The sequence below is a fragment of the Pedobacter sp. BG31 genome, from assembly GCF_042464845.1.
GTDB lineage: Bacteria > Bacteroidota > Bacteroidia > Sphingobacteriales > Sphingobacteriaceae > Pedobacter > Pedobacter suwonensis.
The window spans coordinates 346,029-461,371 of the sequence record NZ_JBHNZK010000002.1; the positions used below are offsets into that span (position 1 = coordinate 346,029).

92 protein-coding genes and 1 tRNA gene (2 of these 93 cut by a window edge) are annotated in these 115,343 nt (G+C 40.5%); 50 read left to right on the forward strand and 43 right to left on the reverse strand.

Features of this window, described 5'->3' with window-relative positions; genetic code table 11:
* From ACFE6N_RS04660 to ACFE6N_RS04700, 9 genes are all read left to right on the forward strand, one after another.
* On the forward strand, positions 1-2,842 hold the 3' portion of the coding sequence (locus ACFE6N_RS04660) for a SusC/RagA family TonB-linked outer membrane protein (RefSeq protein ID WP_378934291.1). 311 nt of this gene lie to the left of the window's left edge; only the last 2,842 of its 3,153 coding nucleotides appear in the window; the start codon falls outside the window, past its left edge; the stop codon is at positions 2,840-2,842.
* Between the two features lie 23 nt (positions 2,843-2,865).
* Complete coding sequence (locus ACFE6N_RS04665) at positions 2,866-4,488, forward strand: RagB/SusD family nutrient uptake outer membrane protein (protein WP_378934293.1); 1,623 nt, start codon at positions 2,866-2,868, stop codon at positions 4,486-4,488.
* 13 nt (positions 4,489-4,501) lie between these two features.
* Positions 4,502-5,629 carry a SusE domain-containing protein gene (locus ACFE6N_RS04670; protein ID WP_378934295.1) on the forward strand — a complete coding sequence of 376 codons (1,128 nt, stop codon included), beginning with the start codon at positions 4,502-4,504 and terminating at the stop codon, positions 5,627-5,629.
* A 47-nt stretch (positions 5,630-5,676) separates the two neighbouring features.
* Positions 5,677-6,882 carry a glycoside hydrolase family 76 protein gene (locus ACFE6N_RS04675; protein WP_378934297.1) on the forward strand — a complete coding sequence of 402 codons (1,206 nt, stop codon included), beginning with the start codon at positions 5,677-5,679 and terminating at the stop codon, positions 6,880-6,882.
* An 18-nt stretch (positions 6,883-6,900) separates the two neighbouring features.
* Positions 6,901-9,255, forward strand: coding sequence for a GH92 family glycosyl hydrolase (locus ACFE6N_RS04680; protein ID WP_378934299.1), 2,355 nt, complete (start codon positions 6,901-6,903; stop codon positions 9,253-9,255).
* A gap of 22 nt (positions 9,256-9,277) precedes the next feature.
* Positions 9,278-10,447: a glycoside hydrolase family 76 protein gene (locus ACFE6N_RS04685; protein WP_378934301.1), complete on the forward strand. Its 1,170-nt coding sequence runs from the start codon at positions 9,278-9,280 to the stop codon at positions 10,445-10,447.
* A gap of 9 nt (positions 10,448-10,456) precedes the next feature.
* Positions 10,457-11,314 (forward strand): ROK family protein, encoded by an 858-nt coding sequence (locus tag ACFE6N_RS04690; RefSeq protein WP_378934303.1) that lies wholly within the window; start codon positions 10,457-10,459, stop codon positions 11,312-11,314.
* 804 nt (positions 11,315-12,118) lie between these two features.
* Entirely contained in the window at positions 12,119-14,524 is a 2,406-nt protein-coding gene (locus ACFE6N_RS04695) for a sugar-binding domain-containing protein (RefSeq protein WP_378934305.1), read from the forward strand.
* Positions 14,525-15,103: 579 nt separating this feature from the next.
* The gene (locus ACFE6N_RS04700; protein WP_378934307.1) at positions 15,104-15,925 is read left to right on the forward strand and encodes an alpha/beta fold hydrolase; all 822 of its coding nucleotides are present in this window, start codon (positions 15,104-15,106) and stop codon (positions 15,923-15,925) included.
* A gap of 936 nt (positions 15,926-16,861) precedes the next feature.
* On the opposite strand, the gene ACFE6N_RS04705 is transcribed toward ACFE6N_RS04700, so the two are convergent.
* A complete protein-coding gene (locus ACFE6N_RS04705; RefSeq protein ID WP_378934309.1) occupies positions 16,862-17,728 on the reverse strand; it encodes a DUF5694 domain-containing protein in 867 nt (288 codons plus the stop codon).
* Positions 17,729-18,017: 289 nt separating this feature from the next.
* On the opposite strand from ACFE6N_RS04705, the gene ACFE6N_RS04710 reads away from it, so the two are divergent.
* From ACFE6N_RS04710 to ACFE6N_RS04745, 8 genes are all read left to right on the forward strand, one after another.
* Positions 18,018-18,695 carry a response regulator transcription factor gene (locus ACFE6N_RS04710; protein WP_090988018.1) on the forward strand — a complete coding sequence of 226 codons (678 nt, stop codon included), beginning with the start codon at positions 18,018-18,020 and terminating at the stop codon, positions 18,693-18,695.
* Positions 18,692-19,945 carry a sensor histidine kinase gene (locus tag ACFE6N_RS04715; RefSeq protein ID WP_378934311.1) on the forward strand — a complete coding sequence of 418 codons (1,254 nt, stop codon included), beginning with the start codon at positions 18,692-18,694 and terminating at the stop codon, positions 19,943-19,945. Before ACFE6N_RS04710 ends, ACFE6N_RS04715 begins: the two co-directional genes overlap by 4 nt.
* Positions 19,946-19,951: 6 nt before the next feature.
* The gene (locus ACFE6N_RS04720; RefSeq protein ID WP_378934313.1) at positions 19,952-20,614 is read left to right on the forward strand and encodes a cytochrome b/b6 domain-containing protein; all 663 of its coding nucleotides are present in this window, start codon (positions 19,952-19,954) and stop codon (positions 20,612-20,614) included.
* Between the two features lie 37 nt (positions 20,615-20,651).
* The gene (locus ACFE6N_RS04725) at positions 20,652-21,344 is read left to right on the forward strand and encodes a VIT1/CCC1 transporter family protein (RefSeq protein ID WP_378934315.1); all 693 of its coding nucleotides are present in this window, start codon (positions 20,652-20,654) and stop codon (positions 21,342-21,344) included.
* A gap of 282 nt (positions 21,345-21,626) precedes the next feature.
* Complete coding sequence (locus tag ACFE6N_RS04730; RefSeq protein ID WP_090988014.1) at positions 21,627-22,055, forward strand: thioredoxin family protein; 429 nt, start codon at positions 21,627-21,629, stop codon at positions 22,053-22,055.
* A 10-nt stretch (positions 22,056-22,065) separates the two neighbouring features.
* Positions 22,066-22,998 (forward strand): FAD:protein FMN transferase, encoded by a 933-nt coding sequence (locus tag ACFE6N_RS04735; RefSeq protein ID WP_378934317.1) that lies wholly within the window; start codon positions 22,066-22,068, stop codon positions 22,996-22,998.
* 145 nt (positions 22,999-23,143) lie between these two features.
* Positions 23,144-23,371 (forward strand): DUF4266 domain-containing protein, encoded by a 228-nt coding sequence (locus ACFE6N_RS04740; RefSeq protein WP_090988009.1) that lies wholly within the window; start codon positions 23,144-23,146, stop codon positions 23,369-23,371.
* Between the two features lie 13 nt (positions 23,372-23,384).
* A complete protein-coding gene (locus ACFE6N_RS04745) occupies positions 23,385-24,596 on the forward strand; it encodes a DUF3570 domain-containing protein (protein WP_378934320.1) in 1,212 nt (403 codons plus the stop codon).
* A 395-nt stretch (positions 24,597-24,991) separates the two neighbouring features.
* Here ACFE6N_RS04745 and ACFE6N_RS04750 read toward each other — a convergent pair whose 3' ends face one another.
* Genes ACFE6N_RS04750 through ACFE6N_RS04760 form a run of 3 tightly spaced genes read right to left on the reverse strand, consistent with a single transcriptional unit; the run spans position 24,992 to position 27,673 of the window.
* Positions 24,992-26,191, reverse strand: coding sequence for a winged helix-turn-helix domain-containing protein (locus ACFE6N_RS04750; RefSeq protein WP_378934322.1), 1,200 nt, complete (start codon positions 26,189-26,191; stop codon positions 24,992-24,994).
* A 16-nt stretch (positions 26,192-26,207) separates the two neighbouring features.
* A complete protein-coding gene (locus ACFE6N_RS04755; RefSeq protein ID WP_378934324.1) occupies positions 26,208-27,134 on the reverse strand; it encodes a DMT family transporter in 927 nt (308 codons plus the stop codon).
* The gene (locus ACFE6N_RS04760) at positions 27,134-27,673 is read right to left on the reverse strand and encodes a GNAT family N-acetyltransferase (RefSeq protein ID WP_378934326.1); all 540 of its coding nucleotides are present in this window, start codon (positions 27,671-27,673) and stop codon (positions 27,134-27,136) included. Before ACFE6N_RS04760 ends, ACFE6N_RS04755 begins: the two co-directional genes overlap by 1 nt.
* Before the next feature lie 72 nt (positions 27,674-27,745).
* Between ACFE6N_RS04760 and ACFE6N_RS04765 the strand changes: the two genes are divergently transcribed.
* The 8 genes from ACFE6N_RS04765 to ACFE6N_RS04800 all read left to right on the forward strand — a co-directional run bounded on the left by ACFE6N_RS04765 (position 27,746) and on the right by ACFE6N_RS04800 (position 36,550).
* Positions 27,746-28,612, forward strand: coding sequence for a LysR family transcriptional regulator (locus ACFE6N_RS04765; RefSeq protein ID WP_378934328.1), 867 nt, complete (start codon positions 27,746-27,748; stop codon positions 28,610-28,612).
* A gap of 1,063 nt (positions 28,613-29,675) precedes the next feature.
* Positions 29,676-30,056: a transmembrane 220 family protein gene (locus ACFE6N_RS04770; RefSeq protein WP_090987998.1), complete on the forward strand. Its 381-nt coding sequence runs from the start codon at positions 29,676-29,678 to the stop codon at positions 30,054-30,056.
* A gap of 22 nt (positions 30,057-30,078) precedes the next feature.
* Positions 30,079-30,936, forward strand: a complete 858-nt coding sequence (locus ACFE6N_RS04775; RefSeq protein ID WP_378934330.1) for an EboA domain-containing protein — start codon at positions 30,079-30,081, stop codon at positions 30,934-30,936.
* Between the two features lie 25 nt (positions 30,937-30,961).
* The gene (locus ACFE6N_RS04780; protein ID WP_378934332.1) at positions 30,962-31,942 is read left to right on the forward strand and encodes a TatD family hydrolase; all 981 of its coding nucleotides are present in this window, start codon (positions 30,962-30,964) and stop codon (positions 31,940-31,942) included.
* Between the two features lie 4 nt (positions 31,943-31,946).
* A complete protein-coding gene (gene eboC, locus ACFE6N_RS04785) occupies positions 31,947-32,831 on the forward strand; it encodes a UbiA-like protein EboC (RefSeq protein WP_378934334.1) in 885 nt (294 codons plus the stop codon).
* Positions 32,832-32,857: 26 nt separating this feature from the next.
* A complete protein-coding gene (locus ACFE6N_RS04790; protein ID WP_378934336.1) occupies positions 32,858-34,021 on the forward strand; it encodes a 3-dehydroquinate synthase in 1,164 nt (387 codons plus the stop codon).
* 3 nt (positions 34,022-34,024) lie between these two features.
* The gene (gene eboE / locus ACFE6N_RS04795) at positions 34,025-35,191 is read left to right on the forward strand and encodes a metabolite traffic protein EboE (RefSeq protein WP_378934338.1); all 1,167 of its coding nucleotides are present in this window, start codon (positions 34,025-34,027) and stop codon (positions 35,189-35,191) included.
* Positions 35,192-35,200: 9 nt separating this feature from the next.
* The gene (locus tag ACFE6N_RS04800) at positions 35,201-36,550 is read left to right on the forward strand and encodes an alkaline phosphatase family protein (RefSeq protein ID WP_378934340.1); all 1,350 of its coding nucleotides are present in this window, start codon (positions 35,201-35,203) and stop codon (positions 36,548-36,550) included.
* A gap of 365 nt (positions 36,551-36,915) precedes the next feature.
* Here ACFE6N_RS04800 and ACFE6N_RS04805 read toward each other — a convergent pair whose 3' ends face one another.
* Entirely contained in the window at positions 36,916-37,311 is a 396-nt protein-coding gene (locus ACFE6N_RS04805) for a hypothetical protein (RefSeq protein WP_378934342.1), read from the reverse strand.
* A 322-nt stretch (positions 37,312-37,633) separates the two neighbouring features.
* Positions 37,634-37,891, reverse strand: a complete 258-nt coding sequence (locus ACFE6N_RS04810; protein WP_090987986.1) for a helix-turn-helix domain-containing protein — start codon at positions 37,889-37,891, stop codon at positions 37,634-37,636.
* Positions 37,892-38,320: 429 nt separating this feature from the next.
* Between ACFE6N_RS04810 and ACFE6N_RS04815 the strand changes: the two genes are divergently transcribed.
* Positions 38,321-38,551, forward strand: coding sequence for a hypothetical protein (locus tag ACFE6N_RS04815; protein ID WP_378934344.1), 231 nt, complete (start codon positions 38,321-38,323; stop codon positions 38,549-38,551).
* Here ACFE6N_RS04815 and ACFE6N_RS04820 read toward each other — a convergent pair.
* From ACFE6N_RS04820 to ACFE6N_RS04835, 4 genes are all read right to left on the reverse strand, one after another.
* Positions 38,548-39,579: a hypothetical protein gene (locus ACFE6N_RS04820; protein ID WP_378934346.1), complete on the reverse strand. Its 1,032-nt coding sequence runs from the start codon at positions 39,577-39,579 to the stop codon at positions 38,548-38,550. The genes ACFE6N_RS04815 and ACFE6N_RS04820 overlap by 4 nt on opposite strands.
* A 342-nt stretch (positions 39,580-39,921) precedes the next feature.
* Positions 39,922-40,194, reverse strand: coding sequence for a hypothetical protein (locus ACFE6N_RS04825; RefSeq protein WP_378934348.1), 273 nt, complete (start codon positions 40,192-40,194; stop codon positions 39,922-39,924).
* A 219-nt stretch (positions 40,195-40,413) separates the two neighbouring features.
* The gene (locus ACFE6N_RS04830) at positions 40,414-41,613 is read right to left on the reverse strand and encodes a pyridoxal phosphate-dependent aminotransferase (RefSeq protein ID WP_378934350.1); all 1,200 of its coding nucleotides are present in this window, start codon (positions 41,611-41,613) and stop codon (positions 40,414-40,416) included.
* A 60-nt stretch (positions 41,614-41,673) separates the two neighbouring features.
* A complete protein-coding gene (locus ACFE6N_RS04835; protein ID WP_090987962.1) occupies positions 41,674-42,066 on the reverse strand; it encodes a DUF1573 domain-containing protein in 393 nt (130 codons plus the stop codon).
* 171 nt (positions 42,067-42,237) lie between these two features.
* Between ACFE6N_RS04835 and ACFE6N_RS04840 the strand changes: the two genes are divergently transcribed.
* Positions 42,238-44,658, forward strand: coding sequence for a thiamine pyrophosphate-dependent enzyme (locus ACFE6N_RS04840; RefSeq protein ID WP_378934352.1), 2,421 nt, complete (start codon positions 42,238-42,240; stop codon positions 44,656-44,658).
* Between the two features lie 192 nt (positions 44,659-44,850).
* Here ACFE6N_RS04840 and ACFE6N_RS04845 read toward each other — a convergent pair whose 3' ends face one another.
* From ACFE6N_RS04845 to ACFE6N_RS04890, 10 genes are all read right to left on the reverse strand, one after another.
* Positions 44,851-45,459 carry a DUF1684 domain-containing protein gene (locus ACFE6N_RS04845; RefSeq protein WP_378934354.1) on the reverse strand — a complete coding sequence of 203 codons (609 nt, stop codon included), beginning with the start codon at positions 45,457-45,459 and terminating at the stop codon, positions 44,851-44,853.
* Between the two features lie 9 nt (positions 45,460-45,468).
* A complete protein-coding gene (gene aroC / locus ACFE6N_RS04850; RefSeq protein ID WP_378934356.1) occupies positions 45,469-46,566 on the reverse strand; it encodes a chorismate synthase in 1,098 nt (365 codons plus the stop codon).
* Between the two features lie 202 nt (positions 46,567-46,768).
* Positions 46,769-48,058: a 3-phosphoshikimate 1-carboxyvinyltransferase gene (gene aroA / locus ACFE6N_RS04855; RefSeq protein ID WP_378934358.1), complete on the reverse strand. Its 1,290-nt coding sequence runs from the start codon at positions 48,056-48,058 to the stop codon at positions 46,769-46,771.
* A 136-nt stretch (positions 48,059-48,194) separates the two neighbouring features.
* Positions 48,195-49,334: a chorismate mutase gene (locus ACFE6N_RS04860; RefSeq protein ID WP_134203313.1), complete on the reverse strand. Its 1,140-nt coding sequence runs from the start codon at positions 49,332-49,334 to the stop codon at positions 48,195-48,197.
* 129 nt (positions 49,335-49,463) lie between these two features.
* The gene (locus ACFE6N_RS04865; RefSeq protein ID WP_090987951.1) at positions 49,464-50,297 is read right to left on the reverse strand and encodes a prephenate dehydratase; all 834 of its coding nucleotides are present in this window, start codon (positions 50,295-50,297) and stop codon (positions 49,464-49,466) included.
* Positions 50,298-50,655: 358 nt separating this feature from the next.
* Positions 50,656-50,976: a type II toxin-antitoxin system RelE/ParE family toxin gene (locus tag ACFE6N_RS04870; RefSeq protein WP_090987949.1), complete on the reverse strand. Its 321-nt coding sequence runs from the start codon at positions 50,974-50,976 to the stop codon at positions 50,656-50,658.
* A 4-nt stretch (positions 50,977-50,980) separates the two neighbouring features.
* On the reverse strand, positions 50,981-51,172 hold the full coding sequence (locus tag ACFE6N_RS04875) for a hypothetical protein (RefSeq protein WP_090987947.1): 192 nt from the start codon (positions 51,170-51,172) through the stop codon (positions 50,981-50,983).
* A 169-nt stretch (positions 51,173-51,341) separates the two neighbouring features.
* Positions 51,342-52,304 (reverse strand): sterol desaturase family protein, encoded by a 963-nt coding sequence (locus ACFE6N_RS04880; RefSeq protein ID WP_378934361.1) that lies wholly within the window; start codon positions 52,302-52,304, stop codon positions 51,342-51,344.
* Position 52,305: 1 nt separating this feature from the next.
* The gene (aroB, locus tag ACFE6N_RS04885) at positions 52,306-53,361 is read right to left on the reverse strand and encodes a 3-dehydroquinate synthase (RefSeq protein WP_378934363.1); all 1,056 of its coding nucleotides are present in this window, start codon (positions 53,359-53,361) and stop codon (positions 52,306-52,308) included.
* Positions 53,361-53,567, reverse strand: coding sequence for an RNA-binding S4 domain-containing protein (locus tag ACFE6N_RS04890; RefSeq protein ID WP_134203316.1), 207 nt, complete (start codon positions 53,565-53,567; stop codon positions 53,361-53,363). The genes aroB and ACFE6N_RS04890 overlap by 1 nt, the downstream gene beginning before the upstream one ends.
* 94 nt (positions 53,568-53,661) lie before the next feature.
* Between ACFE6N_RS04890 and ACFE6N_RS04895 the strand changes: the two genes are divergently transcribed.
* Positions 53,662-54,846: a proline dehydrogenase family protein gene (locus ACFE6N_RS04895; protein WP_378934365.1), complete on the forward strand. Its 1,185-nt coding sequence runs from the start codon at positions 53,662-53,664 to the stop codon at positions 54,844-54,846.
* Between the two features lie 310 nt (positions 54,847-55,156).
* On the opposite strand, the gene ACFE6N_RS04900 is transcribed toward ACFE6N_RS04895, so the two are convergent.
* From ACFE6N_RS04900 to ACFE6N_RS04910, 3 genes are all read right to left on the reverse strand, one after another.
* Positions 55,157-55,477, reverse strand: coding sequence for an Mpo1-like protein (locus tag ACFE6N_RS04900; RefSeq protein ID WP_378934367.1), 321 nt, complete (start codon positions 55,475-55,477; stop codon positions 55,157-55,159).
* A 6-nt stretch (positions 55,478-55,483) separates the two neighbouring features.
* Positions 55,484-56,119 carry an HAD family hydrolase gene (locus tag ACFE6N_RS04905; RefSeq protein ID WP_378934369.1) on the reverse strand — a complete coding sequence of 212 codons (636 nt, stop codon included), beginning with the start codon at positions 56,117-56,119 and terminating at the stop codon, positions 55,484-55,486.
* Between the two features lie 256 nt (positions 56,120-56,375).
* A complete protein-coding gene (locus tag ACFE6N_RS04910) occupies positions 56,376-59,084 on the reverse strand; it encodes a PQQ-dependent sugar dehydrogenase (protein WP_378934371.1) in 2,709 nt (902 codons plus the stop codon).
* Between the two features lie 855 nt (positions 59,085-59,939).
* Here ACFE6N_RS04910 and ACFE6N_RS04915 point away from each other — a divergent pair.
* From ACFE6N_RS04915 to ACFE6N_RS04925, 3 genes are all read left to right on the forward strand, one after another.
* Positions 59,940-60,014, forward strand: a complete 75-nt coding sequence (locus ACFE6N_RS04915) for a hypothetical protein (RefSeq protein WP_378934482.1) — start codon at positions 59,940-59,942, stop codon at positions 60,012-60,014.
* A gap of 22 nt (positions 60,015-60,036) precedes the next feature.
* Entirely contained in the window at positions 60,037-60,258 is a 222-nt protein-coding gene (locus ACFE6N_RS04920; RefSeq protein WP_378934373.1) for a cold-shock protein, read from the forward strand.
* A 262-nt stretch (positions 60,259-60,520) separates the two neighbouring features.
* On the forward strand, positions 60,521-61,303 hold the full coding sequence (locus tag ACFE6N_RS04925; protein WP_378934374.1) for a helix-turn-helix domain-containing protein: 783 nt from the start codon (positions 60,521-60,523) through the stop codon (positions 61,301-61,303).
* 497 nt (positions 61,304-61,800) lie between these two features.
* On the opposite strand, the gene ACFE6N_RS04930 is transcribed toward ACFE6N_RS04925, so the two are convergent.
* A complete protein-coding gene (locus tag ACFE6N_RS04930; protein WP_378934376.1) occupies positions 61,801-63,069 on the reverse strand; it encodes an Hsp70 family protein in 1,269 nt (422 codons plus the stop codon).
* A 77-nt stretch (positions 63,070-63,146) separates the two neighbouring features.
* The gene (locus ACFE6N_RS04935; RefSeq protein WP_378934378.1) at positions 63,147-65,240 is read right to left on the reverse strand and encodes an HRDC domain-containing protein; all 2,094 of its coding nucleotides are present in this window, start codon (positions 65,238-65,240) and stop codon (positions 63,147-63,149) included.
* A gap of 226 nt (positions 65,241-65,466) precedes the next feature.
* On the opposite strand from ACFE6N_RS04935, the gene ACFE6N_RS04940 reads away from it, so the two are divergent.
* Positions 65,467-65,540 (forward strand) — tRNA-Ile (locus ACFE6N_RS04940).
* A gap of 194 nt (positions 65,541-65,734) precedes the next feature.
* On the opposite strand, the gene ACFE6N_RS04945 is transcribed toward ACFE6N_RS04940, so the two are convergent.
* Both ACFE6N_RS04945 and ACFE6N_RS04950 read right to left on the reverse strand, forming a co-directional pair.
* On the reverse strand, positions 65,735-66,343 hold the full coding sequence (locus ACFE6N_RS04945; protein ID WP_378934380.1) for a DUF421 domain-containing protein: 609 nt from the start codon (positions 66,341-66,343) through the stop codon (positions 65,735-65,737).
* A gap of 532 nt (positions 66,344-66,875) precedes the next feature.
* Positions 66,876-67,142 (reverse strand): hypothetical protein, encoded by a 267-nt coding sequence (locus ACFE6N_RS04950; RefSeq protein ID WP_378934382.1) that lies wholly within the window; start codon positions 67,140-67,142, stop codon positions 66,876-66,878.
* A gap of 349 nt (positions 67,143-67,491) precedes the next feature.
* Between ACFE6N_RS04950 and ACFE6N_RS04955 the strand changes: the two genes are divergently transcribed.
* Positions 67,492-70,065, forward strand: a complete 2,574-nt coding sequence (locus tag ACFE6N_RS04955; RefSeq protein ID WP_378934383.1) for an MASE3 domain-containing protein — start codon at positions 67,492-67,494, stop codon at positions 70,063-70,065.
* A gap of 66 nt (positions 70,066-70,131) precedes the next feature.
* On the opposite strand, the gene ACFE6N_RS04960 is transcribed toward ACFE6N_RS04955, so the two are convergent.
* The 8 genes from ACFE6N_RS04960 to ACFE6N_RS04995 all read right to left on the reverse strand — a co-directional run bounded on the left by ACFE6N_RS04960 (position 70,132) and on the right by ACFE6N_RS04995 (position 80,971).
* The gene (locus tag ACFE6N_RS04960; protein WP_378934385.1) at positions 70,132-70,959 is read right to left on the reverse strand and encodes a glycerophosphodiester phosphodiesterase family protein; all 828 of its coding nucleotides are present in this window, start codon (positions 70,957-70,959) and stop codon (positions 70,132-70,134) included.
* A 2-nt stretch (positions 70,960-70,961) separates the two neighbouring features.
* A complete protein-coding gene (locus ACFE6N_RS04965) occupies positions 70,962-72,248 on the reverse strand; it encodes a fibronectin type III domain-containing protein (RefSeq protein ID WP_378934387.1) in 1,287 nt (428 codons plus the stop codon).
* A 30-nt stretch (positions 72,249-72,278) separates the two neighbouring features.
* Positions 72,279-73,751, reverse strand: coding sequence for a SusD/RagB family nutrient-binding outer membrane lipoprotein (locus ACFE6N_RS04970; RefSeq protein WP_378934389.1), 1,473 nt, complete (start codon positions 73,749-73,751; stop codon positions 72,279-72,281).
* Between the two features lie 11 nt (positions 73,752-73,762).
* Positions 73,763-77,215 (reverse strand): SusC/RagA family TonB-linked outer membrane protein, encoded by a 3,453-nt coding sequence (locus ACFE6N_RS04975; RefSeq protein ID WP_378934391.1) that lies wholly within the window; start codon positions 77,213-77,215, stop codon positions 73,763-73,765.
* Positions 77,216-77,312: 97 nt separating this feature from the next.
* A complete protein-coding gene (locus tag ACFE6N_RS04980) occupies positions 77,313-78,338 on the reverse strand; it encodes a FecR family protein (protein WP_378934393.1) in 1,026 nt (341 codons plus the stop codon).
* Between the two features lie 93 nt (positions 78,339-78,431).
* Positions 78,432-78,989 (reverse strand): RNA polymerase sigma-70 factor, encoded by a 558-nt coding sequence (locus tag ACFE6N_RS04985; RefSeq protein ID WP_378934395.1) that lies wholly within the window; start codon positions 78,987-78,989, stop codon positions 78,432-78,434.
* 234 nt (positions 78,990-79,223) lie between these two features.
* A complete protein-coding gene (locus ACFE6N_RS04990; protein ID WP_378934397.1) occupies positions 79,224-79,922 on the reverse strand; it encodes a LytR/AlgR family response regulator transcription factor in 699 nt (232 codons plus the stop codon).
* Entirely contained in the window at positions 79,919-80,971 is a 1,053-nt protein-coding gene (locus ACFE6N_RS04995; protein ID WP_378934399.1) for a sensor histidine kinase, read from the reverse strand. The genes ACFE6N_RS04990 and ACFE6N_RS04995 overlap by 4 nt, the downstream gene beginning before the upstream one ends.
* A gap of 183 nt (positions 80,972-81,154) precedes the next feature.
* Here ACFE6N_RS04995 and ACFE6N_RS05000 point away from each other — a divergent pair, with 183 nt between their 5' ends.
* The 3 genes from ACFE6N_RS05000 to bla are packed head-to-tail and all read left to right on the forward strand — an operon-like array spanning position 81,155 to position 83,717.
* Positions 81,155-82,270, forward strand: a complete 1,116-nt coding sequence (locus tag ACFE6N_RS05000) for an acyltransferase family protein (RefSeq protein WP_378934401.1) — start codon at positions 81,155-81,157, stop codon at positions 82,268-82,270.
* 11 nt (positions 82,271-82,281) lie between these two features.
* The gene (locus ACFE6N_RS05005; RefSeq protein WP_378934403.1) at positions 82,282-82,782 is read left to right on the forward strand and encodes a hypothetical protein; all 501 of its coding nucleotides are present in this window, start codon (positions 82,282-82,284) and stop codon (positions 82,780-82,782) included.
* 29 nt (positions 82,783-82,811) lie between these two features.
* Positions 82,812-83,717 carry a class A beta-lactamase, subclass A2 gene (gene bla, locus ACFE6N_RS05010; protein WP_378934405.1) on the forward strand — a complete coding sequence of 302 codons (906 nt, stop codon included), beginning with the start codon at positions 82,812-82,814 and terminating at the stop codon, positions 83,715-83,717.
* A gap of 341 nt (positions 83,718-84,058) precedes the next feature.
* Here bla and ACFE6N_RS05015 read toward each other — a convergent pair whose 3' ends face one another.
* Positions 84,059-84,784, reverse strand: a complete 726-nt coding sequence (locus ACFE6N_RS05015; protein WP_378934407.1) for a DUF6624 domain-containing protein — start codon at positions 84,782-84,784, stop codon at positions 84,059-84,061.
* A 698-nt stretch (positions 84,785-85,482) separates the two neighbouring features.
* Here ACFE6N_RS05015 and ACFE6N_RS05020 point away from each other — a divergent pair.
* The 4 genes from ACFE6N_RS05020 (at position 85,483) to ACFE6N_RS05035 (ending at position 90,348) form a co-directional block, all read left to right on the forward strand.
* Complete coding sequence (locus ACFE6N_RS05020; RefSeq protein ID WP_378934409.1) at positions 85,483-86,427, forward strand: XAC2610-related protein; 945 nt, start codon at positions 85,483-85,485, stop codon at positions 86,425-86,427.
* A 62-nt stretch (positions 86,428-86,489) separates the two neighbouring features.
* Positions 86,490-87,029 carry a hypothetical protein gene (locus ACFE6N_RS05025; protein WP_378934411.1) on the forward strand — a complete coding sequence of 180 codons (540 nt, stop codon included), beginning with the start codon at positions 86,490-86,492 and terminating at the stop codon, positions 87,027-87,029.
* A 2-nt stretch (positions 87,030-87,031) separates the two neighbouring features.
* Positions 87,032-87,802, forward strand: coding sequence for a hypothetical protein (locus ACFE6N_RS05030; protein ID WP_378934413.1), 771 nt, complete (start codon positions 87,032-87,034; stop codon positions 87,800-87,802).
* Between the two features lie 197 nt (positions 87,803-87,999).
* On the forward strand, positions 88,000-90,348 hold the full coding sequence (locus ACFE6N_RS05035) for a prolyl oligopeptidase family serine peptidase (RefSeq protein ID WP_378934415.1): 2,349 nt from the start codon (positions 88,000-88,002) through the stop codon (positions 90,346-90,348).
* Between the two features lie 196 nt (positions 90,349-90,544).
* Here the strand turns inward: ACFE6N_RS05035 and ACFE6N_RS05040 are convergent, their stop codons facing one another.
* Positions 90,545-91,624 carry an AI-2E family transporter gene (locus ACFE6N_RS05040; RefSeq protein WP_378934417.1) on the reverse strand — a complete coding sequence of 360 codons (1,080 nt, stop codon included), beginning with the start codon at positions 91,622-91,624 and terminating at the stop codon, positions 90,545-90,547.
* Between the two features lie 305 nt (positions 91,625-91,929).
* On the opposite strand from ACFE6N_RS05040, the gene ACFE6N_RS05045 reads away from it, so the two are divergent.
* The 9 genes from ACFE6N_RS05045 to ACFE6N_RS05085 all read left to right on the forward strand — a co-directional run bounded on the left by ACFE6N_RS05045 (position 91,930) and on the right by ACFE6N_RS05085 (position 105,230).
* The gene (locus ACFE6N_RS05045; RefSeq protein ID WP_378934419.1) at positions 91,930-93,999 is read left to right on the forward strand and encodes an NPCBM/NEW2 domain-containing protein; all 2,070 of its coding nucleotides are present in this window, start codon (positions 91,930-91,932) and stop codon (positions 93,997-93,999) included.
* A 205-nt stretch (positions 94,000-94,204) separates the two neighbouring features.
* Positions 94,205-94,345, forward strand: coding sequence for a hypothetical protein (locus ACFE6N_RS05050; protein ID WP_378934421.1), 141 nt, complete (start codon positions 94,205-94,207; stop codon positions 94,343-94,345).
* A 21-nt stretch (positions 94,346-94,366) separates the two neighbouring features.
* Positions 94,367-94,636: a hypothetical protein gene (locus ACFE6N_RS05055; RefSeq protein WP_378934423.1), complete on the forward strand. Its 270-nt coding sequence runs from the start codon at positions 94,367-94,369 to the stop codon at positions 94,634-94,636.
* 371 nt (positions 94,637-95,007) lie between these two features.
* A complete protein-coding gene (locus ACFE6N_RS05060; RefSeq protein ID WP_378934425.1) occupies positions 95,008-95,619 on the forward strand; it encodes an RNA polymerase sigma factor in 612 nt (203 codons plus the stop codon).
* A 150-nt stretch (positions 95,620-95,769) separates the two neighbouring features.
* Positions 95,770-96,789 (forward strand): FecR family protein, encoded by a 1,020-nt coding sequence (locus tag ACFE6N_RS05065; protein ID WP_378934427.1) that lies wholly within the window; start codon positions 95,770-95,772, stop codon positions 96,787-96,789.
* Positions 96,790-96,831: 42 nt separating this feature from the next.
* A complete protein-coding gene (locus ACFE6N_RS05070) occupies positions 96,832-100,422 on the forward strand; it encodes a SusC/RagA family TonB-linked outer membrane protein (protein WP_378934429.1) in 3,591 nt (1,196 codons plus the stop codon).
* A gap of 12 nt (positions 100,423-100,434) precedes the next feature.
* Positions 100,435-101,832, forward strand: coding sequence for a RagB/SusD family nutrient uptake outer membrane protein (locus ACFE6N_RS05075; protein WP_378934431.1), 1,398 nt, complete (start codon positions 100,435-100,437; stop codon positions 101,830-101,832).
* Positions 101,833-102,174: 342 nt separating this feature from the next.
* Positions 102,175-104,157 (forward strand): TlpA family protein disulfide reductase, encoded by a 1,983-nt coding sequence (locus ACFE6N_RS05080; RefSeq protein ID WP_378934433.1) that lies wholly within the window; start codon positions 102,175-102,177, stop codon positions 104,155-104,157.
* Entirely contained in the window at positions 104,157-105,230 is a 1,074-nt protein-coding gene (locus ACFE6N_RS05085) for an alpha/beta hydrolase family protein (RefSeq protein ID WP_378934435.1), read from the forward strand. The genes ACFE6N_RS05080 and ACFE6N_RS05085 overlap by 1 nt, the downstream gene beginning before the upstream one ends.
* A gap of 294 nt (positions 105,231-105,524) precedes the next feature.
* Here ACFE6N_RS05085 and ACFE6N_RS05090 read toward each other — a convergent pair whose 3' ends face one another.
* Positions 105,525-105,713 carry a hypothetical protein gene (locus tag ACFE6N_RS05090; RefSeq protein ID WP_378934436.1) on the reverse strand — a complete coding sequence of 63 codons (189 nt, stop codon included), beginning with the start codon at positions 105,711-105,713 and terminating at the stop codon, positions 105,525-105,527.
* 193 nt (positions 105,714-105,906) lie between these two features.
* On the reverse strand, positions 105,907-107,343 hold the full coding sequence (locus tag ACFE6N_RS05095) for an NADP-dependent isocitrate dehydrogenase (protein WP_378934438.1): 1,437 nt from the start codon (positions 107,341-107,343) through the stop codon (positions 105,907-105,909).
* Between the two features lie 88 nt (positions 107,344-107,431).
* Here ACFE6N_RS05095 and ACFE6N_RS05100 point away from each other — a divergent pair, with 88 nt between their 5' ends.
* Positions 107,432-108,373, forward strand: coding sequence for a LysR family transcriptional regulator (locus ACFE6N_RS05100; protein WP_145860989.1), 942 nt, complete (start codon positions 107,432-107,434; stop codon positions 108,371-108,373).
* Between the two features lie 287 nt (positions 108,374-108,660).
* On the opposite strand, the gene ACFE6N_RS05105 is transcribed toward ACFE6N_RS05100, so the two are convergent.
* The 4 genes from ACFE6N_RS05105 to ACFE6N_RS05120 form a co-directional block, all read right to left on the reverse strand.
* Positions 108,661-109,494 carry a DUF6671 family protein gene (locus ACFE6N_RS05105; protein ID WP_378934440.1) on the reverse strand — a complete coding sequence of 278 codons (834 nt, stop codon included), beginning with the start codon at positions 109,492-109,494 and terminating at the stop codon, positions 108,661-108,663.
* A gap of 19 nt (positions 109,495-109,513) precedes the next feature.
* Positions 109,514-111,862, reverse strand: a complete 2,349-nt coding sequence (locus tag ACFE6N_RS05110) for a DUF2309 domain-containing protein (protein WP_378934442.1) — start codon at positions 111,860-111,862, stop codon at positions 109,514-109,516.
* A gap of 2 nt (positions 111,863-111,864) precedes the next feature.
* Positions 111,865-113,328 carry a proton-conducting transporter membrane subunit gene (locus ACFE6N_RS05115; protein WP_378934444.1) on the reverse strand — a complete coding sequence of 488 codons (1,464 nt, stop codon included), beginning with the start codon at positions 113,326-113,328 and terminating at the stop codon, positions 111,865-111,867.
* Positions 113,329-114,114: 786 nt separating this feature from the next.
* Positions 114,115-115,343, reverse strand: partial view of a glycosyl hydrolase family 95 catalytic domain-containing protein gene (locus tag ACFE6N_RS05120; protein WP_378934446.1) — the 3' end only. 1,237 nt of this gene lie beyond the right edge of the window; only the last 1,229 of its 2,466 coding nucleotides appear in the window; the start codon falls outside the window, past its right edge; it ends in the stop codon at positions 114,115-114,117.

A 115,343-nucleotide genomic window follows, 5' to 3' on the forward strand; every position in this document is an offset into this window, starting at 1 on the left:
TATCGGTTATACGGGCCAGGAGGTTGCCATTGCCTCGCGAAAAATAATTAACGTAAAGCTGTTGCCTGCTGCCGGAAACGAGTTGAATGACGTGGTGGTGGTGGGTTATGGTACACAAAAACGGGTATCTATAACGGGTTCGGTGAGCACGATTGATGCAAAGAACATCGAAAATAAGCCCGTACTGAATGCTTACCAGGCACTACAGGGCGAAGCGCCCAATCTCATCATTCAGCAAACCAACCTCAATCCGGGAAGTGATGTTACCGTAAATATCAGGGGGGTAGGAACCTTAGGAGACAATACCCCCCTGGTGGTGGTGGATGGTATTGTTGGAGGGAATTTAAATACCATCAATCCAAACGATATTGCGAGCGTATCGGTACTGAAAGATGCCGGTTCTGCTGCCATTTACGGTTCAAGAGCGGCAAATGGCGTAATATTGATTACCACGAAAGCCGGTAAACTCAATCAAAAAACTACAGTTTCTTATAATGGAAGTTACGGTATCCAGGATGCCAATGTGCTGGTACATAAAGTTCCGGCCTGGCAAAATGCCTATTATAAAAACGAATCTTTGGTCAACTCAGGTTTAAGCCCCGCTTATACACCAGATCAGATTCAACAACTCAAAGATCAGGGAGATGGTACCTGGGATATCGACCACCTATTGCGCACCGCGCCACAGCAGTCGCATAATGTAAACATTGCCGGTGGTGGAGAAAAAAGTGCTTTCTATGTTTCGGCAGGTTTCCAGGATCAGCAAAGTAATTTTATTGGCAACGGGGGTGAAGGATCAAAATTCGGCTATCAGAAATACAATTTGAGGTTAAATCAGACCAATGTTATCGGAAAATTAAGAACGAATTTTATTTTGCTTTACACCAAAACCAGAAACAAAACCAACAGCGTGGGCGACAACAATATTTTCGCCGATGCAAACAGGGTTCCTCATAACTTCAACTGGCAAGACGAAAATGGTAACTACCTGACCAATCCTTTTGCTTCACAGTACAATGAATACGGCGTATTGGAAAAAGGCGGATTTAACCAGGCAGATAATGATGAGATCTTCGGATCATTTAATGGCCAGTTTAACATTACGAAAGACTTAAAACTAACTGGCGAATTCGGTGGAACACTGCAAAACAATGGTACATTTTTCCGCCGTACCCAGGTAAACTATCTTCCTTCAGGCGTTTACGGAGATGACCGCTCGGTTTTGGATGCCAATAGCAAATCGCAGCTGTTCAATACCAAAGTTTATTTAGAATACGGGAAAAAGATTTTAGAACACGATTTTAAGGTTCAGTTGGGGGCGTCGAGCGAAAATTATTCACAACGAGGCTTTCAGCTTCAAAAAACATTAACTGACCAATTGCTGGGGACACCAACAACAGGAACTATCGTCGATCCCATTAATTCCAATAATAGCTTAGCCATTAGTTCCAATAGCTTGCAGTCTTTATTTGGCAGGCTAAACTATTCCTTTAAAGACCGTTATTTACTTGAAGCAACAGCACGTTACGATGCTTCCTCAAAGTTTGCCAGGGGCAATCGCGGCAGTTTCTTTCCATCAGTGAGTGCAGGCTGGATCATCTCTCAGGAATCTTTTATGGAATCCTTAAAGCGTACGGTAAGCAATCTGAAACTTCGTGCCTCATATGGGGTTTTAGGAAATCAGAATGTGGGTAACTTCCAGTATCAAACCACCTATTTTAACTATGCAAGTGCATATGGGTTCAATAACATTCCGGTAGGCGGGGCGGGTACATTGTTATCTAACCGGGATTTGACCTGGGAAAAAGCAGCTACTTTAAATATCGGTTTAGAAGCAGGGTTTTTCGACAATTCATTAACAGCTACTTTTGATTACTTCAATAAAGTAACCAGAGATATTCTTCAGCCAAGGCAGGATATTCCAACAATCTTTGGTGCGGCAACGCCTGATTTTAACGTGGCAAAAGTGAGGAGCAAAGGCTGGGAAGCGTCTGTTACTTATAACCTGCGTGGAAAAAATGTAACTCAAAGTTTTAGCCTTAACGTTGCCGATAACCAGAACAAGCTGCTTCAATTATCAGGAGGAGCAACCGAACAGATCATTAATCAGGATGTATTTCAATTGCTCAGACGTGTTGGCGAACCCATTACGCAGTATTACGGCTATCAAACCAATGGATTTTTTCAAAATCAGGCAGACATCAACAACTCTCCGAAAATTGCCGGAAACGCAGTTGTGCCCGGAGATGTAAAATTTAAGGATCTGAACAACGATGGCGTAATTGATGCAAAAGATAAAACGGTATTGGGCAACCCTTTCCCGAGATATACTTTTGGATTTACCTACCGGCTTGCTGTAAAAGGCTTTGATCTTCAGCTGTTCATTCAAGGTGTGGTGAAACGCGAAACTTTCCTTCGCGGAGAGCTTGTTGAGCCTTTTCATTACGGCTATGGTGCTACCGTATATGAACACATGACCGATTACTGGAGCCCAAGCAATCCTGATGCACGTTACCCGATTTTTGCCAACATCGGATCGCCATCGAATACGAATAACTGGAGAACAGGTTCTGACCTTTACAAATATGATGCGGCTTACGCCCGTTTAAAGAATGTGAATATCGGCTATACCTTGCCACAGGCACTCACTCAAAAAGCAGGAATTCAGCGCCTGAGAGTTTCCCTGATCGGGCAGAATTTGTTTACGCTTTCAAAACTTAAATTTATCGACCCGGAAACTTCAGAATTCGGGAATAACCTGAGCACCGGTTCCGCCTCGAACAGTGCCCGTCAGTATCCGTTACCGATTTTTTACGGAGCAGGTCTGGACATCACCTTTTAATATTCACGGCTAGAATTACTTATATGAAATTTTTAAATAAAAACCTCATCATTGCTTTCAGTCTTCTTGCTTTTGCAGGGTGCAAAAAGCTCGATATTGCGCCAACAGACCGGTTTTCAGATTTAACATTCTGGACCGTGGATGTAAATGTAAACAGTGCGCTCAATAATAATTACAGCCTGCTTTACAACAGTTCATTATATTTTGAGCCGGAAGCACTCTCTGATAACGCATATTCACCTTCAGGAGACCTTAACCTGATTGCAAGCGGAAATGCCACTTCGCTTACCGCCAAGTTTGCCGGTGACTGGGCAAGTTATTACAAAACCATAAAGTCAGTTAATATATTTTTAGAAAATGTAGATCAAAACAAAACACTTCCGGCGGCTACGATTGCCAGGATGAAAGCCGAAAACCAGTTTATGAGGGCTTTTGCATTGTTCAATCTAAGTAAATGGTATGGAGATGTGCCCCTTCCTGATCATGACCTTACACCAGAGGAGGCTCAGGTAATTCCACGTAGCTCAAAAGCAGCCGTAAGCGACTACATTATCGCTCAGCTTGAAGCGGCCATTCCTAACCTTCCAAGTAAAGATCAGCTCCCGGCCAGTGAAAATGGTAGGATTACAAAAGGTGCAGCACTTGCCCTGGAGATGAGAACATTGCTTTACCAGGGAAACAAAATGGCTGAAGTTGTGGCGGTTTGCGAAAAGTTAATCAACAACCAGGCAGTCTACGGCACCTATTCATTAACGTCGAATTACAGTGCCTTATTTAGCGACCCTGCAACCAACAAAACCAACAGTGAAAGTATATTATCCCTTCAATATGTTCCAACGGTGAGAACCTGGCAGAATTTCTGGGATTTTGCCCCGAGAACAGTTGGCGGAAGGGTGAGTGCCATGGCTCCGACACAAGAGCTGGTAGATGACTATATCATGCTCAACGGAAAAGGAATTAAAGAAGCAGGTTCAGGGTATGTGGAAAGTAACCCTTATGTAAACCGCGATCCAAGGCTCACTGCAACGGTAGTTTACGACCGGTATACATGGGTAAATCCAAACAATAGCACCAAAACGATTTACATCAGACCGGGTTCAGACCCCGTTCAGCCGGGCCTGGATGAATATTCGCCGGGTTCCCAAAGCGCATCCGCAACAGGCTATTACTGGAGAAAATACTTCGACCCCATTGCGTTGTCAAGTTTTGTATCCGGAAATAACTTACACCTTTTCCGTTATGCAGAGGTGCTGCTCACTTATGCAGAAGCGAAAAATGCTTTAGGGCAGATGGATGCCACCGTATGGGCGAAAACCATTGGTGCGCTCCGTGCCAGGGCTGGTTTCACCGATCCGGCAGCCTTAAGTTTTCCGTCAGGAGATTTAACTGCGGTTATCCGTCGTGAACGCAGGGCTGAGCTTGCAATGGAAGGTTTAAGAACTGATGATATCAGACGCTGGAGAGTGGCGGAAGTTACCATGAATGGCTTTGCCCACGGTGCAAAATTTGCAACTGATCAAAACATAGATGGTGGCTACATCAGAACGCAACAACGCAAGTTTAATCCGCAAAGGGATTACTTATGGGCAATTCCGTCAAGCGAGGTAAGCCTGAACAAAAATTTAACGCAAAACCCTGGCTACTAATCCTTATTAGCATATGAAAAATCTCAAAACATTATTCGCTATGGTGCTGGTGATATGCACCGCTGCAAGCTCCTGCAAAAAGGATGAGCACTCACTTAACGAAAACATAAGCACAACCGGTGCATTAAGCCTGCCGGCCAATATGGCGAGCATAAAACTCACACCGTCTAATGCAGCGGCATCCCAGCAGTTTAAGTGGACGGCAGCAATTCCCGAAGATGGAGGACTTATACTTTATGAAGTGGCCTTCGACAAAGAAGGCGGTAACTTCTCTAACCCGGTTTTTAAAGTCATTTCTGACGGCGGAGGAATACAAGCCCAGGTTACCATATCGCATAAAGACCTGACCAAAATTGCGGCTTTGTGTGGTATTAACTCCTCTTCTACAGGCAAGGTCAGCTGGACGGTAATCGCTTCAAAAGCCAGCAATAAGAAAACCAGTCAGGAAACCAGAACACTTCAACTCGAACGTCCGGCAGGATTCGCTGAAGTGCCAACCGACCTTTACCTCACAGGTTCGGCAACGGAGAGTGGTGAAGATATAAGCAAAGCGCTCAGGTTTAAAAAGCTTGAAGACGGCGTTTATGAACTGTATACTTCCTTAAAAGCCGGAACTTATCAGCTTACAGACAAACCAGTTGCAGCAGCAAGAAAATTTTACGCTGAAGGCAATTTACTAAAAGAAGGCGCTTCAACTATTACCGTTACCGGCAATACGAAAATCTATTATCTAAAATACGATTTTAATGTAGCAAGTGTGGTAGAGGTTAGCGAAATTCAGAGCTTAGGGCTTTACATGTCTGCATATGCGAGCGAAATCGGACAGTTAAACTATACTGCTAACGGCACCTGGCAATCTGGCGCAATACCGGTTGTTTTCTATCCGTTTTCATGGGGTAGGGACGAGCGTTATAAATTTGCGCTTCATACCGCTGCAGGTATAAAATACATGGGCAGCAGCAATGTAAACAATGTAAGCCCGGTCGGTCAGGCAGCATCCTATTTTTATCTGAATGCTGTATCTAACGATCAATGGAACAATACCTATAAGTTCGATCCTGCTGCCGATAACAAAAGTGTGAAGGCAACCGTTAGCCTTGGGGCAACTGGTCCGTATACGCATAGCATCATTATCCAATAAATTAAGCGCTGCCACCGGTGGGTTGCCGGTGGTTTTTAAACTGTTTTATGAAAGCAATACTCAGATATACCGTATTTATGCTTGCCCTTTTTTTCGCAGTTTCATGCAAAAAAGAACCTGCGCCGGCACCAGTTCCTCCACCGCCTGTAGTGCCTCCGGTAGTTCCGGGCGCACCGGTCAATTACCTTCAGCAGGCAAAGGATACCCACAATTTTACAGTGAATAACCTGCTTACCGCCAGCTACGGATACCGGGCCAACACCACAACCAAATCTTCGAATTGTTTTGAGTGGTATAACGTAAGCCAGATTTATGCCGATGCCGCCATGGTTGCTGCAGGAGAAACGGGTTATTTGGTGTATATGAACAATACATTCAAATTCATGGAGAATATGTGGGATAAGAAAGACCTGCGGGGTGGGTATTTCGCATCGGTTAACCTTGATGGCAGCGGCGCGGGCGGAGATAAATATGTGGATGATAATGCATTGAGCGGAATGGTATATCTGGAGGCTTATGAGGTAACAACAGGTGCCGATAAACAGGCTTACCTGGCGAAAGCTAAAGCCTGTGCTGACTGGCTGATTAACAGTGGCCTTTGGGATAACGCTTACGGCGGAGGTTTTTACTGGAACACCCAGAAACCTGAAAAACCAACGCAAACCAATGGATTAACCCTCCAATTGTTCGCTAAGCTGTATGGTTTAACCGGAGCATCCATCTACAGAGACTGGGCAAGGCAGGTTGATGCCTGGCTGAGTGCAAAAATGTTCGATCCAAATACCGGCCTTTACATCTGGAAGATAGATGGCGCCGGTGAAGGTTTAAAACACAACGAAAAATTTACCTACGATAATGCCATCATGGTAGAAGCTTTTCTGATTTATAGCCAGGTTTTCAACGACCCTTCTTATCTAACCAAAGCACAAAATTTGGGTAAAGCCATGAATAATACGCTCTGGAACGCACTATACAAAGGTTATGTTTTCAATACCGCAGAAACCAGGATCAACCCGGCGTGGTGTGCCTGGGGCTCTCAAGCCATGATCAGACTTTATGAAGCCGACAAAAATGAATCCTGGCTGGTATATGCCAAAGAAAATATCAACCGGCTAAATATTGCCAATCGAAATTCAACTACATTGGGCTATTATTTCTTTGCAGGCTTTGATGGCCAGAACCGTTCTACAGAAATGGAAACTGTAGATCAGGCCTGGATGCAAAGACTACAGGCAATGCTATCAAAATTTTAATAACAGATCCTCCATTTTATGAAAACAGGCCTTAAATCGCTATCCGTTCTCCTGATTTTAATTTTTTTTCATGCTATTTCCTATGCACAGGATGTGCTGAAATTTGTGAATCCTAATATCGGTACCGCACACAACAGGTGGTTTTTTTACACCCCCGCAGCAGTACCTTATGGAATGGCAAAACTTGCACCTTCTACCAATGGCAGTTATGGAAACCTGCAGGGCTGGGAGGCCGTTGGTTATGATACCCGGCACACGTCAATAGAGGGCTTTGTGCATTTTCATGAGTGGCAGGTTGGCGGGATCAGCTTTATGCCAACAGCGGGTAGACTGAAAACCGTTCCAGGAGCACTTGAAAAGCCCGGAAGCGGTTATCGTTCAGGTTTTTCGAGGGAAAATGAAATTGCAGCACCAGGGTACTATTCAGTAATTTTGGACGATTTTAAGATTAAGGCAGAACTTACGGCTACAAAGCGTGTGGGATTTCATCGATATACCTTTCCGAAATCAGACAGTTCAAGAATCATCCTGTCGATAGGAAATGTCCAGGGCGAAAGCGGACCGGTAACCGATGCCTCGGTAGAAATGATTGATGATACCCATTTTCAAGGCTATGTAATTACCTATCCTAAATATGTTAAAACCTATGATGAAGGCGGGCGCGTTGCCATGTACTTTTTTGGGGAACTCAATAAAAAGCCACTTACAGTGGGCGCTTTGGCTAAAGATGCCGCAGTAGCGAATCAAAGATCATCGAAAGGAATCGGTGCAGGTTTATATTTAGGCTATAAAACTGCAGAAAAGGAAAGCATCGAAATCAAGGTTGGCCTCTCTTATACCTCCGTTGCCAATGCAAAACTCAACCTGAAAACTGAAGCCGAAGACCTGGGCTTTACTACGGCAAAGGCGGCTGCTCAGCGCGAATGGCGTATTGCACTGAATAAACTTAAGGTATCAACTAAAAATGTTGCAGCTAAAACAAAATTTTATACCGGCCTTTATCATGCGCTTTTAGGGCGGGGAATCGCCAGCGATGTGAATGGAAATTTTCCAAGACACGATGGTACCATCGGTCAGCTGCCTAAAGATGCAAAGGGGAAATTCAGCTACAATTTTATGAATACTGATGCCATATGGGGTGGTTTCTGGAACCTTACGCAACTATGGGCACTTTCTTATCCTACCCATTACAGTGATTTTGTGCATACCCAGCTGGAAATTTATAAAGAACGTGGCTGGTTTGGTGATGGAATAGCTAACAGCAATTTTGTTTCCGGCGTGGGCACCAATTTCGTGGGCTTAGCCATCGCGGGGGCTTATCAGGCCGGCATTCGCGATTATGATTTGAATTTAGCTTATGAAGCGGTAAAGGGAAATGAACTGGGTTATCAAAATCGCCTGGTAGGTTCGGGCAAAATGGATACCAAAAGTTTTATAACGAAAGGTTACGTACCCTATTTAGATGCCGACAAAACAGATTCAACCGGGTCTCATTTTTCCGGTTCGCATACGCTTGAATACAGTTACAGCGCCTTTGCTGCAGCACAATTTGCCAAAAGGTTGGGTAAAACAGCAGATTATCAGAAAATGATCCAACTGGCAGATGGTTGGAAAAATATATTCGATAAAACGTTAAAGCTTGTGCGTCCTAAAATGGAAGATGGCACGTTTATCAACAAGTTTGACCCTTTAGAAGCGTGGCGGGGCTTTCAGGAAGGAAATGCCACACAATATACTTTTTATGTGCCGCAAAACCCTAAATCCCTGATCAATGAGATTGGAGAGAAAACCTTTAATAACAGGTTGAATGAAATTTTCGAAACCTCCAGGAAAAATGCTTTTGGTGGCGGCAAAACCATAGACGCGTTCGCAGGCATACAGTCTCTTTACAATCATGGCAATCAACCCAACCTGCACATCAGCTGGCTATTTAACTATTCTTCATCACCCTGGCTTACTCAAAAATGGACGAGGGCCATATGTGATGAGTTTTATGGAACGGAGAGCATCCACGGTTACGGTTATGGTCAGGACGAAGATCAGGGCCAGCTGGGTTCCTGGTATGTCATGTCATCGCTCGGACTCTTTGATGTAAAGGGATTGACGGATTTCCGGCCAACCCTTCAGATTGGAAGTCCTGTTTTTGACCAGTCAATCATTACACTGGGCAACGGGAAATTGCTGACTATAAAAGCTGAAAACAACTCAAGTGAAAATGTTTTTGTACAATCTGCCTTCTGGAATGGAAAGGTACTTAACCAGGCCTGGCTGTATCGTGATCAACTGATGCAGGGTGGAACGCTTACCCTGAAAATGGGAAGTAAACCCAATAAAAACTGGGGAGTAAAACTGCCGCCCCCATCAGTTCAGTAAACCGCGGTGAGTGATAAAATATATGAAAAAGATCACCTGCATCCTGGTATTGCTTTTTTGTGGTAGTGCCTATGCTCAAACACCCGTCTTCAAAAACATATACAAAGCCCGGGCCGAAGAGATGTTCACTAAAATCTGGACACACTATCGTATCGATAGTTTCCCCGGGCTCTTTAGCGAACATTATCCATCAGGTAAACAGGTAAATCTCGATTATTTTGAGGGTGCGGTTGTACATGAAAAAAAGGTTAGCTTCTTATGGCCTTTTTCCGGAATGTTCTCTGCCGCCAATGTATTGGTTAAATATCCGGATCTAAGGGATAGATATACGCAGTATCTGGATTCACTGACGATCGGTGTTTTGGCCTATCGGGATACCGTACGCATTCCGTCAGGTTATCAGGCATATCCTGTAGCACTTGAAAAAGCAGACCGGTACTATGATGATAATGCATTGGTATGCATTGATTACCTCGAAGCCTACTTCAATACAAAAGACCCGCTGTACGTTAAAAAGGCCGTAGAAGTATTCCATTTCATCGAAAGCGGTTGGGATGAAAACCTGCAAGGCGGCGTTTACTGGCTCGAAGGCCACAAGGATCAGAAACCCGCCTGCAGTAATGGAATGGCAACCCTGGCGGCGCTAAAACTTTATGAAGCAACTCATGAAGTGGCTTATTTAAATTGGGGAAAACGATTTTATAAGTGGATGCATGCCAGGCTTAGAAATCATGATGCCATTTATTACAATGATATAAAGATGGATGGTACTCAGAATGCTACTTATTATACTTATAATACAGGATCTATGCTGGAAGCGGCCGTACTTTTGTATCGCTTTACAGGCGATCGCACTTATCTCTATGAAGCCCGGCTGGTCGCAAAAAATGCCTTCACATTTTTTTCTACCCCGAACAAGGGGGAATTCCGGTTCAGGATTGATCTTCCCTGGTTTGTTACGGTTTTATTCAGGGGATATGAGGCGTTATATAAAGTAGACCATAACCCAACCTATGTTAATGCGATCGCTTCAGATCTGGACCTCGCCTGGAAACTTTCCAAAGATCAATATGGATTTTTAACAGCAAAATGGGCCACCGATCAAGAAAGTAAAGAAAAGCCAAAATGGCTGCTTGATGAAGCCTGTATAGCAGAGCTTTACGGGCGGCTCGGATTTTTAAACATCAAATAATCTAATAAAATGTATGAACATATTATTCTCGGCGTCGACATCGGTGGCTCTCACATCACTGCCGCATTGGTTGATGTAAAGTACGGGATTTTAGTGCCTGGATCAACCAATAGGGCAAAAGTTGATTCGAAAGGAAGCCCATCACATATTATAGAAAGCTGGTGCAAAGTCATCGCCAAAACCTCACGCAGCGCAGCACATTCAGGAAGGATTGCAATAGCCATGCCCGGACCATTTGATTATGACAAGGGTATTTCTTACATGAAAGGTCTGGATAAGTATGACGCGCTTTATGGCATGAATGTCAAGGTGTTGATGCTTGCTGAATTGGGACAGCAAATCAAGGAAATACATTTCATTAATGACGCAGGATGTTTTTTACAAGGAGAACTCGCGCACGGAAAGGCCTCGGCATACGAAAAAGTTATGGGCTTTACTTTAGGTACCGGCTTTGGTTCTGCGAAAGTAATGGACGGAAAAGCAACAGACGCGGAATATTGGCAGTATCCCTTTATGGGCAGCATTTGTGAGAATTTTTTTTCGTCAAGGTGGTTTATTGCTAAATATGCCGAGTATTCGGGATTGAATGCACCCAATGTAAAACAGTTAATTGAAACCGCAGAAGCCGGAAGTCCGATGCTCCAGCTATTCGACGAATTCAGTATGAACTTTGGAACTTTTCTATGCCGGATTTACAAAAAAGAGCGTTTTGATTGTATTGTATTGGGTGGGAACATCTCCAATGCATGGACGCTCTTTTTGCCCCAGCTTCATTACTACCTGGATGTTAGGTCTGTTTCGGTTCCGGTATACATCTCCGCACAAGGCGAATCTGCCGCCCTAATTGGTGCAGCTTGCAGTATTTGATCGTGTTGGTATAGCACTATCATTTCTAATCACATCTTCAAAGACTGATTTTGCCTGCTCAACGAAATTTTCGTGATGTTTATCCAGATTCTAAGTGATCTTTAGATCTGAATTGAGCGCAATACAACTTAAAACTTGGAAATTTTTAAAGATGAAAACCAATATTGGAATTACCGAAAAAACACTGATGCAGTTGCTGCTGAACTGGCAAAATTATTGGCTGACGAATTTGTAGTTTAATCAAAACAAGAGATAGTCGTCATTTTTTTTATGTCTGTTTTGTTTATAATAAGTTAGCGGGAAAATTTAACAAACTGGTCTTTTGCGGCTATCTACATGTTTTTGTCTGCCATTTTCCGTCGGAGAAGTTCTTTCTATACTTACACCGGTATCAATTTCTTCGTGGATAAAATTAGTATCGCACGCATTGGATCCACCACCCCCCAAATAATTCCGCTATAGTCTACTAACACTTTCAAGTACAAATTAAGATCAGATTTGTTTCTGATAATTGGTTAGTTTATTTGGCTATTAAAAGATAAATTCTCATCTATATGTGTGTTTGACCCTTAGGTTGAGTTTAACCAGGTCTACTGGAGAAAATCAAGTTGAGTTTAAAAACTCAACACTATACCATCAACCCTAGAGTAGCTATACTTAACTCTACGGACAGGTAGGGGTTGCGTAGCAGGATTATGAATAGGGTAGATGGCTTCCCGTTTAAGCAACATACTTCACGAATAAAATAATTGTCGTTATGACGTTTATTTCTTATTTTTGGTTAAACCAAACCTTAAATCAGCTATGCTCAGGCTAACCAAACTGCTATTGCTTAATACTTTATTCTTACTCGGCAGTTCATTAAATATGAAAGCCCAGGAGCATAAGCAGCTTTTTGATTTTGACTGGAAATTTAAACTGGGTGATTTTCCGGAAGCCGGTACAAAAGATTTTAATGATCAGGATTGGAGAACGCTAAATCTTCCTCACGATTGGAGTATTGAAGGTAAGATCGATCCTAAAAATCCTATGGGGGGAGATGGTGGTTTTTTCCCTTCCGGAATGGCCTGGTACCGCAAAACATTTCATGTACCCATTAACTGGAAAGGTAAATTGGTCTCCATTAATTTTGAAGGGGTGTACATGAATTCGGAGGTTTTTATTAACGGCAAGTCTCTAGGTGTATATCCTTATGGATATTCTGCATTTACATACGATCTTACGCCTTATCTTCATTTTGGTCAGGAAAACGTGGTTGCTGTCCGTGTAGATAATGCTAAACAGAAAAATAGCAGGTGGTACAGTGGCTCGGGTATTTACAGGCACGTTTGGATCAAGATTACAAATCCCGTTCATGTTCCAGATTATGGCGTAAGCATTATTACCCCACAAGTTTCTCCTGCTCAGGCATTGGTTCAGGTAAAAACAAAGGTAAATAACGATGCTCCGGTAATGAAAACCGTTATTATTCGTACCCGTATTGTTGGATCAGATAGCAGAGAAGCTGCTGCTCGTCAGGTTTCCGTTAAATTAGCACCGTATAGCCAACAAGAATTTATTCAACAAATAGCTGTAACTAAACCTCAATTATGGTCGGTAGAAAAACCACATTTATATCAGGCTAAAACAGAAATATTTGCTGATCAGAAGATAGTTGATTCGAATAGCGAAAATTTTGGAATTCGCGAGATCAAATTTTCGACTACAAATGGTTTCCAGCTTAATGGCAAAAACATAAAATTAAATGGAGGTTGTGTACATCATGATAATGGCTGTTTAGGGGCAGCTGCATTTGACCGGGCAGAAGAGCGACGGGTAGAACTGCTAAAGGCAGCTGGTTTTAACGCAATAAGAACAGCTCATAACCTGCCATCAGCAGCATTTCTGTCTGCATGCGACCGTTTAGGGATGCTGGTGATTGATGAGGCCTTTGATGGTTGGAAAACACCCAAAAATAAGTATGATTATGCCATGTATTTCGAAAAATGGTGGGAAAAAGATGTAGCGGCCATGGTATTAAGAGACAGGAACCACCCGTCTATTATCATGTGGAGCATCGGAAATGAAATTATTGAGCGAAAAGAAGCGCAGGCCGTACAAACCGCAAAAATGCTGGCCAGTAAGGTACGTCAACTTGATCCTACACGTCCGGTTACTTCAGCCATGACCACCTGGGATAAAGATTGGGAGATTTTCGATCCTTTAATGGCCCAACATGACATCGCTGGCTATAATTATCAATTGCACAGAGCGATAGATGATCATAAAAGGGTACCATCCCGGATTATTGTTCAAACAGAATCCTATCCCAGAGATGCTTTTGCCAACTGGAAACTGGTTAATAACAACAGTTATATTCTTGGAGATTTTGTATGGACTGCACTTGATTATTTAGGCGAATCTGGCATTGGCAGGTGGTATTATTCTGGCGAACCTGCAAATTTTCATTCGTCTGCCGAACTGTTTCCCTGGCATGGTGCTTATTGTGGTGATATTGATTTACTTGGACACCGTAAACCTATTTCCCATTACCGGAGTATGTTGTATAACGATACCGAAAAGCTATATGTAGGGGTGAAGGAGCCAAATCCGGCACCTCTGGAAATTAAAGAAACGGATTGGTCTGTATGGCCAACATGGGAAAGCTGGACGTGGCCAGGTTACGAGGGGAAGAATATACAGGTTGAGGTGTACTCCAAATATCCTAAAGTAAGGTTGTATCTCAATCAAAAACTGGTCGGTGAGAAAGAAACAACAGCACAGCAAGAGTTTAAAGCCATTTTTGCGCTGCCTTACGCCACGGGAGAATTAAGTGTTGCCGGTGTACAGGGTGGTAAAGAAGTAGAGACCAGAATTTTAAGAACTGCCGGGAAAACCAGCGCTATAAAAGTATTTTCAGATCGGAATATCATTACGGCTAATGGGCAGGATCTGGCTTTTGTAACTGTCGAACTTACTGATAGCAAAGGTGTGTTTCAACCCAATGCAGAGAATAGGCTGCACTTTGTAATTGAAGGCCCCGGAACAATTGTAGGTGTAGATAATGCCAACCTAAAAGATACAGATGTGTATACAGGCAATTCCCGCAAGGCCTGGAAAGGCCGGGCCTTAGTAGTGATTAGGACCACAAATAAAGTGGGTAATATTAAAATCAAGGTAAGTTCAGATGATTTAGCGGGTGGGGAAATCATTTTGAAATCAAGGAAATAGTTTGGCTTTACCCGGATACGCTGGTCAGGTTGGTCTTAAATGACCTTGATTTTATGTTCTTAAATGATTTTTAGTTCCCCAAAACTACCATTACGGGCTTGTTGAATGGGAAAAAGGCAGTTTAAATGTTAAAAGTACTCCTGCTGATCAGTACTTCACCAGCGCTTAAGTTTCCAGGTTAGACTCCGTTTTTCTATTTTCTAATGATTTGTATGCTATTAGAAATGATCAGTACGAATAATAATTCATTGAGTTTTGGAAAGCAATTCACCCATAGCAGTTCTTCAGCCGCGAAAACTCGCGCTATTAAAGGTGTGAAGGTTTAAAAAGATAAAATCTCACCCCTTAGCAAGGGCCCAGATTTTAGTTTATTTATTTTTTATTCACCAATCACTCAAAACTTCCTTTTCCAATAACATTACCTGTAAATCAGCATATATCCGGCTCCGTTCTTTTGTAAAAGAACAAATGATTTTACCATAGGTCAAGACGGATTACCTTTTGCCAGGCTACCTTTGGTAAAGCAAAATCAAAAACACGATAAATAACCATTAAATCACCAACCAAAAACTAAAAACCATGAGTACACTAAAATTAAAAGACGGAACAGAGATTTTTTACAAAGATCAGGGTCAGGGACCAACTTTAATGTTTCACCACGGCTGGCCACTGTCATCAGATGATTGGGATGCACAGGTGATCTTTTTTTTACAGAAAGGCTACCGGGTAATTGCGCACGACAGGAGAGGGCACGGCCGTTCCAGCCAGGACATCTACGGGCATACGATTGAACAATATGCGGCTGATGCGGCTGAGCTGGTAGAATTTCTTGATTTGAAAGATGTGGTTCACATCGGCCATTCTACAGGTGGTGGCGAAGTGATTCGTTATGTTCATAAATACGCCAATGGCAGAGCAAAAAAAGCTGTATTGATTAGTGCTGTTCCACCGATTATGGTTCAAAGTGAAAGCAATCCGGATGGAGTACCCATGTCTGTTTTTGATAATATCAGAGACCAGACATTAAACAACAGACAACAGTTTTATATTGATTTAACCATTCCGTTTTACGGATATAACAGAGAAGGGGCAGTTGTGAAAGAGGGCGTGCAAAGAAACTGGTGGAGGCAGGGAATGATGGGCGGAATTGTTGCACATTATGATGGCATCAAGGCGTTTTCTGAAACTGATTTCAATGAAGATCTGAAAGCTGTTGATATTCCGGTCCTGGTGCTTCATGGTGAAGATGACCAGATTGTTCCTTACCAAAATGCTGGTTTAAAATCTGCCAAACTGTTAAAAAATGGAAAATTGATCACCTATCCAGGCTTTCCTCACGGCATGCCAACTACGGAAGCCGAAACAATTAATAAAGATATTTTAGCGTTTATTCAGTCTTAGCTGCCCAAAGTTTAGCGGTATGATTAGTCGTTTTTCCTCCGGTCAGGTAGTCTAAATGTTCAAAATAAGCTTACCGACCGGTACATTTAGGCTGTATCATAGGTAAAATTGTCATCCTGAGGGATAATTTATTGGATAAAAATCAATAGCAATAACAGATAATTTGCAAATTGAAAGGCCAAGAGGCATCGTCATTGCGAGAAGGCTTTTTCAGCCGACGGCTAGCCCCGACTTTTCGGGGAAGCAATCTTAAAACGATCTCTACTCGCGTGTGCATTAAGATTGCTTCGCTGCTCGCAATGACGATTTTTATATTGGATTCTGTCAATGGTAGGAGTAATTTATTTAATAAAAATCAATTCGCAAAAAAAGATTGCTTCGTCGTTCTTCCTCGCAATGACGACTTTTTTACGGACTCTGTCTATAGTAGCTTTTCGAAAAACAAGGTTTCTAAATACTTTAAAGGCGTTTCGATACTTTTACTTGCTCAGTACAGGCTGAGTTCAACTTGACAAATTAGAGGTGAAATTTCAAATTTTATAAAGCTTCTTTTGTTTTTTACAGCATTTTTAATGTAAGCAATTCAACAGACAGGGATTAGAAGTAATTTTTTTAAAATTTTCAAAAACCAAATGCTTAAGATTCCGTTTCTTCGACATGGAAACTTTTAAGAGGCTACTTTCAATTATTTTAGACGTATTTTTCATTTGTCTGGTCGTTAGCGCCATTCTCGGCATGACCTTAGCTAAACTGGCTTAATTTTTCATCTGATTTTTACAAACCATTAGTTTATTTAATTTGCATGGAAAGTTTAGATTCATTTGAAAGGTTGCTGGCCATATTTTTTGCCACCATTTTGTTGCTTGGTTTCATTATCGTTACAGCCCTTTATTTACTGGTATAAATCCAGGCTTTTCAGGAGTTAATTCATTGGTTTTATTTCAGGCTGTCGAATTCGATGAACTCATATTCAGGCGAGCTCTCCAGTAATTGCCGGAGGATAGCACCATGACCGTTCCCGAATATCACCAGAATCCGGTCTTTCGGACTTTCGGTAATCTCCTGAAGGTTTCTAAAAATCCGCAGGTTCCGGCTGTACCAGTTTATGGCCAGGGCATCTGCACCTCTTTTATCATCTAACTTAAAATCACCCACAAGGTAAGCACCATGCCCAAGCTGGTGATAGCGTTTCGAGTTTGTATGTTTGAAGTATGCTAACAGGGAAGTTTTAGCGCGTAAACTGTCTTCAGCTTTATACCAATGTTCGTACATTTTGGCGTAAGGGTCTTCACTTTTATAGTCATAATCTTTAAACAAAGCTTTAAAATACTCCGGATCGATTTTGCTCAATGCAGAAACCATTGAGTTATCATCAATTGGATAAATGGTATCCAGCTTCAGTTCATTTGCCAGCCGCATACCAAGCTGAAAGCGTTCATCCCGCTCCACCCTGTAGGCTCCGTTTTTGTATGCTTTTAATTTCTCTGCCGCTTTCCATTCAGGAAAAGCCTCAATTGCAATTTTTGTAGGCCTGAATTTTTTGATATAGTTTACCAGTTCAGTAAGTTCTTTTTGCCTGGATGCTGAAAGTACATCAACTTGATCATCGTTTGCGGTTACATGTGCATCTAATCCGGGATAGTGAAAGTGAAAAGTCCCGACAAATAACACTTTTGCGCTTTGTTGAGGGAAATATGATTTTGTTGAAGATAAATTTTGATTGTGCTGTGCAAAAACGGATGAAATACCAATCAGCGATGGAATAATTAAGGCTGACAGCCGGCTAAAAATTGTTTTTTTCATATTGTTGTAATGGATTTGTGTATAAGACAGGTATACGTTATATATGTTGCATTACCAATACATCATCTAGGCGGTATGAGCATTTTACGTTTGACGTAAATTTAAATAACCACTCACTGCCGCCGTAAAGGATATCTGGAAAAACCATTTTACCAACAGCGACTAGTACTTGCTTTAATGTATTTTATGCGTCTTGGTCTTATCACATCTTCCAAATAAATTACACCAGCTTTGTTTTTTATGTAAAACTTCAACATGTCTTCAGTATCTTATACCATATTTGTTTATCATGAAGATTCTGATTATTGAAGATGAGCCAGGTTTGCAACAAAGTATTGTGCAATACCTGATGTCTGAAGGCAACCAATGCAGTATGGCTTCAACTTATGCGCAGGCGCTTGAGCGCCTGGGGTTATACGATTATGATTGCATTCTGCTTGATCTTGGTTTGCCGGATGGAGAAGGACTTCAGTTATTAAACTATTTAAAAAGACTGAACCGGACAGAGGGCGTAATCATCATTTCGGCGAGAAATTCGATTGATCAAAAAATAGAAGGTTTACGTTTAGGGGCTGATGATTACCTGACCAAGCCTTTCCATCTTTCTGAACTTAATGCCAGGATACTTGCTGTTGTACGCCGGAAAAGTGCGCATGGAGAACGCCATATCGAGTTTAAAGAAATTCGCATTGATTTAGATGCCAAGGAGGTTCTGGTGAAAGGTAAGTTGGTTTACCTGACCAAAAAAGAGTTTGATCTCCTGCTTTATTTTGTTGCCAATAAAGGAAAAGTAATTTCTAAATCGGCCGCGGTGGAACATATTTGGGGTGATGATTCAGACATGGCAGATAGTTTCGATTTCATTTATACCCATATCAAAAACATCAGAAAAAAACTAACTGATGCCGGGAGTGGCGATTATTTTCAATCCGTATATGGCGTGGGTTATAAATTTATGGAAATATGAAGTTGTTTACCAGGTATAATATCATATTGATGGCGATCAGCCTTTTCGGATTGCTGTTGATTGGTTCTCTTTTTTACCGGTTGCTGGGTTATTACCTGGATAAACAGATTGATCATGATCTGGTAGAAGAGATTATGGAAGTAAAAGAATATGCTTCAAAAGGAAATTTTTATCAGCCGCACGAATTTGAGGATCTGGTTGTTCAATACAAAAAAATAAAAAAAGCCAATCCTTCCAGCAGCTATGCTGATACCATTTTTTATAATCCTGTAAAGCATCATACGGAAACAGCAAGATACCTTAAAACAGAAATTGAACTATTGGGCCAGCCCTATCAGATCCTGGTCATCGCCTCAAAATCTGAACGCCAGGAGCAGATCCAGAACATCTGCCTAATCATTCTCGTCCCCGTGATGCTGCTTTTTGCTTTGGTTTTGCTGGTGAACCGGATTTTGCTTAAGAAAATCTGGACGCCATTTGAGCAGCTGCTTAAAAATATTACGGCATTCAATATTAATCATGAAGTTCCCTATCAGCCGGTAGAAATGCCTGTTGCCGAATTCAGGCAGCTGAATAAAGTATTGGTGGAGCTTTCGGGTAAAGTTAAATCAGACTATAATGAGATCAAGCTATTTACCGAAAATGCATCGCATGAGATGATGACACCCCTCGCTGTGATCAATTCCAAGCTTGATAATATGCTTCAGTCTAATGTTTTGGAGAAAGAGCACGGAGAAACGCTAGTTGAATTATATAAGGCTACCTCTCGCTTAACAAAGCTTAATCAATCTTTGCTGCTTTTGGTTAAAATTGATAATAATTTGCTCCAGGATAAAGAAAAAATTAACCTGAAGTCGCTTATCGAAGAAAAATACGTTTATTTTCAGGAGCTTATTAATGGCCGGAACATACATGTGGAATCTGTTTTAGCCGATGTAAGCATTTATGCAAACCAGCAGCTTCTGGAGATATTAATCAACAATTTATTTAGTAATGTTATCCGGCATAATTATGATGGAGGGCAGGTTGAGATTCGTTTAGACCCGGATAAAATTGTATTTGCCAACACCGGCCATAATCCGGCGCTCGATCCCGAAAAAATATTTGATCGTTTTTATAAAGATCATGCTTCTGAAGGTACAGGCCTGGGGCTTGCTATACTTAAGCAGATCTGTAACCGGCAGCACTTCCTGTTGGATTATACCTATCATCACGACTTGCATACTTTTATTATTACCTTTAAATATTAAGTTAATATGGCGATTATCGAACCTATCAATCAGGAAATCGGAGAAATCAATACCGGAAAGAAATACCCGGCCAGCCTGCGCTTTTGGCACTGGGTAAATGTTATTGTGCTTTTCGGGTCACTGTTTACGGTACTCATCAACGCTACGCTTTTCGATCATGCGCAACGCAGTTTTGTCAAAACAGCGCTAATGAATGCCGGCGCACCCGTAAGTGATAAGCAGGCAGGCGCGGTAATACATGGACTTGAGGACCAGGTTTGGGGCATCCACATCTACTTTGGCTATGCCCTTGCTACGCTTTTTTTATTCAGGTTGATTGCTGAATTTTTTCTGCCTGCTGCCCAGAGAATTTCTCCAAAAATTAAAAAAGCTTACCTGGCTTATTTTATCTTAAAAAAAGAACGGGAGGCAGCAAAGCACGAATTGGTAGTAAAAGGGCTTTATCTGGTTTTTTATATTTTGTTAGCGATTATGGTGGTTACAGGCTTATTGCTGGCCTTTGAGGATTATACCGGCATTCCCGGAAACATGAATCACAGCATCAAGGAATTCCATGGCTTTTGCATGTACCTGATCCTTGGCTTTATTTTTCTTCATTTGGCGGGCATTTTTCTGGCCGAACGAAAAGATGGAAAAGGAATTGTTTCAGATATGATCAACGGGGGGTGAGCAACATCACATGATGACAGACATTATTTTTTAAAAAATGAGAAAGTCCCATAAAGAAGAACATCTAAAAAGTTCCGCATTTATTTCTGATATCGTGATCGGGATGAGTGACGGGCTTACTGTACCTTTTGCACTTGCCGCAGGATTGAGTGCTGCAGTAAGTAGCAATTCGATTATCATTACGGCCGGTATTGCTGAGATCATTGCAGGCTGTATTGCCATGGGGCTGGGCGGCTATCTGTCTGGCAAGACTGAACAGGAACATTATGAGAGCGAGCTGAGGCGGGAATACCTGGAGGTTGAAAAAGTTCCGGAGATGGAAAAGAAAGAGGTTAAAGAAATCTTTGCCGCATACGGACTGGATCATCACGCACAAGATCTTTTGGTGGATCAATTGAGTAAAAACAAAGACCAATGGGTAGACTTTATGATGAAATTTGAGCTTGGCCTTGAAAAACCGGATATCAACAGGGCCAGAAACAGTGCACTCACCATAGGTTTATCTTACTGTGTGGGCGGCATGTTGCCCTTATCTGCTTATTTTTTTACGTCAAAACCACAGGATGGACTGCTGTTATCTGCCTTACTCACTACCATTTGTTTGTTCGTATTTGGCTATTTTAAAAGCAAGTTAACCGGTCAGCCAGCAGTTAAGGGTGCTTTCAAAGTTACCGCTATCGGGCTCATTGCGGCAGGTGCGGCCTTTTTGATTGCGAGATGGATTGCATAAGCTTTTTTGCATTTTTTTAGGTTTATTTTTAACAGTTGTTTAACAATTTTATTTCAGAACTTCAGAATGTCTTCAGACTTGATTTATATTTTTGTTAAAAGATCAACCTTCTGATTTTGTTATTGTGCAAAATAGAAAGTTGAGGACATACTTAAATCAGAAGTTTTTATAGGAACAATTTTACAAAGATTTTTCATGATGTATTTATTGATCATAAAAGCCTGGCTATAATGCCACTGTTGGATCATCTTATCGTATTGCTGATTTAATTATAAAAGAAGAATGAAATTACTTTTTGTTGCCCTATTGGGGCTGTTTACCATTCCTGCATTATGGATGGAAAACTTTTCAGAAGCACAACAGCAGGCTAAAGCCACGCATAAACAGATTTTAATTAATTTTTCGGGCTCAGATTGGTGTGGCCCATGTATCCGCCTGCGCAAAGAAATTCTCGAATCTGAACGTTTTGAGCAATATGCAGATCAGAACCTGATTTTGGTTAGGGCAGATTTTCCAAGACAGAAGAAAAACCAGCTGACAAAAGAGCAGGTTAAACTTAACGAGGCATTGGCCGAGGTATACAATAAGGATGGTAAATTTCCATATACGCTTCTTGTTGACGAAGATGGAAAGGTGCTTAAAACCTGGGATGGATTTCCTAACGAAAGTCCTGAAGCATTTGTATCTGAGTTGGATAAGCTAAAGAAATAACCTAAACAAGATGGCTAAACCTGTTTCTGTAAACCGGATACTAAAACTCATGGGAAACCGGTTCGAGTTTACAGTAATTGCTGAGCATGAGCAGGAGGGGAATGCAGCGATAGATTCGGCAATAAAAGAAGTGCAGCGGATAGAACAGCTGCTTACTACTTACAGCGAACTTAGCCAAACGAGTTTGATAAACAGGCACGCGGGTTTAAAGCCGGTAAAGGTTGACGAAGAAGTGATTAACCTGATCGAGCGCTCAATAAGGATCTCTGAAATTACCGACGGCGCTTTTGACATTACCTATGGCTCTATAGATAAAAGATTGTGGAATTTTGATCAGCGTATGACGAGTCTTCCTGATGAAGAAACTGCACTCAAATCTGTCGGATTAATTGATTATCGGAATGTGATCATCGATAAAAAGCAATCAACTGTACTGTTGAAAAATAAAGGAATGAGGATCGGCTTTGGTGGTATTGGAAAGGGCTATGCAGCTGATAGGGCAAAATTAGTGCTGCAACAACTGGGGATTAGAAGCGGAATTGTAAATGCAGCCGGCGATTTGATCACATGGGGCACGCAAATAGGCGGCCACGCGTGGACAGTTGGCATTGCCGATCCTGAACAAACCGACAGGCCGTTTTCTGCACTAAAAATTAGTGATATGGCGATTGCAACTTCGGGTAGTTATGAAAAATATGCGACCATTAATGGGAAGCGTTACTCGCATACCATTGATCCTAAAACCGGACTTCCGGTAAGCGGGGTGAAAAGTGTCAGCATTATTTGTCCGAGTGCTGAACTGGCCGATGCACTTGCCACGCCTGTTGTGGTAATGGGGGTAAAGGTGGGGCTCGAACTCATTAACCAGATTAAACAAGTAGCCTGTATTGTTATTGATGATGATGATCGGGTTTTTACCACAAAAAATATTAATGTGATATAATATGAAACCATCATGATTTTACCAAAACCCGAACGGGAATGAATATTTAAAATCATGATCGCTTCATCACCTTTAAACCGAGCTTGCGAGCTCATTGATACCATAAAAAACATAAACTATCGTCAATAAAATAAATCATAGATAGATGAAAATTTCCAGAATTTTCCTTGCAACGGTTAGCGCTGTTTCACTAATCAGTATGCTCAGTGCCTGCAGTAGCGTAAAGCCTTATCAAAAAAATAAGATTAACGATGCCGATATGACCCTATCGGCCCGAAAGGTGCAGAAATTTGAACAAAGTTTTCAGCTTTACCGCGAAGGTGCGTCTGGTGCCAACGGTGGCAAAAGCGGTGGTGGTTGCGGCTGTAATTAATGAATGATCGGAAATGAAAAAAATATATCTCCATGTGCTCTTTATGTATTTCGGTATATTAGGCACTTATGCACAAAGCAGACCGGAACCGGCAAAAGTAGATAGCAGCAAATATCAGTCGAGAAAGCTAAAAGTAGATGAAGTCAATCTGGTTTCGGCTTATTATCATCAGAACGGCAATAATTCTGCGGTAACCGGTGGTATCGGTACTGAGAAACTGAGTGATTTTGCGAATACTATCGACCTTCAAATGTCTAAGTTCAACAAAAGGGGCAAAAAAAATACTTTTCTTTTTGAGCTCGGTGTTGATCATTATACCTCGGCTTCTTCAGATAAAATTGATCCGAATACTATCTCTTCCGCTTCTTCTGCAGATACCCGTATTTATCCGTCACTAAACTGGACACATTCGAACGAAGAGACCGGTAATTCATTCGGTTTTACAGGTTCTTACTCAACGGAATTTGATTACCAGTCGCTTGGGGCAGCCTTTAATTTAACCCGCCTGTCAAAAGATAAAAATACCCAGTTTGATTTTAAACTGCAGGCATTTTTGGATCAGTGGACAGTGATCCTACCGATAGAGTTACGAACGGGCAATACGGGCAGGGGGCACGAACAGTACGATACCGCACCAAGAAATTCGTTCAGTACATCTTTTTACTTGTCTCAGGTTATCAGCCAAAAGTTTCAGGCCGCTTTGATTTTGGAGCCATCTTATCAGAAGGGATTGCTGGCGACTAAATATCAGCGTAATTATTTTACGGATGGTTCGCTCCGTGCCGAAACATTACCCGATAAGCGTTATAAACTTCCCATAGGCTTACGCATGAACTATTTCCTGGATGATCATTTTGTAATTCGTACTTTTTACCGTTACTATATGGATAACTGGGGCATCAGGGCGCATACAGCTGAACTTGAAATACCGGTGAAGATCAATTCTTTCTTTTCGATCAGTCCTTTCTACCGGTATAATAACCAGGTGGGTACCAAATATTTTGCACCTTACGGGCAACATGCCCCATCTGAACAATATTTTACCAGTGACTATGATCTATCTTCACTAACAAGCGACTTTTACGGTGCAGGTATTCGTTTTGCCCCACCCAAAGGTGTTTTTGGCTGGCAAAGACTTAATATGCTGGAGTTGAGATATGGGCATTATTCGCGATCGACAAGTTTGGTTTCCAATATCCTATCACTAAACCTTAAATTTAAGTAAGATGCTATCCGTAATAAAGCGCTATTCAGGTATTTAAATTCTTCTGACGGGTACATTGGGGCTGTATCAAAATAACAGATTTGGCGCTGGCAAAAGAATTAAATCTGGCGGTGTCGTCGGGCATCTTAATGATTTGGTAGGGAAGTGCCTATTTTCTATACTATCGCATTAAGATTAGCTTCGCTGAGCACTGCGTGGTTCCCGTTTTCACGTGGATGACGATCTTTCGAAATATTATGCTGCCAAAAATCTCCAAAATCATTTCTGATACAGCCTTTTTTACTAAAGTTAACCTACATTATTTTTTTAAAATAAAAACATTGTTGACTAGCTCTTAATAAACGAGCGTAAAAATTGCAAGAGTTTAGTTTTTTCCAGATGTAGATCTTTCAAACTTAGTATCCAACCGAAAATGCTTCACTGATTAAGTTAAGCAGGTCGTTACGGTTTGATTTTTTAAAGATCACATCATTGCACTTATTGAACAAAATAAATTCCTTTAGATTATCGACAAGTTTATCGATCGTTATTCCATCAATTTCAATAGGTTCAAAATGGAGATTGTGAACGATCAGTGTTTTCTTTTTCCGGTCTGCTTTGGCATCCATTCTGGCAATAAACCGTTCTCCGGCCAGAATAGGTAAAGAGAAATAGCCAAATTTTCGTTTAGGAGCAGGCACGAAGCACTCAATCTGATAATCGAAATCGAAAAAATCTTTTAAACGGGCACGAAATACGTTCAGGATATCAAAAGGCGATAGGATGAAAACTTCGTCTTCTATATTAACATTAACATCTGTGCCAGAAAGCATATACAATGGTCCTTTTACACCATCTACTTTTGCCGTTTTAACTTCTCCTGCCTGCAGCATCTTTTCCAGTTCTTTTTTTACCAGGTTGCCTTTTACGCGGCGGGCACGCCAGGCCATTTCTTTTACCGATGAAATGCCCAGTGCGCCAAGGGTGCGTTTGATTACGTAACGTGCATAATCTTCGTCAGTAGGTTCGGTTTGGTCGGTGTCATGTGGTATTACATCCAAAGGAAGCTGGTAAACTTTTTGAAATGTGCTATTGCGGCTGATCATCAGTTTGCCTTCCAGGTAAAGCCTTTCTAACGCAACCTTTGCCGGGCGCCAATCCCACCAGCCCGAGCTGGCTTCTATACGGTCGTTCTCAAAATCGCCAACCATCACCGCCCCATCCCGCTCAACCTGATCTAGAATTTGTGTCATTAAATCCGATTGTGCTTTTGTTAAGGGGCTACCCTGCGTTGCAAATGCTTTTTTTACCGGAAGCGAAAATCGGAAATCGTGCATGGGCAGAAATCCTGCATCGGAAGTGAAATATTCGAAAACATCACCATCATTACATAAGGCTGCAAGCCATTCTGTTTGATAATCCGGAACCCGTGTAAAGAGGGCATGATGGTGGGCACGTTCTACAACATAGTTGGTATCTAACTGTACATAACCCAAATGGTTAACAACCCGGTAAACGGCCTCAATACCAGTACCAAACTGCGCTTTTCCGGAGAGGCCTGCCGCATGTAAAATCATTCTCCGTGCCTGCGATCTGCTGAGTTCAATAGCTTCCATTGTGCTAAGATATTGATCATTTATCAGGCATCAAATACCGCTTAACCCTTTTTGGTTTGGATAAGTTTGCTATTGTCGTCTCGCTATGTATCCTCCATTTAAGCTCCGAAATCAGCGTGGCTGTAAAAATCAATCCTCCGCCTATCAATAAGCGGGAGGTAATGGCTTCACCCAGCATAAAATGTGCGGCAATGGCACCAAAAACAGGTTCGAAAAGATAAATGATCGATACCCTTTCGGCGCTGATGTATTTTTGAGCGATGTTTGATATGGTATACATGTATGCAGTAGAAAATAACGCACAGAAAATGATACCGAACCAAAAAGTTTGCGTTTCGGGAATCCAGACCATGTTGTTTTGAAAGGAGGCCAATAAAAAAGTAAAAAGCGCACAGGTGGCAAACATGGGCACTATGCTGGGTACAATATCACCTTCTTTCGATTTTTTTTCAACCTGAATTAAATATACGGCGAAACAGAAAGCCCCGATAATGGTATACAAATCGCCGATACCAATACTCAATTTATCATTAAGCGATATGACGAAAAGGCCAGTAAGCGCTACGCAGGCCGCAATCCATATTTTCAGCGGCGCAGCTTTTCGGTAAATCATCAGTTTGATTACGGGAATGATCACCACGGTTATGCCGGCTACAAAGGAACATTGCGATGCTGAAGTATGTGTAATACCGAGGGTTTGCAGGTAAATGCCCAATACAAGCGATATTGCAAGGCCCGCGCCCGTTTTCATCGTGTTTATATTAAGCTTCTTTAAGTATTTCCAGAAAATTACGGATAAAACCATCGTGGCTAAAAGGAAACGGTAGCATAAAAATAAAAGTGGCTGACCATGGCCAATCGCCAGTTTGGTAACCGAAAAAGAAATACCCCAGAAAGCGGTGCCCAGGACGAGTAAAATCAGGAAAAGGGTTCTTTTTTCCATTATAATATCTTTAATTCGTTTGAATGATCCAGTTCTTTTTTCATTAACAGATCGGTTTGCTCATCGCTACCGAGCCAGAATGCATGTTTTCCAAATGCTTTGAAACCATTTTTTTCGTAAAACCGTAGAGCCCTGTGGTTTTCTTCCCATACCCCAAGCCACACCCATTTTGCCCCTTGTTCGCAGGCCATATCAATAGCCTTTTGGTAAAGGGTCTGGGCTACTTTTTTGCCATGGAATGCTTGTTGTACGTAAATCCGTTCAATTTCAATGGCATCATCTATTTTTTCGTTTTGTGCTTCACCAGAATTAATTTTCAAATAGGCCACAACATTACCATCTACTATCGCAAAATAAAACTGCGAATCCCTGTTATTCAGTTCCGTTATCAATTTCTCCTCCGAAAAACTTTTTTCCAGATAATCTTTCATATTGTCTTCCGTATTTACACCGGCAAAAGCTTCATAAAATGTGCTTTTCCCAATTTCCTGGAGTTTAGGGATGTCGTTTGTGGTTACCTTTTCAATACTGATTTTCATGTTACGAATGTAATCAGTTGTTAAATGATTTAAAATGTTATTATTTCATTTATTAATGCATATTTTGCATTAATGGATCTCCAAAGAATCAAATATTTTTTAGCCCTTGCAGAGCAGCTTCATTATTGGAAAACTGCAGAGAAGGTTAACATTACGCAGTCAGCACTCAGTCGCCAGATCCAATCGCTCGAAAATGAATTGGGCCTGCAGCTATTTGAGCGTAATAAGCGTAATGTGAAACTTACGCCGGCAGGAAAATTCCTGAAAGAAAAGTGGGAAATTGAATTAAATGAACTGGAATATATCCATCAATTTGCTAAACAGCTCCATTTAGGCGAGCGTGGAACCATTACCATTGCACATCCCGATTCCATATCCGCTTCGCTCATGCCTGATATGCTGGCTAAGATCACGCAGGTACTTCCCCGGCTTCAGATCAAGTTGGTACAGGTTTTATTTGAAAATCAACTGGATTTCTTAAAAAACTATAAGATTGACCTGGCCATCACGAGAGATATCAACAGCGAACCGGGGATCAGGGCGAAAAAACTGTATTCCGATCACCTTGCATTGGTGGTTCCGGTAGAACATCCTTTTAACGTGTTCGGAGATCTATCTACCGAAAGCCTGAAAAAGCAAAAATTTATACTGCCCACCAAAGATGAGGGAAGCAGTTACAGCGAGATCATTCAGGCATTATTTAAATTTTACGATTTTGTTCCGGATGTGTTTTTACATTCTGAATTTGGTTCTGCCATCATCGCACTGGTGAGAAAGGGCTTGGGCATAGCCATTTTACCCGACTCGTATATGCACCATCAAAGTCCTGGTTTGCGCTTCATCCCGCTGCCATTTAAAACAGATTTATGGATTAATTGGCGGGCAGACGATCACAATCCTGTGCTGGCCAATATTTTGAAGCTTGTGTTTAAGTACTAACTAAATATTTTACTTAATTTTTTGATACCTATATGTTTAGAATTACAAGAAAAAAGAATTTTATTAAAATATGATGGAAATGCTTTAACTTTGATAAAAATTAGTCACTCTCAATAAGTAAGTAGAAATAAATAATAACAATTTAAATTAATCGTTGTTATTATTTTACACTTAAAAGAATTACAATGGGTAGCAATAACAATTCATACGGACAAAATAAAGCACATTATAACAGTGCTGTTTCGGCCAAAAATTCTTGTGTTAAAATCAATTCTACATCAAAATCAAATCTTGTACGTGTGACTTCCAATCAAATCAATAATGGACGTTCACAAGCATACAAGCACTTGATACCTTAATGTTTGATCATTCATATCCATTTACAAAACATTTTACCAACAAATTTCAAGGAGCTCAGTACTTAAAAGAGCGAACCACTTATATTTTTAAAACTCAGAAAGAAAAATATCATATAGAGGTTGAAGAGTATCTTTTTAATATTTATGTGTTGAAATTTTTTCCTGCGCGTTTAAAAAAACATCCAAGGAAATTCAATGTTCTCACTGGTGAAAATAAGATGGGTAAAATTGTGGCAACCTGTATACAGCTTATATTACAGATATTGAAAAGGAATCCTATAGCAAGCTTTGGTTTTTTTAGGATCACATACCTTTGATCCAAAAAGGTCTTACGAGGAAAGTAAGGATTGTACAAAAAGATTTAAAATATATCGTTACGCTGTTTATAATCTTATTGGTGAAGCATATTTTAGCCATTTCATGGAAGAAAAAAACAGCACCTATTTATTGGTTAATAATAAACATGAAGATGTTGATTTAATTAAGGAACAAGCCAATATCATGTTCGATACTATTTTTCCTTTACTAAGTTAGGATAATTATTATTCGCATTTAACTTTTTATCAATCACTTTCTTAATCAAAAAAATATTTTACTGCAGTATATAATTTACATTTTATAGGCAAAAAAAGCGTCCAGTTTAAATAACTTTGTTTTTTTATTGAAAAATCGTTGAATCGATTTATTTAAACCAAATAATTAAAATGCTTTTACTTATTCTCAACATTATTTTCTGTATCTCCTTTTTAGGTTTTGCCTATGTAAACCTTAATGATAACGACGCTTTTTTATGGGTGTCTATTTATTTAAGTGCTGCAATATGCTGTGGATTAGCTGCTGCCGGTAAGTATTATCCGTTTGCCTATCTGTTTTTAACTGCTTTTTATTTGATTTACGCGGTCATCCTGTTTTTTGCAAAAGACGGCGTACGCGATTGGATCACTAAATACAGGCGCGAGAGCCTGGTGCAGAGTATGCAGGCTACCAAACCCTATATCGAACAAACAAGGGAATTTTTTGGCCTGTTGATTATTGCAGGAGCATTGCTGATCAACTATTTTGTTTCTGCAGGTATCACTGCATAATAGCTTTTTTTGACATTAATTTATGAGAAATGAGCATATGAAGGCCGTGAACGAGATTATAGGGGCTGTTGTAAAAAATAACATCAGTGTAGCAGCCGAAAAGTGGCTGGAGGAATTTTCACAAGCTAAAGACCAAGCTACACTGTTGGCCAAGGTATTTGTGATGCTGCCCCGCAAAACGGGTAAATTACCGGTTGCCATTTCTGATGGGCAGCAAGCAGTGCTGGATGCGGCAGGTTTTGGGTACATCAACAGCTGGACAATAGACAGGCTCGCCCGGGTGTGGCTGTTGGCAGGTTTGGATCCGGGAGATAAAGAACTTTTATTTTCCTCCGTTAACCGCTTATTTTTGTCGGCAGAAGTAAACGAAGCTGTGGCTCTATATTCAGCTCTTCCGTTTTTACCCCATCCCGAAATCTGGACGAAACGCTGTGCTGAAGGGATCAGGAGCAATATTGGTTCTGTACTCGAAGCCATTATGGAAAATAATCCTTATCCGGCAGCAAACCTGGATGAAGCCGCATGGAACCAACTGGTGCTGAAAGCTTTTTTTACCGAGAAGAATATTAAACTGATAGTGGGTTTAGATCAACGCGCCAATCTGCAGCTTGCTTTAACGCTGGTAGATTACGCTCAGGAACGCTGGGCTGCGGGCAGGGAAGTACATCCACAGTTGTGGCGCCTGGTGGGTAGATTTATCAATCCTGAAATTTTTGAAATCCTTAAAACCGGTTTGCAGCATTATAACCAGATGGAACAACGCGCCATTGCGCTGGCCATTTCGCAGTCTGATTACCAACCGGCAAAAGATTATATCAATACTTTTCCGGAACTGAAATTGGCCCTGTCCGATGGAAGTTTAAACTGGAATTCATTTTAACCTATAAAAAATCTAAGATAAAGATATGTGTTGTAGCAGTTCAATAGAAAGAGATAAAGCCATGATGGGCGAGCCTGAAGCTTTCGATATTAGTGCGGTAAAGGGAATGAAGTTTTTCGACCCACATGTGCACATGACTTCGAGAACAACAGACGATTATCAGGCTATGGCCGATGCCGGTGTTGTTGCTTTGATAGAACCCGCATTTTGGTTGGGCCAGCCCCGTACCGGATTGGATAGTTTTAGGGATTACTACAGCAGCCTGATCGGTTGGGAGCGTTTCCGTTCTTCTCAATTTGGCATTAAACATTATTGCACCATTGGTCTTAACTCCAGAGAGGCCAATAACGAAAGCCTGGCCGAACAGGTAATGGAAATCCTGCCTTTGTTTATTTATAAAGAAGGTGTGGTTGGTGTCGGCGAGATCGGTTTTGATGATCAGACTGCTGCCGAAGAAAAGTATTACCGTTTGCAGCTGGAACTTGCTGAGGAAGCAGGTTTGCCTGTTCAGGTACATACCCCACACCGCGATAAGAAAAAGGGCACCCAGCGCAGCATGGATATTGCTTTGGAGCATGGCCTTGATCCTTATAGCGTGATTATCGATCACAATAATGAAGAAACGGTAAAAGAGGTGTTAGAGAGAGGTTTTTGGGCAGCTTTTACCATTTATCCTTTTACCAAAATGGGCAACGAGCGTATGGTAGAAATTGTAAAGCAATACGGTTCGGAGCGTATTATGGTCAATTCTGCTGCCGATTGGGGCATTAGCGACCCCCTGGCGGTACCGAAAACTGCCGCCCTGATGAAAATGCGTGGACTAAGCGATCAGGATATTCAATTGGTTACCTACAACAATGCCATAAAGGCCTTTGCACAGAGTGGGCAACTTGATGAAAGTGATTTTAACGCACAGATAGACCTTACAGAGAAATTTGAAGGTAATACCATCTTAAGAGGCGGACAGCAGCCCAGACCAGATAAATCTTCTATCATTATTAGTTAAAGTATTGAAAAAAATAACTGTCTATCTGCGCATGATGCGCCCGGCCAACATCGTTACTTCAGTAGCTGATATTCTGGCAGGGATTGCCATTTCAGGGGTTTTAAGCATTGGCTTTCCCATCCCATGGCTGTCTATTGTATTATTGGCAGCATCAACCGCCTGTTTATATGGCGGAGGGATCGTTTTCAACGATGTTTTTGATGCAGATCTGGATAAAATAGAACGTCCGGAACGGGCTATTCCCAGTGGCATAATCAGTTTACGGGATGCAACCTTATTAGGAGGCCTGCTGCTGTTTGCGGGAATCGCTTTTGCGGCTTTAAATAGTCTGACCTCGGGATTATTGGCCCTTCTGGTAGCTGTTTTTGCCTTACTTTATAATAAATTTGGGAAACACCATTCTTTTTTCGGACCGTTGAATATGGGCCTATGCCGCGGCTTTAACCTGTTGTTGGGCCTTAGTGTGGTGCCAGAAATGTTATGGAGCCATTATGATCTGGCTATTGTTCCGGTAATCTATATTTTTTCCATTACCATGACCAGCCGTGGCGAAGTTCATGGAGGCCGTGCTAAAAACTTATATTTGGCCGCGTTTCTATATGCTATAGTAATCGGTGCCATAGCTTATTTTGCATTTGTAAATGAAAGGTTGCTGCTGTCAATGCTATTCCTGGTGCCATTTGTCGTCATGATTTTCAGGCCACTTATAAAAGCCATAAAAGAGCCTGTTGGCAAAAATATCGGTGGCGCAGTAAAAGCCGGCGTCATTTCACTTATTCTGATGGATGCTGCCTGGGCGGTAACCTTTGATGCTTTGATTCTGGCTTTTATCATAGCAGCGTTATTGCCTTTATCCATGTGGCTTTCTAAATTATTTGCCGTTACTTAACCATCAAACACACCTTCGCAATTGTTATGGAACATTTACATCAATCCTTTACTGTACAGTATCATTATAACGTTTTCTTCACCTCTTCGCTTTTTTCGCCTGAAAACGAATTGTTGAACAGTTTTTTGGTTAAGTTAAATCCGGCTTCTGCAATTAAGAAAATTTTATTTGTTATTGATAAGGGGGTAGCAGATGCACACCCAGGACTTACTACGCAAATTAAAGCCTATTTTTTACAGCATCATCAAACTCAACTGGTTCAGGATATGCTGGTCATCCCAGGTGGAGAGCAGGTGAAAAATGACACGGGATATTTTGACCAGGTATTAGAAGCCATTAATACATATGGTATAGACAGGCATTCGTTTGTTGCGGCCATTGGTGGCGGGGCAGTACTTGATATGGTGGGTTATGCGGCTACCGTTGCACACCGGGGCATTAAACACATCAGGATTCCGAGTACCGTGCTTTCGCAGAACGATTCGGGTGTTGGGGTAAAAAACGGAATCAATTATTTCAATAAAAAGAACTTTCTGGGCACTTTTTCGCCACCCGTTGCTGTTTTTAACGATGAAGTGTTTTTAAATACTTTATCTGACCGCGATTGGCGTTCAGGTATTGCCGAAGCGGTTAAAGTGGCACTGATTAAAGATGCCGGATTTTTTGAATGGCTGGAAGCAAACGCCGTTGCACTTGCAAACCGCGATACCGTTGCTATGAACTACCAGATCTGGAAATGTGCGAAATTACATATGGAACATATCCGCAGTGCCGATCCATTTGAGAACGGTTCGGCCCGTCCACTGGATTTTGGCCATTGGAGTGCACATAAACTGGAATACCTCACCAATTTTGAAGTGAGACACGGGGAGGCGGTTGCCATGGGCATTGCTTTAGATACCGTATATTCTAACTTATCGGGCAGGATTGGTGCTGAAGACGCACGCAGGGTGATCAACCTGATTCAGCAACTTGGTTTTGAACTCACGCACCCGTTGTTACAGGTTAAGGAAGGCAACAGTCCGATTTTGGAGGGATTGGAAGAATTCCGCGAGCATCTTGGCGGGCAGCTTACCATTACTTTGCTTACCGGACTGGGCAGTGGTGAGGAAGTCCATGAAATTGATGCCGACATATTAAAACAGGCCGCAGAAATTTTAAATCAACAGACCGCTAGTATTCAACATTAAGCTATGAAATTAACTTCAGGGCACTTAACCTTCTGTACCAATATTTACGCGGGCGAAAACTGGGCGGCACATTTTGATGTGTTAAAATCCAGTTTCCCAATACTAAAAGCACAATTATCTCCAGATGCACCCATGGGTATCGGCTTACGCCTTTCCAACCTGGCCAGCATCGAACTGTTGGAGGGAAATCATCTTGAAACATTTAAGCAGTGGCTTGCACAGGAAGGTGGTTACGTTTTTACCATGAACGGATTTCCATACGGCGGTTTTCACCATACCAGGGTGAAAGATCAGGTACATGCGCCCGATTGGACAACGGTAGAGCGTGTTGAGTATACGCTCCGTTTAGCAGAAATCCTGTCAAGGCTGCTTCCTGATGATATGGAAGGTGGTATTTCAACCTCACCATTAAGTTATAAGCCCTGGTTTAATGATATGGGGGCAAGAAAAAGCGCCACATTTAGTGCAACGGCCAATATTATACAGGTGGCGGAAGGTTTCCATCGTATTTTTAGCCAGAGGGGCAAGGTTATCCATTTGGATATTGAACCCGAACCGGATGGTTTTCTTGAATCTGGACGGGAATTTATTGAGTGGTATGAAAATATACTTTTACCTGCCGGAAAAGATGAAAGCCTGATCAAAAAGCACATTTGTTTATGTTATGATGTTTGCCATTTTGCAATCGGTTACGAACCACATACCGCCATTATCAAAGAATTGCAGCAAAAAGGTATCAAAATTGGGAAAATCCAGATCAGTGCGGCGCTAAAAGCTAAATTGCCGTCTTCTGAGTTAGAAAGAAACGCGGTATTGGATCAGCTTGCCCGATTTGATGAACCTGTCTATCTTCATCAGGTAATCGCCAAAAAAAATGATGGCAGTTTAATTCGTTATCCTGATCTTAAAGAAGCACTGGCAGAAAGTAAAAACTACGGAGTAGAGGAGTGGCGGGCGCATTTCCATGTGCCTATTTTTGTAGAAGACATGGGCCTGATCCAATCTACGCAATCGGATATTACAGCCGTGCTGAACCTTCAGAAAACTAATCCGTTTACCGATCATTTAGAAGTAGAAACCTATACCTGGGAAGTTTTGCCTGTAGCGTTAAAAGCGCCCCTTAACGATTCCATTATCAGAGAACTGGACTGGGTAAAAAAAATATTATAAGTGAAGCATATGCATAAAACCGTTGTTATCGATATCGTAGCCTTATCTAATTCTGTGATAGGAAAACATACACCCTTTCTTCAGAAATACATCGCTGAACGCCACCTCAGTACGATTGAACCTTTATTGCCAGCAGTTACCACGGCGGTACAGTCGAGTTACCTGACGGGTAAATTTCCTTCAGAAAACGGGATTGTGGGCAATGGCTGGTACGACCATGAGGATGCGGAAATCAAATTCTGGAAACAGTCTAACAAACTGGTTAATGCTGAAAAAATCTGGGATCAGGCTAAAAAGGAAGATCCGGATTTTACCTGTGCCAATATGTTCTGGTGGTACAATATGTATTCTACAGCCGATTTTTCGGTAACACCACGGCCTAATTACCTTGCTGATGGACGTAAATTGCCTGATTGCTATTCGCAACCGGCCGAACTTCGCGATCATTTGCAGGCTAAGCTGGGCCAGTTCCCGTTGTTTCAGTTCTGGGGACCAGGTGCCAATATCAAATCAACAAAGTGGATTGCAGATGCCTCGATGGAAACCGAGAAACTGCATAATCCGACACTTACCTTAATTTATCTGCCTCATTTAGATTATTGCCTGCAAAAGTTTGGCCCTGAGCTGGAAAAAATCAGCGCTGAGCTGAAAGAAATTGACCAGGTGGTAGAGGAACTGGTGCATTTTTATGAAAGCAGGGGGGCGCGCATCATTTTACTTTCTGAATATGGGATTGCGCCTGTAAATCAGCCCATTCATCTGAACCGTTTGTTCAGGGAGAACGGCCTGATCCAGATCCGTGAAGAAAGAGGACTGGAATTGCTTGATGCGGGAGCTTCAAAAGCCTTTGTCGTGGCCGATCATCAGGTGGCACATGTTTATATTAATGATAAAAGTGTTACCGAACAGGTTAAAGCGCTATTGAAAAATGTACCTGGTATTGATTTGATACTTAATAAAACAGAGCAGGAACAATACCATATTAACCATAAACGTTCTGGCGATCTGGTACTGGTTGCAAAAGAGAACAGCTGGTTTACTTATTATTTCTGGTTAGATGATGCGAAGGCACCGGATTACGCCAGGGTAGTAGATATTCATAAAAAACCTGGATACGATCCGGTAGAGATGTTTATGACCTCAAAATTGAGGGCCGGATATAAGCTTTTGAGAAAAAAGGCCGGCTTCCGTTATGTGATGGACGTCATTCCGCTTGACGCTACGCTGGTTAAAGGGTCGCATGGCGGCATCAATACCGCTGATCAATATAAACCTGTTCTGGTTACTTCAAAAGCAATTGATAAGACCTTGCAGGCACCGGATATATATCAGGTAATTTGGGATAGTTTAACGGTTTAAAAAGGTAACCATTCTACTGATCCGATTGCAATCGGATCAGCCAGGATCTGTGATTTTGAGCAACGATATTGTCAAAAAAAATCGTGATTGCGAGAAGCCTTTTCAGCCGACAGCTAGCCCCGACTTTCCGGGGAAGCCATCTTTTATAGCACCATTCACATAATCTGTTAGCAGGGTCGTAATTCCCGCGCATTCGGGAGTTTTAAAGCAAACGTTTTAACATTCCCACTCAAGTTGGGAATGACGGTTCCAGGGGGATATTACTAATTAAATTTTATCTGGTATTCATATTGATGTTATCCATTAGATTATCCCTCAGACTGACAATGTATTTTTATACTTTTTTAAACCTTGACCTCAAATTATTATTCTCTTATAAACCTATACCCGCAACCCTCAATACAAGGTGGGTTAAGTTCCAACGATTTTGCTGAAGCCCGGTATCGGAAAATTGCCGGCATTTTATTGTTGTCGCTATAAACCTTCATTTGTACGCTGTCCAATATTTTAAAGGAAAATAGATTTGGGATTGCATCACCTTTAATTATTCCGGCTTTAACTACTGATTTCTCTAAAATCAAATATTTGGCACCCCCTGTAACCTTTGTGTACTTCCCTTGTCCATTACCAATATCGAACAAGGTTTCGGTCAGTTTCCATTTTCCGTAAACTTCGCCTTTGCCATCATTACTATAGTCTGATTTTTTGCACGATGCATTGATCATGCCTACAGCCGCCAAAAAGAATAGAATTTTTTTCATAAAGTTTAATTTACAGCGTATACGCAGATGGATCTCAAAACGCTACTGGCAGGCTGAATTTAACTATTTATTTTTGCGGGCGAATATCTTCATTTACCTGTAGAGAGCGGATTATCGTGCTGAACTCACAGCTATCAGGGTTCTTTTAACCGCAAATATTTTTAATGTTCTTCTGCTGTAGGTTGCAGACAGCTGTTTCTTACGGTTATTATAAATAAGGAAGCAAGCCGAGGATACTTTGCCAATGCCGGTTCGATTGAATTCATATCAGTATCAATCCTGAGGTTGCCACCAAAAACTCCAGCAATTACCGTTGTATATTTTATTCCAGTCCAGCGCTGAAATCTATTCCAAAGTCAAAATCAAGCAGAACTGTCGGGTGGATTTTTAAACCGATGGCCAGCCGCATAATGGTAATAAAATTTGGACTGGTTTCGCCATTTTCATATTTAATGATGTCGCCGGTGTTTACCCCACTTCTTTTATAAAATTCGCGATAAGAAAGTTCCTGTTTCTCTTTTAAGGATTTTAAATGCTCGCCAAAGCTTTTCAGAATTATTTTTTCTTTCTCACTGATCATTTCATTGCTGATAAAAATACAATTGGCAATGTCTTTTATATTTTATTCAAAATCGTCATGCAATTACTTGACATTTGTCTTTTTTTTATTTACATTTACGTAACAAAAAAAAATAGACCAGTAAAAGGTAAAATTAAGAGTCTTGCAACCTCAAATCTCACGCCGTTGGAGCAAGACAGCAGATTTTATCCCATTTCTTATAGCGGAATTGCTATCTTTAGCTTTCCAACATAAGAGTGGGCTTCTGCTGTAATTCCATTTCAACGTAAGGCGTGAGCATAGCTATTTTACTGTTTTAGAAAACCGCAAAACTTCAAAAGACACAGGAAAAAATAGATGGTTGCCTACGCTATGCGTGGGTGCCTGTTTATCTTGTGTCTGGGCATTTGCGGTGCCCCTAAAACGGATATCGGGTTAACCCACGCTTTTATGGACAGTTCCTCCCAGTCAAATTACTATCTTCTCAATCTGCCCATTGCAGAACTTCCATTATCCGAGAATTTTAAGCTTAGAAGTAAATTAATGGGCTTTTTTACCCTTCAGGATATTATTGGAGTAAAACAAAAAGAATTATCTACGCTTGAGGATTATTCAGAACATTGGTATTTTGAATTTGTAGATTTCTTACACAGGAAAGAATTATTAGATCTTCTTGGTTAGCATTTGTCCTGGGCAATGTTCAACATGACAACGATTTTTTCGATCACCTTGTGGATATCCTTATCCACATTGCCATAGTATGCATTTTTAAAGCTTTTTTCTGATATAATCTCTTTTTCAGTCGTACTATAATGTTTAGTAATGTATTGGTGCAGCAGTTTTGGACTCTTTGTTGTAATAATGCCCGCCTCGACTTGCAAGTTGATAAATAGGGCAAGCTGCCTAACCGTGAAGGTTACCTTAAAATTGCTTTCTAAAATACCACCGCGCGTCAGATCTTCGGCTATGGTATCTATTGATTGCAGGTAGCTGATTTCACTTTCAATATACCTGAGTATGGCTTCATCAATATCGGGCAAATTTTTATGGTATGGTATAATGATGGTTTTAAAAACCTGTCCAATCAGTTTTTTAAAGAAATGGATTAATCTATATTGCTCGCTTATGTTTTCGCAATTCTGAAGCTCGCGATTAAGGTGGCTGCAGCAGGAGTGATAAAAGAAGGGATGATTAAAATTTAATGATACGAGTAGAAGAATAATGTCGGAAAAATCTAAAGGTGGCACAAAAGTATTTAAAGCCATCTTTATGGAATCAAAAAAAGCGTACAGGTATTTAGCCTGTTCAAAAGTGAAACGCCCTGTATAGTCGTTCAGGTTTTTGAAGAGCTGTTTAAACAGGTTGATGGTTTCCTTGTCTGCATGTAATTCTTCAGCTTTTTTCAGGATCTGGCCGGAATTTGCTGCAATATCTAAAATGAGTTGTTCCTGGCTAGCCGCTGAAACGGGGCAATCGAAGTCAAAATAATATGGTAAATGCTGCTGAAGATCGATTACCATTTGATTAAGTAGCTTTACTAAACTACTCATCATTCCGTCTCTACTTTTTTGATCAGCGTAAGGCTCATTTTCATTTGTTAGCGCTTCTACCTCATCAATTAATTGCATCAATCCTCTTTGATGTTGCCTGATGTAAGCTTTAGCTCTATCAGGCTCAACCAGCGTAGCATGATGTAGAATGGAACTCATTATCCGTTTACTTTCTTTTATGATTTTGTGTTGCGATTCTTTGTCATGGCATTGCCCTGCCACTTTAATCTTAATAAGATCTAAAATCAATTCCCTGAAGCTTATAATTTCGTATATCATTTGCTCAAAAGCCAATTGCCTAATTCTAGCTTTTTTATTTTCATTTTCCGAATTAACTTGGTAAAAAGCCGCTTTAACGTGGCGAAAATAAATGTTAACAATTGTTGGCTAACGTAAACAGGCTATATCATGTGGTAAAGTAACATCCACATTCAAATTAGGGAGGTTGGGAAAATGCATAGGCTTTCCCAACTCATCGTTAGGAAAATTGCATTGGATATATTATTGCAGATGGTTTTCTATTGCGCCGGAAATCTGGTTGATCTCGGCTACGCCTAAAGAAATGTGGTGACCGCTTCCAGTCAGTTTATTTTTAGCGACAAATGTTTCAGCGTCGATCTCTTCCGATTTCATTAAGATCCAGTCAGATCCTTGTTTTTTTAAAATGCCTAAAATCTCTTCTAAATAAACAATCCTAAAATAATCATCTTGTGGAATAATGGTCAGTGTTAGTGCCTGATCATTATGGTTAATTTCAATATTAAATGCATTCATGATCTCAAAACCATTGCATTTTGTTTATTGTTTTGGTAAAATGAAACAGGTGATCAGAATACACAAACAACTATCAGGGATCAGTTGAAAGAAATGTTTTTGGATCTGCTTTGATGTTTAAATGTTATCATACACGTTCAGCCAATTTGGCTTAACTATTTAGCCGGTTACTTGTGATGAACCGCTGTTCACCAAGCAACCGGCTTAAACAAGGTATCGTTAATCCACTCTTCCCGGATATTGCTTCAACGCTATTTCCAGACAGTCCATCGCCGCATTTAAGTCATCGGTATTTAAAACGTAAGCCATACGGACTTCATTTTTACCAGAGCCAGCGGTAGAGTAAAAGCCGGTAGCAGGCGCCATCATAACCGTTTGATTATTGTGGTCAAAATCCTCTAAAATCCACTGGCAGAATTTATCGGCATCATCAATCGGGAATTTGGCTACTACATAAAATGCACCCCCCGGATTAGGACAAAAAACGCCATCAATATTATTTAACCGGTTAACCAATGTATCTCTGCGTAAAGTATATTCGGTATTTACTTTTTCGAAATAACTGTCCGGAGTATCTACAGCTGCCGCACCAGCAATCTGTTCTACCATGCCCGGGCTTAATCTTGCCTGTGCGAATTTTAATCCTGATGCAAGCACTTCTTTGTTTTTGGTAATCAAACAGCCTAAGCGTGCGCCACATGCACTGTAACGTTTAGAAACCGTATCCATAACCACCACATTTTCATCCAAACCATCCAAATGCATTGGCGAAATAAATTCCCTTCCATCATAACAGAATTCGCGATACGCTTCATCAGAGAATAAAAACAGATCGTATTTAACACAAAGCGTTTTTAAAGCCTCTAATTCTTCTTTAGAATATAAATAACCCGTTGGGTTATTAGGGTTGCAGATAATAATTGCTTTGGTTTTTTCTGTAATTAATTTTTCGAATTCGGCAATCGGTGGCAATGCAAAACCATTTTCGATATAAGAAAGAATCGGTTTCACCACAACATTGCTCATACAGGCAAAGCCATTGTAATTGGCGTAAAAAGGTTCTGGAATGATAATTTCATCTCCTTCATTTACACAGGTTTGCATGGCAATGGTAATGGCCTCTGAGCCACCAACGGTTACCAGGATATTTTCTGGCGTAATATCGTAACCCAGTTTATTGTAGTATTCGGTAAGTTTTAAACGGTAAGCAAGTGTACCTTCTGATGGTGTATAGGCCCAAACATTAAAATCAATGTTTTTGATGGCATTTAACATTCCTTCCGGTGTCTCTATGTCTGGCTGACCAATATTTAAATGGAAAACTTTTTTACCATCTTTTTTAGCTTGATCTGCAAATGGAGTTAACTTTCTGATTGGTGAAGCAGGCATCTGCACACCTTTTTGTGAAATTTTTGGCATGGCACAAAAATAAAAAAGTCCGGATGAAAATCCGGACTTTTTAAATATTATCGTTTAAAATTATTTTGAAGATGCGGCAACTGTTTCGCCTTTAATGTAAAGCACTTTAATTGGTGTTTTTGCATTTGAAGTAATGGTTACGGCTTTAGAAAAGGTTGACGGACCGGCAGCTGCGTTAAAAGTTACTGAAATTACACCGGTTTCACCTTTTTTTATTGGTGTAGAAGTATATTTAGGTACTGTACATCCACAGCTTGCCTCAGCTTTGGTGATAATTAAAGGCGCTTCGCCAACATTGGTGTATTTGAAATCGTAAGTTACTGGTTTGTTCAAAACAATTTTACCAAAATCGTGCGTTTCTGATTCAAATTTGAACTCTGCAGGTTTGGTTTGTGCGTTTGCTGCAAGACCCAAACCTAAAACAAAAGCAAATAATACTAAGATCTTTTTCATGTTATGTGGTGTGATTTATTTTTTAATAATTCTAAAACAAATTTAATGTTTTCCTAATAAAACAAAAACTATTCCAAATATATTTTGCAAATCCATATATAATTTTACAATGTAGGGTAAAGGCAAACTTTTAATTTTCCATATATTTGCCGCAACCAATCTTTGATTACTATGCCGAATGAAAAATTGATGACCAAAACTATTGATGCTTCCGAACTTAGTTTTAACGATTTTAAATCTATTGTTATAAACGACTATAAAATTGCCTTCGAAAGTAGGCAGGCCAGTATTTTAGGCCGCAGGGAAGTATTAACAGGAAAGGCTAAATTTGGCATTTTCGGCGATGGTAAAGAGGTTCCGCAATTGGCCATGGCTAAAGCTTTTAAAAATGGCGACTGGCGCTCGGGTTATTACCGCGATCAAACTTTTGCCTTTGCCACCGGGATTTCTACTATCAAAGAATTTTTTGCGCAGCTATATGCTAATCCGGCAGAAGGCGCTGATCCATTTTCGGGGGGAAGACAGATGAACTGCCATTTTGCAACAAAATCTGTAAATGAAGATGGCACCTGGAACGATTTAACGCAGATTAAAAATTGCTCATCTGATATTTCGCCAACCGGTGGGCAGATGGCCCGCTTGGTAGGTTTGGCTTATGCTTCTAAATTATTCAGGCAAAATAAAGAACTCGATTATTTAAAACACTTTTCTGTAAACGGAAATGAGGTGGCCTTTGGTACCATTGGCAACGCATCAACTTCTGAAGGGGTATTTTTCGAAGCCATTAATGCTGCTGGTGTGTTACAGATACCCATGGCCATTTCTATTTGGGATGATGATTATGGCATTTCCGTTCCGGCAAAATATCAAACTACAAAAGAAGATATTTCTGAGGTTTTAAAAGGTTTTCAGCGTGATGCAGATCAGCCTGGATATGAAATTTATAAAGTAAAAGGCTGGGATTATCCGGCTTTGTGCGAGGTGTATGAAAAGGCGATACAGGTTTGCCGGGATGAACATGTACCTGTTTTAATACATGTTACCGAACTCACCCAGCCTCAGGGACACTCTACCTCTGGTTCGCACGAAAGGTACAAATCAAAAGAACGCCTATCTTGGGAAACTGAATACGATTGTATCCAGAAAATGCGTGCCTGGATGCTCGAATCGGCCCTGGCAACCGAAGAGGAAATCGCAGCGCTTGAAAAAGAGGCGAAGATTTTTGTTCGAAACGCACAAAAAGAAGCCTGGAATGAGTTTTTGGACAGCATTAAACCAGAGCAGAAGCAAGTAGTTGATTTGGTTAGCGGCGTAGCTAAACATCAGCCCGAACTGGCAAAAATTGCGGCAGGATTAGCTTCAATTGCCGATGCGCAACGCAGGGAAGTATTTGCTGCTGCACGTAAAGCCATCCGTTTATCAGCTGCTTTTAGCAGTCCTGAACGGAATAAACTGGTTGAATGGTATAAACAACAGGATCATTTAAATTACGATCGTTACAATTCCAAACTGCATACCAATGGTAAGGAAAGTCCGGATAAGATTGCACTGGTTGAGCCCATATATGATGAACAATCGAAAATGGTTGATGGTAGGGAAGTACTCAATGCCTGCTTTAATGAAAACTTTGCACGTGATCCGCGTTTGGTTGCTTTTGGAGAAGATTTAGGAAACATCGGGGATGTAAATCAAGGTTTTGCAGGTTTGCAGGCTAAATATGGCGAGTTAAGAATCACCGATACCGGCATCAGGGAAATGACCATAATGGGGCAGGGGATAGGTTTAGCCATGAGGGGTTTAAAGCCTATTGCCGAAATCCAATATCTTGATTATTTGATTTTTGCCTTAAATGTGCTTAGTGATGACCTGGCATCGCTCTCATACCGCACCAAAGGAATTCAGAAAGCGCCGGTTATTGTGCGCACCCGTGGTCATCGACTGGAGGGAATCTGGCATTCCGGATCGCCAATTAGCATGATTTTAGGGGCCTTAAGAGGTATGCATTTATGCGTACCAAGAAATATGACCCAGGCTGCAGGTATGTATAACACGCTTTTCAGGGCTGATGAACCAGCCATTGTAATTGAATGTTTAAATGGTTACCGCCTTAAAGAAAAACTGCCGGGTAATGCCGGTGATTTTACAGTACCCTTAGGCCGGGCAGAGGTTTTAGAAGCAGGAACTGATATTACGGTTATCTCTTACGGTTCGTCATTAAGAATTGTTCATGAAGCAGCAGAAGAGCTGAACTTATTGGGTATTTCCGTAGAAATTATAGACCCACAAACGCTTTTACCTTTTGATACTACACAGGTTTGTGTAAAATCGCTTGCCAAAACCAATAAATTACTGGTGGTGGATGAGGATGTTCCTGGAGGGGCATCGGCCTATATCCTTCAACAGGTACTGGAAGAACAGAAAGGTTATTTTCATTTAGATGGTCAGCCAAAAACATTATCGGCCAAAGCACATCGCCCACCATTCGGATCAGATGGTGATTATTTCAGTAAGCCTTCTGTTGATGATGTAATTGAAGCTGTTTACCAGATGATGCATGATGCAAATCCCTCTAAATACCCATCGCTATTTTAACGAATAGCTGGATAGTTAAATGATTGGTTATCATATTTTTATTTCTATGGGGATGATTTAGTGTTGAGGCATGATTAAAAAAGTGATTCCTTGATCATTTTTTTCTTTAATAAATCAAACTTAATCTGGAGTTAGTTCCTTAGAAAGGAGTAAAAGTTGTATCAACGATTTTCAGCGTAATTTTCGTATCATTTAGTTTTGATGTTTCTTTTTTCCCGTATATAATTTCTCTCCTGCTTTTATGTCCAATTGCAGGTCGTTTTCTTCTGGTGGTACCGGACAGCGATAGCCTTCACTATAGGCGCAATAGGGATTATAAGCCTTGTTGAAATCGATTTCGATGTGATTATCGACAATTTCTTTAGCATCCAGATCAATGTACCTGCCACCACCATAAGTTTCCTTATTGTTGGTTTCATCTGTAAAAGGTAAAAAGAGGTGATCTTTATATAATGGGTTGTTTGACAAAGCAACACTTCTATACAAAGTCATTTGGTTTTTTTTTCCATCCAAAACGAAGTTAACATGTGCATACCGGTAATAATCGCTGCTTGAACCATTAAAAGCAGGCATCTTGAAAACTTTTTCGTTTTTTAGTAATTCTATGGTAGCGAATATTTTATAAGTACTGTCCGCGTCGTAAAAGTGCAGGTTTTGCAGGTCACTTTTCTTTAGTGGAGCGCGTTCGTCTTTTATAAAATCCTGCTTGTAAGCCTCACGGTGCTTTGCAATCTGTTCAGCGTAGCTTTGGGCAAAGCTGTTCATGCTGATGAGGAGCAATAGAAAGGTGAGGATTTTCATTGAGGAAAGTTAGATGATACTGGCTTTGTTTCTTAAAAACTGATCGGCTAAAACCAGTGCAGCCATGGCTTCAACAATAACTACTGCTCTTGGTACTACGCAAGGGTCGTGCCGGCCTTTGCCTTTAATCTCCGAGGCTTCACCCGCCGCATTTATAGTTTGTTGGTTATGCATAATGGTAGCTACAGGTTTAAATGCCACTTTAAAGGTAATATCCATTCCATTGGATATCCCGCCTAAAATACCACCCGCATAGTTGGTGGTGGTTTTAAACACTTTTGAATCGGCAGCTTTTGGTTGGGGGATATCGTTATGTTGTGAACCCCTTAATTCGCTTCCTGCAAAACCAGAGCCATATTCGAAACCGTGAACGGCATTAATGCTGAGCATGGCTTTACCTAAATCAGCGTGCAATTTATCGAAAACAGGTTCACCTAAACCTGCCGGGCAACCTTTTATTACACAGCTTATTTTTCCGCCAACTGTATCGCCATCTTTTCTAACCGAATCTATAAATTCAATCATTTCGTGTGCAGTTGCAGGATCGGCACAGCGCACCATATTGTCTTCTCTGATTTGCAGTAAAGCAGATAGGTCATTGCCTTCTAAATTTGGCGCTTCAATTATACCTACTGAAGTTACATGGGCGAAAATTTCGATCCCCTGTTGCTTTAAAAGCAATTTGGCAATTGCTCCGGCTGCTACGCGGGCAGCGGTTTCGCGTGCAGACGAGCGTCCGCCACCGCGGTGATCGCGGATTCCGTATTTTGCATCGTAAACATAATCGGCGTGGCTGGGGCGGTAAACATCCACATTATGCCCGTAATCTTTTGAACGCTGGTCCTCATTCGGAATTAAAAGGGCAATCGGTGTCCCGGTACTTTTTCCTTCAAATACACCTGATAGAATCTGAACGGTATCGCTTTCTTTTCTTTGCGTGGTGATTTTAGATTGACCTGGTTTACGTTTATCCAGTTCTGATTGGATAAAATCCAAATCAATATTCAATTGTGCCGGACAGCCGTCGATAATTACACCAATAGCCACACCATGAGATTCGCCAAAGGTTGTGATGCGAAAAAGTTGTCCGAATGAGTTGCCTGCCATGTTTATTAGATAAGAGAAGGTAGATATGAGATTTGAGAAGAACCAAATTCGTATCTAAACTTCAGTTTTTAAATTATTTAGGGGTTAGATTTGAGAAGTTTCCCCCTCAAATCCTGTTATTTATTTGTCTTAATTAATCTGATGTCTCCACAACGATTTATTCTCTGTCAAATCTTATGTTTCACATCTGGTATCTCACTTCTCAAATCTCTTTCACCTCAAACCCTGCTTTTTTCAAATCTTCCCAATAATATGGATATGATTTTTCTACCACCTGCATGTCTTCAATTTCGACTTCGTTAATCAACAATGCCAGTGGTGCAAAAGCCATGGCCATACGGTGGTCTTCGTAGGTTGCAATGGTAATTTTATCCGGGAAATGAAGATTATCGGTGTTTAGTGTATAAATCAGATTGTTTTCAGTTAGCGTAACGCCAATTTTTGCCAGTTCGTTCTGAAGAGCGGCAATGCGGTCTGTTTCTTTGATTTTTAAAGTTTCCAGGCCCGTAAAAGCCATGTTTTTACCTAAAGCTGCCGCAATAACGATAATGGTTTGTGCCAAATCAGGGCAGGTTTTAAGGTCTAGTACCTGATTGGTATCTAAAGACAGGCCCAAGTTGCTGATCGAAATTCCTTTTTCCGTTTTACTGGTTGCAATGCCAAAAATCTTCATGATGTTTTTGATCTGGCTATCGCCCTGCAAACTTTTCTCTTTTAAAGCCGGTAAATTAATTTCTGCTTCATCAGCGAGAGCTGCAATGCTATACCAATAGGATGCTGCACTCCAATCGGGTTCTACAACCAGGGTACCCGGTTTAAAAGCCTGGGATTCAATAGTAATCGAATTCCCGTTCCAGCGATGTTCGATACCAACTTCTGCAAGCATATCCAAAGTCATATCTACATATGGCCTGGAGGTAAGCTCACCTTCAATTTCTAAAGTCAAACCTTGAGGCAGGACAGGGGCAATCATTAACAAGGCCGAAATATACTGACTACTGATATCGCCTTTAATTCTTACCTGGTTCGTTTTCTGGTCTAACGGACCATTGATGTTCAGTGGTGGAAAACCTTCAGCCTCTGCATAAGAAATGTCAGCGCCAATGGTTTTTAAGGCTTCGGCCAAAATACCGATCGGGCGTTGCTTCATGCGTTCGGTACCCGTAAGTAAAAAGTTGCCGTTTTTTGCCGAAAGATACGCCGATAAGAAACGCATAGCAGTTCCGGCAGGCCCCACATCAACCAGTTCGGAGTTTGCCGTTTTCCGTTTAGCGTCTACTCTCAAATCACTACCCTCAACTCCCAGCTTGTTCAGGATATCATTTAATGTTACGGTATCAGCGGCGTTGGAAAGATTATCTACTTTAACCAGATTTTTACTTAAAGCGCTTATAATTAAAGCCCTGTTGCATTCGCTTTTTGAGCCTGTTAACTGGATTTCCGCATTAATATTCTTGGTTCCTTTAAAAGAAACTAAGGCATTTTTAGACATTTTTATTCTGTTTTAAACTTAAATGTAGGTGCCAGATGGTAACATCTGACACCACATCGATAATGTTATATGTAGAAGATTTCTTTTTAAGGTTAGGTTTCACCTTCTACCTTACACCTTCCAGCCTTATACCTTATTAGGCTTTAACTTCATTATGTTGCTCAGCAGCGATGCCTTTTTCGGCTTTACCGGCATTCATAATTTCAGTTTGTTTACGGATGGATTCACCATGCATTAATTCCAGGAATTTCTCTGTAAAGTTTAAATCCAGTTTCAAAGCTTTTGCAAAAGCATGGCCTTTTTTGATGATGGCATCCCAACGGTTTACCTGTAAAATCGTTACCTGGTTATCGCGTTTAAATTCACCGATTTTTTCTACAATAGCCATACGCTCACCTAATTTCTGTAACAAGATATCATCAATTTTATCAATTGATTTACGCAGTTCGGCTAATTTATCGGCAGATGCTTCATTTGGTACTTCAGGTTCACGTACGGTTAAACGATCTACTAAATCAGCTAAAGCTGCTGGTGTAACTTGTTGTTTGGCATCTGTCCAGGCCACCGATGGATCTACATGAGATTCGATCATTAAACCTTGCATATCTAAATCCAAAGCTTTTTGAGCAACGTAAGGGATTAACTCACGGTTACCACAGATATGGCTTGGATCGTTAATGATGGGAAGTTCAGGGCATAAAGTTTTTAACTGGATAGCCATCTCCCACATTGGTTCGTTACGGAAAGAACTTTTCTCGAAAGATGAGAATCCGCGGTGAATAGCACCGATTTTAGTAATTCCTGCACCATTGATACGCTCAATTGCACCGATCCATAACTGTAAATCAGGATTAACCGGGTTTTTAATTAATACCGGAACATCATGACCTTTTAATGCATCAGCAATTTCCTGAACGGTGAACGGATTTACTGTAGAACGTGCACCGATCCAAAGGATATCTACACCAGCAGCCAAAGCCTCTTCAACGTGTTTTGCATTTGCAACCTCTACAGCTGTAGGTAAACCAGTTTCCGCTTTGGCGCGTTTCAACCACTCTAAGCCAATACTTCCGATACCTTCGAATTCTCCCGGACGGGTGCGTGGTTTCCAGATACCTGCACGTAATACCGATACTTTACCGGTAGCCGCTAATAAGTGTGCTGTAGTTAATAATTGTTCTTCAGTTTCTGCACTGCAGGGACCGGAAATGATTAGTGGTTCGTTGTTTACGTTTAACCAGGTGTTTAAAGGTTGAATGTTTAAATTAAGTTTCATGATGAAGGGTTTGTTTAAAGTCCTTAGTCCGCAGTCGGAAATCAGGAATTATATTTTAATTATTTTATTATTACAAGTTTGACTATTCTACTATTTGTCTTCGGCCCAGACTTCGGACTCCAGACTTATTTATACTTTATCGTTCTTTTGATATTCTCCTAATATGTTAAAGTTCGATGTATATTTTAATGCCTTTCTAATGGCCTTATCATATTTTTCGGTGCTTGGCCATTCTAAATCGACGTAAAAGTAATATTCGTTTCTTTTACCTAAAACCGGCATAGATTGTATTTTTGTTAAACTTACTTCTTGTTCTGCGAAGATATTTAACACTGTTGCCAATGAACCGGCTTTGTGGCCAACCTGAAAGCAAATAGATGCTTTGTTTATTTTTTTGCCTTCGTCTGTTTTGTCTTTTTTCAGGATCAGGAAACGGGTATAGTTTTTCTTATTTGATTCTACACGGCGTTCTAAAATGTTTAAGCCGTAAAGTTCTGCTGCTAAGTTGTTTGCAATGGCCATCGTATCTGTTAGTTGCTCTTGCTGTATGCGTTTGGCACAGGCTGCGGTATCATTGCTTTCTACGATTTTAATGTGTGGATAATCATAAAAGAAATCGATACACTGGCGGATGGCGATGGGGTGTGAAGTAACCACTTTAATATCCTCAAACTTTACGCCTGGTAGCGCCATCAAGTGCAATTGGATAGCTAAGTAAACCTCGCCTACCACTGAAAAACCAAAATCTCTGATCAGTGTATAGTTTGGTAATAAACTGCCGGCGATAGAGTTTTCAATCGCCATTACAACGAAATCTGCCTCGTTTTTTTCTAATTTATCGCAGGTTTCTTTAAAAGAATTACACTCAACAGTCTCAATGTCCCTACCAAAGAATTTGTATGCGGCCTCCTCGTGGAAAGATGCCTTAATACCCTGAATTGCTACTCGTTTTGTCGTTTCCATTTTTGCGTTAAAACAAAAAAGTCCCGGCTGGTTGCCGGGACTTTTTTATACATTTTAATATTGTTATATATCTTTTTGCATATTAGCCCCGGCTCTTACTAAAATAGTAAAAGTAACCAAAGTAATATGTGTTTGTATTTTGCATTTCTTTTTTGTTGAGCCAAATGTAGTAACAAAATTTAATTTGTCAATAGTAAAATGAAAATATTTTTAATGAAATTTAATTTTTTTGTTTTTGAACCGTTTTGACAATGAGTATATAATATTCAAATCTATTGTTTAGTTGATATGTAACTATCGATTTTAACTGAAGATAGCTGATATAGAAAGTAGAATTTAACTCAGATATTAATTGAATTTACAAGCTTTCTATTATTTTCTGAATATCTTTTTTAGTGATAGTAGCTTCTTCAGATTTATCATAAATGTAAATCATATTGATTTCATTTTCAATCTGCAGATAAGTAATTACCCTATAACCACCGCTCTTTCCTTTTCCTTTACTTTTAACAGCTAATCTTATCTTAAAAATTCCATTGCCAAGATCGGCACCAATTCGTGGATTTTCGAGCAGTTGGGATTCTAATTCGGATAAATCGTTAATTAGAGATAAATGTTTTTTTTTTAATTGCTTGGCTTTTTTTATAAAAATAGGTGAGTAGATTATCTTTATTTCCATTGTTTCAGATATCTTTTAAAGATAACGGCTCAATTTTGCCAGATTTAATTTCTTTTGCTTCTTTTATCCCCTGAGCAATACCATTTAACAGAAGTTTTTTCTTAGAAGGCTGAACCACTTTTGCATTAATTCTTTTTAATACCTCTAGCAGAAATTCAGTGTCGTTATCTTTAACTTGTATGGTTAATGTGGTCATAGCAGTAAATTTTATACCAAAAATACGAATTATATCTAAGTATAATAGATATTAAGTTTAAAGAGAGAAATTACCAAATACTATGCCTGATTGAGCGTAATCAGTGATAAAATTAGGTGTGGTATATCATAAAAAAAAGGTCTGTGGAGACACAGACCTTAGTTTATTTTTATCCTGCAGAGCTTAGCTCGCCATGGTCGTTAAGTGCTTTTACTTTTTGCTTTTGCTCGTCATCATGTCTTTTCTGTTCTTCTTCGCGCAGCTCCTTTTGCATGATTTTTGCAATTTTGGTACTTCCGTCATGGCTCCACCCCGGTGGGTTAAAAATGTATTTCACTTTATCCATAAAGGTGGGTGCCTTTTTTACATCTGCTGTTAAGGCAATAAACTCGTGGAAAATAATGTTTACCGGGCCTGTATCGGTAGGCTGGGTGGTTAAGCCGTATTTAACTTTATCTTCAGGTAACTCGGCCTGGAAAGTTCCAAACCACCTGTCCCACAGAATTAATACCATACCCATGTTTTTATCAAGGTAACGCACATTACTGGCATGGTGTACACGGTGATGAGATGGCGTTACAAAGATATACTCGTACCATTTCGGGAATCTGATATTGTATTGGGTGTGAACCAGGTTGCCATAAATTTGGGTAACCAGGTAGGCAAAAAGAATATCAACTGCCGTAAAGCCCATAAAGGCCAGGGGCAGGTAAAAGAAAACGCGATATAATGGCTCAAAAACAGTTGAACGGAAACCCGTGGTTAAGTTAAAGTGTTCAGAAGAGTGATGGGTAACATGCATGGCCCAGAAAAAGCGTACGTAATGACCTACGGTATGCAAAAACCAGTATAAAAAATCCTGTGCTAAAATCAGCACGATCCAATAGAGCCAGACATTGGAAATCTGAAACAAGCGGAACTGGTAACAATAGGCCAATAAGAAAAAAGTAAATGTTTTGGTACCTAAATTAATCACAACAGCTGCAGTCATCAGATAGATGTTGGTCCAGGTATCGCGTTTGGTATATAATTTTCTGTCGTGCTGGTAGCTAAAATACATTTCAACCAGGGTTAACACGATTACGAAGCTAAAAAGCCCGATAACAGAAATATCACTTCCGGTATATTTCATTTTATAAACTGTTATAATAATCTAAACTGCTTAAAATATCGGTTGTACTTACACGGCAGTTAAACGTGCATTTACCTATGTTTTCTAAAAGTGAAAAGAGAATGTTTCCGTCTTCGTTCTTTTTATCACTTTTCATTAATTCCAAAAGGGTGTTATAGCTTTCTTTTTTAATATTGTATTTGGGATACAACGATAAGATATACCTGCTGATATCTTCCAGTTCTTCAGTGCTCAATGTACTGTTATTGATAGAAAGTGCTGCCTCGCACACAAAACCGATGGCAATGGCTTCACCATGTGTCAGCGGATTTTCGTCATTTGCCAAAGAATAACCTTCAATAGCGTGGCCGATGGTATGTCCAAAGTTTAAAATCTTCCGCAGGTTTTTCTCATGCGGATCAATGGTTACCACCTCATTTTTAATCTCAACCGATCGGTAAATATCTGCTGCTGCGGGCGTTAAATAGTCACTAGCCTTAAGTTTTTCGTAATAAGTTTTGTCGTAAATTAAACCATGTTTAATCATCTCGGCAAAGCCAGACAAAAGTTCGCGCGGGGGCAGTGTCTTCAAAAATGCGGTCTCGATAAAAACCATTTGCGGGAGGGTAAAGGTACCCACCATGTTTTTTACATTATCGATATCAATTCCCGTTTTACCGCCAACTGAGGCATCAACCTGAGAAAGGAGGGTGGTGGGAATGTTGATAAAATCGATTCCGCGTTTATAGGTAGAGGCAATAAAGCCACCCATATCGGTAATTACACCTCCACCGAGGTTGATCATCAGGCTTTTACGGTCGGCTTCAAAATCCAGCAGGGTTTTCCAGATGCCAATGCAGAAATCGATGTTTTTATTTTCTTCACCTGCTGAAGTTTCAATCAGGTCAAATTCAGAAAAGTCTAAGATGGATTGAAACAGGGGCAGGCAAATTTCACTGGTATGTTCATCAGCCAGTACAAAAACCTTGCTGTATTTATTGCTTGCTAAAAGTGTTTTTAAAGCATCTAAATTGCTTTCGAAATAAAGCGTATGGCCTGCGCTGGTAAGTGGTTCCATTAAATAATTTCTATTTTATTTTCGCCAAAAGTAACAATATCGCCAACTCTAACCTTATAACGTTTGCGGAATTCGACCTCGCCGTTGGTTTTTACTAAACCATCTTCAACAACGGTTTGGGCATCACCGCCACTACCTACCAATCCGCTTGCTTTTAACAGCTGGATTAACGGAATAAATTCGCCCTCTAATTTGAATTGTATCATTTTGTGCAAAAATACGATTATTTAAAGGTTTTTAGTTTTAACAACCAATGCTTTTTATAATTTTGCATCAATCTGACTTATTATATCGTAACAAATGGATTTATCCACCAAGAAACTGCCAAATTTCGATAATACGGAAATTGCATTCCGCCAAAAATCTAACCAGGAACTTAAAAAAGCATACTGGCTTTTTAAAATGATCGGAAATAATTTCCTCACGAAAGTTGGTCCCGCCATTACAAACTTCTTTTTAAATATTGGCCTGCCAATTCAGGGCGCCATTAAAGCAACCATTTTTCAGCAGTTTTGCGGCGGTGAAACCATTGCAGAATGTGATAAGGCCATTGCGCAACTGGACAAAGGTGGGGTAGGAACCATTTTAGATTATTCGGTGGAAGGAGAAGAGGAAGAACGGGTTTTTGATGAGACCTGTGCCGAAATTATCCGCACCATTGTGCGTGCCGATGGCGATCCCAAAATTCCGATTACGGTATTTAAGATAACAGGTATTGGCCGTTTTGCGCTATTACAGAAACTGGATGCTAAAGAGATGCTAACTGCAGCAGAACAGGCTGAATATGAAAAGGTGAAGTTACGCTGCGAAATGATCTGTAAAACCGCTTATGATAGAGGAGTGCCGATCATGATTGATGCAGAAGAAACCTGGATTCAGGATACCATCGATGAACTGGCGCTGGATATGATGCGTAAATATAACCGCGAACGCATTATTGTGTACAACACTTACCAGATGTACCGCCATGATAAGCTGGCCGATATGAAAGCTGATCATTTGATTGCAAAAGCGGATGGCTTTATTTTGGGCGTAAAAATGGTACGTGGTGCTTACATGGAAAAAGAGCGTAAACGTGCTGCGGAAATGGGATATCCCTCACCGATCCAGCCGGATAAAGCCGCATCAGACCACGATTACAATGAATCTTTACGCTATTGTGTGGATCATATTGAAGATATTGCCATTGTTGCCGGAACGCATAATGAGGATAGCAGCCGGTTATTGACTTACCTTTTGGAGGAAAAAAAGATTACGCACAATCATCCGCATGTATACTTTGCCCAGTTATTGGGCATGAGTGATAACTTAAGTTTTAATCTTGCTGATTCGAATTATAATGTGGCAAAATATGTTCCTTATGGCCCGATTAAAGCGGTAATGCCTTATTTGTTCAGAAGGGCACAGGAAAATACTTCAGTTGCCGGACAAACAGGCCGTGAGTTAGGTTTGATTGAAAGGGAATTGAAAAGAAGGAAAATTTAGTTCAGTTTTCAGTTAGCAGTTGGCAGTATTCATTTAGCAGTTTTCAGTTAACAGCGTCGTCATTTCTAAATAAGTGTGATTGTCATCCTGAGCGTAGTCGAAGGATCTCTGGTACACTTCATTCGGGATGGCGATTTTTCTTTTAGTCACCAAAACAATTATCTCTTATAAAAGATCAGTTGCTTTTTGGAAACGAGCATGCAATAGTCCTTTGGTAGGTGCAGTCTCGCTTTTGCTATATCTTTTTGGCTGCCCTTCGACTACGCTCAGGGTGACAGCCAAAAAGGATAGTGCGCTGAATATCGCAAAATTAAGTTTTCACTATAAAAGATTGTTTGCCCGTTAACAAATCATAAAACAGCATAAAATCGCTGGCTAAACTATAAAGCGGGTATTGAAAGGTAGCGGGTTTATTTTTTTCAAAAAAGAAATGTCCAACCCATGCAAAGGCATAACCCAATACTGGCATGGCCAAAAAGAAATGCCAGTTATGAAAAAGAAATCCGGTAAAAAAAGCCAGGCAAACTAATCCGATACCGATAAAATGCAGCACACGAGATGTGGTATTGCGATGTTCTGATAAATAAAATGGGTAGAACTCTTTTAACGACTTAAACTTTTTTTCTGACATATTAATTTATAAAATTCCGTTCGCTTTTAAAAATGCGCCCAATTGTGACGGTTTTTCGGTCATTAATAAGGTATTTAAGCCCACTTTTTTGGCGCCTTCGATATGCTGTGGACTATCGTCGATAAACAGTGTCTCGGCCGGATCAAGGTTATTTTCTCTTAAAACCTGTTCGAAAATATTAGTATTGGGTTTACGGAGCTTCATGTGCTGAGAGAAATAAGCTTTCTCAAAATAAGCATCATAATTATTAATTTCGAAAGTGGTTTTCAGGTAATTGATAATCCAATCATAGTGGATTTCATTGTTATTACTCAACAAGAACGTACGGTACTTTTCTTTTACTTCAAGTAATAAATTATGGTTCTCCTGTATGGTTCCGATTAACAGGCTGTTCCATGCTTCGTCAATCTGCTGATCGGTTAATTCGGAATTGCCTGCGGCATTTCTAATTCCTGTCCTAAATTCGGAAGGAGAAATGGCACCGGTTTCAAAATCATCAAATAACTGGTTGTGTGCTTTATGCGCAAAGAAATTCTCGATATCATTAACGCCTAACTTTTGAAAAGAAGCCTGGGCAACTTTGAAATCGATATCAAATATTACGTTTCCGTAATCGAAAATTATGTTTTTAATATTTTGCATGAGATTCATCCTGATTTACTGCAAAGATATTAATGATGGATATTAAAACACCATTTTTTTATAAAATGAGGATATCAAGCTGATATCTGCTTTCGATGCTCATGTTGAGCCTCCGAGGCTCGGGGCAGATAGTCGAAACAGCCAGCAAGATGCTTTGATGAGCTATTGAAGCCCGCCATTTGGCAAAAAGCCTGTCAGTTTATATTGATTAACATTGAATTCCCGCGTAGGCGGAAATCCAATGTTAAAAAATTATTTATTTAGGCGCTACTGTAATCGATTGGATTATGGTCCGTTTCTTCTTATCACCCGTTTTTAGGGTTTTGAACACAAAATAAATATCGTGTAACTTCCCGTCCGAAATCATTTGTACCGGCACACTTTTTCTAAAGGTAGACTTACCAATCAACATGCCTTTACTATCATCTAGTCTGATTTCAATTTCTCCGTCGGATTCAGGATCGAGGTTCAGAAATGAATAGCTAAAACCTGAAATACCGGTTAAATCGACATTTTTAATGGCTATCCAACCATTGTCTTTGGTGAGAATGAGTTTTTCGCCGCCATAAATGTCTTTACGTTCAAAACCTGCAAAATCTTTAATGTCATCTGCATCGATGATATTGCTTTTGAGGTTGATTACGTTTGTTGTGGTTAACGGTTTTAAACCTGCACCACCGGCATCGGTATAGGTTGCCTTTAAAGTAAATACCGTTTTCTTTTTATCTGCCGCTGTTGAAGGAACGATTTTTCCCGAAGTTGGTAGTGAGGCTTTAACGGCTTCTTTGTTGCCTAAAGTCATAATCCACTCGGTAATTTTCTTCACTTCGGCTTCTTTCATTGCCGGGTGTGCAGGCATTGGTACTTCTCCCCATACGCCATGGCTACCACCAATTACTTTTGATGCCAGGTAATCAACGGCTTTACCATCATTTTTATATTTAGTTGCTATTTTTTCGAAAGCAGGGCCAATAGAAACAGCTGATTCTTTATGGCAGGTGCTACAATCGGATTTCAGCATGAGCGATTTGCCAATTAGCGTTTGTGCTGCCTGCTGGTGCCCTAATTGTGCGCCAGCCAAATCAGTGCCTTCGGTATAGGTGTTTGAGATGTAAATGCGGTTGGTATTCACCTTTGCAGCTTTATCGCTTACTAAAACTTTATAATCAATTGCTTTATTCGGGAAATAAAAACTCTTGTTACCACTTAAATTAATGGTTACAGTTGGGTGTTCGTTACCTGCATAAACAGGTATTACCTGGCTTTTTGCAGAAGCTTTACTGTTGTCTATCACCGTTACGCTTACCGGATATTCGCCCTTTTTAGTAAAAGTATAGTTTAATGTTGGGGTACTGGTGGTTTTGGTAATTCCTTTCCCTAAATTCCATATGTATTTTAAAGGGTCGCCGTCAGGGTCTTTAGCCGTAACGGTTGCCGTCATTTTATAAGGCAGTAAACCACTGGTTTTTGCGATATTAAGGCGTTCAATAGCCGGCGGACGGTTACCTTTCAGGTAATCAATTCTGGTAATTGCGGCATCAGGATTTTTGCTAAACCAGCCTTTACCATACTCAAGGATGTATAGTTTTCCGTCAGGACCTAATTCCATATCGATAGGCGCAGCTAAAGAAACGTTAGCCATAAATGGCTCCATACTCACATAATCACCCTGGGCATTCATGGTTACCGCTTTGACCCAGCCCCGTACCCATTCATAAATAATCAGCTTTCCATTGTAGTAAGCTGGGTAAGGTGAGTTAGCAGTGGCATAATATACGGGACCCGCCATTGCGGTACGCCCGCCCGCACCCACTTGCGGAAACTCTTTGGACTCGCCATAAGGATACCAGATATAGGCTGGTTGTGCAGGTGGAAGTTTCTCCAAACCGGTATTGTTTGGCGAGTTGTTTATAGGTGATTCGGGATCGAATGCATTTCCGTTTGCGCCGTTGGTATAATCATAAGCCTTATATGGATAGTTATTGCCTATAAACAGGGGCCATCCAAAATTACCTGCCTTACGTGCCTGGTTCACCTCATCATAACCTCTGGGGCCTCTTAGTGGATCGTCGTTGGTGGCATCAGGGCCAACTTCGCCCCAGTACAAAAAGTTGGTTTTCTGATCAACTGAAATACGGTAAGGGTTTCTATTGCCCATTACATAAATTTCAGGTCTGGTTTTTGGGGTATCTTTAGGGAAAAGGTTGCCATCCGGTATGCTATAGGTGCCATCTTCATTTACTTTGATCCTCAGTATTTTTCCCCTTAAATCGTTGGTATTTCCGGCCGATCTTCTGGAGTCATATTGCTCAAATCCTTTTCTATTGTCAAGGGGGGCATAACCTTTGTTTACGTATTGTTGTTTTGGCGCATCAAATGGGGTAGAGTTGTCGCCTGTTGATACGTAAAGCAAATTATCTGATCCAAAAGCAATGGAGCCGCCGGTATGGCAACATATCTCGCGCTGAGAATAGAATTCGAGCACAATTTTTTCAGATTCTTTAACAATCTGATCGTTAACCAGTTTAAATCTCGAAAGTCGGTTTACAGATTTGTCAAACGGGCTGTAAAAAAGATAAATGTATTGATTTACTGCAAATTTTGGGTCTGCGGCCATGCCTAGTAAACCTTCTTCAGCATTTACATTCGGGGTATTGGTTTTGAAATAGACATCAAGCTTGCCCGCTTCTTTTATTTTTTTTGTTTGGTTCTTATAGATCAATACTTCACCTCTGCGCTGGGCAACTAAAATGTCCAGATTAGGGAGCACTGCCATCTCAGTTGGCTCTGTAAATTCTCCCTGCGCCAGGGTAACTTTCACAAAGCGGTCTTGATCTGGTGTATCTATTTTTTGCTTTGGAAAAAAATTGAAAGTTTTGTGCTCAAAAACTTTTTTGTTTAAAGTTGTTGCCGATATAAAGATAAGTGCAAGAGCAGATAAAAATAGGCTAAGTGCTGTTTTCATTTATTTGGTTGAATGATTTTCAATAAATATAGGGTATAGTTTTGTAGGCTGGGGTATTGTATCAAAATTTATGCGAAAGGTATCGGTATAATTTACCAGGCAGTGCGTATTTCTGTATCGAATTTAAAATTTAATAATTATCTCATTATTAGTTGTGTAGATTGAAAATCAGCATCAAAAGGTTTGCAAATTGTAATAATTACTCTTGAAAATCCAACAACCAAGGGTTGTTTTTTGCATTTATCTTATGTCAGTCTATTGTCATTGTGGTTTTAATATGTAAATTACGGAATGAACGATAAAATTAATTTAATTCTTGGAGTAGTTTTCCTCTTAGGCGGTTTTAGTGTTTTCTTTGTGATTTTTAGCGGAAAAAAGGGTTAGTTGTTTCTTTAAAAGCAGAACGCATTCTTTCTTTTTTGACTCCTTAAATTGTATCGAAATAAATTTTGATTGGTTGATATTCCACCTTGTTGTTACATGTGGCATTGTAAAATCATGCTGTATCGAATGCTCACAATCTCTTAGATGCCAATCGCGGGATCTTGATATCGGTAATATGCCGAATCTGACCGGTTACTTCAATCTAACTTTTTCCTATGTAGATGGTACTACATCATGTGTTTAAATTTTGCATATCGTGCCTGGCTGCTGCGCATATCATAAGGGCTTAGCGTTAAATCATTGTTATGATCTCCATATTTATTGAACTGGCAAAAAAAAGTATTTAATAGCTAAACCTTTTGATCTTTTTTATGTTTAAGCAGTAAATTCCATAGAAAATGCAGGGGATAGTAAAGTTTTTATCATGAAACTGAGGGATTTGGTTTCATTATAACAGAAAACGAAGAAGAAATTTTTGTTCATGTTACCGGCTTAAGCGATAAAATAAGCCGGTATGACCGGGTTGAATTTGAGGTCGTACAATGAAAAAAAGGTATAAATGCAGTTAATGTTAAAAAGATTTGATAATTCGATGAGATTAGGTACTGTAAAGTTTTATAACCCGGAAAAAGGGATGGGAAGTATTATACCTTCAAATGGAGGGAAAGAATTAAACGTTTTTGCCCATGGCGTGGTTGATCACATTAAAACCAGTAACATTGTTCAGTTTGATATCGAATTTACGCAAAATGGCATCGAAGCCACTAAGGTGATTGTGCTGTCGGCGTAGAAATAAGGTCGGGATATTATATTATCTACAAGCAAGAGTAGCTGATAGCGGTAAGTTAACAATGAAATGGTTTATTTTGATTTGGAAGGAGGACAGCGAATGAGCGGTATGGTAGAAAATTTTGCGGGTCCGGACGGCTTAATAACAGTATGCACATTACGCTGGCTCCTGCGGACCAGTGCCTCCTGGTCATAATATATTTCAACAACTTGTAACCAAGTCGGATAAATTTGGTCTTATTGTTGTTTATCCTCATGTTTTTATGATTCAGCTAGAGCCAATTAGCGGTTTTTTTCACAGAGAGCGTGCATTACAGGCTATATATCCTATGCGCATGTTGATTGTATGCCAGGGAAAAGGCTTTCTGTGTATGAATTCTGGCGATTACCCACTTTTGAATGGCCGGATTTTTTTTATTCCTGAAGAGGGCCTGGTTAGGCTTGATGGAGAAATGAGTTCGGGTTATTGGCTAAGTTTTAGTAGTTTGTTATATGCAGAATTTTTACAGCAGCACTTGGATCCGCAAGCTAAAAATCTTTTTTTAAACCTTTCTTTCAGGGATCTTGATCCGCAAAAATCAAGCAAAACGTATAATCTACTTGATCAGCTGAAAAGAGAAATTGAGCATAAAAGGGATATGTCTTATATAGCACAATATTTATCGTTGTTTTTGGGCTTTACAGCTGGTTTGGATGGCTATCTTGCAGCGTTAACCTTAGATGATTTGCAGCAGGTATTAAGGTTCCGGGCAATTTTAGAGCAATTTTATAAGCAGGAAAGATCCATTCAGTTTTATGCTGAAGGCATGGGGTTGAGTCCGGGCAGATTGAATAAATTTTTAGATCGGGTGCTTGGAAAAAGCTTGACCGTACTGATTAAAGACCGTATTATGCGCGAAGCGGAAGTGCTGTTGCTTCATAGTGATTATACAATTGATGAAATAGCCGAAATATTGGGTTTTGAACAAACCACTAGCTTTAATACCAGTTTTAAACGACATAAAGGCATGTCGGTATTTCAATTTAGCCGCCTAAGCATCAGTTAAAATAAAAATTGGTGCGTCTGCCAAAGAAACGTCCATCAATTTGATTTGATCTCTTCTAGAAAACAGGTATTCCACACCTCACCACATTAATTGTTTCTCGCCTAACGCGTAAAGCTTTGCTCACTGTTGCTATTTTATCAGCCGCACCAATTTATGTTTGCTAAATTATAAAATCTTAATTTAAAGAAGAAGAAATATTCCTAAATATATTACGTATTTGTATTTTAGTATTTACAATTCCGGATGTTGCCGTTTTACAAGGGTAAAATACACATTTGGCCGAGCTAGAGTTTGTCGAAAAAACGATCCTTTTCAGGTTGAACAGCGATAAATTTCAGCAATTAGGTACGAGGTAGCAAAGCGTAAAAACATCAAACGGGAAGAAACCTGGTACGTTGACTTAGCCCTGCGCTCTTTATAAAGAAAACTGTTCTTTCTGCCACAATATAGTTCATTGTACTATGCTGTAAATTCCCAAATAAAGCCTCTGGCCTGTGTTAATTTTCAAACAGATAACCGCTGTAAGCTAAACCTTTGGCAACACTTTTAAAATTATCGCCGGAGTTTAACGGAATGTGTGGAAACTTGGTTTTAAATAAGTCTTGAACTGCTGATACCATCGAGGTTCCCCCGGTCAAAAACAAACAGTCAATATCTGCCGGGTTGATTTTATATGTTTCCATAAAGCGGTCCAGATAGGCATCTATTTTATCAATGTCCTTTTCGATAATGGAATTATACTGTTGCAGCGAAATATTTTCATCAATCTCGATTTCCATATTGCTATAGGCAAAAGTAGAATCAGGCTGATCAGAAAGTTCGATTTTGGTTTTTTCTATCGATCTGAATAAAGAATAACCCAGGTTATTTTCGATCAGGGTAATCAGGTTTTTGAATTTCGGATCGTTTCCGGAGTAATAATAATATTCTTCAATTTCTTTCTGAATTTTTAAACCATTAAAGAAATTCATTTTATCCCAGGTGCAGATATTTGCAAAGAGCGATTTGGGCACATTTAAGACCTTGCCTGGTGTGGCCTCATACAGCGTGTTTTTACCAAAATATGGTGTTCCCCTGTCCCACATAAATGCCGAATCAAGGCTATCGCCCCCAATGTAGATCCCACCAGAGGCAATCATATCGTTTTTACGGTCCTTGCTGCCAACTTTATCGGGATCAAGGATGAGGTAAGTGAAATCTGTTGTACCTCCGCCCAGATCGGCCACCAGTACGAGCTCTTTCCTGGTAATGGTTTTCTCGTAGGCAAAAGCAGCCCCGATAGGCTCAAACTGAAAGCGGACATCGGTAAAGCCGGCACTTTCTGCGGCTTTTTTTAACCTGGTTTGCGCCAGGGTATCTTTCATCGTATTGTCATCATCAAAAAATACCGGGCGACCTATAATGGCCTTGTTACATTCTTTGCCAATAATCTGATCGGCCTTCGTCTTCAAATCCCTCAGGATTAAAGTGACCAGGTCTGACGCAGTATATCTTTTATTATGGATGCGAGTTTCGGTAAAAGTAGTTCTGGAAAGGATCTGTTTAATGGATTTTATAAAACGGCCTTTCATGCCATCGTTTAAATAAGCATCTATTGCTTTGTCGCCAACGATATGACTTTCGCCATCAATAAGACTTTTTACTTCTGTAAAATAAATTAAGGAAGGGATAGAAATGGTATCTACAATTTCTTTCTTTTCTTCATCGTAAATGGAAAGTGCCGAATTGGTTGTTCCAAAATCGATTCCGTATAAAAAATTACTCATGGCTTGCTATGCTGGGGTTGGCGGGGCTAAAATGGGGTTGCGAAAGTATTAAAAAAAGTGTTAAGAAGTAAATTTTTTTAAAATAACTCGCTGGTACCCAAATGTGCATTAACGATGCGGGTAATCTGTTGGCCGAGTTCTTTTGCATTACCAATGCCTACGCTTTTGAGTGCTGCCAGCTGATCGGTTGTTCTTGGCATTTTTTCGGCAATAGAAAGTAATGCTAAATCAGAAAGTACAGCATAATCCTGCGTGCCGCGTTGCTGTGCAATTGTGCTGCGCCATTCGACGAGGTTTTTATAAACCTGAGGATTTGAAATTTCTTTTGGTTTAATGCCCGATTTAAGCGGTTTTTTCTCTGCTTGTTTATTGCCAGCAGCATGTAAAGTATTGATATAGTCTCTAATGGAAAATGGATTCCAGGAAATTTTAAACAGGGCCAATTTGATCTGGAGCCCGTCTTTGCAATCGTTTAATATGGTAAGTAGTTTATCAGAATGTGTGTCGTTATAAAAGTTGATGTCCACAATTTTGGAAGTTAAAGTAATGAGCTGTTCCAGTTTCGGAACAAAATAATCTGACGCTTTTTGCAAGCGATCCATAAAAGCTCTTTCATCCGCCGTGTTGTTATCGGTATTGATTTTCGAAAATTCCTTTGCAATAAAATTTTTGGCTACTTTAAAAATTTCGTTCTGAAATGTCTGATTTCCAGGTTCGTAAATAGCTAAAAACGCATTTTGCTCATCTCTGTCGATCAGCTTGGAGCGCCCCAGTTTTTCCCAGTCTTTGGCAACCAGCGAGAAATCCAGCAGTTCGTGGATCAATCCCCAGCTATATTGCTGCGTATATCGGGCTAAAAGTTGTGGTGTAGGTTGATTCTGATGGGCGGCTTTTGTAAAACTGATTACTTTAGCATCGGTAATGATATTTTCGGCAACCACAGGCGATTTTAAAATGAGCCCTTCCAAACTTCTGCAACGGCTCAGCGCCACGTAGGCCTGTCCGTGGGTAAATGCAGTGCTTACATCTACTATAGCCTGATCAAAAGTTAAACCCTGACTTTTGTGCACGGTAATGGCCCAGGCTAGCTTAAATGGATATTGAGAGAAGGATCCAGTACTGGTTTCATCAATTTTATTTTCTTCGTTGCTCAGGCTGTATTTAACATTCTGCCAGATCTCTTTTTCTACTTCAATTTCTCTGCCACCGTTGGTGAAAGTTACTTTTATCGAATCCTGACTGATTGCAGTAATTTTAGCCGCTTTTCCGTTGTAGAATTGCTTTTTACCTGAAGAATCATTTTTAATGAAGATGACCTGCGCACCCAGTTTTAACTGAAGTTTTTCATCGGTGGGATAAGCGTCTTTAGGAAAATCACCACTGACTTCTGCATTGAATTCGAAAATTTCCCCTGGTAATTTTTCCAGACAGCCTTCGTTAATTTCGTTAACCAACTGGTTGTGCGTGGTAAGGGTGATGTAATCATCTTTCCATTCCTGATCCAAAGATGGATCGTAACGTTCATTCAGTTTGGCCAGGAGTTCTGCATCAAGGCTGTTTTCACGCATGCCATTCAAAATGTCAAGAAATACAGGGTCTGACTGGCGGTAAACCTTATCTAAGGTAAACGTCAGCATCGGCGTAGACCTGAAAATGAGGCTGTCAAAAAAATAAGGACTGGAATAATAACTGCCCAGGATGTGCCAGGCATCATGAAAGATAGGAGAGAGCTGGTAAAGATCACCGATCATTAATACCTGCACGCCACCGAAGGGACGATTTGAACCTTTAACACGTTTTAAAGTACGGTCGATAAAATCAATCAGATCTACCCTGACCATACTGATTTCATCAATAATCAATAAATCAAGGCAACGTAAGAGTCTTGTTTTCTCATCTGAATACTTAAAATTGGTTTCTGCATGTTCATCAACAACCGGAACCAATGGCCCGAAAGGAATCTGAAAAAAGGAGTGTAGCGTAACACCGCCAGCATTTATAGCTGCAACTGCGGTGGGCGCAACAATGGCGAAATTCTTTTTGATGGTATCCCTGATTTTGCGCAGGAGGGTAGTTTTACCTGTTCCGGCTTTACCGGTTAAAAAAACAGGCTGATTGGTGGTGGCTAAAAAATCTAAAAGAAGTTGGTTGTCCTGGTTGGGCGTGTTCATATCAACTACAAAATTAACCTATTCGAAATGGATTTACGGGTAGGTGAACGGGCGTTTTATCCACATTTTTTAAGTAGTGGCGAGGCATGCTAAAATGAAAATTAAAATTAAGCGGTTGAAAATGAGTTTATATCCATCCTTTTTATAAAAAAATGCCGAAAACATTTTCCTAATTTCAATACAAATTTGTAACATTGCACTCGCAAAAAAGGAACGCCTTTTTTTCGGGCCTATAGCTCAGCTGGTTAGAGTAGAAGACTCATAATCTTTTGGTCCCTGGTTCGAGCCCAGGTGGGCCCACTGACAATCAAGCACTTGGATGAAAATCTAGGTGCTTTTTTGGTTTTGGTACGAAATGGGTACGAAAAGTCCGGATCAAACTTAATTTACGGCTGTTTTAAACCAATTTGATCATGTTTGCTGTTAGCTCTGACAGAAATTTACGGATAAATACCAAAAGTAAATAATGCGTGAAATAATCCCTTTTCCCAAAATTACTTTATCCTTGGCCTGTCGTCTGCTTTTACCCATTCATCATGTTTACAATTATTGCATTCGGCTTTTTGTTCTTCATTGATGTTGTGAACTTTGCCGCAGAAGCTACAGGCGTAAAGTCCGGCAAGATCTACAACTTTGGACGCTTTCGCAAAATCTTTGGGCATGATCGGCAGGCCTGGCTGCACCTCTTCATCTGGAAAAAAGAAGATGCTTACGCAGCCAGAAGTTTCCAGTATGGCCGTTTTAACCTGACCGAGATGGGAAACGCCCTGTTGCCGCAGTTCGGAAAAGAACTCATCCTGGGCGAGGGTTTCTTTCCGAAATTCATTTACGGAGAATACGCCCCCCTCAATGATGTAGGTAGCTTTGCCTTCAACCAGGTCATCAAACCGCTTGCTTTTAGCCATTAGGTAGGTGGTAAGCCTGTAGGCACCTACAATGATGGCGAATATGGCGAGAGGCACCATGAGCCCGATTTCTTTATAGAACATCGGATCTCCGGCTGCGGAACCCAGACTGATGATGACTACCATTTCAAATACCGATAACTGACCTACCCCGCGCTTGCCAAGAAGCCTTAGCCCGATGAGTATAATAAAGTACATCAGTATGGTGCGTATAGCGATTTCGATGAGAAATCCCCACTGCTCTTCACCTACCATGATTTTTGTCCAGTCGATATCCTGCATATTGAGATTTATTTTGTGTGAATCAGTTTAAGTTAAATGTAAATATTTCTCAAAGTTGATCTGCCTGGAATTCCTCACCACTAAATGGGTATCAATGGTTTTGGTCAGATCTTCTTTTGTACCCTTATGCCAGCCCAGGCAGCCGGGGCTGTGCGCTCATCACAGTACCATAACATTTTTTTACCTCGCTGATTCAAAAGCCTGCAAACTTCCGATCCAATCTGGCAAAATGAAGTCAGGTTGAATAAATCCGGGTTCAGGTTGATTTGATAAAAATTATTTAACCTGGCAGTTGCTTTAATCCGGAAACCCGTTTCCACTAGCGCGTATCAATGATATTGGCCATGCGGGGCCACTTGTCAAGATGTACATATTTATTTGCGCAGTAGGTATGGTCGGGTTTCAGGTCTGTGGATTGAAATATTCGAGCGGCATGAAATGGCTGTTCTTATTCTTGTTCCTTGTCAGAAGTTTCAGTGCTGCCCTCTTCATACTTTTTTTCTCCATTTTCATCCTCATGTACAATAAGCGAATGCGGTGCGGCAGATGATGGATTGCTTCCGGTCCCCGAGATCTCGGGTATGGTTAGTACGTCGTTGTTGTTGTCTGCTGAGGGTTGAATTGCTTCGCTGTTCCCCAATGCGGCCTGGGCAAGTTGTTCCTGGTTAGTAAGGCCTTCTTCCTGCTCCTCTTTTTTGTTTGTGTTGTTTTCCATAATTTCTTTATTATAGGTTAACATTTAAAACAGTTCGATAGTTTGCTTATTGCGAAAATGTAAGTTGGCCGATTTTGGCAAGGGAAAAATTCAGAACTATAAAAGCCTGTGCTATTGCTGCCTGAGTTTAGGCTACTCAGGAATTTGCTTCTCTCCAAATTGTCGCCTGCGGAACTTCTTACCGTTTACTTCAGGATTAAACCCGGAAAAAGCGTTTGCCTTTAGCCCCTTTTCCGCTCAGGCTGATGTTTTTATAAAGCAAAGATTAATGTCGCTCAGGTCAATTTCTTAGTTGTTATTTCCATAACACTTCTCAATAGCCTATATTTGTTGTTAGATTTTTATATCCTTGCGAAACATCACATCTCTTTTCAACCGTTACTATCGTACTGCATTTGGTATTATCTGCCTGATGCTGGTTTTTGTTTACAGTAAGCGGTATGGTTACATGCTTTTCCATACTTTGGTTGAACTCTTTTCCATCGTAATCGCTTTCGCGGTGTTTATTGTGGCCTGGAATTCCAGAAAAATGCAGGATAACAAATACCTGCATGTTGTGGGAATATCCTATCTGTTTATTGGCGCTCTGGATTTGTTACATACTTTGAGCTATAAGGGAATGAATATCATTCCGTTACCTGGATACCCTGCCAACCAGTTCTGGGTGGCAACACGTGGCATGGAGGCAATGATTTTTCTAGGCGGTTTTTTAATGATTGGACGCAAACGAAAAATTAATACCGAACTGCTTTTTCTCCTATATTTTGTGGTGGCTTCACTCATTGCTGCAAGTATTTTGGTATGGAAAGTATTTCCCGTTTGTTTTGTGCCGGGAGCTGGTCAAACCCTTTTCAAGGTGGTATGTGAGTACATTATCATCTTATTTTTATTTGCAAGCTTATTCTTGCTTTACCGGAGAAGGGCTAATTTTGACCGGAAAACTTACCATCTTCTATCAGGGTCTATTATAGTTGCCATTCTAAGTGAATGTTGCTTTGCCACTTATACATCAAACTACGGACAGTTAAATGAGTGGGGACATTATGGGAAACTGATTTCTTTCTTTCTTATTTACAAAGCCAATGTACAAATGGCTTTTGATAAGCCCATGGCAAGTATTTTTCGTGAGCTTAAGGCCAGCGAGACGGAGTATAAGACTTTGGCTGAAAATCTTCCGGATCTGATCATGCGTTTTGATGAAAAACTGGATTGTATCTATATCAATCAGGAAATCAGTAAGCTTCCACCGTTTGCTGATTCAGATGTTCAATCGTTGAGTAAAAGAATCTGGAATGAATTGAAACAGGCACTCGTTACCAGAAAAAATATTGCCGGAGAATTGGAGGCAGGCATGCAGGAAAGCCGCTATTATTTTTCATTTCATATCATTCCGGAAATCTTAGATGACGCTTCTGAGGTTAGACTTTTGGTTATTTTCAGGGATATTACTATTGTAAGGAAGGAGAAACTTCATCTATCGAAACTTCTTGATACCCTACCACAACAAGTATGGACGGCCAGGGCTGATGGTACAATTGATTATATTAACGGCGTGATCATCCGTGATTTTGCACTCGATCCTGAATCCCCTTTTGGTATCGGCTGGCAACACTACGTTCATCCTGATGATTTGCAGGAATGTATAAGGGTGTGGATGCTTTCACTTGGTAATGGTACCGAATATCAAGTCCAGTTTAGGTTGAAAATGGCAGATGGTCAATATCTATGGCATTTGGGGCGGGCCGTGCCTATTTTTGAAAATGGTGAGGTTATATTATGGATTGGTTCGAATACCAATATAGACCTGCAAAAGAAAGGAGAGGAGCAGCGGGATGAATTTATTTCCATTGCTTCGCACGAGTTGAAAACACCATTAACCAGTATTAAAGCATTTAATCAACTGCTCGCCAGAACCAATGATCTTGATCGGGCAAAATCTTACTTACAAAAAGTAGATCTTGCTACGACTAAACTGGAGAGCCTGATTAACGATTTGCTGGACGTAAGCAAGATCAATGCAGGTAAGCTCCAGTTCAATAAATCGATTTTCAATCTTAACCAGCTGATTCAGGAATGCTGCGAAAACCTTCAGCTAAGCGTTAATACCCATCGGATCATCTTTACAGCGAACGAACAGATTAATATATATGCCGATCGTTTCAGGATTGAACAGGTAATCGATAATTTACTCAGCAATGCCGTTAAATATTCTCCCGGTGCAGATGTGGTAAATGTTACGTTCAGGGTTGAACAGGAATCGATTATTATCGCAGTCGAAGATCATGGTATAGGTATAGATAGTGAGGAGCTTGAAAAACTTTTCGACCGTTATTACCGATCAGATAATGCTGCGGGGCGCTTTGGCGGACTGGGTTTAGGTCTTTTTATTTCCTCCGAAATTATTAAAGCTCATCAGGGTACATTCTGGATCGAAAGTGAACTCGGGATAGGAACTACAGTTTACATACGCGTTCCAATGAGTGAAACTGGGATTACAAAAGGTTCGGTTGCAAAAGGACCTAACTATAGCGATGAATACCTGACCATCAGTTACAATGATCAGCAAGACTGGATGGAAGCAAACTGGACCGGGCATCAGAATTTTAAAAGTGTGCAAAATGGGGGGCTTCAGATGATAGAGATGCTTAGGTCATCGGGACTTAAAAAAGTGCTTAATGATAATAGAGAAGTGCTTGGAAATTGGTCGGAGGCATCAGATTGGGTAGGAAAGGTTTGGTTTCCGATGATGATCGAAGCTGGCCTGCAGGATTTTGCCTGGATTTTTTCTCGAAGTATCTTTGCGCAACTTGCCGCTCAAAAAAGTTTCGATGTATCGGACGGTAAAGCCAATGTTCGCTTTTTTTACGACATGGAGGAAGCCAAACGCTGGTTGAAGGAAACCAACAAGGTTAAGCCTTTGTGATTTTTAATAAGGTCTGAATTGAAGATAAATCCGGTAGCAGGATTTATCTTCAGTATATAAATTTATTTATGTCCTATCTCTTATTTTATGCTCCCAAAGATAGTCAATTAGCAACTTCGGGTGATCGGTCTGTAATCCCTGAATGCCTGATTTTATTGCTTTCCTCCAATCATCGGGTGTTTCGTTTTCTTTTTGTACGTCCATAAAAATACTGATGCCCATGGTTTTTAAAACTGGAAGTAATGTTTCATTAGGGGCATTGTCAATCGCCTCCAAGGGGGCTTTTGACATTGCCTGCATCAAGGCGTTTTCGGTTGTGATGGTATTATCCAAATGAGACATTAAAGGCATTTCGGGTGCTGTTTTTCGCCACGAAAGGTAGTCGCTATGGCTACTTACATAAACCAATACATTGTACTTCATACCTGCCTTTTTAATGGCCTTATATGCTTTCTCTGCTTCAGCTGCTTTAAAATCCAAATAGATATTTATTTTTCCTTTGCAAGCCGTTAATGCCTCCTCAAAACTGGCAATCCGGTGTATACTCCCGTCTTTTCCTTTAAGGATAAGTTGTCTTGCTGCTTCAAAATCTAGGTCTTTTATTTGTCCTTTTCCATTACTTAAACCTTCTACACGGTCGTTATGCAAAAGTACCAGGTGCCCGTCTTTTGTGGTACGCAGATCAAGTTCCACATAATCTGCACCCAAATCAATAGCCTCCGTAATGGAAGCTATTGTATTTTCAGGTTTGATTAAATGACTACCACGGTGGGCAATCACAATAAAAGCATTTTTTGATTTCGGTAATGGCCTCATCGCCTGTTGCGAGAATGCAGGTGTACAGAGGCTGCTGAATAAGATGCCCAGTAAAACCGGTGTTATATTTAAGCTCATGACTAGGGATTTTGTGTCGGGTTCCTATCTGTGAATGCTGCTGCACTGTTTCTGTCGGTTTTTTTTAAGGAAAAAGCATCGAAAAGCTCGCCAGAGGTTTTATAGGCCTCAAATTTAAGGTTTGGCCCATCAACATGGATAACCTGGAATAGCTGGGTGTTTTCTAAAGATACATCCATCCATTTTGCTCCATCTACTTTGTACATTTTAGGGCCTGCAACCGAAACCAGATAAACCGGCCCGCTCACTTCCCTTCCCGATAGTCCCCTTGGCAGGTTTTGGCCACGGCTGTATGTGTGGTCATGGCCCTGCAGTACAAGATCAATATGGTATTTATCAAATAAGGGTTTAAACCGATCTCTGAATTCCTTGTTATCCCTGCTCTTTGCTGTTGAAAAAATGGGATGGTGAAAGGTAACTACTGTCCATAGCTTGGTATTTTCCTTTAATACTTTTTCGAGCCAATCATATTCAGCTTTGGCCGAAGCTTCGTCCAATATAATCATTTGCGAATCCAGGGAAATGATCCTCATGTCCTGATAATCGACATAATAAACCGATTCTTCGAGACCTTTTGGGCCATTGCCGGCAAAAGTGTACTGTACGCCCCAATGTGGGTCAAGCACCAGTTTTCTTTTGTCATCACGTACATATTCATGGTTTCCGGGGGAGGGGATGCTGGGAATCATACCATTGATGAAACCACCTCCATAATGCCATTCGCCCCATTCCTGGTCGTTATTGGAACGATTGATCAAGTCGCCGGCATGGATGATAAATCTGGCATCAGGCTGGTGGGAAAATGCTTTACGGATTACTCTCGACCATTTTGAACGGATGTCGTTCTGTGCATCGCCAAGGTAAATGAAAGAAAATGGAGTGCTTTTAACTGCTGCAGTGGTAAACTGGAACCACTCGCTCCAATATTCACCAGAGCCAACGCGGTAAGCATAAACCGTTGCCGGTTTAAGGTTGGTAAAGGTAACGTGATGATAGCTTGCAATATCGTAATTATTTCCGCTACCAAGTAAGGTAGAAGTAGCATCGTAATTCATAATCGATTGTTCAAGCGCCGGATTGGAATCTTCAGCTTTGATTTGGGCTTTTGAGGCTTTAATAGTGGTATCGGTACGCCAGTTTACGGTTTGGCTTGTAGCAGGATCTCCGGCCCAGGTTAAAATTACGCGATCGGGAAAATGCCCGGGTTTAAAATCCTGGGCATGTGTTTTAACGCCAATGGCCAAAACAGAGAGTGTAAGTAAAAAAGAAAAAGTGATATATAATTTCATGTTATTTTATTTGGTAATAAAGGAATTAATTTATTTCAGGAACCACATTAGGGTATACTGATTGTCGGCACCGAAAACGGAAACGGCTTTTTGATAGTTAACACGGTTCTTTGCACTTTCCGAATCAGGGTAGGTATAACGTTTTGGAATGCCTCTTCCGGCTGCTAACGGACCGGTAACAAAAGCAGGGTATCCGGTACGGCGCTGATCAAACCATCCTTCAGCACCTTTAAACAGCATAGCGAGCCATTTTTGGGTAATCAATTGTTCAAGTGTGCCATCGTATTTTACCAAAGGTTGATCATAATAGGCCTGTGTTGCACTTACAGCGTAGCTGCTCATCGATTCTTTGATGCCTTTATTGTACAGCGATTCTGCAGTTTCGCCGCTCACGCTTAATTTACCTTTTTGTACGGCCTCAGCCAAAATAAAGCACTGCTCGGTATAAGTGATTAAGCTGGCTTTTAGTAATGCATTTGAACTACCGCCATTTTTCCTGAAAAAAGCAGAAGAGAAAACCGAAACATGATCTTCGCCGCCGTTATAGGCAGAAGGTGCGTCAATGGCATTAGGCACTCCCACATAGCGGTTCAGATCAACAGTTGATCCTGTGGTGCTCTTTACCGGTTCTATCCAGACAGTTAACCTTGGATCATTTCTTTGTATTAATCTGTCCACCAGCTCTTTGCTTACTTTTGTTTTCAGGTAATCAAAATCGATCATCGCCAAAGGTCCACCCGGCCAGCTATAGCCTGCAATATTGCCCAAATAGGCTACTTCCGCATTGTCTGCACTGCTTTCGAAAATCGGATAAGCTATTTTATCGTTCAATATTTCCTGCATTTCGGTAAAGGCTGGCACATAATTTTTTGAGATCCGCAATAACATCCGGAGACGAAGCGAATTGGCAAATTTGCGCCAGGCAATAGCTTTACCTTTAAACATTACATCGCCTTTAGCATTGATTTCCTGAACGTTGCCTTTTAGCATATCGTTGGCTTCCCTTAGCTCCCTTAACAGATCAGGATAAATGACCTGCTGCTGATCGTATTCAGGATAAATAATATTAGCCTCTTTCGATTTTAATGCCTGCGAATAGGGGATATCGCCATATAAATCGGTAAGGTAACCAAAGTTAAAAGCTTTCATAATTTTACCGATGGCCACGTACTGGTTTTCAGAACGTTTTTGTGCAGTCTCCATAAAGGTTTTGTTTACGGCTAAGCGGGCGTAAATATCATCCCAATCAACCGGCCCCCAATCCAACAGGTCATAGCCGGTATTTCGAACCAAGGTAAGGTAGCGCGCTGCGGATGCGGGTCTTCGGTTCACAGCATTCTCCTGGTAGGCATATGCGGTAGAAACCAATACGTCTGACATTAAGAATTCGGTATTGGTGGTTTCAGGAGCATTGGGGTTGGTATTTATCTTTTCAAAATCTTTGGTACAGCTTGTAATCAAAGCCAGTATAGCGAAAAGTAGCGTTGTATATTTGAATTTCATTTCTGTACAGGTTAAAAGTTACAACTAAATTTAAAACCGAATGAGCGTGTTCCCGGAAGTGTCCAATGACCTACGCCCAATTTAAAGCCTTCGGTAACACTCATGGTCGTTTCAGGATCATAACCCAGTCCGTTGGCGGTCCAGGTATATAGGTTCCTCCCGATAAGTGATATTGACAGGTTGCTGATGGGCAGTTTGTGAGTCAGTTTTTTATCGAATACATAGGTTAATGAAGCTTCCCTGATTTTCAGGAAGGAGGCCGAATAGGTTAACCTTTCATAGTATTTGTTGTAGGTATTGTTATAAAAATCAGAAGCGGCGATAATGACCGTGTTTTGGGTCAGGTTTCCGTTCGCATCTGCAATAAAGCCCGGAATAATCATTCCGTCGTTCCGTTTTCTGCCCTGCGAATCTGTCCATGCTAAACCTCCGGTTTCTGCATCTCGGCCCACCAGTGTGTTATCGGTTAAGCCTGCGTTGATGAGTGATTTTACTACGTAAGAGTAAAAATTGCCGCCCTTACGCCAGTCTAAAAGTACGTTTAGGGTAAAGTTTTTGTAACTGAAAGTATTGTTGAAACCCATGGTAAAATCGGGGTTATAGTTTCCGACTTTAAGGTATTCGCTATTGTTACGGATGTAATGCCCGGTTTTGTCTAGTAATGCTGCTCCCGCGTTTGGTCCGCTTGTTACTTTGGTGTAACTCGGGGTGTAGAAGTCGCCGATTTTGGTACCTTCCTTAATCAGGTAACGGATATTGTCCCCGTCGGCACTGCCCATCGAATATTCTTTTAAACCTTCTGATAAAGCTATCACCTTGTTTTCATTTTTGGTAAAGTTTACATTGGTTTCCCATTTGAAGGCACCATCAAATGGAACAGCATTTAATCCAATTTCCCATCCGCTGTTCTGGATATTTCCGGCATTGATCAACCGGTTTGATGAACCTGACGAAATGGTTGTAGGGATGTTGATGATCTGGTTCCTTTTGTTTGTTTTGTACCAGGTAACATCGATACCCACACGGCTTTTGAAAAAGCGGAGGTCACCACCAAACTCATATGATGTGGCGATTTCAGGCTTCAAGAAGTTGTTTTTAAGGTTAAACTCAATGGTGGCTCTTTTCACATCGCCCCAATCCTGATTAAAGGGAATGGTATTATACAATTGGTAAGGATCGGTATCACTGCCCACCTGCGCCCAGTTGGCCCTCAGTTTAAGGAAAGAAAGTGCATCTGATTTGATCTTGAACACATCCGTCACAATCGTGCTTAAAGATGCGGAAGGATAAAAGTACGAATTGTTGCCAGCGGGAAGTGTGCTCGACCAATCGTTTCTGCCCGTTACATCAAGAAAAACCATATCCTTGAACGATACCTGGCCAAGACCATAAATACTATTGATGCGTTTGCGGGAATTATATTGCGAATTTACGATGGTACCTGCCTGCGCATTGGCAATATTGTAAACACCTGGAATACTCAGGCTCTCTGTTTTCTGCGCGGTAAACCGGTTGGTTTGATCCATTTGGTTTCCTCCGGCAGAAAGACTCAAAGACAAATCCTGATTTAACAGTTTTTTATAACTCAGTAAAAAATCTGTGTTCTGTTCCTTAAAAAAAGAATTATCAACCCCATATCCGCCAAATTTAAAACGTTTTGAACTGAAGGGGCGTTTGGTTTCATGTTCTTCATTGTACATGTCCAGCCCGGTACGTGCCATTAAACTTAAGTTTTTGGTAATATCGTAAACCACCTGTATATTCCCGGTTAAGCGGTTCCTGTCGTAGCCATTGGTATGCTCGTAAGCTACGAAATAGGGGTTGTCAGAATCATCTGCTGAAAACTGCTCGATGTTTTCCCTTCCCGGTTTCCAGTAGTTTTTCAGGTCGTTGATGTTCATATTTGGTGGAAGTGAATACAGCATCTGCGTTACACTTTCCCGGTAAGCCGATGGCCGGTTGTCGCTTTTATTGTTTACATAACCAATATTGGTGCTAATTTTTAATTTGGGGTGCAACACATAGGTGGCCGAAAGGTTAAGGGTATTCCTTTTGAGATCGGTATTGGGTACAATCCCCTTATTGCTCAGGTTGGTGTATGATAAACGGTAATTACCATCTGCATTTTTGCCACTAATGGAAATGTTGTTGGTGTAGGTAGAACCGGTTTCATAGAAGTCCTGCGGATTGTTCGGATGCGATACCCAATCGGTAGCAATTGGTTTCCCGCTGGCATCCAGGGGGCTGTTCCATTGCAGGTGTTTGGTACCCACATCAAGCCGCGGCCCCCAGGCAGATGTGGTGGAAGATGCCTGATCGTCGGTATATTCGCCTCCCCCAAAAGTATGCTGAAAATGTGGGAACATCCATGCCTGATCGTACATGGCATTTGAATTAAAATTTATTCCTAAACCCTTTTTGTTTATCAGGCCACTTTTTGTGGTAATCAAAACCACACCACTTCCGGCCCTGCTTCCATACAATGCGGCAGCACTTGCACCCTTTAATATGGTGATACTTTCTACATCATCCGGACTGATATCCGCAATCGGGCTACCATAATCAACCGATGAACGGCCAACCTCTGATGTTGCCCGGAGCGAATGTGCTACCGGAACACCATCTACCACAAATAAAGGCTGGTTGTCGGTTGCGATTGATGATTGCCCCCTGATGGTGATAAATGAACTTGATCCGGGATCAGCACCTGTGCTGACCACATTTACGCCAGCCACCTTTCCGGCCAGTGAGTTGATCACATTTACTTCTTTTACTGTATTAACATCACTTCCTTTTACGGTAGCGATCGAATAACCCAGGGCCTTTTCGGCACGTTTAATGCCTAGTGCGGTAACCACTACATCAGAGAGTGCTGTTTCATCAGGGGAAAGGTTGATGTTAAGTTCCGTTTCGCCCTTTAGTGCAATTTCCCTGCTCTGATAACCGATCATTTTAAAGATCAGCAAGGCCTGACTGTTCAATACGTTCAGGTTAAATTCTCCATTTAAGTTGGTGCTGGTCGCGTTGTTACTTCCTTTTTCAATTACGTTTACTCCCGGCAGTGGCATACCTTTTTCGTCTGTTACCTTACCTTTAATTCGTATTGATTTTTTGATGATGATCTGGTTTTTCTCGATCAGGTAGCTGAGCTGAAAAGGAGGTAATATCCGGTCGAGCAAAGCGCTTACAGCTTCATTTTCTGCCTTAAAACCACTTAGGTTTTGTTTCTCTATGGCATCTTTGTTGGTGTATACAAAATACAGGCCGGTTTTCTTTTCTATGATTTTAAAAAGTTCCGTTAAAGATCCCTTTTTGATATTGATACTTACTTTAACGTCTAATTGTTGTGCATTTACCGGCGACGCCTGCCCTACAAAGAGCATGGTAGAGAGCATGATGTAAATGAGGGTAAAAAAACGCATTGCGCTAAAAATTAATTGACTAGTCACTGCGGACTTTTTCATAACTTTGTTTGTTTTAATCTTGATGGGTTAAAATAAAATTTAAAATTTCTTAGCTGCGGCATGCGCCAACATGCTGCAGCTATCTTTTACTGGTTGTTTAATTACATCTACCTCCTTTTATATAAATAGTCTGTTTGTTTATGGTATACTGAATATCGAATGTAAGCTCTAGTGTGCGCAACACCTCATTTATATTTACATTATCAAATTTTGCCGTTAGTTCACAGTTGTCAAATGATCTGTCTGAAACTACTTTAAGGGCATATTTTCTTGATATGGTCTGGAATACATCTTCCATCGGCGTTTTATTGAAATACATTTTTCCAGTCCGCCACTCAGTTGATGTTTTGGCATCTTCTACATTTTCGCGTACCAGGAGTGCCAATTTCGTATTGTAAGTTACTTTCTGATTTGGAAGAAGGTGAACAGCTGCTGATTGCGTGCCTGCAGAATCTCTCGAAACGGCTACCTTTCCGGTAAGTACAGTTACTTCAGGCCTGTAATTTTTCCATGCCCGGATGTTGAAACTGGTTCCCAGTACCTTGGTTTGGATATTGTTGCTTTTTACTACAAAAGGATGAGCAGGGTCTCGTTTTACTTTAAAAAAAGCCTCTCCATTGAGTTTGACCATTCTGATGCCGGCATGTTTCAGGTTTTGTGGAAAGCTGATGCTACTCCCTGAGTTTAACCAGATCTCGGAACTATCCGGAAGTAGTACATTAATAATTTTACCTGGCGCTGCAGTTTTAGTTGTCCATACAACCTGATTTTGCTTAGAAGTCAATAAATTTTTATCTCCGGCAATAAAAAAGATTAGTGCCCCGATAACTGCAGCGGCAGTTGCCGCTGTCCACCATTTTAATATTTTAAACTTCTTGACCGGAGCCTGATTGATCTGTTCTCTGAGGCCGGCAAAACTTTCCTTCCACAATCCGTCATCCGGTAGTTGAGCCGTGTCCTGCCATAGCAATAATACCGCTTCTAATTGCTCCTCACGATCATCATCTTCATCTACCCAGTTCCTAAGTCTTTTTTCCAACAATGCAATTTCAGCTTTGCTGCTGCTCAAATCTTCCTTTACAGCTAAATATTCGAGTACTAATTTCCACGTTTCCTGATCCATTCACATGCTTTTATGCTTACAAGACAAGGATAGCAGGCGCACTACGGGCCCAAAAAAGTTAACTTTGCGTTAAGAAATTATTAAGTGGTGTTTTTATCTGAATTCTGACTTGTTTTCTAATACTTTTTGCTGAAGAAATTGAAAGCCTTTTACCAGGTGGTCTTCAACCGTACGTACTGATATGTCCAGTAAAACTGCAATTTCCCTGTAACTAAATCCATCAATTCGGTACATGTAAAAAATAAGCCTTCGGCGTTCGGGCATCTGATCAATAAGCGTGTAAAGTACGCGGTTGCGGTCTTTGTTCTGAAAAGCCTGCGACGGGGTTTCTTTCACGTCTATAATTTCAGAAAACTCTTCTTCGCTATCCATGTACCAAAGATTGGCTTTGGCTGCCTTATGGTAATTTGTAGCAGCATTTTTAACGGCCCGGAAGAGATATGCTTTTTCGTTATTGAGGATAGTGCCGTTTTTCCAGATCGATATAAATACATCATTTAAGATGAGTTGAGCATCTTCTACATCTTTAATAAGATAAATGGCGTATTTTTTTAAAGTAGGGTACATGCGGCGATAAAGGTCTTCGAAGGTCTTTTCATCAAACTTCTTGTTATTATCAGCATTAAGTCCGGCAATAGTGTTTTGGGGCATAAATTATGGCCACAAAATTAAAATTCAAAAACGATACACATATTAACAGAATATTAACAATAACCAGATGGTTTTGCGGTTAAAAGTGGCGTGATGATAGTTAGCCTATTTATGCTTTAAATAGTGTGTTGACAAGTCAATTATCAGGTGATCGCGCAAACGAATCTTTGGATGGTACAGATAGCATGCGTTTTGCCATTTTCCCTGTAAAAACGGTAATCCAGTTTCAAAGGCTTAAAATAAACGCTTTGCCGAAAAAAGCCGTGCAAAATCATCAAATGTTTTACGGAAACTTCGACCCACCGGAATGGCTATTTTATCTATCAATACCTCCTGGTTGCTGATGGCAGTTACCTGATGCTGATTGATGATAAAAGACCGGTGAATCCTTAAAAATCCTTTGTGCTGAAGATGTACTGCAAGTTCCGAAACTGACATTTTAGAAACCATGAAAAGTTCGTTCTGAAGCACCGCCTTAATATCGTTTCCGATGCTTTCAAAATAAAGAATATCTTTCAGCAAAAGCTTGCGGCTAAATCCCTCTGACTTTAAAATCAAGAAATCATCTTCGTTTTCCTTTTTTACATTTCTAAGGACCCTGTCTACAGATTTGAAAAAGCGTTCGAAAGTGATGGGTTTCATCAGATAATCTACGGCTTCAAGCTCAAAGCCTTCGATGGCAAATTCCCGATAAGCGGTGGTCAAAATGACAGACGGCTTTTTATTCAGCGACCTCAGAAATTCTATGCCGTTGAGATCGGGCATCTGAATGTCCAGAAAAAGAAGATCCACTTCCTGCGTTTGTAAAATTCTATAAGCCGCGAGTGCATTTGCTGCTGTAGCTACCAGCTTTAGTTCTGCTATCTTTGAAATATGGTTTTCCAAAAGTTTGACGGCCAAAGGCTCATCATCTATCAGAATACATTTAATCATGTTGTTGGAGTCATTAAATTTACCTTAAACCAATTATCTGCCTGCGCTATTGCTAATGTATATTGATTCGGATAATAAAGATCGAGTTGTCTTCTGATATTTTCCAATCCTATTCCGGTTCCTGATTTTTTATGTTTCCCAAAGAACTGATTTTCTATCCTGAAAAGCGAAGCGTTTGCATGGGTTTCAATCGAAATTCTGATGGTTACGTTTCCACTTGTTTTTTCGGCACCATGTTTAAAGGCATTTTCTACAAAAGACAGATACAGCAAAGGTGGGATGAGGCCGGGAAATGCTACTTTTTCTTCTATCTCAAGTTTCAGGCGTTCATCATAGCGCAGCATTTCAAGTGCAATATAATCTTTAACGATTTTCATTTCTGCAGTAATTGGTACCATTTCTTTTTGTCCGTGATAAAGAATATAATCCAGGATGTCTGAAAGCCGGCTGATGGATTTGGATACGGCATCCGAACCGGTGATGGATAATGAATAAATATTATTCAGGGTGTTAAACAGGAAATGAGGATTCAGCTGTGCCTTCAGTGCTTTTAATTCAAGCTCCGATTTCTCTTTCTGAAGCTGCAGGGCATTTTGCTTTTCATCCCTGTACCGAAGCATAAACATCATCGAAACAAAAATGAAAGATCCGGAAATAATGGGCAGGATGTAATGAAACAGCAGATATTTAACATCCGTTAGAATATCGAAAATACTGTTTTGAGGATAATTTGAAAATAAAGGTTCTGCAGCATATACAATAAAAAGCCGATTTAACACACCTAAAATGTACATCCCGGCAATAAGGTAGAGCATAAAATGAAAATACTTTTTAACCTCGAAAAATCTGTGGATCAGAACGAAGTAAATCCAGTTGGCGCCGATGATCTGAAAGATCCAATGACATACGTCATAGTAAAATACTTCCCGGAAATCAGGCTGCTCAGGCTCACCGTAATTACGGAATATCCCAAAAATAAATAAAGCAATCCAGAGTCCGGTTTGATAGTTGATTTCCTTTCTTAACTTGCCGTTTGATATTTTGCTCACAGAACGTAAAGGTATTACTAAAAAGCTTTGTATGTGCTGATAGGATTCAGAAGTATCCATTTTGGTGATGAATTGCAGGAGCAGGCATTCGAACAACAAATAATGTTGTATGCAGGCAGAAGCGGTCTTTCTGCATTCGTCGTTTGATACCCATGGTAAATAGTAAGATTATTGCAGAAAAAAATGATGGAAAAAGAAAAATTCGTTGGGTTAGATCATTTACGGGCGGTTGCGATCCTGCTGGTATTCCTGTATCATTATGGAATGTTTAAGCATCCCGCCTGGGTAGATACTATCGGTTGGATCGGATGGACAGGAGTTGATTTGTTTTTTGTATTAAGTGGTTTTTTAATTTCCAATCAGCTCTTCCGGGAAATTAGCGAACACCAGACCATTCGGCTAAAAACCTTCTTTACCAAACGGTTTTTCAGGATCATTCCACCATATTTGTTCACACTGTTACTGTATTTTTGTTTTCCGGTATTTAGGGAAAGGGAAGCTTTGCCACCCCTGTGGAAATTTCTTTCTTTTACTCAGAATTTCGGTTTGGATGTGATTAACCAGGGAACCTTTTCTCACGCCTGGTCATTGTGCATTGAAGAACAATTTTACCTGGCGCTACCGGTTTTGCTGCTGTTTTTGATCAGATTGAAGCAAATGAAATATCTGAAAATCATAATTGTTTTGCTGCTGATCTCTACTTTTTTTCTGCGCGTTTTTTCATGGAATGAATATGTTCTCCCGAAACTGGAAACGCCCGGTTTCTGGAAAGACTGGTATATGCATATCTATTACCCTACACATACCAGGTTGGACGGGCTGGTAATTGGCGTGCTGATTGGGGTGCTGTTTCAGTCGTCAACATTCAAAGCGATGATTAATCGAAATGGGAATCTACTGGTCTTTACCGGCATAACAGCCGTTACATTTTCGCTGTGGTTCTGCAGAGACGCCTATTCGCAGCAGGCCTCTCTCTTCGGATTTACACTGGTAGCTTTAAGTTACGGAATACTGGTAACAGGAGCTATTTCGGACACTTCTTTCCTAAGTAAGAAATCCAACATGATTACTACGCAATTGGCAGCCTTGTCTTACGCAATTTATTTGTCGCATAAAATTGTTATCCATCTTGTACAATTGTTTCTTGAAAGAATTAAAATTCCGGCATCCTATTCAACTGGATTGCTGATCTGTTTTGCCTGCTGTATTCTTGCCGGCCTAGTTTATCGCCACTGTATAGAAAAACCATCTGCAAACATCAAAAATAAAGTCCTTAATATGTTTAATCGCGACTACTAAACAATTAATTTATGAAAACAATTAGTTTAAGCATCTTCATCCTGATGTCTCATTTGGCTGTAGCTCAGCACTTCACTAAGGAGAAAAAAGAAATCCAGCATGTGGTCTGGCAATTCAAAGAAAGCATCATTAAAAAAGATTCAGCTACTTTTAACAGTCTGTTCCATGAAAACCCGGTAGTCTGGATTGGTGTTGTGAAAAACAGATCTCAGCAAAAACGTCTGGAGATTAATCCTTCGAACCGCAAAAATTACTTCAAAGACACATATCAAAATTTTTTCCACTACATCATGGAAAAAGGCCGCAAGGAAGAAAAATTTGATAAGATCAGGATCGTTAATGATGATGTGATTGCCAGTGTGAGTTTCGATTACTCATTCCGGGAAGAAAATATTATCACCAATTGGGGAAGCGAATACTGGCACCTTATCAAAGCAGACGGAAAATGGAAAATTGTAAGCATTATTTATTCTTACGAAAACGCAAAATTTTTCCCCATAAATTCGCGTTAGCAAATAATAATGATTAATAAGATACAAAAATGAAGAATTCCTTCAAACTTAGCCTTTTTTTGCTGTTTACCACCTGCTATCAGGTTTTTGCGCAAAGCCATGTCCTTAATGCTAAGATACAACAGATTATCGCTTCAAAGCATGCCAAAGTAGGAATTGCCATTAAAGGGCCAAATGAAAGGGATACCCTATCCATTAATGGAAATGAACATTTCCCCTTACAAAGTGTATTCAAATTCCATATTGCTCTGGCGGTACTATCTCAGGTAGATAAAGGAAAGTTCAGTTTGAATCAAAAAATAAAAATCAGTAAGAAAGACCTTTTACCGGATTTATATAGTCCTATTCGTGATCGATATCCAAATGGTGTAATATTACCATTATCAGAAATTTTAGCATACACCGTTTCACAAAGTGATAATGTAGGTTGTGATATTTTACTGAGGATGATTGGAGGTCCGGAATTTGTTGAAAAGTACTGTGACAGCATCGGCATCCATGATGCATCCATAAAAATAAATGAAGAGGAGCAACAGGGCAACTGGAATTCGCAATTTAAAAACTGGACCACGCCCAAAGCAGCTAATGACATCCTGGAACTTTTTTACATGAATAAAAACAATCTCCTTTCAAAGAAAAGCCATCACTTCATTTGGAAAGTGATGCGCGAAACCAAAACAGGAGCGCATCGATTGAGCGGATTGCTCCCTAAGAATACCCTTATAGCCCATAAAACAGGTTCGTCGGGCACAAATAAGCAAGGTATAACTGCAGCAGTAAATGATATCGGGATCGTATTTTTGCCAAATGGATCATACTATTTCATAAGTGTCTTCGTAACAGAATCGACAGAAAATGAAGCAACAAATGAGAAAATAATTGCTGATATTAACAAAGAAGCCTGGGAATATTTTAATGGTAATAGATCGTTATAAGGTCAGACCTAATTTAATATTTCTGCTTAATTAAGATACATTGAGGTAATTGTAACCTAAATGGAACTTTCTTCTACAACAACATCATCATAAAGACAGATATCATTAAAGCTAAAAATTAAACTCTACCAACTGTCGGGATTGAAAACCATGCGCAAGGGGACATAGCAGAATCTAAGAAAATAAAATCGGTATTTTTTATAAATTCATCTTCGGTTGACCGCTTTTTATTTTGGAAGTTCATGCTTAGTAAGTCTTCATTGATTTTTATCTTTTAAATAAACCATCCCTAAGTTGGTAAGCGGGCTTTACGCTTCAATCGTTACTGTCACGAACAAAAGTTACTTTAAATACATTTTTTTTAGCTCAGGAAGTTCTTTTTTATATTGATTTATGTCGAAATCTATATTGAAAGATGATTTCATGTAAGACTTTAAAGATTCCAATCCCACCTTAGCCCTTCTTTCGTCCACATTATCGATATCAGCTATAGGATAGAGGATATATTTTTTGCTTACTTTATCTATTAATGTCTGTGATCCATATTGTTGCATTTTTCCTACTCTCATATTTATCCTGTCTTCTAAATAAGCAAAATCTTTTGGCAATACCTTTCCATCCTTAAGGCCTTTTTTGAACAGTGGTAGATATTTTTTCTGAGCATCAAGGTCAGCATGTTGCAAAATAAGAAATAGATACTGATTGTTTTTATACCCTACCTCAGTGGGCCCGAGCCATCCATATTGTTTAATAATCGTTTCAAATGCGCGAAAATTAGTTGAATCCTGTTTTTTCATTACCAAAATAAGTTTTTTCTCGGCTGTAGCGTTCAATCCGTCAACCTTTCTAACCGAATCCAGTTTAAATCTAATTGACTGGTCTGCAGCTCCAATTTTCCTTATCCTGTCGGCAATATCCCGCTTAATGCCATTTAAAAAAGTATTTTTTTTATTCTTTGCCTCATTTAATGAACTTGTCCACCTAGGGTCGACTTTAATTGGCTCAAAATCGGTGTCCTTAATTAACATATTATAAAAGTCAACGGGATCATCCCAGCTTTTGATCATTTTATTGTTAAGAATATTTTGCAGATAAAGAAAAGCCTTATCGTTATTTCCTGCCAAGCTCCATGCGCATGCCGCATTGTATAAATTTGTCTGTGTGGTATTTCCATTAAATTCTTTTAATGCCTGGTCAAAAGCTTGCCCGGCCTCATGGTATCTTTTATCGTGGTAAAACTTCATCGCGGAATCAATATTTGCAAAATATTTTAATTCCTGTGCGTTGCTGCTTGTGCTGAATGTTAACAGAAGTATTAAAACGGAAATTATTTTTTTTATCATGTTTGTCTTTAAATTTAAAATTGAAGCTGAACCTTGATAAGTTTAGTAGTGCATTTAAGATTGCCATCCTGCGCATAATAAAACAAAATGATCAGAAAAAGGTAATCTTTTAGACCTAGTTTAGGTTATAAGACACAAAAAAGAATAGTTCGTTGCATTGAGTAAATCGATCAGGGTAATTTTAATTATTGGCTTAAGTCATCATTTAAATACTCAACCAGGTGTCTGGCTAATTCTTCTGTCCTTGTAAACTGTCTTTCCAGGCTAATATCCGATATCATATTATTTTTATACTTTTATTTCCAGGGCGCAGGAGATACAGCGCTATAAAATAATTTAAATTTTCATCTTACCTCTTGTTGCCGTAGCAATCATCTGGCAGAGCAGGCGACCAGGAAAAAATAATAAAGACTATAAATAGTATGACGAAAACAATACTTATAGTGATACTGGCAATGATTTTTGGTCAGGCCAATGCACAAAAAGCAAAGTTAACTGCTAATCTAAATTTTACAGGTAATATTGGCAAATACCCAATAGAAATGAAACTGAGTTTAAACAACTATAATGACAGCATTTTTGGTGAATACTACTATATCAAAAATGGCTACGGTAGCAAGCTCTATCTGGAGGGCACTTTAAAAGATGACAAAATGTTCCTCAAAGAAAGTGCATATAACGCTAAATCAAAAAAAAATGAAACTACAGGTTATTTCAAAATGGCTTATATCTTGCAAAAAGCCTTAGCGGGTAGCTGGGGCGAAAAACCGAATAGAGAAAAAACGCTGGACATCAAGTTTCAGTGTCGCGAAAATTTGCAGGCTTTTAATCCACTTAGCTTCGATTTTATCATGTTGAAGACGAAGCCTGACGAGGATTCGATGACTGAAAATTCGGTGGGCTATTCCACCTTGCTCTCCCTAAAAATTAATGCCAATAAAAATTCCGGATGGATACTTCATGATTTTGATAAATATGATTTAGTTAAAGATAAGGTGGAACTGGAAGATGTAAATTTCGATGGTTATCTGGATATAAAATTGCCTGTTTTTTATCCGGATAGAATAAAAGGAGATTATGGCTATGTATATTTCGTATATGATGTAACACGTAAAAGCTTTATTAAAAACAAAACTTTAGATGATTTGGGTGTCGTATTTTTTGATTCATTTAAAAAACAAATTTATAAATATGATGCAGACGGTAACGGGAATGAAGGAAAGATGTATTATCGCTGGCAAAACGGAAAACTCTTATTACAGAAAGCAGAACGTGTTTATGAAAACGATATTTATACGCACTACGAGGAATACAAAATCGAAAATGGCAGGTCGGTGAAAGTGAGGGATTATAAAAAAAGAGGATAAATACGGAGCATTGTCAATCTATACAGCCTGATGGATAAAGCATAAAAAATAGCTTAAACAGAATGAAAGGTATCATAACCGCATTAATAATAGTTACATTTCTGGGTTGCCGAAATAGGCCAACTACGGAGATCGTAAATACAACAACAGATACTTTAAAAACTAAAAAGGATGGCATAGCTGTGGTTAAACAAGATCGCATCCCCGCTAAAAAAACAGAAAAAAAAGATACCATTAGAAATTACAAAGACACCCAAATGAATGAGGCGTTTTTTCAAAAGGCAATGATCAACCTCAGCGACAGCTCGCTCAATGTTTATGAAAATATTAGGGCAGATTATCGAATTTTTGGTTACGAAAAACCAGATACCAACTCCAGAAAGATGATCTTATTCTCTGTTTTTACTTCTGACGTAAAAAATAATCCTTACAGATGTAAGTTTGGTGCTTACTATTCGTCTGGAGCCATGCATAACACCAAAATTAAATATATTAATAAAACCGGCGCTTTTGTAGAAGTACATTTGATTAAGGAGTCTGATATTAAACCTGCATCTGTCTACATGCTTAAAGATTGGGTGGAATTTGAAAAAAGGAATTAAACATGAAAAATCATTTTTCCTGCCTGTTGTTTCTAGGTTTTATTGTTTTTGCAGATATTGTATCCGCAACTAATTTACAAAGCTTTAACGGGAACTTCACTGGTAAATTCGGGCGTAAAATTGGTGTCGTTTTCAGCTTAAAAAATACCAAAGGAAAGCTGAGCGGTTTTTACTATTACGAGAACATCGGCGCAGAAATCAGGCTTGCAGGGGAAGTGAGTAATGGTATTGCTGCTATTTACGAGCTTGATTACCTAAACGTAAAAAGAGCAAAAATTACCGGCAAGTTCACAAAGGATGGTTTTAATGGCAAATGGGAAAGTTTATCTTCGAAAAAAGCATATCCCATACGGTTAACCCCAACCAATAAAACTATCCCGTCGTTGCCCCACAATCTTATTGGCAATTACCAGGTAGATGAACAAGATCAATGTGCTTTGAGTGTGACCATCTCCAAAAGTAAGGGGCAATATCGCTACCATTTTTATAGTTCTACAAGAAATTTAAATGGCAAAATTACCTTCAGTAGAAGCCTGGATGAAAAGTTAGTTTATATCGATTTTCACGGTATTGAATGGGATGAAGACAGTGGCGATGTGACCAAAAATAACAATGAAGAAACTTTTTCTGGAGATGAACAACTACCGACCGTTGTTCAGGGTTTGTTAAGTGATGGTGAAATTGTTATTCAAAACACTGGCAATGCGATGAACAGGTATGTGAAAATTGGTGAATGCGATTTGAAGTATATTCATTTGAAGAGGGTAAAATAGACTCAGCTGATTCGCGCTAAAACTTTTTTTACGCAAAAAAAGCTGAACGCTTATATGAAGAAAAAACAATTTGATTTTAACTGTTCTAAATCATAGCAAGGCTAATTGCCAGAATACAACTATTTTTCTATACTTGCTCTTTGTTCGGTAGCTACGTGAACTTTCAAATTTCAGTAGCTAAAATAAATCCTATAAGTATGATATCATTATCCGCCGGCAAAATTGGTCTGGCGTCAATTTTAGCTTTGGTGTTTTCTACTGCACTAGCCCAACAGCAATCTGCAACAATCAATAAAGGCAAAAAAGTGTTAACCGGCTCACAAAGAGATTCAGTACGCAGCGTGATTTCAGCGGCGCTGATCCAGCCTTCGTGGATATTTAACAGCGACTTAATACTCTATAATACCAGTAATGCCGCCGGATTAAAAACCTATTATATTGCCGATCCTGATCATAGCAAAAGTATACGATTGTTTGACGGCAATGAACTTGTTGAACTTACATCCGCTTACCTGTCACAATCCGTACACCCTACGAAGGTAGATTTCAGTATCCAGGGTGTTTCGCCAACAGATCCAGCTATCTTATTATGCAACGTACAAGGTGTTGCGCTGCAGTATGATTTAAAAAAAGGCATTTTTGGCAAGGTTGATCCAGGTAAATCCGCCAGCAAGCCTTTTCCTGTCAAAGCAGTACCTCGTAAAGATATCTGGACATTTTATACAAAAGATGGGGCATACGGCGTTTACGCTAACAACCATAATCTCTTCTTAAAAAAATCAGGTGCTTTGGGAAAGGATTCGGTGGTTCAATTGACCTACGACGGAGATCCAAATTATTCATTCGCAAGAAAAACCGTCTCTAACCATAACAGAGGTCAACGCGGACCATGGCTGGGGGAATGGCTAGGAGATACACATATCGGCTTTGCCTTACGGTCGGATCAGCGCAAAGTGAGAGATCTGACTTTGATCAATAGTTTAGCCATGTATGCACCCGTTCGGGTAGATTATAAATACGAATTGCCTGGCGATGAGAATGTAACGCAGTATGAGTTATGGCTATTGAATGCGGATAGCGCTAAAATGCAAAAAATAAATATTGATCGTTTTCCTGATCAGGAAGTGAAAATGAATCAAAACCAGCAATCTGGGGGAATCTATTTTACGCGGGAGAGCCGTACGGTAGATACCATACAACTTTGTAGGGTAGATCCATATACCTTCAAGACTACCGTACTGATCACTGAAGTTGGAAAACCAATTCTAAACGATCAACTGCAGACTTATATGGTGATTAATGATGGTAAAGAGGTGATATGGTGGTCTGAACGCACAGGTAAAGGTGCTTACTATTTGTATGACCATACAGGTAAGCTGAAGAATGCCATTACCAAAGGTGATTTTGTTGCCGGCAATATTGTAGATGTGAATACTAAGGCGCGTTATATGATTTTGGAAGGCTTTGGCTACAAATCTGCAAATAATCCCTATCATAAAAAATTCTACAAAGTGAACCTGGATGGTTCTGGCTTTGTTGAATTAACACCGGGGCAGGGTGATCATTCCATTATGCCGTCCCTGGATAAAAAATTTATCATCGACAGCTATTCGGCTGTAGACAGTTTACCCAAATGTGAAATAAGGGATATGAATGGAAAAGTGCGGACGGTCATTCCAATGTTGGATCATCGTACTTTAACAGACTACGGTTTAAACATGCCGATACTGCGAAAAGTTAAGGCGGCTGATCATATTACAGATTTATATGGGATCATCTATACACCAGCTGATTTTGATCCTCTTCAAAAATACCCCGTGATTTGTAATGTATATCCCGGACCTCAGGTTGATGGCATACCACAAGGTTTTAATATTACGCCGAGCAACAATGCAAAACTTGCCGATCTGGGCTTTATTGTACTGCAATTTGGTTATAGGGGCTCATCGCCGCTTCGCGGACGGGATTTTTATACTTTTGGACACGGCAATTTACGTGATTATGCATTAGCAGATTGCAAGTATGTAGTAGAACAGTTGGCTGAAAGTTTTCCCTATATGGATCTAGACCGGGTGGGCATTTACGGGCATTCGGGAGGAGGATTTATGACAGCAGCGGCAATGCTAACTTATCCTGATTTTTTCAAAGTCGGGGTGTCGTCATCTGGTAATCACGATAATAACATCTACGGAAAATTCTGGACAGAAACCTATCAGGGAGTTGAGCAAACTAAACCTGCTACCGTAGACTCATCAGGTAAATTGCATGCTTCTTTTAGCAGCAGTGCACCAACTACCATAGAACTGGCTAAAAATTTAAAAGGTAGAATTTTATTGGTAACCGGCGATATGGACAATAATGTACATCCTGCAAATACCATACGTTTGGCCAACGCCCTGATTAAAAACAATAAAAGATTTGACTTAATGATTCTGCCAGGTATCGCTCATGAAGTAAGTGGCGATTATTATAGAAATTTAATCAGTAATTATTTCGTGGATCATTTAAAAAACTGGAAAGGCTTTGATGTGAATATGGTTCAATAATTTTTGGTAAAATATCTGACCAGAAGTTATTCAATCCACAAAAAAAATGTGCCGCATCAATCTTCCATTAGATTTAGCGGCACATTTTTTTATTAAGGGCAGATGAGTACCGGTGCCCATTGGCTAAGTTTTCCTGCGTAACAGGTATTCCTTACCATCAAGGCAGTTCGTATAGTATATGCCAAAACTCAGGTTATCAGTAAACGATATCATTAGTCCGTTGATCCAGTTGTGGATCTTCCGGAAACTGTCGCAGATAAAATTCTTCATAATATGCTTTGATGATGGCAGCAAGCGGTGTGGATAGCAGCGCGCCAGTTAGTCCAAACGCTGTACCCATGGCCAATAACAGAAACAGCGATGACATTGGGTGGATATTCATGGTTGAGGAGCGAAGTTTCGGCATCAAAAAATCTGAAATCAGTTCATTCAATAATAAAAAGAATACCAGGCACCAAAGTGCGGTTGCCGGGCTCACGGAGAGTGCAACCAAGGTAGGGGGAATCGCCATGATATAAAATCCGATTTTTGGGACAAGTTCAGAAAAGAAAGCCAGTGCAGCCCATACCAATGCACCCGGAACGTTCATTAAGGTTAGAAAACCATATACCAATACCGCCTCAATAGCGCCGCCAATGAGATTGGATTTCATCCAGCCCACCAGCATCACCGAAGTGTGTTTTATTGCATTTTCTGCTTTTTCCCTTTGTTTTACCGGAAATACAGTTAGATAAAGCTCGATGATCGGTTTGGGATTTCCTACAAAAAACACAACCATGCAAACAAATACAATGAATACAAAAATACCTCCCAGAATTGAAAACGAAAAGTTTCCAATTCCCATTACGGTGTTGCCAATAGAAGGTATAGCTGAAGAAATGGACGAGCCTCCCTCACTCATTTCTTTCCTCAGTTCAGGAAATTTGCGTAACAATGAATCCAGGTAACCCGATACGCTGGCGTAATACTTTGGCAGGTTACCGATCAAAACATCCAGCTGATCGCTCATGTGTGGAACCACCATCCAGCCAAGCAATGCCGTAATCCCAAAAATGATAAAAAATACAATCAAACTCGCCAGCCAGCGCTTCATCCCTTTTTTTTCAAGCCGGCTTACCGGAGCATTAATGATTAGGCCTAAAACGATAGCAAAAATACCCAGAAGCACAATGCTTAGAATTTTTAATAGAAACCAGAGCAGAATGATAAGTCCGGCCGTGTAGAGGATAATTGAAGTAACCGTCCTAAAGATTCCGTTATTTGATTTAATGTTCATGTATCAAACTAACCCTGTTTAATACAAAAATGTTTGACTGCAGCTGTAAAGTTTATGCCGCCAATTCAAATACTCTGTTCACAAAGTAAATGTTACATTTGCTGATTCAAACCACAAACCGAATATGATATGCCTGAAAATAAAATACCGGTGTGCAGCGCTGATGGATAACCCCGTTATTTAACATTATTGTAAGTTAACCATACAAGTGTACCCTATTGCTATACCTCGCCCAACTAAATTTGTTGTTAAGGTAGTTAGATTTTTACCATAGGCATTACATTAATGCTTAAACCAAATATTTATTGCACACTGATAAACAAACCTATTTCGAAATCATCATGAAATTAATAAAACACCTAATGCTAAGCATCAGCTTTGTCATGTTAAGTTTTTTGGCCATTGCTCAATCTCCTACTAAAACCGTGTGGTTAGATGAGTTAGACTTAAGCAGTGCTACCCAGGGATATGGAACCCCCAGAAAAAACAAAACAGTTGATGGCAGAACAATGAGTATAGCAGGCAAAACCTTCGAAAGAGGTTTCGGAAGCCATGCAACCAGCCTGTTAACGGTTATTCTAGATGGAAAAGCAAAATCCTTTTCTGCCATGGTGGGCATTGATGATGAAGTGAAAGGACAACAACCAGCAGCCGAATTTGTGCTTATGGGCGACGGTAAGCAACTTTGGAACAGTGGTATAATGAAAGTAGGGGAGGAAGCTAAATCATGTCAGGTTAACCTGGAAGGGATAAACAAATTAGAACTTATGGTTACAGATGGAGGTAATGGCGATTATTACGATCATGTAAACTGGGCAGATGCTAAGTTTGAGGCGATAGGGGTAAACACCTTCAAAACGTATAATCCAATTTCTTCTACCCCTTATATACTAACGCCAAAACCAGCAGCTTTTCCCAAATTTACCGGAGCAAAAGTATTTGGTGTGCGGCCCGGATCCCCGTTCCAGCATCGGGTTACGGCAACCGGTGAAAGACCTTTGACTTTTACCGCTTTGAATTTGCCTAAAGGATTGAAAATCGACAACAAAACTGGTCTTATTACCGGTAAAATTACGCAAGCGGGAACCTATCTGGTTACCTTAAAGGCGAAAAATGCCAGGGGTACGGCCGAACGAAAATTCAAAATAGTATGTGGCGATCGCATTGCCTTAACGCCTCCAATGGGCTGGAACAGCTGGAACTGTTTTGCCCATGAGGTATCTGCAGATAAAATAAAACGTGCTGCTGATGCTATGGTAAAGAGTGGGTTGATTAATCACGGCTGGACTTACATCAACATTGACGACTTTTGGCAAAACAGCCGCGATTCAAAAGACCCTGATTTACAGGGTAAATTCCGCGATGAGGCAGGAAATATCATAACCAACAAAAGATTTCCGGACATGAAAGGTCTTGCTGATTATGTACATCATCTGGGGTTGAAAATCGGTTTGTATTCTAGTCCCGGACCATGGACTTGCGGAGGCTGTGCCGGTAGTTACGGTTATGAAAAAAACGATGCCAAAAGCTATGCTAAATGGGGTTTTGATTACCTAAAGTATGACTGGTGCAGCTATGGTAACGTAATTGATGGTTTGCCGGATAATGACCCGTATAAAGTTTCATCACTATCTTATAAAGGTGGCGAAAAATTAAATACCGCTGTAAAACCATTTCAAATGATGGGAGATTATTTACGTGCGCAGCCGAGGGATATTGTTTTTAGTTTATGCCAGTACGGCATGTCTGATGTTTGGAAATGGGGCGATTCGGTACATGGAAGCGCCTGGAGAACGACTAACGATATTACCGACACCTGGTCTAGCGTAAAAAGTATCGCGCTGGCACAAGATCAGGCGGCCCATTACGCCAAACCAGGCAACTGGAACGATCCTGATATGCTGGTAGTGGGCCAGGTTGGTTGGGGAAATCCTCACCCAAGCAAGTTAAAACCAGATGAACAATATTTACACATCAGCTTATGGAGCATGTTTGCAGCGCCTTTATTGATAGGATGTGATATGGAAAAACTGGATGATTTCACCCTAAACCTGCTTACCAATGACGAGGTAATTGAGATTAATCAGGATCCGCTTGGGAAACAGGGCGTTTGTTTGCAAACTATTGGCGATTTAAGGATTTACGTTAAAGAGCTGGAAGACGGAGGAAAGGCTGTTGGTTTCTGCAATTTCGGAACAGCGCCTGTAGATATGGATTATGCAGATTTTAAAAAATTGGGGTTAAAAGGTCGTTTTAGCGTAAGAGATCTATGGAGACAGCAGCAAATAGCTACAGGAGATGCTAACACTTCAAAGATAAAGCTAAAAGTGCCGGCACATGGGGTATTATTGTACAAGTTCTCAGCTTTAAAATAAAATCTGGCGCTCTATCAGATGCCAAACGTAATTAAAACAATTTCTCATTTTGTTTGGCATCTGTTTACACTGAAAATTAACTCCATTCATGAGTTATTATTGGTGCTGCTGCGGTTGCGATCTTGCCTATAATCGCAGTTTCTTAAGGAAATAAGATTTTAGATGGCATATTTATTGTTTATGTCAGGAATCTAAAATAATTGATATGAACAGATTAGCGATAGTAGCCATTGGAATGATATTGTTCTCAGCCTGTGGAGAACGAGCCGGCAAATCGGAACAGAAAGGTAAGCAAGATACAGTAAATGTTGGAGCTGATCAGGACGGGCATGGATGTATAGGCTAAGCCGGATATACCTGGAGCAAATTGAAAAATGACTGTATACAAATTTTCAATGTTGGATTTCGATTAAATCCGGTAGCCGTTGAAAAGTACAGGGAGGTGATCAGCGCTTTTGTGCTGATGAGTGATGACCAGGCTAAAGTAGAGTTGTTTCTGCCAGATGATGATCAGCACTCCGTACTTTTAAATAAAACCGGAGATTTGATTTATGGAAATGGCACTTACCGTTATGATGCGAAGAAATCAATTCTCTACCTTAAAGATCAGGTAGTCTATAAAGGCAATGTGGAATAGCAACATTAAAATATAAATAAGCCTTTGATAAACATCACCCAACGTAGTTTCAAGTGGCTATACTATGACTGCTATTTTGTTAAAGATAAAAAATACGCCTTAAAACTCATACGTAAAAGTTCATTGAGTCTGGATTTAAGTAAATAAACGTAGATGCTATTTACGATTATGCATAAGGTAAAGTTGAGCGTAAATTTTAAATGCTTATTGTGTGGATAATAACTTAAATCATCAACTGGCTTTTAACAGTGTGAAGTGCTGAATAAATAATGAGTCCGTTGTTTCTGGGAGTTACACTCGCCAAAAAAGAAATGTCCTGTTAAATTCCTTTTTTACAAAGGAGTTGTATCTTTGGTTATCAACAGTCAAACTTGAATCCTGAACTTTCGGATACTGCCCTTTGGTCCCGCTTACTTAATGGCGAGGAAGATGCCCTGGATCAAATCTATAAGGTACATTTTCAGTCATTATACCAATATGGAATGCGCATGCTCCATCAGGAAGATGAGGTGAAAGATTGCCTGCACAACCTTTTCGTTAAACTTTGGGAAAACCGAAAAACACTCAATCCAACAACGCAGATCCGCTATTATCTGCTCGCTGCCCTTCGTAATACCATCGTTAACCACCGGACAAAGGAATCGAAATACGAGAAAGTGGAAGCAAGCGACGAATATCTTTTTGATTTAAATTTTACCCTTGAATCTGCCTATATCCGCAAAGAAGAAATAAACCAAAAGGCTGTACAACTGGCAGCAGCCATGAATCAGCTAACACCCAGGCAAAAAGAAATTATTTACCTCAAATATTTTGAAGAACTGGATTATAGCCAGATTGCAGAAATTATGGATCTGACTGCCAAAGGTACCTACAAACTTAGTGCAAGGGCATTAGATGCCTTGCGCGAGATTATGAAAGTAGATAAGACCTCATTGGTATTGTTATTACTGGAATTAAACAAGCTCCATAAATGGCATATCTAAGTGAAGTAATCAAATGGCCTTTATTTATAGTGCTGTCAGGCCATTTTTTAACAATGGAAAATATTTTTAAAATAATTTAATTTCCATGGGGTAATTTCCTTTTCTTTCTTGTTTGTATAATCGTATGGCCATCATTGGTCACACTGTTTTATGACCAAACACAACTATACTACCTTTACAACAAGCGATTTTTTAGAAGATCCCGATTTTCTGCGTTATGTAAAATATCAGCTGCCAGAAGATAGGCTTTTCTGGGAAAACTGGCAGAAGGCACAACCACAAAACCTTGCCGCATTTTCGGATGCCGAATTGCAGTTGCAACTAATGCTCAGTCCAAAGCCTTTTAAAACTTCTCTCCATTTAGAAGAAAACCTGTTAGCAGCCATTCATCAGTCTATCGCAAAGGGACACAGAAAAATAAAAATCAGCAGGCAAAAATACTTTTGGGCAGGAGGGCTGGCCGCCAGTTTAATCGTGGTATTATTTATCGGCTGGTTCCTGAATTCTACCGTGAGTATTCATACGGCTTTTGGCGAACAAAAAAAGATTGCGCTGCCAGATGGTTCTGAGGTGATTTTAAATGCCAACTCTACCTTGAGTTATCCACGGGCTTTTGCCTGGAAAGAAAACAGGGCAGTTAAACTGGAGGGTGAAGCCTATTTCAAAGTCAAACACCTCAATCATAACGCCGCTCATATCAAAGCCGGCGAATTATTTAAGGCAGAAACCAGGACTATAGAAGTGCAGGTTTTAGGTACCACGTTTAATATAAAGGAAAGACGCGGTATGGCTCATGTTGCCCTGGTTGAAGGTAGTGTGCGGGTACGGGCTGTAAAAACCGGACAGCATTACCAGATGTTTCCTGGCAATGTGGTACAGGTAAATAGTCGCAACGGTTTGCTAACGGTAGAAAAACGAGGTTCGCTACAGCAATCAGCCTGGACAGATGGTCGCTTAATCGTTAACCAAACCACGGTTAACGAAATCCTGCGGAATTTCGAAGATGTTTATGGGTACCGGGTGATTCTGGATGATCCGTCACTTGGTGAGAAAAAGATTGATGGCAGCATTTCGATCAAAAGCGAAGAGGGCTTGCTCTTTACCCTGAGCCATATTTTAAATGTAAATATCCAAAAACAAGGCAAGGTTATTTATCTCAAACGCAGATAGATGCAGGCCCATATTATCAACAAACAACCAAACTAATCAAACATGAACAAAAACTTTACCAGACCCCTTTATTTTCTACTGGTGGTATTACTGGCTTTTGGTGCTGCATTCCATGCGGCTGCGCAAGATCAGCAAATCAGCCTGCAACAGGCACTTGATGCCATTTCGAAAAAATACAAAACCAAGTTTGCTTACGAACACAGTATTGTACAGGGAAAAACAGCATCTACGGCAAGTTTGAAGGCCAAATCGGTAGATGAAGCACTGAAAAATGTATTATATCCTAACAATTTATTATTCCTTTATGTAAGCGAGGGAAATTATACCATTGTGAGCCGAGACGCAAAAGGCCTTGGCATAAACGCCCGGACTAACCTGCCTGAGGGAAGCGCAAGCAACAACAGCAGTAACGAATTTTACATCTCCGGGCAGGTTACGGATGAAAATAGTAATCTGTTGCCTGGCGTTACCATCAAATCTAACGGATCTAACCGGGCAGTTACTACCGACGGAAACGGAAAGTATTCGATTTTTGTACCAAATACGACTACGTCTGTTAGTTTTTCTTATCTGGGTTACCAAACCAGTAACTTACCGGTAACAACCAATACCAACAACTTGAATGTGTCTTTAACCCCGGCGGCCAGCAATCAACTACAGGACGTTAACATCGTTTCCAATGGTTACCAGGTATTGCCTAAAGAGCGTTCAACCGGAGCAGCATCCGGGGTAACGGCAGAAGACCTGAAAAAAATCCCGACCCCAAACGTGGTGCAGCGTTTAGAATCACTGGTGCCTGGATTAAAGGTTACCTTAAACTCTGACAACATGTTTACTTATGGAAATACACAGCAAGGTATCAATTCTTCAACCCGCGCATTAGGTAGGTCTGATTACAACATGGAAATCAGGGGCAATAATACCCTGAAGGGAGAAAGTTTTCCGTTAGTGGTAGTGGATGGTGCCATTATGGAATTAGATTTAGCTACTATCAACCCAAATGATATTGCCAATATTTCGTTTTTGAAAGATGCTGCGGCAGCTTCTATATGGGGAACACGTGCAGCAAATGGGGTAATTGTAATTACTACTAAAAAAGGTAAAACTGCGCAGGCACCAACCGTAAGTTTCTCCATGACGGCTGCCATAGCCAATCGTCCGAATTTGGGTTACCTTAAAATGATGAATGCTGCACAGACAATTGCTTATGAGCAAGATTTAGTGGCCAAAAATTTAATTTTTGCGCCCAGTGCAACCTCGGCTTTAAGTGGCCCTGTTGCTGAAGCAACGGACCTGACTTTTAAATTAAAAGCCGGAACCATCACTCAAGCCGCCTATGATTCGGCCATCAGTCGCCTGAGTGCCAGAGATAACCGTTCGCAAATAGATGATTACCTGTTGCGTCCTTCAAATAACCAGCAATACAACCTTTCTGTGAGTGGCGGAGGTAAGAGCAGCGATTATTTCTATTCTGCTTCTTACAGTAAAGAAAACCCTTATACTAAAGGGACTGAAGGCCAGCGTTTAACTTTAGCAATGAACAATAATTTCAAATTGTTTAAAGTAGCCACGTTATCTGCAAATTTCAGGGCCTCTTTCTTTAAATATAAAACCGGTGCGGTAAGCCTCACCAACCTGTTATCGCCATCAGCCAGCACCTTTATGCCCTATAGTCAATTTGTAGATGAAAATGGCAACCGTGTGGCTTATTCTACCGCTTATTATTCTGGCTGGGTAGATAACCTGCAAAACCAGGGTTTCCTGAACTGGAAATACAATGTGCTTGATGAGATGGATAACGTAGACAATTCACAAAACGAAAACAATTATAATTTCAACCTGAACCTGAATGTTCCCATCTTTAAAGGTTTATCTGCAAATGCCCTTTTTGCCAATGAAAGGAGCTTTGGTTACACTAAAAACTATTATAATGAATCAACTTTTTATTACCGCAACTTAGTAAACACCTACACCCCGATACCTACTTCAGGCAGAGCGGTAAACAGCATCGGACTGGTCCCTGGTAGTGGTATCTTAAACAATATGAATGGTAGTAATAACAACTATACCTTAAGGGGACAGTTAAATTACGACCGTACTTTTGGTAGTGATCACCAATTAACCATGATTGCCGGCTCCGAGATCCGCCAAACAAAAGCAGGACAAGGAACAAATGTGCTTTATGGTTACAATACCGGAAACGGGATTTCCAGAGCGGTAAATTTCTTTACACCTTATGCCACCGTTCAAGGTTTCAATCAGGGCTTGCCAGGTAATCCAACACAACAGGATAAGGTAAGAAGATACCTTTCTTACTACAGTAACGCCGCCTATACCTATAAAGGGAAATATACCCTTTCAGGAAGTGTGCGTTATGATGATTACAATAACTTTGGGGTAGATCGTAAATTCCGTGCTACGCCACTTTGGTCTTCCGGTTTAAAATGGGATGCCAAAAAAGAATCCTTTCTTAAAAATGAAAATTGGCTAAGCAGCTTAAGTTTGCGGGCAACTTATGGCGTAAACGGAAATATCTCCACAAACACTTATCCTTTTACCTGGATCAGTTTGGGTTCTGGCGATTTGGCTACCGGTTTACCGAATGCCAGTATTATAGCACCTGCCAATCCGGAGTTAAGATGGGAGAAAACAAATGTGGCCAACTTAGGAATTGATTTCGCCATATTGGATAACCGTTTGTCGGGTTCGGTAGACGTGTACAGAAAAAGGGGTAAAGATCTGTTTTACGAGTTCCCGATTAACGGAACCTATGGTTTTACCAGTATTTTTAGGAACACCGCTTCTTTATCGGGGCATGGTATGGAGTTCAACCTGAACGGAACTATAATCCGCGAAAAGGATTATGAGTGGAATGCCGGGCTAAATTTTGCCTATAATACAAACGAGATTACAGATACGCGTTTTATTGTCAATTCTTCTTTTCTTTCCAACCCGGCTTTCGGCGGGGTTCCTTTAGATGGTTATGCAACGGATAAAATTTTTGTATACCGCAATGCTGGATTAGATGCCAACGGATTAACACAGGTATACGACCAGAATGGAAAAAAGGTTGCTGCCAATCAGAATGTAACCTCTATTGATGCCTTAGCTTATGCGGGCCGTAAAACCCCACCATATTTTGGTAGTTTTAATACCTCATTCCGGTACAAAGCATTTACTTTGATGGCGGTAGCTACTTACCAATTTGGCAACGTTTTCATGCGCCCAACCATTTCTGCCTATCCTTCTTCCAGAACCGGTACAAAGTATGATCTTCATGAAGATATTACAAAACGCTGGACCAAAGCGGGAGATGAAGCCTTTACCAATGTACCGGGTGCAGCAGGTGCTTTAGCACCAACCAGTTTATTGCGCTATCAGCAATCAGACATCAACGTATTAAAGGGTGATTATATCCGTTTGCGTGAGTTATCACTAAGTTACCAGATTCCGGTAGAAAAATTAAAATTTATGAGGGCTGCCAATGTGGGCTTCTCGGTAAGAAATCTAGGTTTAATTTGGAAGGCCAACAAAGAAGGCCTTGATCCTGATTTTGCAGGCAGTTTAAATGCCTCTACATTGGGACTTCCTTCACCAGTATCTTATAACTTATCCCTTAATGTTAACTTTTAGCCAAAAACGATAATGAATCCAAAATATAAAATCCTTACTTTTCTTTTAGCTACTGCCGCATTGGCCGGATGTAAGAAGTTTGTTGATATTAAAACTCAGGGACAGCTGGTACCCAATCAAACCATCAATTACCGTTATCTGTTAAACAATACTTCCAATTTTGAAACGGTAGCTAACCTGTCTGATTTCGCTTCGTCGGATATCAATCTTAATGATGCGGCGCAACAAACAGCACTTTCAGGATCGCTGAATTACAATTATTTTGTAGCCAGCTATACCTGGCAGCCGGTGATCTACCCTTTAGGATCAAATATTGAACAAGATGCAAACTGGATCCGTCTGTACAATAATGTTTTGAACTGTAACACCATCATTAATGAATTGCCTGGCAGTGACGGCGCCCAGGCAGATAAAGATGCTTTAACCGCTGAGGCACTGGTACACCGCGCAGATACCTATCTGAACCTGGTAAATACCTATGCCAAACCCTACAATGCCGCAACGGCCGGAAACGATCTGGGTGTACCCTTAATCCTGTTACAAACCCTGAGTCAGAAGCTAAACCGTGCCTCCGTACAGGAGGTGTATAACCAGATCATTAGTGATCTTACTAAAGCACTCCCGGCGCTTCCAGAAACGCAAGCCTATAATACCCTTCCTTCAAAAGCTTCGGCCTATGGCGAACTGGCCCGTTGTTACCTGATGATGAACGATTATGCAAATGCTGGCAAATATGCAGATGAAGCCCTTAAATTGAGAAGTACCCTGAACGATTTGTCAACGATCACAACCGTGAGCAGTGCAAATTATCCTCGAAGAATCACAGATCCTGAAATTCTGTTATCCAAGGTACCGGTTAACAGTTCTTTGAACTTTTTTCCTACGGTATTAAAACCTAGTGACGAGTGGTTCAATTTACTAGGCACAAAAGATCAGCGTTACGCGTTATTTACCACGCCTGCAGCAACGATATCCTCCAGCTTGACCGGCAGGGTTTATACCAAAGAACGTGCGATAGGTGAGACCCGCAATGAAGGGCCTTCTGTGCCGGAGATGATGCTGATCCGTGCTGAAGCTTATGCTCGTGCCAATGATGCAACGAATGCAATGATCTGGGTAAACAACCTTCGGATTAAAAGATTTAAAACCGCAGATTATACACCTTTGACGGCCACTGATGCCAATGACGCGCTAAACAAAGTGATTGATGAGCGCCGCCGTGAATTTTTTGGCATTTCGCTTCGCTGGTGGGATATGCGCAGGTTAAATAATCAAACGAATTTTCAGCGAACTTACACACGTGTATTTAACGGCACCACGTATACGCTGGCACCAAATAGTAGCCGATATGTATTTCCAATTGCTGAATATTTCCGTTCATTGAACCCTGAACTGGAACCCAACCCATAATTATTATAAATGATATAAGGATTTAATTTTGAATCTGATTTGTCATGTTGAGCCTGTCGAAACGCCTTATAAAAATTAAAATTGCGTCTTTCGATAAGCTACCATTGACAGCATCCAAAAAAGGGCGTCATTGCGAGGGGAAACGACGAAGCAATCTATCATGCTATAGATTCTTGCTATAAAGATTGCTTCGTCGGCTGAAAAAGCCTTCTCGCAATGACGATTCTTCAAAAAGATTTATTTCCGTTAAAACCTACTGTCATTTATATTAATTTTTATAAAATAAATTATCCCTCAGGATAACATTTATACCCATAGTAAAATCTCACTTAATTAAAAAACATGTTAAAAAAAATCCTGTTTCTGCACATTTTACTGGCGTTCTCCCTTGCTGTTTTTGCACAATCACCTGCAGCGTTTAAGGTATCTCCTGAAAGGCCTGAAAGTGGTAAGTCCTTAACCATTACTTATGATGCTTCGAAGACCGTATTATCGGGTAAAAAGCAGGTAAGTGCAGTTGTTTACCAGTATATTAATTACAAATGGAAAGCTGCTGACCTAAAATTGGAAAGCTTGCAAAGCCTTTGGAAGGCAACTTTTAATGTGCCGGAAGATTGCGGCTTTCTTGGTTTTAAATTCACTTCCGGAGACCAGATCGATAACAATCAGGATCAGGGCTATTTTGTGATGTTATCTGACGCTAAGCGTAAAGGGCTGATTGCTCCGGGTGGCTATGCCGGTTGGGGCATGGCCCGTTCACCAAAATATGGCATGGATATCCCGAATTATATCAAATTTGAAGGCATCAGCGATTCGGCTACCTATCATTGGCTTAACCAGGAAATCAGTTACAATCAGCCATCAAAGTCTATGCTGGCTTATCCCTACGCTTCGGCTCTAAAAAACACTTATAAAGACAGTGCAACGCCGCGTTTACAGCGGGTAATGGCTTATTTAAAAAGGCCTGAGGCTAGTGAACTGGACTTGTTCAATGGACGCCGGATAGCACAATATCTTTTAAATGATAAAAATCTGGCTGATTCTATTGAAAAAGTCTGGGCGCAACGTTTTCCAAAAGGAAGCCTCGCCCGAATAGCGGCCTATAAAAATATTGGACAAAGCCGTGATATAGCTACAATTTTAGCTGCTTCAGAAAAGTTTCTGGAAGATTTCCCTGAATACCAAAGCAGCCCGGAAATAGATGCCCAGAATCGCATCAGTTATGGCATGGTTTATCAAAATATCATGGTGTTTGGTGCCATGCAACATCCGAACGGCAATGAAGTAGCGCATTATGTAGATTCTTTATCATTCGAAGCCCTGCCAAATGTATATTATAAGCTGATCCAGATTCCTTATGACAAAGGGAATCTCAATCGCTTAAAGGAATATTCAGATCTGCTGGTGAAAAGATTTGAATACTTCAAAATGCATCAGCCTGAAAGTATGGCTTACCTCTCGCCAATAGAATGGCAGAAAGAATATCAGCGGCTTTTTGTACTTAATGTGTCAAGGGTATACGCTGGTTTACTTAATGAGGCTGGTCTTTATGCGCAGGCACTTCGCATTACACAAGACGCACAACAAATTCAGCATTATAAGCAGGCTGCGATCAATAATGAGCAGGCTATGGCCCTTCAAAAACTGGGTAAAAGTGCTGAACTCGAAAAACTGCTGATCAAAAGCATGTTCGAAAATCAAAGTTCTACTGAAATGACGGCCATGCTTAAAGCTTCATACATCAAACGCAAAAAATCAGCTGCCGGTTTTGAGGCTTACGTAGAATCACTTAAAAATCCTGCAGATCTGCAGAAAAATCAGGAAGAACTAAAAGCCAGGATGATTAAAAAGGAAATGCCTGCATGGAGCATGAAGGATCTGAAAGGAAATACCGTTACCCTGGCCGGGCTTAAGGGAAAAACGGTTGTAATGGACTTTTGGGCCACCTGGTGTGTACCCTGTAAAGCTTCCTTCCCAGGTATGAAACTGGCCGTAGAGAAGTATAAAAACGATCCGGATGTGGTTTTCCTTTTTGTGGATACTGAAGAATATAAAGCAGGCTTCCAGGCAGAAGTGGCTAAATACATCAAAGATAATCAATATCCCTTTAAGGTTTTGTTTGATAACCAGACCGAAGGTGCTAATACCAATGATGAAGTATTTAGCCGCATAGCCAAAACTTTTAGTATTTCCGGGATTCCGCAAAAGCTGATCATTGATCGAAACGGCTATTTAAGGTTTATTTCCATTGGATACGGGGGGAGCGCGACGGCCCTGGCCGATGAAATTTCAAGCCTGATTGAACTGACCAAAAGCGCAAACTAATGGAAAGAAAAATCATCTCCTTATTTGTGCTGTTGTTATTTGGTCATTTTACATATGCGCAAAATTATCGTTCAGAAGAAGTGCTCTTTAGTTCGGCAAAAGACAGCATCACTTACGGTGGAACCTTAACCATTCCATCGGGCAAGGGTTCATTTACGGCTATCGTAATGGTTTCCGGTACGGGAAAACAAGACCGTGATGGTACCATGGGTGGGCACAAGATATTCCAGGATATTGCAGATGGGTTATCCAAAAACGGTTATGCCGTACTCCGGCTTGATGATCGGGGCGTTGGTAAAACCACCGGTGTGTACGAAAAGGCCACGACACTCGATTTTGCCAATGACGCCCTTGCTGCGGTAGCCTATCTACGCGGCCGTAAAGAAATTAACGCCAAAAAGATCGGTTTGCTGGGTCATAGCGAAGGGGGCATGGCCATCAGCATTGCAGCTGCAAACAGCAAACAAGTAGCTTTTTTGATTAGTATTGCCGGGCTGGCTTCCAACGGACTGGATGCTTTGATCAGGCAAAACCGAGATCTGGTTGCAAACGCCCAGCTGCCAGATTACGATAAAGCCCGTTCTAACCAGATCAATGAATTGATGTTTCAAACAGCCTATAAATATGTAGACTCCGCCAGTATGGAGGCAAAATTAAATGAAACCTATAACCTGTGGAAGGTAAGAGATGATGCTTATTTCAAAACGTTAAACCAACCTTTTGATCACTTCCGCTTTCCGCTATATAGTTATATGAAAGTGGCTACAAGTTCCTGGTACCGTTTTTTTATTCAATATAATGCGGTAAAAACACTTGCACAGATCAAGGTGCCTGTATTGGCTTTAAATGGTGACCGTGACCTCATGGTGGCCGGAAAGGAAAACCTGCAGCACTGGAAAGAATATACGCGACAGGGTGGAAATACCAATGTGGAAGCAGTGCTGATTCCCAATTTAAATCATTTGTTTTTGCCCTGTGTTACCTGTAACCAGACTGAAATTCCTACGATTAAAGCCGGCTTTTCAGATGTAGCCATGAAGCTTATGATTAATTGGTTAAAGAAAAAATTTTAGATAATGGCAGGGTGGCGATTTACCAGTTCAGCAAGGTAATCATGATCTATACTGAACTGGTTAATCCTGTCAAAACACCATCTTAAGCAGAGGTTGACCCGATAAAAATTTGCTGTTTGAATTGTTGGTGAAAATCTGGCAACTTCGATTTTATGTAAGATGAGCTAAATAATGCAGATTTCTTTTTAAATAATGGCCAACACCAACTTACTATCGTTTTATAGTAATATGACCTTCGATTTCCAGCAACTGGTTGGCAAAGTCTGGTGCCGACAATAGTGAAGAGATTTCCTGTTACATCTGTTTTAGTGCAGAAACTTTTTGCTCAATCTCCCTGGCGTCTCCTGGTTTACCTTCATGAATTGCGATAAGCTGCAAATTATGGAAATTAATTTTGGTATTATAAAAGTTGAATAAAATTGATTTTGCGTCTTCCACGGTAAACTTTCCCTGGATAAGTGTAAACTGATTGTTGTGTTGCATATTATTTTAAAATTTGATATTGGTTAGCTTTTATTTACCAGGTGTTCACCAGAACTATGCCTTGTACAGGCGTTTGTTTTAATAGATTGCTACAGTTTGAAGATAGCAACCGAGTAACTGTTTCTTATTCGCTGATCCGATGCTCAAGTGATCGTAGCTTTATTTTTTAAAAAGGATAATGTGATTACGTTAGCTATTGTCCCTGGCCAAGAGAAAATGCATCTACACCGTCAAAGGCATACAGGTTTTCGCTTTTGATCACCTCAAGTCCAGCCAAAGTAGCAGTAAGAAACAGGCCAATAATTTTTCTCTGGTCAATAAAGGTATCTCTGGCTGGCATGAACCGGCATCTCCAGTGATCAGTGCAGAAAGTTTCCGGAAATCCACCAGGCCAAACTTTAATTCCCCTATTGGTAATCATCGAAAGCTCAATTCCTGCTGTTTCGATCGTTTTAAGTTTCGCTGCAAGCGCATCCGGGCTGTTGCCTGTCCAATGAAAAAAGAGGTCTATTCCCTTAAGTTCTTTAGTCTTCTGCGGTTTTCTCACGTATTTTGGAAGTTTCAGTGCCGAACTGCCTGTGTAGGAAACTGGTTGAAGTATTGAAGGCTTTAGGCCGAGATTGTCTATCACCGCACTGGCAAATGCCCTGGTACCTACAAGGATACTACTCTTTCCCGGTTTATAAATATCTTGTGTATGCACACCATCTTCAATTGTTTTAAGCCAGGCATTATGGATTTTTTCTGCCGCTGGAGCCTGCCCTATATGGTTTAGCATCATTATTGCACCGTGAATCAGTGCGGAGGGATTTGCTACATCCTGTCCCGCAATTGTAGGTGCAGAACCATGAATGGCTTCGAACATTGCGCAAGATTCACCGATATTAGCAGAACCGCCGAGGCCAACGGATCCGGTAATCTGTGCCGCAACATCACTTAAGATATCTCCATAAAGATTTGGCATCACAATCACTTCAAAACATTCTGGTGTATCTGCCAGCTTAGCTGCACCGATATCCACAATCCAGTGTTCTTTTTCTATATCAGGATATTCGTTCCCGATCTCATTAAACACCTGGCGGAACATTCCGTCGGTTTGTTTCATGATGTTATCTTTGGTAAAGCATGTCACTTTCTTTTTGTTGTTTTGCAAAGCATATTCAAAAGCGTATCTCACTATCTTTTCGCAACCAGGGCGACTGATGAGTTTAAGGCATTGGACAACTTCATCTGTCTGTTGATGCTCAATACCTGCATATAAATCCTCTTCATTTTCTCTTACAATCACCACATTCATTTCGGGATGTTTGGTTTCAATAAAGGGGTGATGACTTGCGCATGGTCTTACATTGGCATAAAGGCCGAGGAACTTTCTGGTACTTACATTTATACTTTTGTATCCGCCGCCTTGTGGAGTGGTGACGGGACCTTTTAAAAATATTTTATTCTTTCTGATGATTTCCCAGGCGGCAGCATCTATACCAGAGGAGTTACCATTTAAGTACACCTTTTCACCAATATCAACATAATCCATTTGGATTTCGGCTCCTGATGCTCGTAAAATGGAAAGTGTTGCCTCCATTATCTCGGGGCCGATACCGTCACCCTTTGCAATTGCGATTCTTGTCATAAGATTAAATTATTTACTGATGCAAAATTGAAGTCTAATTTTCATATATTTTCATTTATATTTGCGATAGAAAACATAAAATTATTTTATGAATTATACGTTGCATCAGCTTCAGATATTTCTGAAAATCACTCAAACCAAAAGCATTACCAAAGCCGCTCAGGAACTCCATCTTACACAGCCGGCCGTATCCATACAATTAAAAAATCTTCAAGACCAGTTTGATATCCCACTTACAGAAGTAATGGGAAGGCAATTATATGTAACCGACTTCGGAGCTGAGATTGCCATTGCTGCAGAAAAAATACTTGGGGAAGTTTATGCGATTAATTACAAGACTATGGCTTATAAAGGTCAGCTTAGCGGCAGGCTCAAGCTTTCGGTGGTGTCTACAGGTAAATATGTAATCCCTTATTTTCTGTCAGATTTTCTGAAACAGCACCAGGGCATAGAACTTGTGCTTGATGTGACCAATAAGGCCAGGGTAATAGAAAGTCTCGAAAAAAACGAGGTCGATTTTTCCTTAGTCTCTGTATTGCCGGAGAAACTTGTGGTAGAGTCCATAGAGCTTATGCAGAACAAACTTTATCTTGTCGGATCCGGACGGGAACCCCAGCCAGTTAAGGCCAATACCTACGAAGTGCTTGAAACGCTTCCTATCATCTACAGGGAACAAGGCTCAGGCACAAGGTATACGATGGAGCGATACATTTCCAAGCATAACCTCAATGTGAAGAAAAAAATGGAACTTACTTCAAATGAAGCCGTAAAACAGGCAGTTGTGGCCGGTCTTGGCTATTCTATTATGCCACTGATTGGCATCAAAAACGAACTCCTAAATGGCGAGTTGTGTATTATTCCTGTAAAAGGGCTGCCGCTCAGTTCAGTCTGGAACATGATTTGGTTAAAAAACAAGTCCTTTTCGCCAGTAGCGGCCGCTTTCTTGTTGCATCTTCAAAAGGAAAAAACCAGGATCATTGCTGATAAGTTTTCCTGGTTCGAGCAGTTTGTTGCCAGGCAGAATAGTTAAAAACTATTAACCTGAATTCGATAATTATTTGTTAAAAATAGTGTTGTGAAAGCCATTAATTTGATCTACCCATCAATGCTGATCGGATAGCCATCGAATTTATTTTATTATCTTTTAGCTTGAAAGAGCCCGGAAAGATCCGATGGCTATCCGATGAGGGTTATGATTCTGAATTGAAAATATCTTACAGAACTATTAAAACTGAACTATTAATTGAATGCAGGTTATTGGATCTTTTAATTAAGTTTATAAGTTCCTAAATAGCTAAAGGAGTGCTTTGAAACTGCTCATGGATTACAATAGTCGCAATATCGCGGATCTTCATTCCTTTTTTCATGCGGATAAAGTTGCTCTTCGGTATGATTGCATTTTTGACATGTATAGGTATGCGAAAGCGTATTTTTTGTCGGAAGTCTACATTCAGCACAGGGGAGTCCAGGATTTACTTTTGAAACATCATACCCGGGAAAACTACAGTGAGGACATATACGCAATATGCTTTGGACAAGCTTTTCTCCCGTCTCAGCAATAACGGCCATACGCATAGGATTGTACATGGCCCGCATATCGGTCTCCAAAACAACCGATCCATAGTCCCTTAAGTATCTATTAAAATATTCTCTGAGTATTTCCCAATCCTGAATCCCCTTTTTTACCTGCGTCCGTTGCTGGTTTGAAATGATAAGCCCATGACCGGGAAACCTGGCTGAATTGGCAAAATGAGCGGCAGTTTCCCAGTCAGTAAAGTTTCTTGCACCAAAGTTTGTTTTCAGGCTAACAATTCTTGCCCTTACACAGATATCATTTTCAAGGTCCATAAATACAAGTATTTCCTCGTTGGCAGGTGTAAAATAAATGGTTGGGTGAGGGCCGAAAGATCCTTCACTTCCTATGGCCAAACCACAGCCAACGATCCGGCAAGCATCCAGACATTTTGCTTTGGCTGCCTCGAGTGGATCCATTTTACGTAGTATTTCTCCGGAAAAAGTTCCGTAGAGATCTGTATTGAAACTTTCCGGAACGATGGTTTCTACACCAAGTGCTTTTTCAAGTATTGGACTTAATACGCTTTCCTTACCATGCATGGTCGCTATAACCAGCTTTCTTCCTTTAAAATTCAAGATTTATTTTTTATTTATTTCAAACCATAGATAATCTATGCAAGGTAGCCGGCTCTTCATAATCTATCAACAACCAGCTTTCATCACTTTGATAAAGATGGATTTGATTGTCATCTTGTGGATTTATGACCAAAAGGTATATCCATTCGTTGATAATAAGTTGCTTCAGCTGAGCATTTTTTAAGAGTATCTGTTCAATTCTTTCAAGCGGCGCCTGGATAATAACAGATAGCCTAAGGGGTTGATGGTAAATGGTGCGGTCAGAACTATTTACCGACTGCAGCGGAAGCCCATACTTAAGGTCTCCTCCATTGCCCCTCATCACACCAAACCTTCCGGTAACATTGTGGGTTATTTTTGACCCTCCGCCAAATTTTTCATTATCTACTGTAGAAAAATAATAGTGGTTGTTGATCCATTGGGTAACAACCATTGGACCCTGCATAATCATTTCCAGGGAAAGTCCGTCATGGTCCGTTTCCCAGTCATAAGAGTGCAAAAAACACCTGCCTTTTAGATTGAGCTCTCTGGTAACGTTGCGAGGTGCAATGATAAAGCCGGCATTTCCGGCAAGCCCCCATTCAGGTCTGGTTTCTGCCCAGTTTGTTGATTTTTTATGTGCGATATCCATCCCGTTTTTCTCTTTGAGCCTTTCTGCGATGGCTTGTTGCTGAACCTCTTTCAGATCTGATTTGAGCAACCTGATCATTAAATGATGTGATGCAGGCGCTTCTATGTCGAAAAGTTCCAATTCATCAGTAACAGTATTGTGCTCAGCACCCAAAAAGAAGGTCTGCTCTGGAATATCTATGTTAAATTCGGTTCTAAGTAGTGTTCTGACTTCCGGATGATTGGCCAGTGTGGCGAGCATCCTGGCGTTGCGACGACCCGGACTTGCCGCACAGGCTCCGCAATCTAAACTTGACGCAAATGGATTGTTAACGGAATGGCTCCCATGGCCGGCAAAGACAACCAATGGCGCAAAATCTTTCCAGCCTAACAGCGCAAAGGCCGACTTTACAATGGCTGCTTTTTCCCTGATTTTTAGCTGCTTCTCTGTGCTTTTATTGTTGTTTGCATTTAACTGTGTTATGCAGCTATTTTCATGGCCTGGTTTATTTACTAATCTCCTTGAATTTCTTAGTCCTCGCCATAACAGTGCCATTCCATAGAAAAGACCGGTTCCCTCTACGTAGCCAAAAGCCGAAGGAAGCATATTTTTCATGCGCTGACCGAGGAAATCCATAAATGCCTTAACGCCTATTTTCTGATGATAAGCCGACATTTCCGAAGCCCTTCCCGGTAATGGCTTCTCTGAAATAGTGTATGCTGAGGAAAGAATAGGTGGACATGATTTACGCAAGAGGCCCGTACCGGGATCCTCATAATCAGCCGCTATTCCAAAAAAACCTGCATAACCAAAAGTTTCATATTCTCGTTTCGCTTCAATATGCCTCCTGATAAGCTCAGACCTGGTATCAATACAAAAAACAAATTGGGCCAACGGCTTTCTTTTCGTTTGACTTTCAATTTTCATCTGCTTCAAATTGTTGCCGATAGCTTTCGCGAGATTCATTTGCCAGCTTTTTTCCCAGGCTTTTAGCCATAACATTTTTAAACCGAACATATCATTCTGTTTTCGATCTGTAGTTCGTTTGGTATAGATGCCGCACGCGATCTTATTGGCTATACATAAACGCACTGCCAGGTAATCCTTCAGGGTGATTGGGTACTTCTGCTGCCATGGTGAGCATTCACTCATTCTGTATTTAATGTAACCGGCCCAGCCTGGCATAGCTGCGAGGTGCTCGCTAAAGATGCTCACACACTCCTGGTACGAATATCCCATCAGGTAAGACGAAAGCGCCTGGTCTGCTGTTTCCGGTATTTCATTCTTTGAGCTAATTCCAATCTCCTGATCATAGATGCCCAGTCTGCGCCAACAAGAAAAAAAGCCATTTTCCCGTCCGGGCATTTCCCATTCACCCATGCCTTCATCCATAAAGGCACAAAGCCACTTGGCAATAATCCTGTCTAGCTTACGGTTTTCGTTAACTGGTTTGCTATCTTTTAACCGTTCCATTTCTTTGAGGTAAAATTCGCCCTGCTGATGTAACCCAGCTTCTTCCAGCATCTTCTTTAGGATATGATTATTGATTTCTCCAGAGGCCCACGCCTGAGCGAACATTGAGGATGAAGGAAGAACGGAGGCATCAAGGTATTTGCTTGCTTTCCTGATCGCCTGCCCGAAAGTTTTGTCCTCATAGCCAGATAGGGGATTGGAGGTTACAAAGCCATAAAGCGGCCAGGTTTTTCCAATTACCGATGATGCTTCTTCGATACTGGCTGTAAAATCTGAATTGATCATATTTATTTATTTTTATAGTTTAGAATAGTGTGACGATAAGGTTGGCTGATATTCAATAACTTTACGTATAGCCAGGGGAAATTTTTATACAATCCCAGCTTCATGATGAAAAAGCCCAGCAGAAAAATTACACCGAATAGGATTTGTACCAACGAAAGGGGAGATGGCACCTCAACAAAGGCAAAATCTTTCATAAGGTAGCTTACGCCATTATATATTAGTGCATAGCTGCCTATTCCTGCCGGAAATACCAACAGCTGAAGTACAAGTTTTTGTCCGAAGGTTAGTATACTTTGTTTTACGATGTTATAGGTTGCCTGCCCTACTGTAATCGCGACGACTAATATTAGAAAAATGCCACTGTCTAACACTTTTCCTTTTCCTGTTAGCCATGCAAAAAATCCTGCTCCAATAATTCCGCTCATTATTACAACAAGGGCCTGTAATGGCCTGATCAGTATTGGCATTGGTTTTTCAGGCACAGATGCCTTAATGTTTTCTCCGGAGGAAAGGAAAAGGTAGGCTTTATAAAATCCATGAAGAATTAAATGCGTCACCGCAGCATTGAAAAAACCCAGCCCGCATTGCATAATCATAAAGCCCATTTGAGCAATTGTTGAACAGGCCAGCTTTTGCTTAACGCTAACCTGAAGTAATTTTGTAAATTGGGCAATGATGGCGGTAAGGCCCCCAACTGCAAATAGCAGGGGTAGTACATCTGCATGAACCATTAACGATGCAAACAGTGTAAGTATAATCCCCGAACCATTGACAAACCCCGCATGCATAAGGGCCGAGGCAGGAGTAGGCGCTGTCATGGCAGAGAGCAACCATCTATGAAAGGGGTAAATGGCTGATTGTATTAAACAGGAAAAAATAATAAATAGCGAAGATATCAAAAGGGTTGGCTTAGGTAAACTGCTCAGCGCAGGTATAATTTTACCGAGGGTAAATTTCTCTGTGCTAAATGCAAGTAACAATACACCTGCGCTAAGCATCACCCCTGACAAAATGAAGAACCTTTGTGCATATTTTGACGCAGCACAGGCTTCCGGCCAGTCAGATTCTATCCCAATCAGTCTTGCCATGAAAAATCCCATTAAGAACCAGGAAATTAATAATGCAACAACATGATCGGCAGCTACCAAAACCATTACTGATAAGGTAAAGCCCAAACAGAGTGCTGCAAAATGTGTTCGGTATCTGAATCCTGTAAGATAGGTTGAGCTATAAATGCTCACCAGCGTACTGAAAAAGCTTACTACACCCCAAATCAGAAGTGTAAAGGCATTTATTCTGAAGAGCCCCCAAAAGTTAAAGTCCAAATGTACGGTTGTCGCGATGAGCATAAGTACCGTGGCAAGAAACACTATAGCGCATATAGCTGTAACTACATCATAGTAGTAGTCGGAAATTTTTCTCTGAGGCCTTGTAAAAGGAGTTTCAAATGCTTGTTTTAAGTTCATGTTGTAAGGATGTTTTTATGGATTACGGCGCAAAACTGTTGAAAATCAGTTATAAATTTTTATTTATATTTTATATATAATGCATAAATATTTTTTATGTTTTTTCAGATAAGATGATACAAAGGATTTTTCCTTAGAAGATTCTGTCGGAGGTCATGGTGGGAAAACCGGATTAATTTAGCATCTGCAGAAAATTACTATGCCATCACGGTATTAAACGAAAAAATGATTACTTCAAGGCCTAATTTTTTAGCAATTAAAGCTTGTTATTGGTACTAAGATGCTTGCCCCGTAGTTACTGTCAGGCCTTTAAATAATTATAATCTGCTAATAAAATAATTTCATCAGCATGATTATCATAAGAATATGGGTTAATGCGATAGGCATGGCGATCAGAAAATAATAATGTTTATAAAACATCTTCAGCGCTGATTATTAATCGAGCTCAGATTTTTATCTTAGGTATTCACGAATATTAAATGGTTTGCATTTGATCGCTATCGAATTGAGGTGGGAGTGACGATAGTTCTAAAAATCTAAAATTTACGGAAGACGGCTATGGTTTTTCTTTTTTTTATGCAAAAAAAATAAACTTTCGGCGGTGGCACACCTGAACTGGTTCTTAATCGGTAGCAGAGGCGAACCCACGCCGAAAGGCAAAAGCAATAAATAGTGGGGCATTCCTGTTAAAATGATCCGATAAATGATCATTCAATAAAGCGATAAGGAATAACCGTTATTTTCGTTTAAAGATTGTAAGAGGCATATGCAAAAAAAAAATGTCTTTTATATTGATGAAAATGAGTAGGTTATGCCTTTTTTAGATTGCATACTATACATAAAGTTACCATTTGCCTTTCTGGCTATTGCATTTACCCCTTTAATTTTTATCTGGTTTGAGGTCCTGATTTTAAAGGGTTCTCCGTTTAATGATTTGATGGTTCCGCTGTGCAGCTTTCCGTCCTTCCATTTAAGTGATACTTCAAAACCGCCTCTGGCTTTCAGTCCGGTAATGTGTCCGCTCGGCCAGGCAGTTGGTAGTGCCGGTAATAAATCAAGGATGTAAGCATCCCGGCCATTTGCGCTGGTGTATGTTTCCATACTTTGTAACAGCATTTCAGTCATGCCTGATACTGCTCCAAAATTTCCATCAATTTGAAATGGGGGATGGGCATCAAAAAGATTGGGATAAGTACCACCAGCATCCGCCATGATGGTTTCAGTCTGGTAAGTGGCGCGCAGTTGATTTGATAAAAGCTTATGCGCATGGTCACCATCTCTTAACCTGGCCCAGAAATTTTCTTTCCAGGCGATAGACCAGCCGGTGCCATCATCGCCACGTAACTCCAGGGTTTTCCTGGCCGCCTTGGCCAATTCAGGGGTTCCCAGGGCAGTAATCTGTTTCCCCGGATGCAAGGCAAATAAATGCGAAACATGCCGGTGATGCGGATCGCCCGAATTCAGGTCCCAGTCTTCATTCCACTCCTGCAACTGTCCGGCCTTGCCGGTTTTTAAAGGACTGATCCCGTCGCGTACTTTTTTCACCTGAAGTTGAAAAGCCTGATCGTCATTTAAAGTTAATGCAGCCTGTGACACATTGTTCAATAAATCCCAGATGATGGATTTTTCCATCGTGGCGCCTTCAGTTACCGTTCCGCTTTTACGATCATTGGTAACAAAGTAATTTTCAGGAGAGGTAGAGGGTGAAGTGACCAGGAAACCATTTTTATCTTTGATCAGTGTTGCCATATAAAATTCTGCTGCACCTTTTAGCGTTGGGTAGATGGTTTTCAGATAATTTTTATCGCGGGTAAAAGCATAGTGTTCCCAAAGGTGCTGGCAGGCCCAGCCACTTCCACCGATAAAAACACCCCAGGGTAGGTCTGCACCCGGACTTGTCCAGGCCCAGCCATTGGTGGTGTAACCATAAAACCATCCCGGTGTCTGCGGGCCATAATAGGTTTTGGCGGTTTTGGTTCCGGGTTTCACCAGGGCCTGTGTCAGGCGGATCATCG

Bases quoted from the DNA above. Each gene is read 5' to 3' on its own strand.
- ACFE6N_RS04665 (WP_378934293.1), top strand. From the start codon at position 2,866: ATGAAATTTTTAAATAAAAACCTCATCATTGCTTTCAGTCTTCTTGCT.
- ACFE6N_RS04670 (WP_378934295.1), top strand. From the start codon at position 4,502: ATGAAAAATCTCAAAACATTATTCGCTATGGTGCTGGTGATATGCACC.
- ACFE6N_RS04675 (WP_378934297.1), top strand. From the start codon at position 5,677: ATGAAAGCAATACTCAGATATACCGTATTTATGCTTGCCCTTTTTTTC.
- ACFE6N_RS04680 (WP_378934299.1), top strand. From the start codon at position 6,901: ATGAAAACAGGCCTTAAATCGCTATCCGTTCTCCTGATTTTAATTTTT.
- ACFE6N_RS04685 (WP_378934301.1), top strand. From the start codon at position 9,278: ATGAAAAAGATCACCTGCATCCTGGTATTGCTTTTTTGTGGTAGTGCC.
- ACFE6N_RS04690 (WP_378934303.1), top strand. From the start codon at position 10,457: ATGTATGAACATATTATTCTCGGCGTCGACATCGGTGGCTCTCACATC.
- ACFE6N_RS04695 (WP_378934305.1), top strand. From the start codon at position 12,119: ATGCTCAGGCTAACCAAACTGCTATTGCTTAATACTTTATTCTTACTC.
- ACFE6N_RS04700 (WP_378934307.1), top strand. From the start codon at position 15,104: ATGAGTACACTAAAATTAAAAGACGGAACAGAGATTTTTTACAAAGAT.
- ACFE6N_RS04705 (WP_378934309.1), bottom strand. From the start codon at position 17,728: ATGAAAAAAACAATTTTTAGCCGGCTGTCAGCCTTAATTATTCCATCG.
- ACFE6N_RS04710 (WP_090988018.1), top strand. From the start codon at position 18,018: ATGAAGATTCTGATTATTGAAGATGAGCCAGGTTTGCAACAAAGTATT.
- ACFE6N_RS04715 (WP_378934311.1), top strand. From the start codon at position 18,692: ATGAAGTTGTTTACCAGGTATAATATCATATTGATGGCGATCAGCCTT.
- ACFE6N_RS04720 (WP_378934313.1), top strand. From the start codon at position 19,952: ATGGCGATTATCGAACCTATCAATCAGGAAATCGGAGAAATCAATACC.
- ACFE6N_RS04725 (WP_378934315.1), top strand. From the start codon at position 20,652: ATGAGAAAGTCCCATAAAGAAGAACATCTAAAAAGTTCCGCATTTATT.
- ACFE6N_RS04730 (WP_090988014.1), top strand. From the start codon at position 21,627: ATGAAATTACTTTTTGTTGCCCTATTGGGGCTGTTTACCATTCCTGCA.
- ACFE6N_RS04735 (WP_378934317.1), top strand. From the start codon at position 22,066: ATGGCTAAACCTGTTTCTGTAAACCGGATACTAAAACTCATGGGAAAC.
- ACFE6N_RS04740 (WP_090988009.1), top strand. From the start codon at position 23,144: ATGAAAATTTCCAGAATTTTCCTTGCAACGGTTAGCGCTGTTTCACTA.
- ACFE6N_RS04745 (WP_378934320.1), top strand. From the start codon at position 23,385: ATGAAAAAAATATATCTCCATGTGCTCTTTATGTATTTCGGTATATTA.
- ACFE6N_RS04750 (WP_378934322.1), bottom strand. From the start codon at position 26,191: ATGGAAGCTATTGAACTCAGCAGATCGCAGGCACGGAGAATGATTTTA.
- ACFE6N_RS04755 (WP_378934324.1), bottom strand. From the start codon at position 27,134: ATGGAAAAAAGAACCCTTTTCCTGATTTTACTCGTCCTGGGCACCGCT.
- ACFE6N_RS04760 (WP_378934326.1), bottom strand. From the start codon at position 27,673: ATGAAAATCAGTATTGAAAAGGTAACCACAAACGACATCCCTAAACTC.
- ACFE6N_RS04765 (WP_378934328.1), top strand. From the start codon at position 27,746: ATGGATCTCCAAAGAATCAAATATTTTTTAGCCCTTGCAGAGCAGCTT.
- ACFE6N_RS04770 (WP_090987998.1), top strand. From the start codon at position 29,676: ATGCTTTTACTTATTCTCAACATTATTTTCTGTATCTCCTTTTTAGGT.
- ACFE6N_RS04775 (WP_378934330.1), top strand. From the start codon at position 30,079: ATGAGAAATGAGCATATGAAGGCCGTGAACGAGATTATAGGGGCTGTT.
- ACFE6N_RS04780 (WP_378934332.1), top strand. From the start codon at position 30,962: ATGTGTTGTAGCAGTTCAATAGAAAGAGATAAAGCCATGATGGGCGAG.
- ACFE6N_RS04790 (WP_378934336.1), top strand. From the start codon at position 32,858: ATGGAACATTTACATCAATCCTTTACTGTACAGTATCATTATAACGTT.
- eboE (WP_378934338.1), top strand. From the start codon at position 34,025: ATGAAATTAACTTCAGGGCACTTAACCTTCTGTACCAATATTTACGCG.
- ACFE6N_RS04800 (WP_378934340.1), top strand. From the start codon at position 35,201: ATGCATAAAACCGTTGTTATCGATATCGTAGCCTTATCTAATTCTGTG.
- ACFE6N_RS04805 (WP_378934342.1), bottom strand. From the start codon at position 37,311: ATGAAAAAAATTCTATTCTTTTTGGCGGCTGTAGGCATGATCAATGCA.
- ACFE6N_RS04810 (WP_090987986.1), bottom strand. From the start codon at position 37,891: ATGATCAGTGAGAAAGAAAAAATAATTCTGAAAAGCTTTGGCGAGCAT.
- ACFE6N_RS04815 (WP_378934344.1), top strand. From the start codon at position 38,321: ATGGACAGTTCCTCCCAGTCAAATTACTATCTTCTCAATCTGCCCATT.
- ACFE6N_RS04820 (WP_378934346.1), bottom strand. From the start codon at position 39,579: ATGAGTTCCATTCTACATCATGCTACGCTGGTTGAGCCTGATAGAGCT.
- ACFE6N_RS04825 (WP_378934348.1), bottom strand. From the start codon at position 40,194: ATGAATGCATTTAATATTGAAATTAACCATAATGATCAGGCACTAACA.
- ACFE6N_RS04830 (WP_378934350.1), bottom strand. From the start codon at position 41,613: ATGCCAAAAATTTCACAAAAAGGTGTGCAGATGCCTGCTTCACCAATC.
- ACFE6N_RS04835 (WP_090987962.1), bottom strand. From the start codon at position 42,066: ATGAAAAAGATCTTAGTATTATTTGCTTTTGTTTTAGGTTTGGGTCTT.
- ACFE6N_RS04840 (WP_378934352.1), top strand. From the start codon at position 42,238: ATGCCGAATGAAAAATTGATGACCAAAACTATTGATGCTTCCGAACTT.
- ACFE6N_RS04845 (WP_378934354.1), bottom strand. From the start codon at position 45,459: ATGAAAATCCTCACCTTTCTATTGCTCCTCATCAGCATGAACAGCTTT.
- aroC (WP_378934356.1), bottom strand. From the start codon at position 46,566: ATGGCAGGCAACTCATTCGGACAACTTTTTCGCATCACAACCTTTGGC.
- aroA (WP_378934358.1), bottom strand. From the start codon at position 48,058: ATGTCTAAAAATGCCTTAGTTTCTTTTAAAGGAACCAAGAATATTAAT.
- ACFE6N_RS04860 (WP_134203313.1), bottom strand. From the start codon at position 49,334: ATGAAACTTAATTTAAACATTCAACCTTTAAACACCTGGTTAAACGTA.
- ACFE6N_RS04865 (WP_090987951.1), bottom strand. From the start codon at position 50,297: ATGGAAACGACAAAACGAGTAGCAATTCAGGGTATTAAGGCATCTTTC.
- ACFE6N_RS04870 (WP_090987949.1), bottom strand. From the start codon at position 50,976: ATGGAAATAAAGATAATCTACTCACCTATTTTTATAAAAAAAGCCAAG.
- ACFE6N_RS04875 (WP_090987947.1), bottom strand. From the start codon at position 51,172: ATGACCACATTAACCATACAAGTTAAAGATAACGACACTGAATTTCTG.
- ACFE6N_RS04880 (WP_378934361.1), bottom strand. From the start codon at position 52,304: ATGAAATATACCGGAAGTGATATTTCTGTTATCGGGCTTTTTAGCTTC.
- aroB (WP_378934363.1), bottom strand. From the start codon at position 53,361: ATGGAACCACTTACCAGCGCAGGCCATACGCTTTATTTCGAAAGCAAT.
- ACFE6N_RS04890 (WP_134203316.1), bottom strand. From the start codon at position 53,567: ATGATACAATTCAAATTAGAGGGCGAATTTATTCCGTTAATCCAGCTG.
- ACFE6N_RS04895 (WP_378934365.1), top strand. From the start codon at position 53,662: ATGGATTTATCCACCAAGAAACTGCCAAATTTCGATAATACGGAAATT.
- ACFE6N_RS04900 (WP_378934367.1), bottom strand. From the start codon at position 55,477: ATGTCAGAAAAAAAGTTTAAGTCGTTAAAAGAGTTCTACCCATTTTAT.
- ACFE6N_RS04905 (WP_378934369.1), bottom strand. From the start codon at position 56,119: ATGCAAAATATTAAAAACATAATTTTCGATTACGGAAACGTAATATTT.
- ACFE6N_RS04910 (WP_378934371.1), bottom strand. From the start codon at position 59,084: ATGAAAACAGCACTTAGCCTATTTTTATCTGCTCTTGCACTTATCTTT.
- ACFE6N_RS04920 (WP_378934373.1), top strand. From the start codon at position 60,037: ATGTTAAAAAGATTTGATAATTCGATGAGATTAGGTACTGTAAAGTTT.
- ACFE6N_RS04925 (WP_378934374.1), top strand. From the start codon at position 60,521: ATGATTCAGCTAGAGCCAATTAGCGGTTTTTTTCACAGAGAGCGTGCA.
- ACFE6N_RS04930 (WP_378934376.1), bottom strand. From the start codon at position 63,069: ATGAGTAATTTTTTATACGGAATCGATTTTGGAACAACCAATTCGGCA.
- ACFE6N_RS04935 (WP_378934378.1), bottom strand. From the start codon at position 65,240: ATGAACACGCCCAACCAGGACAACCAACTTCTTTTAGATTTTTTAGCC.
- ACFE6N_RS04945 (WP_378934380.1), bottom strand. From the start codon at position 66,343: ATGTACTTTATTATACTCATCGGGCTAAGGCTTCTTGGCAAGCGCGGG.
- ACFE6N_RS04950 (WP_378934382.1), bottom strand. From the start codon at position 67,142: ATGGAAAACAACACAAACAAAAAAGAGGAGCAGGAAGAAGGCCTTACT.
- ACFE6N_RS04960 (WP_378934385.1), bottom strand. From the start codon at position 70,959: ATGAGCTTAAATATAACACCGGTTTTACTGGGCATCTTATTCAGCAGC.
- ACFE6N_RS04965 (WP_378934387.1), bottom strand. From the start codon at position 72,248: ATGAAATTATATATCACTTTTTCTTTTTTACTTACACTCTCTGTTTTG.
- ACFE6N_RS04970 (WP_378934389.1), bottom strand. From the start codon at position 73,751: ATGAAATTCAAATATACAACGCTACTTTTCGCTATACTGGCTTTGATT.
- ACFE6N_RS04975 (WP_378934391.1), bottom strand. From the start codon at position 77,215: ATGAAAAAGTCCGCAGTGACTAGTCAATTAATTTTTAGCGCAATGCGT.
- ACFE6N_RS04980 (WP_378934393.1), bottom strand. From the start codon at position 78,338: ATGGATCAGGAAACGTGGAAATTAGTACTCGAATATTTAGCTGTAAAG.
- ACFE6N_RS04985 (WP_378934395.1), bottom strand. From the start codon at position 78,989: ATGCCCCAAAACACTATTGCCGGACTTAATGCTGATAATAACAAGAAG.
- ACFE6N_RS04990 (WP_378934397.1), bottom strand. From the start codon at position 79,922: ATGATTAAATGTATTCTGATAGATGATGAGCCTTTGGCCGTCAAACTT.
- ACFE6N_RS05000 (WP_378934401.1), top strand. From the start codon at position 81,155: ATGATGGAAAAAGAAAAATTCGTTGGGTTAGATCATTTACGGGCGGTT.
- ACFE6N_RS05005 (WP_378934403.1), top strand. From the start codon at position 82,282: ATGAAAACAATTAGTTTAAGCATCTTCATCCTGATGTCTCATTTGGCT.
- bla (WP_378934405.1), top strand. From the start codon at position 82,812: ATGAAGAATTCCTTCAAACTTAGCCTTTTTTTGCTGTTTACCACCTGC.
- ACFE6N_RS05015 (WP_378934407.1), bottom strand. From the start codon at position 84,784: ATGATCAAAAGCTGGGATGATCCCGTTGACTTTTATAATATGTTAATT.
- ACFE6N_RS05020 (WP_378934409.1), top strand. From the start codon at position 85,483: ATGACGAAAACAATACTTATAGTGATACTGGCAATGATTTTTGGTCAG.
- ACFE6N_RS05025 (WP_378934411.1), top strand. From the start codon at position 86,490: ATGAAAGGTATCATAACCGCATTAATAATAGTTACATTTCTGGGTTGC.
- ACFE6N_RS05030 (WP_378934413.1), top strand. From the start codon at position 87,032: ATGAAAAATCATTTTTCCTGCCTGTTGTTTCTAGGTTTTATTGTTTTT.
- ACFE6N_RS05035 (WP_378934415.1), top strand. From the start codon at position 88,000: ATGATATCATTATCCGCCGGCAAAATTGGTCTGGCGTCAATTTTAGCT.
- ACFE6N_RS05040 (WP_378934417.1), bottom strand. From the start codon at position 91,624: ATGAACATTAAATCAAATAACGGAATCTTTAGGACGGTTACTTCAATT.
- ACFE6N_RS05050 (WP_378934421.1), top strand. From the start codon at position 94,205: ATGAACAGATTAGCGATAGTAGCCATTGGAATGATATTGTTCTCAGCC.
- ACFE6N_RS05065 (WP_378934427.1), top strand. From the start codon at position 95,770: ATGACCAAACACAACTATACTACCTTTACAACAAGCGATTTTTTAGAA.
- ACFE6N_RS05070 (WP_378934429.1), top strand. From the start codon at position 96,832: ATGAACAAAAACTTTACCAGACCCCTTTATTTTCTACTGGTGGTATTA.
- ACFE6N_RS05075 (WP_378934431.1), top strand. From the start codon at position 100,435: ATGAATCCAAAATATAAAATCCTTACTTTTCTTTTAGCTACTGCCGCA.
- ACFE6N_RS05080 (WP_378934433.1), top strand. From the start codon at position 102,175: ATGTTAAAAAAAATCCTGTTTCTGCACATTTTACTGGCGTTCTCCCTT.
- ACFE6N_RS05085 (WP_378934435.1), top strand. From the start codon at position 104,157: ATGGAAAGAAAAATCATCTCCTTATTTGTGCTGTTGTTATTTGGTCAT.
- ACFE6N_RS05090 (WP_378934436.1), bottom strand. From the start codon at position 105,713: ATGCAACACAACAATCAGTTTACACTTATCCAGGGAAAGTTTACCGTG.
- ACFE6N_RS05095 (WP_378934438.1), bottom strand. From the start codon at position 107,343: ATGACAAGAATCGCAATTGCAAAGGGTGACGGTATCGGCCCCGAGATA.
- ACFE6N_RS05100 (WP_145860989.1), top strand. From the start codon at position 107,432: ATGAATTATACGTTGCATCAGCTTCAGATATTTCTGAAAATCACTCAA.
- ACFE6N_RS05110 (WP_378934442.1), bottom strand. From the start codon at position 111,862: ATGATCAATTCAGATTTTACAGCCAGTATCGAAGAAGCATCATCGGTA.
- ACFE6N_RS05115 (WP_378934444.1), bottom strand. From the start codon at position 113,328: ATGAACTTAAAACAAGCATTTGAAACTCCTTTTACAAGGCCTCAGAGA.